Raw genomic sequence first — 113,743 nt, 5'->3', positions numbered from 1 at the left:
AGAGCGGGTCAAGCGCCTCGCGCTCCACGATCCAGGCATCCAGCGGCACAGCGGAAGCCTCCACCCAGGCTCGGACGCGATCCAGGCCGGTCGCGCCGTCCCGGCTCTCCCAATTGCCCAGCAGCTGAGCGACTCCGCCCGGCTCCAGGTGCGCGCCCACGCCGCCGACGAATGCGGCCACCAGGTCATCGCCCTGCATCCCGCCGTCGCGGTACTCGTACGCCGGAACGCCGGCGACACGGGGGGTGATCACGAACGGCGGATTCGACACGATCCGGTCGAAGCGTTCCCCCGCAACCGGTTCGAAGAGGGAACCGCGGCGCGTCCGGATGCCGGAGACGTCGTTGAGCAGCGCGTTCAGGCGGGTGAATCGCAGGGCGGCCTCGGACACGTCGGTCGCGACGACCTCGGCCACGTCGCGACGGGCGCGCAGCGCCTGGATGCCGCATCCGGTGCCGACGTCCAGGCCGCGGGCGACCGGGGTGGGCAGCTGAAGGCCGGCCAGGGAGAGGGATGCCCCGCCGACGCCGAGCACGTGATCCTCCGGCAGCGGGCCGCCGAGCGCGGCCTCGTCCAAGTCGCTGGCGATCCACCATTGCCCCGATCCGCGATCGTCGGCGTAGGCCTGCGGTCGGATGATCGCGCGCGGCCGCACCACGTCGCCCTCCCGCCGGACCAGTCCGAGCCGGGCCAGCCCGTCCGGCCCGGTGCGCGGCAGCGCCAGGCACACGGACGCGGCCGGCTGCGGCATCCCGAGCACGAGCAGTCGGCCCAGGACGGCGAGAGGATCGGCGCGCGCCCCGAGCTGCCGATCGGCCGGACCGCGCAGGCCGCGGGCGATCGCGGTGTCCGCCACCGCGCCCCAGGCCGCGCGCAGGGCGTCGGAGGTGAATCCGGCATCCTTCAGATCGGACGCCAGGGCGCGGCACAACAGCGGATCGGGTTCGGCAAGCACCGGTCCATTCAACCCCGTGCCGGCGGACCCGCCGGCCCCGGCGCCCGGCCGCGCGGGCGCGGTACCGGGCCCTCGGCGGCTCGGACCGTAGAATCGCACCTGATCGTGCGGTCATGAATCGCACAGGAGACAAATCCCACATGACCGTCACCTCCCCGCCCTCGGGACTCAGCGTCTTGCGACGCGGGTTCCGCGCACGCCTCCGCGCCGCCATCGCCATCGCCGCGCTGTCCGCGATCGGTCTGCCGCTGGGCACCGCGGCGGCGGTCGCCGCCCCGCCGAGCCCGGTATCGACCTCGCCGTCGCCCTCACCGACCCCCCAGCCGCCCACCGGGGTGGTCGAGTTCACACTCTCGCCCGTCGCCAACGGCATCGTGCGGCCGGGCGAGGGACTCGCGGTGTCGGTCACGGTGCAGAACGGGACGGATGCCGCCACCGAAGCGGCCGCCGTCACGCTGTCGCTGGGCTCCACGCCGTTGCCGGATCGGGCGGCGCTGAGCACCTGGCTGAACGCCCGCACCACCGACGTGGAACTGATCCCCGTGGGCGCGACGACGCTGGAGGCCGTGCTCCCGGGTGCAGAGCTGATCAACGGCATCCTCATCGCGCCGGGCGATCCGGTGCTCACCGCCCGCGCGCCGGGGGTATACCCGCTGTCTGCGACGTACGAGACGCCCACCGGTCGCGTGCAATCCACGAGCGCCATGATCGTACCGGCGGAGAACCCGGCAGCCGTCGGCCTGGGTATCGTCGTGCCCATCACAGCCGGCGCCAGCGCCGAAGGCATCCTGACCGCGGAGGATCTGACCGCGCTGACCTCCGCCGCCGGTTCGCTGACCAGTCAGCTGGACGCCGTCGACGGCACCACCGCCATCCTCGCCGTCGACCCGGCGATTCCCGCCGCCATCCGCGTCCTCGGCGCTGCCGCGCCGGCCAGCGCGCTCGCATGGCTGGCTCGGCTCGAAACGCTGCCGAACTCCCGCTTCGCACTGCAGTTCGGCGACGCCGACGTCGCCGCCCAGCTGCAGACCGGTCTCGCGCGACCGCTGCAACCCACCTCGCTGCAGGCCTACATCGACCCCGCGAACTTCGTCCCGGTCGCCAACGCAACCCCCACCCCGACCCCGACCCCGACGCCGACACCGGCACCGACCGGCGATCCGGATGCGCCGGCCTACCCGGACACCGCGGAGCTGCTGGGCATCGGCGGGGCACGACCCGGGGTCTACTGGCCGGCCACCGGCACCGCGACGCCTGAGGTCGTGGCGACTCTGGGCTCGCTCGTGGTCGATGACCGGGACGCCCTCACACTGGTGCCCTCCACCTCCACCCAGGCCGGCGCGACGGGAGCGACGGTGCCGGGTCGCGCCATCGCCGGCGACGCCGACCTGCTCGTCTACGACGCCGATGTGTCCCGGGCACTGCACGACGCGTCCGTGCTGGAAGAGACCGCGCTGCGGGGCGCGCCGCTGACCGCGGCGACGGCGTTCCTCTCCTTCGCGACCGCGGAGGCTGACGGGCAGCCGATCGTCGTGACCGTGGACCGCGACCTCGATCGCTCCCGCGTCGGCCTGCGCACCGCGATCACCTCCGCCACCCAGGCTCCCGGGGTGACACCGATGACTCTCGGCGGCATCGCCACGAGACTCCCCGCGGCGGTGGAGGTCGCGGCCGCGGCCGCTGATCAGGCGCGGGTGGACGCGGCATCCGCGCTGATCTCCGGCGAGAGCCAGCTGAACCGCTTCGCCACGATCCTCGAGGACCCGACGCAGATCACCGGACCCGAGCGGGCCGAGATCCTGCAGCTTCTCGGCTTGGCGTGGCTGCCCGAGACCGCGCTGTGGCAGGAGGCCGTCGCGGCGCACTACACGGCGACGGCGACCACCCTGGACAGCGTCGGCATCCTCCCGCCGAGTCCGATCAACCTCTTCAGTGCGGGGGCGCCGATCCCGATCTGGGTCCGCAACGACCTGCCGTACCCGGTCGAGGTGGTGCTCTACGCGACCCCGGATGATCTTCGCCTCGAAGTCGCCACGGCCACAGAGGCGACGGCGGGAGCGCAGAGCAACACGCGCGTGCAGGTGCCCGTACAGGCTCGCGTCGGCAACGGCGACGTCACGGTCCAACTGCAGCTGCGCAGCCGCACCCTGGAGCCCATCGGCGCTCCACAGGCGGTGGACGTGAACGTCCGAGCCGACTGGGAGGGCGTGGGCATCGTCATCCTGTCGGTGCTCGTCGGCGGGTTCATCCTGCTCGGCATCGTGCGCACCGTGCTGCGGCTGCGTTCGCGTCGCACGCGACGTGCGCAGGCGCACGAGGAGACCTCATGAGCGGCATCGGCCGGGCCAGCCTGCTCATCGGAGCCGGCACCATCGTGTCCCGGCTGACCGGGTTCCTGCGGGCGGTCGTGCTCGTCTCCGCGGTCGGTGCCACCACCGGCGCCGGAAACGCCTTCGCGATCGCGAACCAGTTGCCGAACAACATCTACGCGGTCATCTCGACCGGGTTGCTCACCGCCGTGATCGTGCCACAGATCGTCAAGGCCGCAAGCCACGAGGACGGCGGACGTGCCTTCGTCTCCAAGCTGTTCACGCTGGGGACGGTGGTGCTGCTGGTGGTCACGGCGCTGGCCACGCTCTGCGCGCCCTGGCTCGTCCAGCTGTATGCGCCCGGGTTCCCGCCCGCCCAGCAGGCGCTGGCCACCGCGTTCGCCTACTGGTGCCTGCCGCAGATCCTGTTCTACGGTCTCTACGCGCTCGTCGGCGAGGCCCTGAACGCGCGCCGCGTCTACGGTCCGTTCACCTGGGCGCCGATCGTCAACAACATCGTCTCGATCGCCGGGTTCCTGCTGTTCATCCTGCTGTTCGGCTCCGATGTCGCCGTGGCGGTATGGACCCCTGCGATGATCGCCCTGCTGGCCGGCACCGCGACGCTCGCCATCGTGGTGCAGGCCGTCATCCTGCTCATGTTCTGGCGCCGCACCGGTCTGCACGTGCGCCCCGACTTCCGCTGGCGGGGCGTCGGCCTGAACCAGCTGGGCAGGCTCGCCGGCTGGACCTTCCTGATGGTCGTCGCCGGCCAGCTGGCCGGCCTGGTGCAGTCCCGGGTGCTGTCGGAGGCCGCGCAGGACTACCCGGGTGTGCTGGTCTCCCAGAACGCGTGGCTGCTGTTCATGCTCCCTTACTCGATCATCGTGCTCTCGATCGGGACCCCGTACTTCACCCAGCTCAGCGAGCACGCCGCCGCGGGTCGCGACGATGACGTCCGCGGCGACGTGGGCCGCAGCATCCGCACCCTCGGGGTGTTCATCGTGATCGCCACGGCCGCGCTGGCGGCCGCGGCCGTGCCGGCATCGCGCATCTTCACCGACAGTCGCGACGAAGCCGCCGCGGCGGCTGGGGTGCTGCTGTGCTTCCTGGTCAGCCTGATCCCGCTGGCCGTGCTGTTCGTCATACAGCGGACCTTCTACGCCTACAACGACACCCGGACCCCGTTCTTCTTCACGCTCCTGCAGTGCGCGCTGGTGGTGGTCACGGCCCTGGTCGCCTCGACCCTGCCGGTCGAGTTCATCGCCGCCGGCATCGCCCTGGGCCAGTCCTTCGCGAGCATCGTGCAGGTCATCCTGGCGACCTGGCTGCTGCAGCGGCGCCTGGGCGGACTGCGGGTCGGGTCCTGGATGCTGGCGCTGGGCAGGTTCGCGCTCGCGGCCGTCCCCGCCGCCGCCGCCGGGTGGCTCACGTTCCTCCTCCTGGGGGGCACCGGTGGCTGGACGGTCTCCGACAAGCTGCTCGGTGCACTCGGCGCCGCCGTGATCGGCATCGTTTCGCTGGTGGTCTACGTCGGCTTCCTCGCACTGCTGCGGGCACCGGAATTGGGGCCCGCGATGCGGCTGGCTCGCCGAGTGCTGCCCGGCGGCCGGTGAGCCTCGACCGCAACGCAGTCCTCCACTGCGCGGAAACCCGCCCCAGGCGTGGAATGCGCCGCGGTTACCATGTGTTGAAGCATCCGGAGCTACGAAAGAGGGGGCGCACGTGCGTCAGGTAATCATCATCGGGTCAGGCCCGGCGGGCTTCACGGCTGCGATCTATGCGGCGCGTGCGAACCTGGAGCCGCTCGTCGTGGCCAGCTCGGTCGAGGTCGGCGGCGAACTCATGAACACCACGGACGTGGAGAACTTCCCCGGCTTCCCCGATGGCATTCAGGGTCCGGAGCTGATGACCAAGATGCAGGCCCAGGCCGAGCGCTTCGGCGCGGAGATCCTGTACGACGATGTCATCGAGCTGGATCTGACCGGTCCCGTCAAGACCGTCAAGCTGGGCAGCGGTGCCGTCCACCAGGCGTCCTCGGTGATCTTCGCGACCGGCTCGGCGTACCGCAAGCTCGGCCTGCCGGGTGAGGAGCGTCTGTCCGGACGCGGGGTGTCGTGGTGCGCGACCTGCGACGGCTTCTTCTTCCGCGACCGCACCATCGCCGTGGTCGGCGGCGGTGACTCCGCGATGGAGGAGGCCACGTTCCTGACGCGCTTCGCGAGCAAGGTGTATGTGATTCACCGCAAGGACTCGCTCCGGGCCTCGAAGATCATGCAGGAGCGCGCCTTCGCGAACGACAAGATCGAGTTCGTGTGGAACACCGAGGTGGCCGACATCCTGGGTGAGGACGCCGTCAACGGTGTCCTGCTGCGCTCGACGGTGGACGGCTCGACGCGGGAGCTGCCGCTGGACGGACTCTTCGTGGCCATCGGCAACGACCCGCGCACGCACCTCGTGCACGGCAAGCTGGAGCTCACGCCCGAGGGCACGATCTGGGTGCACGGCCGCTCGTCCCGCACGTCGGAGCCCGGCGTGTTCGCGGCCGGCGACGTGATCGACCCCACGTATCGTCAGGCCGTCACCGCCGCATCCAGCGGCACCGTCGCGGCGCTGGATGCCGAGCACTTCCTGGCGGCCCTCGAACAGACCGGCGACCCGCAGATCGCAGAGGACGTGGAAGTCGCCACCGAGACGCCCGACCCCGCGACCGACGAAGCCGAGACCGGCGTCCCCGCAGCCTGACGGCCGGCCCCTCCGGAACAATCCGGGACCCGGCGACGTTTGCACTAGCAGTGACTTTCCACAAAGGAGAAATGAATATGACCGCCAAGGCGACGACATCCGCGACCTTCGAGCAGGATGTCCTGCAGGCCGAAGGTCCCGTGCTCGTGGACTTCTGGGCAGAGTGGTGCGGGCCGTGTCGCATGGTCGCGCCCGTGCTCGACGAGATCCAGGCAGCCAACCCTGACAAGATCACGGTGCTGAAGCTGAACGTCGACGAGAACCCCGACCTCGCCCTGAAGTACCAGATCACCTCCATCCCGGCGATGAAGCTCTTCAAGAACGGTCAGGTCGAGACCACCATCATCGGTGCCAAGCCGAAGTACGCGATCGAGCAGGACCTCGCGGCGTACCTCGCCTGATCACTGAATCCTCGAAGAAAGCCCCGGTAGGCGGGGGGTTCGGGGCATCCACTCGGATGCGTCGACCCCTCGATCGCCGGGGCTTTCTCGATGTATGCTCCGATCGGCATCCATCGGGTGCACGGGGGGTTTTCCTCGATATGTCGATCTGGGCGGTAATCGTTCGACGCACAGGATGAGGTCGGCGAACCCGCCGTCCCGAGCTCCGGCTCGCACATCCCGAAGGAGAACGACGATGCGGTACATGATGATCATGCAGGTCCAGCCCGACGCCGCCGCCCGCGCCGCCCAGGACCTGGACATGGAGCAGGTGGTCGCCGTCATGGGTGCCTACAACGAAGAGCTCCAGAGGGCCGGGGTGTTCCTGACCGCCGAAGGACTCAGCGACGCCGCGGATGGGTTCCGCGTCGACTTCTCAACGACCCCGCCGGTCGTCACCGACGGCCCCTACGCCGAGGCGCGGGAGGTCTTCACCGGATTCTGGATCCTCGAGGTCGCCAGCCGCGAGGAGGCCGAGCACTGGGCCAAGAAGTGCCCGCTCGGACCGGGTGTCAGCCTCGAGGTGCGCAGGGTGAACGAGTTCGCCGACGTCGATCTGCCCGAAGACAACGAGTGGCTGCAGAAGGCGCAGGAGTGGCGCGCGGCCCAGCCGTGAACTCAGGACGCGTCGGCTCGCACTGCGGCATCCCACACGCGATGCGAGCCACCGTCGCCGATCAGCCGCCACACCGCCGTGGTCAGTGGCGGATAATCCAACGCGATCTGCCGCAGGACACGGTAGTGACGTGCGGCGTTGGGGCGGGCACCCCCGTTCGCGGCGATGTTCTCGGCGCGCAGGATGAGCACGACCAGCTCGTCGACGGTCGGCAGATCCTCCATGAACTCCCACGGATCCTCGCCGGCGCGCAGGCGCTCGTGCACCAGGACGGAGAGTTCGTCGGATGCCTCGGCCCGGAGAAGCTCGAGACTTGCCCGCCGACGCGGGCCCTCATCGTGCGTCGCCATCCATCCAGCCTACGATGCGAATCCCCCGAACCGGCGCTCGCACGCCTACGCTGACGGGATGAGCGAGGGCGGAGCGCGCCGGGCGGCGGAGGCCGTGTGGCGCAGCGAATCCGCCCGGATCGTCGGGGCGCTGACGCGTCACACCGGCGATTTCGAATGGGCGGAGGATCTGGCCCAGGACTCTCTGCTGGAGGCCCTCGCCAAGTGGCCGGTGACCGGCATCCCCGACAATCCGGGCGCGTGGCTGCTGGCCGTCGCCAAGCTCCGCGCGATCGACGGTTGGCGCCGCCGGGAGCGGTTGTCCGAGCGGGAGAAGCTGATGGCCGGCGAACTGCGCGCGCTCGAGGCATGGGATGGGGTACCCGAGCTCGGCGATCCGGACCGGATCGACGACGACGTACTGCGCCTGATCTTCATCTCCTGCCACCCCGTGCTGCCGGCCCAAGCGCGCCTGGCACTCACGCTGCGCACCGTGGCCGGACTGACCACCGAACAGATCGCCCGGATGCTGCTGATGACCGTCCCGGCGGTGCAGCAGCGGATCGTGCGCGCCAAGCGCACCCTCGGGGAGGCCGAGATCCCGTTCGAGGTGCCGGATCGAGCCGAGCGCCCGGCACGGCTGGCCAGCGTGCTGCAGGTGATCTATCTGCTGTTCACCGAGGGGTATTCCGCGGGCGCCGGCGCGCACCCGATCCGCCCGGACGTCGCAAGGGAAGCGGTCCGTCTCGCCCGTCAGCTGGCCGCTCTCGTGCCGACCGAACCTGAGGTCTTCGCGCTGATCGCCCTCATGGAGTTCCAATCCTCCCGTTTCGCGGCGCGCGTGGACGGCGCAGGGCTCCCGGTCACCCTGGCCGACCAGGACAGACGGCGCTGGGATCGCTCCGCCATCGCACGCGCCCGCGCCGCGCTGGCCATTGCCCAGGCGAACGCTCGAGGTCTCGGATACTACGGCCTGCAGGCATCCGTCGCGGAGTGCTATGCCATCGCCCCCACGTCCGCCGACACCGACTGGCCGCGCATCGTGGCGCTGTACGACGCCCTTGCCTCGCTGACCGCCTCGCCGGTCGTGCGATTGAACCGGGCGGTCGCGGTTTCGATGGTCAATGGGCCCGAGGCAGCGCTGGCCGAGGTCGCCGAGGTCGCCGAGGAGCTGAGCGAGTTCCGGCCCCTGCATGCGGTGCGCGCCGAGCTGCTCGAGCAGCTGGGCCGACCGGAGGCCGCGGCCGCGGCCTTCTCGGCGGCTGCCGCGCTCCCCGGAAACGAGGCCGAAGCGACCGTGCTACGGCGCCGAGCGCGGGACCTGCTGCACGATGCTCAGCGCGAGCTGTAGCCGGTCTCGCCGAGCTCTTCGAGGATCCGGTTCAGGTCCTGAATGCTGGCGAAATCGATGCTGATCTGGCCTTTTCGTGCGCCGAGATGGATCTTGACACGTGTGTTCAGTCGGTCGCCAAGGCGCTCGGCAAGCTCGTCGAGATGCGCGCGACGCGCACCCGGCTGAGGTTTCGAGGGGCGCTGGCGGGCAGCATCCGGTGCCTTCGAGGCGGCCTCGGCGGCCCGCACCGAGAGGTCTTCGTTCACGATCTTGTCGGCCAGCCACTGCATCGTGTCGGCATCCTCGAGCGAAAGGATCGCGCGGGCGTGGCCGGCCGTGAGCACGCCGGCCGCGACACGCTGCTGGACGGGCACGGGCAGCTTCAGCAGCCGGATGGTGTTGCTGATCTGCGGGCGCGACCGGCCGATGCGGCTTGCCAGCTCTTCCTGCGTGATACCGAAATCCGCCAGCAGCTGCTGGTATGCAGATGCCTCCTCGAGCGGGTTCAGCTCGGAGCGGTGGAGGTTCTCCAGCAGCGCGTCACGGAGCAGGTGCTCGTCGGCGGTGTCGCGGATGACCGCGGGGATCGAGGTGAGCCCGGCCTCGCGCGCAGCACGGGTGCGCCGTTCCCCCATGATGAGCTCGTACGTGCCGTCGCCGACGTCGCGGACCACGACCGGCTGCAGGACGCCGAACTCGCGGACGCTGTGCACGAGTTCCGCCAGATCGTCCGCGTCGAAGTGGATCCGGGGCTGACGCGGGTTCGGGACGATCGCGTGCGGGTCGATCTCGGCGAGCCGGGCGCCCGGGACCTCCAGGAGCTCCTCGTCGGCAGAGGCTTCGGGCGCCTCGGCGGTCGCGACCGGAGCGCCGGGGAAGAACACGTCGACGGGACGCGCCTCCGACGAGGCCTCACTGGTGGGGATCAGCGCGCCGATCCCCCTGCCCAAGCCGGTTCTCTTCGCCATCAGGAGTCCCCTTCATTTCCGGGCGCACTGGCGTTCCCGGGGTCTTTCGCGGTGGCATCCGGACTGTCGCGGCGGATGATCTCGACCGCAGCCTCGCGATACGCGACGGCGCCGGCAGAATGCCCATCGTAGGCGATGACCGTCTGCCCGAAACTCGGCGCTTCGGACACGCGCACCGACCGCGGGATCACGGTTGCCAGCACCTCATCGGGAAAGTGCTGACGGACCTCCTCAGCGACTTGCTGCGCGAGCCGCGTTCGCCCGTCATACATCGTGAGCAGGATCGTGGAGAGGCGCAATCCGGGGTTCAGGTGCTTCTGGATCATCCGCACCGTCCCCAGAAGCTGACTGAGGCCCTCGAGCGCGTAATACTCGCACTGAATCGGGATCAGCAGCTCGTGAGCGGCGGCGAATGCGTTGATCGTGAGCAGACCCAATGACGGGGGGCAGTCGATCAGCACGAAGTCGAGCCGGTCGGTCGTGTGCGCCAGGTATTCGTCGAGCGCGGTGCGCAGTCGGTGCTCGCGGGCGACCTGCGAGACCAGCTCGATCTCAGCGCCGGCCAGGTGGATCGTGCTCGGAGCGCACAGCAGATTCGGCGACTCAGGGCTGGTCTGGATGATGTCGGCGAGCGGAAAGTCATCGATCAGCACGTCGTAGATGCTCGGGATCTCCGCGGTGTGCGGAACTCCCAGGGCTGTGGAGGCGTTCCCCTGCGGGTCCAGGTCGATCACGAGCACTCTGGCACCCACCGAGGCCAGGGATGCCGCGATATTGACGGTCGTCGTCGTCTTGCCGACGCCGCCCTTCTGGTTCGAGACGGTGATCACACGGGTGCGACCACTCAGCTTCACGTCGACGGCTTCGAGTGAGCGGCGTCGGGCGGTCAGGTCGGCCAGTTCACGGGCGATGGGACTGTCGTCGAGCGAGAATGACGCCGCAGATTCGGCGTTCTCGGGTTGTTTCACGTGAAACACCCTCCCTTTGGCGCGCCGACGGACATCGCTCTCTACTCTAGTCGTGGCCGGCCTCCCCACTCGCCGCCGCGCCCGCCCGGGCGCTCCTCGACCCTCCTCGACGTCGTGTACGCGGCGGAAGGCGCCGTATCGAGACCAGCCGCCAGCCCGGTGGCCGTTTCACGTGAAACATCCCGCTCCCGGTGGTCGAGTAGGCGGCGGAAGCCGCCGTATCGAGACCTCGCGCAGTACGCAGCCCCGCGACATCTCGATGCGCCCGCTTCGCGGGCTACTCGATCGCCGGTTCCCCCGGTGGAATACATGGCACACGCGTTTCACGTGAAACATCCGGACTTCGGTGGTCGAGTAGGCGGCGGAAGCCGCCGTATCGAGACCCCGCGCAATGCACCGCCCCGTGAGATCGCGATGCATCGGCTTCGCGCGCTACTCGATCACCGGTCCCCGACGGCCGAGTAGGCGGCTATGCCCCCTCTAAGGTCCAAGCCCCAACGGATCCGTTTCACGTGAAACATCCGACCGCCAACTACACGCCGTGCTCACGCGGCGGTTTTCGGCTCAGCCGGTTCAGCCTCTCGACGTCGCCTTCGACGAGAGCCAGTCGTTTCGCCCGGCCCCACCCTTGTATCTGCTTCTCGCGGTGGAATGCATCCTCTATGCGGTCGAAGTCCTCGTAGTAGAGCACGCGCACCGGTCGGCGTGTTCGGGTGTTCTCGGCTCCCTCTCCTCCCTGGTGCTGAGCGAGACGATCAAGATCCCATGTGCTGCCGACGTAGAGAGTACGGTCTCGGCACTCGAGGATGTACACATGAAGGGCATGATCGATGATGCCCTGGCCGTGTGCGGGGGATGGAACACGGTGCAGGTACGACGCCAACATCGCGCAGCGTGACGCATGTGGAGGAGGGGGATCTCGATATGCCCGCTCCGCGGGCTACTCGATCACCGGAAACGCGGCCCCGCGCACCGAATACCGCCCCTTTGAGGGCTACGGATCACCACAGAGCGGCACCCCGCGGTCGAGTAGGCGGCAACGCCGCCGTATCGAGACCACAGCACCGCCGAAAAGCGGGGGATCTCGATATGCCCGCGCCGCGGGCTACTCGATCACCGGCAAACGCGCCCTGCGCCGGCTACTCGATCACCGCGAACGCAAGTCCCGCTGGCTGCCCGACAACTCCGAGCCCCATGTTTCACGTGAAACGTGGGTCAGCCGCGAACGGTGGCGCGAACGACTCGGGTCGGCTCGTCGAGCAGTCCCTGGCCGAGGACCTCGAGCCGGACATCGTTCACACGATACTTCCGCAGCTGCTTGTCCGCGGTCTCGATCTCGGTCGACGCGTTGGCGCCTTTCAGCAGGATCAACTCGCCGCCGTCACGGACGAGCGGCGCGGTCAGCGGCACCAGAGTGCGCAGTGCGCTCACGGCGCGTGCCGTCGCGGCATCCAGAACCGGCCCCCGGCTCCAGTCCTCGGCGCGTGCGCGCAGGACCTCGACGTTGTCCAGCCGCAGGGCTGCGACCTGCTCATTCAGCCAGGTGACGCGGCGCTCCATCGGTTCGATGAGGATCCACTCCACGTCCGGTCGCGCGATGGCCAGCACCAGTCCCGGCAGTCCCGCGCCCGAGCCGACGTCGCCCACCCGCCCGGAGAAGAGAGGTGCTGCAACTGCGCTGTTCAGGATGTGCCTGCTCCACAGCCGGGGTGGCTCCAGCGGGCCGATCAGCCCGCGCTCCTCGCCGTGCTCGGCCAGAGCCCGGGTGAATTCCCGGGCCAGATCGATTCGGTTGCCGAAGATCTCGGCCGCGACCGCTGGTTCCGCCTCGACGTCGCTCATCAGTGTTTCACGTGGAACATCAGCCGCGGCTGATCACCGTGTGGCGGTCGGCGCCCTCACCGTACGACTCCGAGACCAGTCCGCGGTCGGACACGATGTCGTGCACGAGCTTGCGCTCGTAACTGGACATCGGGGGGAGGGAGGCCTGGGTCGCGCCTTCGTCCAGGCGGGCGATCGCCACGTCGACCAGCGTCTCCAACTCACGCTGGCGCGTGTCCCGAGACCCGCCGATGTCGAGGATGAGCCGCGAGAACCGGCCGGTACGGTTCTGCACCGCGATGCGTGTGATCTCCTGCAGAGCCTGAACCGTGTCCGGCGCGGCCAGGAGCGAGAGTGAACCGGGCTCGTCCGACTCGAGCGAGACATATGCGCGCCCCGAGCGGACATCCAGCGCGAGGTCTCCGTCGATGTCGGCGATGTCCATCAGCTCTTCAAGGAAGTCCGCTGCGACATCGCCCTCCTGCTCGAGCTGCTCGACGGTGGCCGCGGTGCGCTCGACGGGCGGCGCATCCTCGGTTGGGGAGGTTTCGGGGTTGCTGGTCATCGGGTCCTCGCGCTATTAGAAGGGGAAGAGCAGGAAATCAGGATGCCGCGCCGGTCGTGCCCGCTGCGGGGTCGGCCTTGCCGCCGCGTGGCGATTCTCCCGGCTTCGTGCCCGCATCGCCAGGCTGCTTCTGGGCCTGCTTCTTGGCCCGTTGCTTGCCGACCGGCTGCTGGCGCTTCGGGGCTGCGGCCTTGGCGCGCTCCGCCTCTTCATACAGACGCTGCTGCTCGGCCTGGTACCGCTCGAGCGGGATGATCTTGCCCTGCGCATCGAGCGCCTTGCCCTTGCGGGCCAGCCTCTCTTCACGCAGCTTGGCGGCCTCGGAACCCGGTGTGGGCATGTTGCGGATGACGACGAACTGCTGGACCATCGTCCACACGTTGCTCGTGAACCAGTAGATGACGACACCGAGCGGGAAGAACACACCCGAGAACACGAAGGCGAACGGCAGGACCCAGAGCATGATCTTCTGCATCTGGTACGCCTGGCCGGTCTTGGCCTCGGGCGAGAGGTTCTTGGAGATGATCTGCAGCTGGGTGAAGAACTGCGAGACGATCATCAGCACGACCAGCACCAGCAGGATGCCGACGGTGACCTGCCAGCCGGTCTCCTGCGCTTCCCACGCGCCCACGAGGGTGTCGTGCAGGGACGCGACGTTGAACAGCTTGGCGTTGTAGAACTCGGTCATGAGCTCGTTGTTCAGCAAGCCCACGCCGGCGTGGTTCTCGTCGGTGCGGATGGTCTGCACACCATTGAGCACGCTGAACAGCGCGAAGAACACGGGCATCTGCACGAGCAGCGGGAGGCAGCCCGAGACGGGGCTGGTGCCGTGCTTCTTGTACAGGCCCATGGTCTCGCGGCTCATCGCCTCACGGGAGAGCTGATCCTTCTTGCCCTTGTACTTTTCCTGAACTTTCCGCAGTTCAGGGGCAATTTCCATCATCTTCCGCTGGCTCTTGATCTGCTTGACGAAGAGCGGGATCAGCGCCGAGCGGACAACCAGGACGAGACCCACGATGGCGAGCACCCACGTGACGCCGGACGCAGCCGGAAGTCCCATCAGCGTGAACAGGTAATGCCACGCGACAAGCACGAGCTCCACCAGCCACTTGAGCGGCCAGAGGATGATTCCGATCAGATCCGGCACGGATCAGTCCTTTCTCAGGGGGACCGGCACGACGAACCCACGCGGGGTCAGTTCGTACCGAAAGTTCTTGTGCAGAGGAACGTCATCGACGCCCCCCTTGGCCCACGGATGGCAGCGTGCGATCCGAGCCGCCGCCATCACGGAGCCTTTCAGAGCACCGTGCTGCTGAACCGCGCCGACCGCGTAGGCCGAGCACGAGGGGTAGTACTTGCAGACGTCGCCGTAGGCATGGGAGATCGTGGCACGGTAACCATGGAGCAAGCTCAACACGGTGTTCCGGGGGAGCAGCGGCAGCGCGTGCAACGCGGTCCCGGCTTCGAAGTGACCGTGACCGGTCGATGCGGCCGGCAGCGTCGTCGCACTCATGCGGCCCTCCGCGCGATGCACTGGGAGACCTCGGCGCGAAGCGCGGCGAAGTCCGCGGTCGCCGCCGAGGGCAGTGCCCGGATCACGATGTCTGCCCCGGGCCGGACGCGCTGCAGCTCGTCGCGGCACACCGCCTTCAACCGCCGGCGAACAGTGTTGCGGACAACGGCGGAGCCGACCTGTTTGCTGACGATGAAGCCGAACCGCGCTGCGCGGTCCTCGCCGGACGCATTCACATACGTCACCGTGTGCGTGCTCGCACAGCGAGCCCCCCGACGGACGACGGCCTTGTAATCCGCTCCGCGGGTGAGTCGGTTCGGCCTTGCAAGCACCTCTAAAGGGTCAAGCAGACAGCTCGGTGCGCCCCTTGGCGCGGCGAGCGGAGAGAATGCCGCGGCCGGCGCGGGTGCGCATGCGAGCACGGAAGCCGTGCTTCTTGGCGCGGCGGCGGGTGTTGGGCTGGTACGTGCGCTTGGTCATGGGAGGTCACTTCCGGATCAGGGTGTCCCGGCATTTCTACAACGACTGACGCTCAGACCGGGGACGTGGCTTACGGGACTGCCATCTAGGCAGAAGTCAACCGATTCAGGTTACGTTCCCCGGACCCAGAACTCAAACTGAGCCGGATCGCGGGGCATTATCCCCACCAGATTCCCATACTCCTGGAAATGACACGCCGCGCGGACCTACAGTGGAGTTTGCTCCCGCCACGCCCGCGAACTAGCCTGGCACGGGCAGTTATCCACAGGCTGGACGTGACGATCACCGTTTCACACCTGAGGCGCGTCAATACACCCGGGGGTCCCATGTCATCGCACGAACTTCCAGATGTTCCCGTCTGGTCAGCCGTGCTCGACCAGCTCGCCGGGGACGACCGGGTCACCCCGCAGCTGCAAGGTTTCCTCAGTCTCGCCGTTCCCCAGGGTGTGATGGGCGGAACCCTCTACCTGGACGTGCCGAACGATCTGACCGCCGCGCAGATCAACAAGCGCATGCGGACGCCGATCATGGAGGCGCTGACCAAAGTCGACCAGGATCAGAATCATGACCCGTCGGCGACGGCGTTCCGCGTCGTGGTCAATCCGGAATTGGCCGACGCCCGCGTCGCCGCTCCGAATCAGATGCAGGCCTCGGCGCCTGCTCCGGCCGCCCCAGTGCGGCAGCACATCGAAGAGACGATGGATGCCGCAGCCGCCGCGTCCCGCAGCGACACGCGTCTGAATCCGAAGTACACCTTCGACAACTTCGTGATCGGGCAGTCGAACCGCTTTGCGCACGCGGCCGCGGTTGCGGTGGCCGAGGCCCCCGCCAAGGCCTATAACCCGCTGTTCATCTACGGCGATTCTGGGCTGGGCAAGACCCACCTTCTGCACGCGATCGGTGACTACGCGCTGAGTCTCTACGCCGGCATCCGCGTCCGGTACGTCTCCAGCGAAGAGTTCACGAACGACTTCATCAACTCGATCGCGAACAACCGCGGATCGGCCTTCCAGGCCCGCTACCGTGACGTCGACATCCTGCTCATCGACGACATCCAGTTTCTGCAGGGCCGGGCCGAGACCCAGGAAGCGTTCTTCCACACCTTCAACACGCTGCACGATCACGACAAGCAGGTCGTGATCACCAGCGACGTGCCGCCCAAGCACCTCACCGGGTTCGAGGACCGGATGCGCAGCCGCTTCGAGTGGGGTCTGATCACCGACGTCCAGGCGCCGGACCTGGAAACGCGCATCGCGATCCTCCGGAAGAAGGCGCAGAGCGAGCGCCTGCAGATTCCGGACGAGGTTCTCGAGTACATCGCCACGGTGGTGTCCTCCAACATCCGCGAACTGGAGGGCGCTCTGATCCGCGTCTCCGCCTTCGCGAGCCTCAATCGCTCGACTCTGGACATGTCCCTCGCCCAGACGGTGCTGCGGGACATCATCGATCAGGATGACGCGAACGTCATTTCGCCGACCGACATCATCACGGCCACAGCGCAGTACTTCAAGCTCTCGGTCGATGACCTCTACGGTTCGAGCCGGTCGCAGTCCATTGCCACGGCACGCCAGATCGCCATGTATCTGTGCCGCGAGCGGACGAGTCTCTCCCTGCCCAAGATCGGGCATCTGTTCGGAAACCGTGATCACACGACCGTGATGTATGCCTATAAGAAGATCAGCGACCTGATGAAGGAGCGCCGCTCCATCTACAACCAGGTCTCCGAGATCACCGCTCAGCTCGGCCGCAACGCGCGCTGAAGCGCATTCGCCGCGCCCTGGCGCCCAGAGCCGACCAGTCGCTGTTTCGTCGACCCGTCGACTGTGACGTATGCCTCAAGAGGTGCTTGACAGACCCTCGCCGGAGCGCAATCATCCCGGTTCTTCACATGTGGAAAACCTGTGGATAACTCCGCGACGCTGCGGAAACGTTGTGTGCAATCGCGGCGAGGCTGTGGAGGAGCCAGCAGTGGAGCGCCGATTCTTGTAATTCCGACGGCGCGCAATCCGCAGCCCGTCCACAACTCACACGGTTGTAGTTTCCCTCTCCCGACCCGGATCGCTCGAGTTATCCACAGTTTCCACAGGCGTTAAGAAGATGACAGAGAAATAGTTAATGGGAAACCGTTCGATCACCTTGACGGTGGCCGAACCTCTCCGGCCGTGGTCTGCGGGCGGCGGCATGCTGGGCACTAGCATGGGAGAGCCCACGCCGATGTCAAGGGAGCGCCAGTGAGGTTCCACGTCAATCGCGATGTGTTCAGCGAAGCCGTGTCGTTCGTCGTCAAGCTCCTGCCGCAGCGCAACCCCCAGCCGATTCTGGCCGGGGTCCTGATCGAAGCGTCCGAGAGCGGACTGTCGCTCGCCGCATTCGACTACGAAGCGTCCGCGCGCACCACCATCGAAGCAACAGTCGATGATCCGGGCACGATTCTGGTGCACGGCCGGCTGCTCTCCGAGATCGCCAGCCGGCTCCCCAACGCGCCGATCCAGGTCGAGGTCGATGACGACGGCGGCATCGTGCTGACCTGCGGATCGGCACGCTTCACGCTGGCCTCGATGCCGGTGCAGGAGTACCCCGCGATCCCCGAAGTTTCCGGAGACACCGGTCTGGTGCCCGCCGAAGACTTCGCGACAGCGATCGCGCAGGTCGCATTCGCCGCGTCGCGTGATGACGTGACCCCGGTGCTCACCGGCGTGCAGCTCGAGGTCTCCGGCACGCAGCTGAGCCTGGTCGCCACCGACCGCTATCGCGTCGCGCTCCGCGAGATCCCCTGGGATGGCGGGTCCACGGCGACCGAAGAGCCGACCACCGCGCTCGTACCGGCACGGACGCTGACCGAGGTCGGCAAGACCTTCGCGCACGGCGGCGACATCTCGATTGCCTTCTCCGGGTCCGGAGACCGCGAGATCATCGCGTTCACGGCCGGCAACAAGACCGTGACCTCACTGCTGATCAAGGGCAACTTCCCCCCGGTCCGCCGCCTTTTTCCGGAGCAGACCGAACATCACGCAGTTTTGAACACCGCCGAGCTGGCCGAGGCCGTACGTCGTGTCTCGCTCGTCCTGGACCGGTCGGCGCCGCTGCGTTTCACGTTCACAACGGACAGCGTTTCGATGGATGCCTCCGGCACCGAGCAGGCGCGGGCATCCGAGTCCGTGGACGCCCACCTGGTGGGCGAGGATGTCACGCTGGGCCTGAACCCGCAGTATCTGCTCGAGTCGCTCGGCGCGGTCAAGAGCGAGTTCGTGCGGATCACGTTCACATCGAGCGACAACGCGAACAAGCTCAGCCCTGTGCTGATCACCCCGCAGACTTCCGTCGACAAGGACGGCACCGAGTCCTTCAAGTACCTGCTGCAGCCGAACCTGCTGCTGCGGTGACGCGAAGCGGGCGCATCCGCCGCGAGCGGGATGAGAACGTCCGACTGCGGTCTTAGGGTTGCACAGTGATCGTTGAGCATCTGAGCCTCGTCGACTTCCGCAACTATGCGGTCGCCGATGTCGCGCTGAGCCCGGGTCCGAACGTGTTCGTCGGCCGCAACGGCCAGGGCAAGACCAATCTGGCCGAGGCGATCGCGTTTCTCGCCACCCTCGGCTCGCACCGCGTCTCCACCGACGCGCCGATGGTCCGCGACGGTGCGGATGCCGCGATCATCCGCGCCAGGCTCGCCCACGATGAGCGGCGGATGCTGCTGGAAGTGCAGTTGAACCGGCAGGGTGCGAACAAGGCGCGTGTCAACGGAGCCCCGGTCAAGAGCTCGGATCTGCCGCGCTATGCACAGGTCGTGCTGTTCGCGCCCGAGGACCTTCACATCGTGCGCGGCGATCCGTCGTCCCGCCGGCGCTTCATGGATCAGCTCCTCGTGCAGCGATCGCCGCGGTTCGCGGGTGTCCTGTCCGATTACGACCGCGTGCTGCGGCAGCGGACGGCTCTGCTCAAATCCGCACGCGCCCGCGGCATCCGCGGTGACCAGCTGTCGACGCTCGATGTGTGGGACGACAAGCTGGTCGCACTCGGCACCGAGCTGATCCAGGCGCGGCTCGCCCTCGCCGCGGACCTGAGCGGACCGCTGACCGCCGCGTACGCCGCGATCGCCGGCGCCGACCATGGCCCCCGGATCGAGTGGGTGCTGTCGGTGCGAGGCGGCGACCCCGAAGAGGATGCGGCGCCGTCGGCCGCGCAGCCGCAGGGCGGTCTGATCGCGGAGCAGTTCCGACAGGCGCTCGCCGACAAGCGCGCCGCCGAGCTCGATCGGGGTTTGACGCTCGTGGGCCCGCACCGCGATGACCTGCTGCTGAGCGTGCGCGGTCTGCCGGTCAAGGGCTACGCATCGCACGGCGAATCCTGGTCCTTCGCGCTGGGCCTTCGCTTGGCGTCGGCAGATCTTCTGCGCGCCGATTCCCGGTTGGGAGATCCCGTCTTGATCCTGGACGATGTGTTCGCCGAGCTCGACACCGACCGCCGCGGGCGGCTGGCTCAGCTCACCGCGGACTACGAACAGGTCATCGTCACCGCCGCGGTGGAAGAGGACGTGCCCTCCGCGCTCCGCGCTCGCGTCGTCCGGGTCGAAGCGGGTCGGGTGCTGGCGGCGACGGATGCCTGACCAGGACGTTCCGGAGCAGTCCGGCGTCCCGCACGGTCGCGGTGCGCGCCGGGAATCGGTCGAGGCCGAGCCGGTTCCCGAGACGGTTGCGACATATCTTCGGCTGCGCGGACTCGAGCCGTCCGCCCGCACGTACCGCAAACGTCGTCGCCGCGGACCGGATGATGAGAACGCCCCGTTCACCCCCGGTCGCGATCCGAAGGGCGTCGCCGATGTCCTGGCCGACCTCACCCGTGACGCGGGCTGGGACTCGCAGCTGGCCCGCGAGGACGTCGTGCGGACGTGGGCCGAGGTCGCCGGTGAGGACACCGCCCGGCACACCCGGCCGATCGCGTTCACGGAGGGCACTCTGACCGTTCAGGCCGACTCGACGGCGTGGGCCAAGCAGCTTCAGCTGATGCGTTCGCAGATCCTCTCCGAGATCGTCCGGAGGTTCCCCGAAGCCGGGGTGGACGGCATCCGCTTTATCGGGCCGGACGTCCCCTCTTGGAAATGGGGTCCCAGAACGACTCCAGGGCGTGGTCCGCGCGATACCTACGGCTGAGATACCTCCTGTCCTATCCGGACGAAATCCAACGCGCCACAGAGCCGCACATGGCGCGGGACCGACGCGTTCCTTGGTAGACTGGGGGGGCCCGGAATTACGATGTGGAGCGCGCCGAAAATATGTCGTCTGATACCCCTGACAGCCTGCCCGAGCAATCCGATCAGCATTCCGAGGTACCAGAACCGGCCGAGCGGACACACGTGCGGTACGGGGCCGAGGACATCCAGGTTCTCGAGGGACTCGAAGCGGTTCGCAAGCGACCGGGCATGTACATCGGCTCGACCGGGCCGCGCGGACTGCACCACCTCGTCCAGGAGATCGTCGACAACTCCGTCGACGAGGCCCTCGCCGGGTACTGCGACACCATCGCCGTGACGATCCTGCCCGACGGCGGAGTGCGCGTCGTCGACAACGGCCGCGGCATCCCGGTGGACATGCACCAGGCCGAGGGCCGATCGACGGTGGAGGTCGTGCTGACCGTGCTGCACGCCGGGGGAAAATTCGGCGGCGGCGGTTATGCGGTCTCCGGCGGATTGCATGGCGTCGGTTCGTCCGTGGTCAACGCCCTGTCGAGCCGGCTGGAGGTGGAGGTGCGCCGTCAGGGCTACGTGTGGCGCCAGTCCTACCGTGACGGGGGTGTCCCGCAGGCACCTCTGGAACGTGCCGAGGAGAGCTCTGAGACCGGGACGACAATCACGTTCTGGCCTGACGAGTCGATCTTCGAGACGATCGACTTCGACTACGACACGCTGCGCACGCGCTTCCAGCAAATGGCGTTCCTGAACAAGGGACTGCGCATCGACCTGGTCGACGAGCGACCCGGAGCGGCATACCAAGAAGAGGTGGCGCCCGGCGAAGTCGTGCTGCAACAGCCGAACGACAGCTTCCTGTACGAGCGCGGGTTGGTGGACTACGTCGAATACCTCAATCGAGTGCGCAAGGCCGAGCATGTGCACGAGGACATCATCGACTTCGAGACCGAGGACACCGAACGCAAGATCGCGCTCGAGGTGGCGATGCAGTGGACGACCTCGTACACCGAGAACGTCTTCACCTACGCCAACACCATCAACACGCACGAGGGCGGCACGCATGAAGAAGGATTCCGCGCCGCGCTGACCACCCTGGTGAACAAGTACGCGCGCGCGAACAGCCTCCTCAAGGAGAAGGACGAGAACCTCTCCGGCGACGACGTGCGCGAGGGACTGACCGCGGTCATCTCGGTGAAGCTGTCCGAACCGCAGTTCGAGGGCCAGACCAAGACGAAACTCGGCAACACCGAGGCCAAGGCGTTCGTGCAGAAGGTCGTCGGCGATCGGCTCGGGGACTGGTTCGACCGCAACCCCGCGCAGGCCAAGAACGTCGTGCGCAAGGCGATCGATGCGGCCACTGCACGACTGGCCGCACGGAAAGCCCGCGAGACGGCGCGTCGCAAGAGCGTCTTCGAGAGCGCCGCCATGCCCGACAAGCTCAAGGACTGCACGAGCAAGGACCCCTCGATCAGCGAGATCTTCCTGGTGGAGGGCGACTCGGCCGGCGGCTCGGCGGTGCAGGGCCGCGACCCGCACACGCAGGCGATCCTCGCCCTGCGGGGCAAGATCCTCAACGTCGAGCGCGCCCGCTTGGACCGCGCCCTGGGCAATAAAGAAGTCCAGGCGATGATCCAGGCGTTCGGCACCGGCATCGGCGAAGAGTTCGACATCGACAAGGCGCGGTACCACAAGATCGTGCTGATGGCCGATGCCGACGTGGACGGCCAGCACATCACGACACTGCTGCTCACGCTGCTGTTCCGCTACATGCGCGGACTGATCGAAGCCGGCTTCGTCTACCTCGCCCAGCCGCCGCTGTTCCGCCTGAAGTGGTCGAACTCGCCGCATGAGTACGTCTACAGCGACCGGGAGCGGGACGCGCTGCTGGCCGAGGGCCTGGCCACCGGCAAGCGCATCCCCAAGGACAACGCGATCCAGCGGTACAAGGGTCTGGGTGAGATGAACGACAAGGAACTGTGGGAGACCACCATGGATCCGGAGACCCGCACGCTGCGGCAGGTGACGATCGACGACGCCGCGTCGGCCGACGAGATCTTCACCATCCTGATGGGCGAGGACGTCGAGTCCCGCCGCGGGTTCATCCAGCGCAACGCGAAAGACGTCCGCTTCCTCGACATCTGATCCCCCGATCGGATGCCTCTGTGATCCCGGCTGCGAAGAAACGAAACGAAACCGATGACTGACGAATCACGCCCCGCCGTCCCCGAGCACAACCACGGCCGCATCGACCAGATCGATCTGCAGGCCGAGATGCAGCGCAGCTACCTCGACTACGCGATGAGCGTGATCATCGGGCGCGCGCTGCCCCGCGTCGAGGACGGCCTGAAACCCGTGCACCGCCGCGTCATCTACGCGATGTACGACGGCGGCTTCCGCCCGGACAAGTCCTTCTCCAAGTGCGCACGCGTCGTGGGCGAGGTGATGGGTCACTACCACCCGCACGGCGACGCGCCGATCTACGACGCACTGGTGCGCCTCGTGCAGCCGTGGTCGTTGCGCTACCCGCTGGCGCAGGGTCAGGGCAACTTCGGCTCTCCCGGCAACCAGGGCGCCGCTGCGCCGCGGTACACCGAGACCAAGATGGCTCAGCTCGCGCTCGAGATGGTGCGCGACATCGAAGAAGAGACCGTCGACTTCCAGGACAATTACGACGGTCAGACCCGTGAGCCGGTCGTCCTGCCCGCGCGCTTCCCCAACCTCCTGGTCAACGGCTCGGTCGGCATCGCCGTCGGAATGGCCACGAACATCCCGCCGCACAACCTCCGCGAGGTCGCCAGCGGGGCACTGTGGGCGCTGGCCCATCCGGACGCCAACCGCGAGGAGCTGCTCGAAGCGCTCATGGAGCGCATCCCCGGGCCGGACTTCCCGACGCACGCGCAGATCCTCGGCACCCGGGGCATCAAGGACGCCTACCGCACCGGGCGCGGCTCGATCACGATGCGTGCCGTCGTGAACGTCGAAGAGGTGCAGGGCCGCACCTGCCTGGTGATCACCGAGCTGCCTTATCAGGTCAACCCCGACAACGTCGCCGTCAAGATCAGCGACCTCGCCCGCGAGGGCAAGATCACCGGCATCGCCGATATCCGCGACGAGTCCTCCGGGCGCACCGGGCAGCGACTGGTGATCGTCCTGAAACGGGATGCCGTCGCGAAGGTCGTGCTGAACAACCTGTACAAGCACACCCAGCTGCAGGAGAACTTCGGCGCGAACATGCTCGCGATCGTGGACGGCGTGCCGCGCACGCTGCCGCTGGACGGGTTCATCACGCACTGGATCGATCACCAGATCGAGGTCATCGTCCGCCGCACGCAGTTCCGGCTGCGCAAGGCGGAGGAGCGCATGCACATCCTGCGCGGCTATCTGAAGGCGCTTGACGCGCTCGACGAGGTGATCGCGCTCATCCGCCGTTCACCGACCGTGGACGACGCCCGCGAAGGCCTGAAGGCGCTGCTGGAGATCGACGACATCCAGGCGGACGCGATCCTGACGATGCAGCTGCGTCGCCTGGCAGCCCTGGAGCGTCAGAAGATCATCGACGAGGCGGCGGAGCTGGAGTCGCAGATCGCGGACTTCAAGGCGATCCTGGCCGACCCGGTGCGTCAGCGCACGATCATCCGCGACGAGCTCACCTCCATCGTCGAGCGGTTCGGTGACGATCGACGCACCCAGATCCTGCCTGGGTACGACGGCGACATGTCGATCGAGGACCTGATCCCCGAGGAGGAGATGGTCATCACCGTCACCCGCGACGGCTACATCAAGCGCACCCGCAGCGACAACTACCGCCAGCAGCACCGCGGCGGTCGAGGAGTCAAGGGCGCACAGCTGCGCGCCGACGACGTGGTGGAGCACTTCTTCGTCACCACGACCCACCACTGGCTCCTGTTCTTCACCACCAAGGGCCGGGTGTACCGCGCGAAGGCGTACGAGGTGCCGGAGGCCGGCCGCGATGCGAAGGGCCAGCACGTCGCGAACCTGCTGGCGCTGCAGCCGGATGAGGAGATCGCACAGATCCTCGACATCCGGGACTACAGCGTGGCCACCTATCTCGTGCTGGCCACGCGCAGCGGACTCGTCAAGAAGACGCGGCTCACCGAGTACGACACCAACCGCCAAGGCGGGGTCATCGCGATCCGGCTGCGCGAGGGTGACGAGGTGACCAGTGCACTGCTGGTCGAGGAGGGCGATGACATCCTGCTCATCAGCCGTCACGGGATGTCGCTCCGCTTCGTCGCCACCGACGATTCGCTGCGGCCGATGGGACGCTCCACCGAGGGAGTGAAGGGGATGTCCTTCCGCGAGGGGGACAGCCTCCTGTCCGCATCCGTCGCCGAGCCCGGCGCCTTCGTCTTCGTGGTCACCGATGGCGGGTACGCCAAGCGCACCGCCATCGAGCAGTACCGCCGCCAGAGCCGCGGCGGACTGGGCATCAAGGTGGCGCGTCTGAGTGACGATCGGGGCGTCCTGGCCGGCGGTTTGATGGTCTCCGAGGACGACGAGGTCTTGGTGGTTCTTGCCAGTGGCAAGGTGGTACGCTCTGCCGTGGCCGAGGTCCCTGCCAAGGGTCGCGACACCATGGGCGTCGTCTTCACCCGCGCCGACGACGATGATCGCATCATCGCGATCGCCCGCAACGGAGAGCGTGGCCTCACCGAGACATCAGAGGCCGCCGACACGGAAGCAGTTCTCGTGCCCGGCACACCCGAGGCCTCCGCCGAGACCCCCGAAGAGAGTACTGACGCATGAGCACCGTAGCCGACAAGCTCGCAAAGAAGTCCAGCCACAAGACCAGCGCCAAGCAGGTGCGCCTCCGCCTGGTGTACGTCGACTTCTGGTCGGCGGTGAAGCTGTCGTTCCTGGCCGCCGTCGCCCTCGCGATCGTCACCGTGGTGAGCTTCTTCCTGGTCTATCTGATCGTTCAGACCACGGGCCTGATCGGCAAGGTCGACGAGTTCTTCCAGAGCTTCTCGGACGGTGGGATCTCCATCACGGCGTTCGTCGGACTGCCGCAGGTGATGGCGTTCGCCGCGATCGTGGCCATCCTGAACCTCGTCGTCGTCACCGTGCTCGGCGCGGTGATCGCCGGGATCTACAACCTTGCGGTCAAGGTGACCGGCGGCCTGCTGGTCGGGTTCACCTCGAACTGATGCCGACTCCGGGTCGCCTCGGCGGCGCACAGACGGCGGGCGATGCGCGCCCGTGGCCCGGATTCGTCAAATGCCCGCGATTCGGGTAAAGTCTTGCAGGTTGACGGCGCTCGCGTCGCAGCGAAAACGGGGCTATAGCTCAGGCGGTTAGAGCGCTTCACTGATAATGAAGAGGTCCCAGGTTCAAGTCCTGGTAGCCCCACAAGTCCGGGGCCTTAGCTCAGTTGGTAGAGCGCCTGCTTTGCAAGCAGGATGTCAGGAGTTCGAATCTCCTAGGCTCCACAGTGCAAGAAGCACCGGCCCGTCAGGGTCGGTGCTTCTTGGGTTTCCGGGTGGAGGGATTCGATCGGCTCGCGCGATCGCTCGTCGGTAGAGTCGAGCCATGGACACGCGGGTCGCGGCGTACGCCGTCATCATCGACGCCGATGATCGGATGCTGCTGGCCCACTGGAACGAGGGGCGCCGTGCGGCGTGGACTCTTCCCGGGGGCGGGCTGGATCCCGGCGAGGATCCGGTGCATGCCGTGCGCCGTGAAGTGCGCGAGGAGACGGGCTACCGGGTGGCCGTGGGCGAGCTCCTCGGCATCCACTCGCGGGTGATTCCGGCCGCACGACGGCTCACACCCGGTGCCACGGGTCCCCTGCACGCCCTTCGCATCGTGTACCGCGCGAGGGTGATCGGCGGCCGACTGCGCAACGAGACCAACGGGTCCACCGATCGCGCGGGGTGGTTCCCGCTGCAGAGCCTGCACACGCTGCACCGGGTCAAGCTGGTGGACATCGCGCTGAAGATGGCGCGCCGCGACTGAGGCGCCGGAAGCTACGGGATCGACTGCGAGATGTCGGCCACGGTTGCGCCGTACGCACCGATGAGGTCATCGGCCTCCACGAACAGGCTGTAGCCATGGGCGCCGGCGCCCATGGCGACACGCTGGCCGACGATGCGCTCGTCGGCGAAGACGGGCCAGTCGTGGATGCTGCCGATGGGCACGATCGTGCCCCGCTCATAGCCGGTCGCCGCCAGCGCCCGGGCCGGATCGGGCAGTTGCAGCTTGTTCACGCCGACCACAGCGCGCAGCTTCGGCCAGGAGATCGCGCGGTCGCCGGGGATGAGCGCGAACAGATAGGTGTCATCGCTGCGCTTGACCACGAGTGTCTTGACGATTCCCGCGGGAGGGATGCCGAGCAGCTCGGCCGCCTCGGCGAGGCTGTTCGCTGCCGGGCGCGGCCGTATCTGGATGGGCAGTCCGCGGGCCGCAGCGGCAGCGCGGACCCGCGCCGTCGGGTCCATGGCGTCGTTCATCGTCCCAGGCTAGCGACGAAGAAGAGCCCCACCGAATGGCAGGGCTCTTCGTCGATTCCGCTCAGGCGTCGGGTGCGCGCAGCGGGTCGTCGGCGACCCACAGCTCATCGTCGGCCCGAAGCGTCTGCCAGGCCGCGTAGACCACGCCGACAGCAGCCGCGACACCCAGGATGATCGCGACGACGCCTCCGGCGCCGATGCCCTTCTTGGGCGGGTCGAGGACGCGCAGCTTCTGCGCCATGCGCTTGGATGCCTGCGCGCCGTACTTGTCGGCCTTCTTCGCATACGCTGCAGCATCCGGGAGCGCGAACCCCTTACCGGTGGTGAGACGCGAACGGGTGTCGTTCGCGGCGTCCCACACCGACAGCGCGGATCCGACCACGGCTCCGGCGGTGGGGACGACCTTGTCGCTCAGCACGTGCTTGGAGAACTGCATCCCCTTGTCGACATAAGGGGCGGCATACTTTCCGTAACCCGCCTGCACCGAGGGCACGACCTGTTCGCGACCGAAGTGGCCGAGCTGCCTGCTGGCCTCGCGCGCCACGTTCGCGGCTTCGCCGACGAGGACCTGCTGTGACTCCCAGAGATTGTTCGCCTGCACCTGGAGTCGGCGGAGTTCCTTCTTGCGCTTGCGGTTGACGCTCACGGTTGCCCTCCCAAAGGCCGGGGGTAGTAGTTTTCCCATCTTGCCAGACCGCACCCGGGACGGGAGGGTTCCCACGGAACTCTGAGAGAATGGATGACATGCCTCAGCACACAGCGGTAGCCACCCTGCACACCAACTACGGCGACATCGTCGTCAACCTCTTCGGAGACCACGCTCCCCAGACGGTCGCGAACTTCATCGGGCTGTCCGACGGATCAAAGGAGTGGACCGACCCGGCAAGCGGAAAGCCCGGCACGGGCCCGCTGTACAAGGACGTCGTGTTCCACCGCATCATCTCAGGGTTCATGATCCAGGGCGGCGACCCGCTCGGACAGGGCACCGGCGGCCCGGGCTACAACTTCAACGACGAGATCAACGGCGAGCTGACCTTCACCGCGCCGTACAAGTTGGCGATGGCCAATGCAGGTCTGCGACGCAACGCGATCACCGGTCAGCCCGAGGGCACCAACGGTTCGCAGTTCTTCATCACGGTCCCCGGTCAGGGCGGTCGCGGACCGGAGTGGCTGCAGGGCAAGCACACGATCTTCGGCGAGGTCGCCGATGACGCCTCCAAGGCCGTCGTCGACACGATCAGCGCGCTGCCCACGGCAGCCGGCGACCGTCCGCTCGAGCCCGTCGTGCTGCAGTCGGTCGACGTCGTCGCCGTCTAGGACCTCGCACCGCGCGTGACCTCGCCTGATTTCGCTGGCAACAGCGACAACTACTGCTACCGGCATCCCGACCGGCAGAGCTTCGTGCTGTGCCAGCGATGTCTGCGTACGGTCTGTCCGGAGTGCCAGACGCAGGGCGCGGTCGGCGTGATCTGCCCGGAGTGCATGGGCGAGCAGCAGAAGAGCCAGACCGCGGCGCAGCGCAAGGCCGAACGACGCTGGACCCGTCCGCGGGCCGCCACCGTCGCCGACTCCCGGCCGCTGGTGACCTACGGGATCATCGGGCTCACGCTGCTGGTCTACCTGACGCAGTTGATCCCGGGACTGGCCGTCCAGGAGCTGCTCGCCTTCAACAGTCTGTTCGTCATGCCGGCGTGGGGTGTCGCACCTTTTCAGCCGTGGCGTCTGTTCACCGTGCTGCTCGTGCACAGCGGCTTCTTCCACGTCGGGCTCAACATGCTCGCCGTGTGGATGATCGGCCGCAGCCTGGAACCGCTGCTGGGACGCTGGCGGTTCCTCGCGCTGTACCTGATGGGTGGACTCGGCGGCTCGGTGGGTGTGGCGCTCATCGCTCCGGGCATCTGGGTGGTCGGCGCATCCGGTGCGGTCTTCGGCCTGCTCGGGGCTCTGCTGGTGATCGGTCGGCACATCGGCGCCAACATCCGCGGCATCGTCCTGATCCTGGGCATCAACCTGGTGATCGGCTTCGTCCCGGGCTTCCAGGTCGCGTGGCAGGCGCACATCGGCGGTCTCGCCGTCGGTGCGCTGGTCGGCCTGGTGTACGCGCGGACGCGATCGGTTCGACGCCGGGCCCTGCAGCTGTGGCTGCTCGCCGCCATCACGGTGGGGCTGTTCGCGCTGCTGCTGGTGCCGCCGCTGATCTACGGGTGATCCGCTCACGCGGGGCCTCGATACGCGCGCTCTGCGCGCTACTCGACCTTGCCCCGTGACGCATCAACGCCGCTGCGCGGCATTGATCCGCTCACGCGGCAAGAGTTATCCACAGGTTCATCCACAGCTGGGGATGAATCACACCGGTGTAATTCCCGAGCCGGTGGTGTGCGGATGGGCGTCAGCGCCAGCGTGTCGTCATGAGGAATCCGACGAAGGCGATGCCGAATCCGATGACGAGGTTCCAGGCACCGACGCCGGGAATGGGGAACTGCTGGCCGCTCAGATAGAACACCAGCACCCAGACCAGCCCGACCAGCATCAGGCCGATCATGATCGGCTTGAACCACACCGGGTTGGGTGCGGCTTCGCCTTCGGTGCGCTCCACGAGGGAGTCGTCGTCTTTGCCGGGTCGCGCCATAGCGATATCCTACCCTGCCGCCCCAGGCGGCCCGGCGATCGCCCGGACCCGGCTCCCGGCGGGACCACAGCGGCACTGGCTTAGAATCCACCTGTGGACGAGGCGACGAACGACGACGGGCGCAACACCCCGACGCGACGCGATCGGCGCAGGAATCCACCGTCGCGACGAGGCCTCTCGATCATGGGCGTCCTGGGCGAGCTCTTCATCACGGTCGGCGTGATCGCGCTGCTGTACGTGTCGTGGCAGCTGTGGATCGGGGACCTCATCATCGGCGCCCAGTTCAAGGACGAGGCGAAGTCGCTGTCTGAGCAGTGGGCCTCACAGGAGCCGACCGAGCCGCCGACGAGCAGTGCGCAGCCCACCGCACCCAACGAGCCGCCCGTCGCCGACCCCATCGAGCCGACCCCCGTGGAGGCGCCGATCCTTGCCGAGCCGGCAGAGGGCGAGATCTTCGGGATCATGCGGATCCCGCGGTTGGGCCCGGATTACTTCTTCAACATGGCCGGCGGGGTGGACGCCTCGGTCACGCTCAACCCCATCGGCATCGGGCACTACCCGGGCACGTCCATGCCCGGGGCGACGGGCAACTTCGCCGTCGCCGGCCACCGCGGCAGCCATGGAGCTCCCTTCCAGGACCTGCCCGCGCTTCGGGTGAACGATGCGATCGTTGTGGAGACCGCCGACGGCTGGTACACCTACCGGTTCCGCAACCTCGAATACGTCCAGCCCGACCAGGTCGAGGTGCTGCTGCCGGTGCCACAGGTCGACGATGCGACGGCGACCGACAAGCTCATCACGATGACCACATGCAGTCCGCGCTACGGATTCTCCGAACGCGTGATCGCGTACGGCGTGTTCGAGTCGTTCACCCCACGCTCGGCCGGGCCACCGGCATCCCTCACCGAAGGAGTGACCGCCTGATGTACGCGGCGCTATGGCGAGTCCTGCCCGGCCCGTGGTGGGTTCGGCTCCTCATTCTGCTGGTCCTGATCGCTGCGGTGCTCTACGGCCTGTTCTTCTACGCATTCCCCTGGATCGGCGAGATCGTCAACCCCCAGGACGTCACCGTTGGCTGAGTGCGCTCCCGGGCGGCTGAGGTGAGCGCGCCGATCCTCGTCGTGGACAATCACGACAGCTTCGTCCACACGCTCGTCGGGTACCTCCACGAGCTCGGTGCGGACACGGACCTCGTCGAGGCGGATGCGATCGCGACGGATGCCGCGGCATCCGTCATCGCGGACTACCGGGGCGTGCTCGTCTCACCCGGTCCCGGCACTCCGGCGCGCGCGGGAGCGTCGATCGCAGTGGTGCGAGCCGCCGCGACCGCCCGGATCCCGCTGCTGGGCGTCTGCCTCGGCCATCAGGCCATCGCCGAGGCGTACGGTGCGACGGTGGCTCATGCCCCCGAACTCATGCACGGAATGGTCTCCCTGGTGGAGCACGACGACGATCCCCTCTACGCGGGGCTGCCCAGTCCGTTCACGGCGACCCGGTATCACTCGCTCGCGATCGTCCCTGGCACGCTGCCGGCGGAGCTGGTCGTCACGAGTCAGACCGACAGTGGCGTCATCATGGGCATCGCGCATCGGACGGCGCCGATCCAGGGCGTCCAGTTCCACCCGGAGGCCGTGCTCACCGAGGGCGGCCACCGCCTGCTGGGCAACTGGCTCGAATCCGTCGGCTTCGCCGACGCGTCCGCCCGCGGCGCCGCGCTGCATCCGCGGCGCTGACCCGACGACCCACCCTGCCCGCACACGGCATCGACCGCGCTGCCCGAGCGTTCCCGGATGCGCGGCCGATCAGGGTCCGGAGCAGTAGGTGAGGATCACGTCGGAGTGGATCGGCGCCTCACCCGGTGCGATCGACTGCGTCCTGACGACCGGCGGGTCCACGGCCGTGCACGAGGGATCCTCCTGGGCGGTGACGACGAGCTGGGATTCCGGCCCCTCGAGCTCGCGGGTGGCCGCCTCGAGCGTGTACCCGGTGACGTCGTTGATCACGACGCGTCCGGTGGCCGCCACGACGTTCACCGTCGCTCCGACCGGGAGCTTGGCCCCCGCCGGCTGATCGGCCGAGATGATCGTGCCGGCCCCCAGCGCCGGATCGTTGCGCGGGGTGACCGCGCCCAGCGCGAGGTCCGCGTCGGCGAGTGCGGCCGCCGCGGCATCCTGACCGAGCCCCTCCAGAGTCGGGACGGTCGTGGTCGCCTGCCCGGTGGACACGTAGACACGCACCTCCTGGCCGGGGCTGACCGAGGCGCCCGCGCCGGGGTCGGTGCGGATGACATTTCCCACCGCGACGCTGGAGTTCGGCTCGTCCACGCGGAAGGCGGTCAGATCCTCGTCGCCGATCTCCACGCTCGCGCGCTCGTAGGTCATACCGGCGACATCGGGAACCAGTCGCGCGTTGGACGGCACGTCGGTTCCGGGCCGGATGGACAGGACCCAGAAGAGCACGGAGATCAGCAGCACGGCCAGGATGGCCACGCTCGCCCAGATCCAGGCCACCGGCGGGCCCGCCTGGGTCCGCTTCATGGTGGTGTCGGTGCTGAGCTGACGGAGGGATCGCGCCGTCTCGGCGGCCTGCCGCGGGTTGGGGCCGTACAGCTCGCTGGTCAGGGCGCCGACCGCCTTCTTGGACGGCACCTTGCCGCCCACCGTCGCGTCGAGGGCCTCGCGGAACGCGGCGGCATCCTGGTAGCGCTGGAACGGATCCTTCGCGAGCGCACGGAGGATCACCGCATCCAGCGTGCGCGGGACCGACTCATTCACCTCGGACGGCGGCAGGGGTGCCTCGCTGACGTGCTGGTAGGCGACCGCGACCGGCGATTCGCCGCGGAACGGGGGACGGCCGGTCACCAGCTCGTACAGGACCACACCGGCCGAGTACACGTCCGCCCGCGCGTCGACCGGCTCGCCCTTGGCCTGCTCGGGCGAGAAGTACGCGGCGGTGCCCAGGATCGCCGTCGTCTCGGCGACCGTCGAGGACGAGTCCGACACCGCGCGGGCGATGCCGAAGTCCATCACCTTGACCTGGCCGGCGTCGGTGACCATGACGTTTCCGGGCTTGATGTCGCGGTGCACCACACCGGCGCGGTGCGAATACTCCAGCGCCTCCAGGATGCCGTCCACATAGCGCACGGCGTCCGGCACGGGTACCGGGCCGGCGCTGATGATGTCCTTCAGGAGCGCGCCGTGGACCAGCTCCATGACGATGTACGGCACCGGCCGCACCGTGCCGTCCGGGCCCATCTCGGTGTCTTCGCCGGCATCGAAGACGCGCACGATCGTGGGATGCGCCATTCGCGAGGCAGCCTGAGCTTCCAGGCGGAAGCGTGTGCGGAACGCATTGTCGTTGGCGAGGTCCCGGTTCAGCAGCTTGATGGCCACCTGCCGACCGAGGGTCAGGTCGTACCCGCGATAGACGGTGGCCATACCGCCACGACCGATGAGCTCGTCGACTCGGTAGCGCCCCGAAAGCACGCGCGGCTCAGCTGTCACGGTCACTCCCTGGGTGGAACAGAGCCAGCCTAACCGCTGCGGCTCGACTCACTGAATCGAACGCTTACGGGGTCGGTGTGGGATCCGGTGCGGACGGCTGGATCTGCGCGTTCGCTTCGCCGGAGGGCCCGCTCTCGCGCTGCCCGGCCGAACCGCCCGAGCACGTCACGGTATAGGTCACGATGATCGTCTGACCGGGGCTGTTGTCGGCCAGCAGCCGACCGTTGCGGTCGTTCGGACCGAACGCGGCCGTGGACTGACCGGTGCTCGAGAACGTCCCATGCACGGCCGTGAAGTTGTACGCGCTGACCTGGCCCGTTCCGGAGGGACAGGTGTATCCCGACCAGGAGATCTGCGTCTCCTCGCCGGCGACCACGGTTCCCTCCATGGTCGGCGCGGCCGGAGCGGGCAGAGCCACCTGATCCACGTAGTACGTCAGCGTCAGCAGCTGCGAGGGCGGAATGTTGCCCGATGGGCTCACGCGGTAGACCTTGTTGACATCGTTCGCGGTCGGAGCCGGGTCTCCCGCGACGCAGTCCACGGCATCCACGCCCGCATCGCGCGCCCGCGTGGCCGCCTCGGTGCAATCCAGCCCCTCCAGGCCGAGCGTGTCCACCGGGATGGTCGACGTGGTCGGCGTCGGTGTGGGCGTCGGCGGGGTTTCCGTCGGAGTCGCCGAAGTCGTCGTGGGGGCCGGTTCCGGCTGCTGATTGGCCAGGAACGCCCAGACCGTGCCGCCCAGGACCAGCAGCAGCAGCACGATGAGGGCGATCAGCGGCCAGGTCCACGGGCTGCGCTTCTTGGGCTCCGGAGTCTGCTCCGGGGCATCGGGTGCCGGCAGCAGACGCGTCGCGGCGCCGGTCTGTCCGGCCGAGGTCAGCAGCTGGGTCATGTCGTCGCCGGTCGATGCACCGGTCGCGACCGCCGGAACCGCAGCTGCGGCAGCGGCCACGTCGCCCCGCCGCAGTGCGGTGGCCGCACGGGCCACCGCCGCCGCAGACGCGGGGCGGTCTTCGGGCTTCTTGGCGATCATGGCCATGACCAGGTTCTGCACCGGCACGGCCACGGTCGGCGGCAGCGGCGCCGGCTGCTCGTTGATCTGGGCCATAGCGATGGCGACCTGGGATTCGCCGGTGAAGGGCCGCCGTCCGGCGAGGCACTCGTACGCGACGATGCCCAGTGAGTAGGTGTCGGTGGCCGGCGACGCGGGATGGCCGGACGCCTGCTCGGGTGAGAGGTACTGCACCGTGCCCATCACCTGGCCGGTCGCGGTCAGCGGAACCTGGTCAGCGATGCGCGCGATGCCGAAGTCGGTGATCTTGACGCGGCCGTCCGGGGTGATCAGCAGGTTGCCCGGCTTGATGTCTCGGTGCACGAGCCCGGCAGCATGCGCCGCCTGCAGCGCCGCGGAGGTCTGCGCGACGATGTCGAGCGTCTTGTCGGTCGAGAGCGATCCGTCACGTTCGAGGATCGTGGACAGCGCCTCGCCGGGCACGAGTTCCATCACCAGGAACGCGCTGCCGGCCTCCTCGCCGTAGTCGAAGACGCTGGCGATGCCTTCGTGGTTCACCAGGGCGGCGTGACGCGCCTCGGCGCGGAACCGCTCCAGGAATCCCGGGTCGCCCATGTACTCGTCTTTGAGGATCTTGATGGCGACCGTACGTCCGATAACGTGGTCCGTCGCTTCCCACACCTCACCCATGCCGCCGATCGCGATCCGCGAGTCCAACTCGTAGCGGCCGCCGAAGGTCACTCCCTGCGTCGGTCTCATCGTCCCAGCACCGCCTCCATGACCTTCTTCGCGACCGGTGCTGCGATCGTATTGCCGCTGCCCGACTGACCCTCGCCGCCGCCGTCTTCGATCACGACGGCAACGGCCACCTGCGGGTTGTCCGCGGGAGCGAACCCGGTGAACCACAGTGTGTACGGCTGACCTGATCCGTTCTCCGCGGTGCCTGTCTTGCCGCCCACATCGACCCCGTCCATTCTTGCACCCGACGCAGCACCGTCACTGACATTGGCGACCATCATCGCCGCGAGATCCGCGGCGAGCGCGGAATCCAGCGCTCGTCCGAATTCGGTGTCCTGGAAGCTCTGCTGCACCGAGAGATCGGCGCCGATGACCTGGTCGACCATGCGTGGGTTCATGACCAGTCCTTTGTTCGCGATGCCCGCCGAGACCATCGCCATCTGAAGCGGAGTCGCGGTGACCTGTCCCTGGCCGAATCCGGTGAGCGCCGTCTGCGGATCATCCAGCCCCCGCGGATAGCTGGAGGGTGTCGCCTTCAGCGGAATGGACAGCCCCGCGTTGAAGCCGTACTTGTCCGCCTCCTCGCGGATCGCGGTGTCGCCGAGCTGCACCGCCAGCTCCGCGAACGGGATGTTGCAGCTGAGGCGCAGCGCATCGGCGAGCGTCACCGTCTCGCCGGGTCCGCACGTGCCGCCGCTGGCGTTGAAGACCACGCTGCTGGACTGCGGCAGCTGGTAGGAGGCGGGATTGGGCAGCGCAGACTGCGCAGTCCACTCACCGGAGGCGAGAGCGGCGGAGGCGACGACCAGCTTGAAGGTCGACCCCGGCGGGTTCAGGTCTCCGCCGATCGCGCGGTTGAACAGCGGGTGCGCGGGGTCCGTCTCCAGCTGGTCGTAGACGGCGTTGACCTCGTTCGTGTTGTGCGAGGCCAGCAGATTGGTGTCGAAGCTGGGGCTGGTGACCATCGCCAGCACCTTGCCGGTGGACGGCTCGATCGCCACGACCGCGCCCTCCAGGGTGCCCAGGGCGTCATACGCAGCCCGCTGGATGTCGGCATCCAGGGTGACCAAGACGTTGGAGCCCCGCGGCGGCTGCCCGGTGAAGATGCGCTCGACGCGGTCGAGGAACTGGGATCCGGCGGTGCCGCTCAGCTCCTGGTTCATCGCCTGCTCCAGGCCGGTCGCCGCGCCCAGGGCGGGATTGATGTAGCCGGTCACCGGTGCCCACATGGGCGCGTCGGCGTAGACCCGCTGCCAGCTGAACACGTCGTCCGAGGGCACCGAGGACGCGATCGCGGCACCGCTGGCGATGATCGAGCCGCGCTGCACCTCGTACGAGTCGTAGAGCGATCGGGTATTGCGGTCGTTTTCGGCCAGCGTCTCGGCCTGGACGACCTGGATCACGCTGGTCGAGGCGAACAGGGCGAGGAACATCAGGAGCATCAGGATGCTCAGACGCCTGAGCTCTTTCGTCATCCCGCTCCCCCCGCCGCGCGGGTGTGGGTCGTGGTCATCACCCGATCACCACCCGGGGACGGCTGCGCACCGCATCGGAGATCCGCAGCAGGATCGCGACGATGATCCAGTTGGCCACGAGCGATGATCCGCCCGCGGCGAGGAACGGGGTGGTCAGCCCCGTCAGCGGGATCAGCCGTGTCACGCCGCCGACCATGATGAACACCTGCAGCGCGATCGTGAAGGACAGCCCGGTCGCCAGAAGCTTGCCGAAGTCGTCCTGACCGGCCAGCCCGATGCGGATGCCGCGGCTGGTGAAGACCATGTAGAGGCAGAGGATCGCGAACACCCCGATGAGGCCCAGCTCCTCGCCGAGGCTCGGCAGGATGTAGTCGCTCTGCGAGAGCGGCGTGATGTAGGGGCGACCCTGACCCAGGCCCGTGCCCAGCAGACCGCCGTGGGCGAGCCCGAAGATCCCCTGCACGAGCTGGTAGCTTCCGCCGCTGCGCTCGATCACCTCCGGGTTGAACGCGTCGAGCCAGTTGGTGAACCGGCCGCCGACGTAGGGCAGCACGCGTGAAGCGAGAAAGGCGCCGGCGGCCGCGAGCAGCACGCCGATGACGACCCAGCTGGTCTTGCCGGTCGCGACGTACAGCATCGCCACGAACATCCCGAAGATGAGCAGGCCGGTGCCGAGATCCCGCTGCAGCACGATGATCCCCAGGGAGACCAGCCAGATCACCAGGAGCGGGCCGAGCTCGCGGGCGCGCGGCCAGGTGAGCCCGAGGAACCGCGTGCCCACCGACGTGAGGCTCTCGCGCGTGCGCACCAGATAGCCGGCAAAGAAGATCGCCAGGGATATCTTGGCCAGCTCGCCGGGCTGGAACGAGAAGAACCCGAGCGAGACCCAGACATCCGCGTTCGCGTCCGTTCCGAGGCCGGGGACGATCGGCAGGATCAGGAGCACGACGCCGACCAGGCCGGCGATGTACGTGTAGCGGAAGAGCAGCCGGTAGTTGCGCAGCAGGAGCACCACCGCGATCGCACCGCTGACCGCGATGCCCGCCCAGGCCAGCTGCTTGGTCGAGTACGCGTCCCACCCGTGCAGGTCCAGCGCGATGTCGATGCGGTAGATCATCGCGATGCCCAGGCCCGTGAGCACGGTTGCGATGGGCAGGACGAACGGGTCGGCATCCTGCGCTCGCAGCCTGAGCACGATGTGCAGGGCGAGCACCAGCGCCATCAGACCGCCGCAGTAGATCAGGAAGGTGGCGTCGATCGCGCCCAGCGCGCCCAGCTGCACCAGTGCGACGGAGGAGGCGTTGATGGCGAAGGCGAAGATGAGCAGGAACAGCTCGCGGTTGCGCTGGGTCTGTGGCACCCGGATGCGGCGCAGCGCACGGATGACGGCGGTGTCGGCGGCGATCGACTCGGTGCTGCGGGATGGTGCGCTCATCGGGTGGCCTCCGCAGAACTGCGCAGCCGATCCACGATGGCCTCGGCGTCGGCCAGTGAGCGCGCCGAGATGGTGCGCTCGACGGTGGCGCGACTGAAGGAGGGAAGGTCGGCCAGCAGGATCTCGGTGTCCTCGTACGGTGTGGACAGCGCGATCGGACCGATGTTCTGCTGGATCCCCTGGAAGATCACCACGGTGTCCTCGTCGGCACCGACGTAGTAGCGCGTCTGCGTCCAGTTGTAGGCCGCGAGCAGAACCCCCGCGATGAGCACGAGCACCAGGACCAGCCCGACGATCCAGCCGATGCGCCGACGCTTGGCGCGGCGGCGATCCTCCTCGATGAGCTCCTCCAGGAACTCGGCCGCCGGTTCGAAGTGGCTCGGCTCGTTGGCCGCCTGCCGGTTCGGGTGCAGCCATCCGCTGCGTCCGGTCCGCGCGGCGGGCACCTCGACACCCAGCGGGTTGGAGGCGGAGCCGACGATGGTGGGCGTGCCGGAGAAGATCGGATGCTGCCCGCCCACGTCCACCAGGACGATCGTGACGTTGTCGGGCGCTCCGGCATCGAGCGCCTGCTTGAGCAGATTGTCCGCGGTGCGGCCCGGTGCCAGCCCGAGCGCCAGCGCCTTGGCGGTGTGCGCGTCGTCGATGACGCCGCACAGCCCGTCCGAGCACAGCAGCCAGCGATCCCCGGGCTGGGTCGGCATGATGAAGGTGTCCAGCTCGGGGTCGGGGTCCATGTCGCCCAGCACGCGCATCAGCACCGACCGGCGCGGGTGGAACCGTGCCTCTTCCGGTGTGATGCGACCCGAGTCGACCAGGCGCTGCACGAAGGTGTGGTCGGTCGTGATCTGCGTCAGCGCGTCGTCGCGGTACAGGTAGATGCGCGAGTCGCCGATGTGCGCGATCACCGCGTAGTCATCGACCATGACCAGCGCGCTCACCGTGGTGCCCATGCCCGCGAGCTCCGGCTTGATGTGGACGGTGTCGATCAGCTCGACCGCGGCATCCGCGATCGCATCGCGCAGTGCACGCTCGGCCTCGGACGTGGACTCGAACGGGTGGTCCACGCGCTCCAGGCGTGCGATGGCGAGGCTGGAGGCGACATCGCCGCCGGCGTGGCCGCCCATTCCGTCGGCGACGGCGAACAGGTTCGACCCGGCATAGCCGGAGTCCTGGTTGTTGGAGCGCACCTTGCCGGTGTGCGAGATGGCGGCGCTCGAACCCTGGAAGACCATGTGTGAGGGGTCCGCTACTTCCGCAGCTCGAAGGTCGTCGCGCCGACCTTGATCGGTGCACCCGAGATGATCGGCACCGGAGAGCTGACGCGGGCACCGTCGTGCCAGGTTCCGTTCGTGGAGTCCAGGTCCTGGATCATCCACTGCTCGCCCCACAGCACGAGACGCGCGTGGTGGCTGGACGTGTAGTCATCGCGGATCACCAAGCCGGATTCGCTGGAGCGTCCGATGGTGAGCGGCTCGGTGCCGAGCGGCAGTTCGAGTCCGGCCTTCGGCCCGCTGGTGATGACGATGCGCGAGACGGTCTCGGTGGTGGCCCGTCCGCCGCGCGCGCCGGACGGCGCTGCCCGCTGCGGGGCGACCGGCGCCGTGGCCCGTGCCGCCGCGGCCGGCGCTGCGACCGGCTCCGGCATCCGTCGCACCTTCACGCCGAACAGATCGGCGCGCAGGGAGTACACCACCGCGAACACGAAGAACCACAGCAGCAGCAGGAATCCGATGCGCAGCAGCAGGAGGGTCAGTTCGCTCACCGCAGCGGCCCCCCGTCGCGAAGGTCGTAGGCGCGGGTCGCGTCGGCGGCCGGCTGCACCGGGCGTGCCGGGGCGGCCTGCGCGACCACGCGGAAGACGATGTCGGTGCGCCCGATCGTGACGGTCGAGTCCGGCGGAAGCGCCGCCTCGGTCACCTTGCGCCCGTCCAGCAGGGTTCCGTTCGTGGACTGCAGGTCGCGCACCATCGCGCGCTCGCCGTCCCACAGGATCTCGACGTGCTTGCGGCTGGTCCCGGAGTCCGAGATCGTGATGTCGGCGTCGCTGCCCCGGCCGATCACCGTGCGGGATTTCACCAGCGGATGCCGCTTTCCTTCCACATCGAGCACACCGCGCCACGCCACGCGGCCCTCGGCGGTGGAGGAATCCACGCGCAGGGTCCCGGTGGACAGCTGCGGGTCGCGCTCCAGCGTGATCGACACCGGTCCGGCGAACGAATAGCCCTGGGACTTGGCGTGCTTGTGCACGAGGGTGTCCAGCTCTTCGCCGAGGGCGCCGCCGAGGGTGCGCATGCGCTCGTCGTCGGCGGTGGACAGATGCACGGTGAAGGAGTTGGGCGCCAGGATCCGGTCTCGGCTCACGATGGCGGCCTTCTTGTCCAGTTCGCTGCGCAGTGCGGAAGCGATCTCGACGGGCTGGATACCGCTGCGGAAGGTCTTCGCGAACGCGCTGTTCACGGCGCGCTCGAGACCCTTCTCGAAGCTGTCAAGTAGTCCCACACGACTCCTTAGGCAGGGATGCCAGTCGGTACATGCTAATTGCATACGCTGTGCGGAGCTGGGAACTGCGTCCTGCGGGCGGTGCGCACGGCCGGGGCGGCGCAGTTCCGCGGCCCGGGGGCGGATCCGACGGAGCCGAGACGCCGGATCGCTGCCGTCCTGACCGGTGCGCGGGCACGCGCCGAGGCGGGGGTCCGACCGCGATGCGGGGTCTGGCCGCGCGCGTGATATCCTCGGCAAGTTGAGTTGCGCAGTATCTCCGGATGCCGCATCTCGCGCGAGTGGCGGAATAGGCAGACGCGCTGGCTTCAGGTGCCAGTGCCCGAAAGGGCGTGGGGGTTCAACTCCCCCCTCGCGCACGACACGAAGAAGGCCCCCGGAAACGGGGGCCTTCTTCATTCGTCCGGGTGACCGGTGGCGGACAACCGCCCCCTGCCGCCCGTCTCGGCTACTCCAGCGTGGGCACCAGCACCAGCACGATCTCCTCGGCATCCCGCCCGAGGCCGGGCGCGAAGTCGATGTCGCGGGAGACCTCGGTGAACCCGACCTTGGTCAGGACGGCCACGGATGCCGCATTGTGCGCGGCGACGCGGGCGAACAGCGGCCGTTCCGGTTCGCGGGAGACCAGCCGCCGCAGCGCCTCTGTCGCGAGACCGCGACCCCAGGCGTGCCGCGCGATCCAGTACGTGACCTCCCGCTCGCCGTCGGCGGAGAAGAGCGCCGCCGTGCCCGCGAACCCGCCACCCTCGGTCACCACGTAGAGCGCGACATCCGCGGTGGCACGCTGCCGGGCGATCCACTCGTCGAAGACGTCCCGATCGTTCGGGTCCGCGGCGGTGAACGCGGCCATCTCCACGGCGGCCTCATCGCGCATCATCTCGAAGATCGCGTCAAGGTCATCCTCGTCGAGGTCGCGCAGTTCGATGTGACTCACACCCACAACGCTAGCGAGGGGCGGCGACAGGCGTCAGTGGTCAGGCCAGCCCGTGCAGGTCGCGCAGGATCGCCTCGGCGCGAATCCCGTCGCGCGACGCGACGGCATGGCGGAACTCCACGTACCTCTCGGTGCGCTGGATCGGACACTGAACGAACGGGTGCCATCCCGCCAGGTTGCGCCGGATGGCCAGCTCTGCTTCGCGCATCACTCTGAGAAAGACCACGTTCTCGCTGTCCGCGATGATGCGTTCGAGGAATCGCGACGTCGCCGCCATGATGCCGTCATGATCGTCGATGCGGGATGCCGCGATGATCGCGTCCGCGTGCTCCAGACTGTGCGCGAGGGCTTCGTCGGAGCAGCGCCGCAGGGCCAGCAGCAGCGCGTTGCCCATCATGTACACGAAGAACTCGTTCGTGTCCGCGTGCGTGCGCTCGCCCGGCACGGACACGCGCGTGTAGCGATTGGGGAAGACCTCGACCAGCCCGGTCCGCTCCAGCCGCTGGAGTGCTTCCCGGACCGGGGTGCGCGAGACTCCCAGCTGCCCGGCCAGCTCCTGGTCCCGCAGCCGCTCGCCGGCGCTGAGCCGACCGTCGAGGATCGCCTCGCCGAGGAGCGAGTACACCTCATCACCGAGGACGCTGCCCTGTGGTTCGAGGGGAGGAAGGGACGATCTCATTGCACTCGTATTTTACGTCCGATCGACGGACGATTCCGGCTGACGGATTTCCTCGCCGAAAGGCCGATATATCGATAGAGTGTGCGATGTCACGCCACGCGTGGCCTATCCGGGGGGATCCGTCGACGCCCGGGCTTCGAGTGTCTTCTCTCAGCCCGGGCGGACGATGGCGACATGCAACATTCGTGTCACCTTCTTTCCCGAGTTTTCCCGCTATCAGCCCAGTTTTCGGTACCCTGATCGGGACTCGACGCAGATGGCGCGGGCACAACAGAACGGCAATACATGAGTACCCAGGGCACGGTCAAGTGGTTCAACGCGGAGAAGGGCTTCGGCTTCATTGCTCCTGATGACGGCGGCGCTGACGTCTTCGCGCACTACACCGCGATCCAGTCGGGCGGTTACCGCTCGCTTGAAGAGAACCAGCGCGTCGAGTTCGAAGTAGCCCAGGGCCCGAAGGGCCTGCAGGCTGAGAACATTCGTCCGGTCTGATCGGTTGACACGCGGCGCTCGCGCCGCGACATGCGGGGCGGGTCGCGTCCGATTTCGGTGCCGGCTCGGCCTTCGAACCGGCTCGGCCACGCACCGGCTCAGTCGCGCTCGCCCCGCATGAGTTCCACCCCTGCCCCGGCGAACTGCCGCAGCGTCGCATCGGGCAGGAACGCGCGGGTCAGTCCCGCCCCGATGCGGGTCAGGTCGGTCTCGTCGCGGAAGAGCAGGTACATCGTCTCGTACCGCGGGTGGAACTTCTCCTTGAACCGGTGGAGCGAGCCGAAGCCGTATACCGGCTCGAGCATCTTCGCCAGCCAGTCCGAGAGACCGGCGATGGCCCCGGCATCCGGCGGGTAGTCATGAGAGAGCGGCGCACCGGAGAGGGACATGATCTGGGCGCCCTCCTCGGAGAAGTGCTTCGCCGACGAGCCGATCAGGAATTCCATCACGGGACCGAATCCGCCGTCCCGGCGCCGCATCAGATCCAGCGTCCAGCCGCGCGCCTTTCCGTCATCGCCGAAGATCGGCAGCCATGACAGGAAGCCGTCCACGTCGCCGTTCGCCGAGACGGCCAGCGCCAGCCGAACCTCGGGGTCCTTCGCCTCGTCCAGGGTGCCCAGGGTGAACCCCATCTCCGGCAGCCCCTTGTCGCCCACCCACATCTCGGAGATGGCCCGCAGCTGCTGCTGGACTCCCCACGGCTCGTCGGACAGCCGCGTCATGCGGAAGGTCACATCCTCGCGGGCCGCGCGATTGATCGACGTGCGCACAGCCGACCATGCCTTGCCGGTGAACTCCAGACCGGGCAGGTCGACGATCGTGTCGTCGGCGACAACGAGGTTGCGCCACGACTCGGGGACCGCCGCCTTGGTCGCATCGCCGGCGCTGAAGAAGCACGGGATCAGGCCGGCACGTTCGGCCATGGTGATGAACTCCTGGACCGACTGGGCGCGTGACCGCTCCGGTCCGAGGGGGTCGGCCAGAGCGATCGCCACTCCCGCCCGCTTCTGGTAGGCGACGATGCCGTCGGTCGTTCGGGCGTAGCTGTTGCCGCGCCACGTCGTCATCCAGGACAGCGTGCCGCCTCCGTGCGCATGCAGTGCGGTCTTCACGTCCTCGACCGACGGCTCGGGCCCGGTGCCGATCGTCGCCTTGCGGTGAGCGGCGAATGCGCCGCGCACCCACAGGAGGTAGACCAGCAGAACGCCCCACAGCGCGGACTGCGCGATGGCCACGCTCACGTCGCCAACGGAGCTTTCGATCTCGGCGCCCGGCACGAACACGAGCAGCGCCACGAACAGCACGCCGGTCAGGACGTTGAAGGCGCCCAGGATGATGCTGATCACCCACGCCCACCGCCGGCCGCGACGCAGCCCGTTGGCCACGATCAGCACCACCACGATGTCGATCCCGATGTCCAGGATCGATCCTCCCCGCGCCGTGGTGCTGCCGAACGGCCCGTCGGTGGGCACGAGGAAGGTCAGGATCTCGACGGCGAGCAGGGCCAGGATCGTCGCGAACGCCAGAAGGCGCTGTTCGCGCATCGTCGTGCGCTGAAGTCGCAGCGATCGGTCCACGAACAGCACCAGGACCACCGCAACTGCGTGCTCGAGGTCGGCAAGGGATCCCCAGAACAACAGGCTCACCACGGTGAATCCGAGCAGGACCACCCAGGCGCGCACCCGCCATGGGGCGCTCAGCAGGCCGGCGGCCGCCGCGAGGCACGCCATCGCCCCCCCGGAAGGACCGACGTCCAACGCCAGCGCCTCAGCCTGGGCCCACGGCCACGGCAGGAATGCGAACAGCCACACCAGCAGGGCGCTGGCGAAGATCGCAAACAGCTGACCGACCGTGTAATACGCGATGGCGACCCGGGAACCACGCCGGAACTCGAGATATGCCATTCCGACGAAGCTGCCGATGGTGAGGATGTAGACCAGCGGGTGGTTGACGAAGAACGTGCCGGTGATCGGGGTCCACCATCTCCCGTCCAGGAACGCAGGCAGACCGTAGGCGACGTTCTCCCACAGCGGCGAGTCCTGGAACGGGGTCCACAGTCCCGCGGAGAGGACGCCGACGACCAGGAGCGAGGCGACCAGGATCAGCGTCGCCGGTATCCGGCTCATCACGACGAGCAGGGGACGGCGCGGCGTGGTCTGGACGTCGGTCATGGCTTCACGATAGCGGCGTCGGCGCCGGCCCCCGGCGCGCGGCCGACCGGCTCACCGTCCGGCGAGACGGTCGTAGTCGGCGAGGGCTTTCGCGTCCTCGGCGTCGCGCATCGCCCGCCGGGCGGCATCCAGCGCGTCGACCGGATCCTGCATCTGGCGGGCCGCGGCCAGTTCCCGCTGCGCGGAGATCAGTCGCGAGCGGGCGTCGGCGCTCGCCCGGACATGACCGAGGGATGCTTCGGCGTGCGCGACCGCGTTGCGGGCCGCCGCGAGGGTCCCGGGCAGAGCGGTGCGGGCGCCGCGGAGGCGCTGCTGCGCGGTGCGCGCGTCGCCGAGTGCGAGGTCGAGGCGATCGCGCAGCCGTGCGACGCGATCGATCGTCCGGGTCGGCCGCTGCGCGGCATCCGCCTCGAGCGAGGTCAGCTCGGCTTCCAGAGCGCGCAGTTCCGAGCCGAGGCGAGCGGCATCCGCTGGCTCCAGCTGGTCGCGCGTTGCGAACGCCTGCCGCAGGGCGGTGCGCGCCGCGGCGATCTCACCGGTGACCGCCTGCGCGGCCTGCGTGGCCAGCCGGTGCGTCTCCTCCAGGGCGCGCGCCTCGACCTCGGCGCGGCGCAGGGCCCGCTCCGCCTCCGCGAGCTCGACCAGCGCGGTGCGGGTCGGATCCTCGGCCGTGCGGGCCGCGCTCGCGAGATGACGGGCCGCCTCGTCCGCGTGGTCGACGGCGGCGCGCGCGGCGCGGGATGCATCCGTCCACTCGTCCTCGGCGAACCGCGACGACAGTTCGGCGACCAGAGCAGCAGGGTCGCCCATGGTGGCGCGCAGAGCGGCCAGGCGCTGCTGCGCGGCCGCGATCTGTGCTGCCGCGGAGACATTGGCGTGCACCCAGCCGGAATGCTCGGCCCGGGCGGCGGAGATCGTCGCGAGTGCCTCGGCGCTGCGCCGCTCGATCCGCGTCGAGACGCGCCTGATCTCGTCGGGAGTGGCGTCGCGCTCGGCGATCTGCCGATACTCCTCGAACGAGGCATCCCGCACGTGCTGCGCGGTCAGGCGGGCACGGCGCAGGGATGCCGGCGCACCTCCCCCATACAGCGCCCCGGAAAGGCCGACCTCGAGGTCGAGCTCGTCAACGGCATCATCCAGCGTCACGAGGGCCGCACCGGCGCGGGCGCGCAGGTTGTCTGCGGCCGCCCGAGCCCGCGGGGAACGCCGCGCCCGGCGGATCGCCCACACCGCCACCACCACCGCGATGGCCGTGGCACCGAAGACGATCACCGCAGGCACCGCCCACGCGAGCACCCCGCTGAGGACCTCAGGCACCGGCATCCCCGATCAGCAGCAGATGCCGCAACTCGTCCACCGTGGCCACCGCCGCCTGCGCGCCGGCCGCCTCGTGCGGCCAGCTGAACCCCCAGCGGACGAAGATCACGGGCACGCCCCGCTCGGCGCCGCCCTCGACATCATGGTGCCGGTCGCCGACGAGCACCGGGCGGCTCGTGTCCACGCCCGCCGCCTCCAGTCTGCGCAGCGCTTCGGCGACGATGTCCGCCTTGGCCGCCAGCGTCCGCTCGTCGGGGGTGGCTCCGACGATCGCGGTGAAGCACGGTGAGAGGTCGAAATGATCCATGAGCGCCGCGACCTGCACCTCGGGTTTCGAGCTGGCGGTGGCCTGGGGCACGCCGTCCTCGGCGAGCTGCCTGATCAGCTCGCCGACCCCGGCGAAGAGCTTCGCGCCGGCGGTATAGCCGTCGGCTTTGCCCAGCACCCGGTAGAACGCGACGGCCTCCGCGGCCTGGTCCGGAGTCATGCCGCCGGTGACCTGGAACGATTGGAACATCGGCGGTCCGATCCAGTGGACCAGCTCCGCCCTGGTCGGCGCGGTCTTGCCGAAGTGCTCGAGCGTGACGGCCAGGCGTCGCAGGATGCCCTCGGAGGCATCCACGATGGTGCCGTCGACATCCCAGAGCACACACGTCCACGGCGATCTATTCCCCATGGCACCAGCCTATGCGGGCACTCCCGCCGGCGAGATGGCGCCGCCCACGGCCGTTCACTTGTCCTGGATGTACCGGAAACCGCTCGGTGCGCGTACATCCAGGACAAGTGAACCGCGGGGGTGCGCGTGCGTTCGCACCGGGAACCGGCGGTCAGAACAGCCGCGGTGCGCCGGAATCGACGCCCTTCATGCCGTCGTAGTCCAAGGTGACGCAGCGGATGCCCCGATCGGCGGCGAGTACACGCGCCTGCGGTTTGATCTCCTGCGCCGCGAACACGCCCGTGACGGGTGCCAGATGCGGGTCGCGGCCGAGCAGCTCGAGGTAGCGCGTGAGCTGCTCGACTCCGTCGATGTCGCCGCGGCGCTTGACCTCGACGGCGACCGTGCCGCCGGCGGCATCGCGCAGGAGCAGGTCCACCGGGCCGATCGCCGTCGGGAACTCTCGACGCACCAGGGTGAGCCCTTCGCCGATGACTGCGACCTGCTCGGCCAGGAGTCGCTGCAGATGAGCCTCGACGCCGTCCTTGACGAGCCCCGGATCGACGCCCAGTTCGTGCGATGTGTCGTGCACGACCTCATGGATGCGGACCAGGAGGGCATCGCCGGTTTTGGTGTGCGCGACCTTCCACAGCTCGACCACCCCGCCCGCGGCGTCAGCTTCGGTGGGCGCGGAGACCGTCAGCGTGCACGGCGGACTCATCCAGTTCAGAGGCTTGTAGCTGAGCGAGTCACTGTGAACCAGGACTGAGCCGTCGGCCTTCACCATCAGCAGTCGGGTGGCGAGCGGCAGATGCGCAGTGAGACGTCCCGTGTAGTCGACGGAGCACCGGGCTATGACGAGTCTCATTCCTGCTACGGTACCGGCCGCGCGTGCGGCAGTGGAACGTGCCGAGGGCGTCGCCCTAGCGGTTGCCTCCGGCTCGGACGCGGTCGATGATCGCGTCGATGCGGTCGCGGATCTCGGTCCGCGAGCGCACGGGTCCCACGGAGGGACCCTCGTCGGTGGTTCCCCAGGGGACAGCACATCGAACTCCAGGTCGCGGTCGGGTCTTCTCCGACGGGCGAGTGCCGTCGATGAGCAGCTGTGCGCAGCGACGCCACACCTCGGGGTTCGATTCCCGGGTGATGTCCGCGACCTTGCCGACCATGAAACCCAGGAAGCAGACTTCCTGGCCGCTGAAGTCGGGACGCAACTCGCCGCCCTCGACGGCGCCGGCAACGAGCCGGTCCCCCGTCGGAATGAATCGGCGGCCCAACTCATCGGCGAACCGCGCGTTTCGGCCCGGCGCGGTGAGGATCGCGTCGAGACCGCGATCGGAGGCGCGTTTCTCCATCACCCCGAGCAGCAGATGCCTGATCGCGTCTCCGGCGTCGGAGATCAGGGAATGGTCAACCCCGCTCGGACGGCGCGTGCGACGCAGCGGCGTCCACGGTCGTTCCGGGCAGCGGCTTGGCGGCGCCCGACGCGAGTCCGGAGGCGATCGCCAGCCCGACCAGGATGTAGAGCGTGTTCAGCAGGCCGATGTGCTCGCTGATGAACCCCAGGATGGGCGGCCCGCACAGGAAGGAGATGTAGCCGATCGTGGCGGCCGCGCTCACGCGCGCCGCCGCCTTGGCCGGATCATCGGCGGCCGCCGACATACCGAGCGGGAAGCCGAGCGAGACGCCCGCTCCCCAGAGCGCCGCCCCGACGAACACCAGCGGGATGCTGGGGGCCAGGATGAACAGCAGCAGACCCGCCGTGGCCAGAACGGAGAGCACGCGCAGGATCCAGACCCGACCGAACCGGTCCACCAGCGGACCCCCGAAGACGCGCACGACCGTCATGCTCACCGAGAAGACCGTCAGGCCGAGCGCACCGACAGCCTGAGTGGCGCCGTGGCCTTCGACCATCCCCAGCGCGAGCCAATCGTTGGCGCCGCCTTCGGCGAATGCCATCCCGAGCATGATGACTCCCAGCGCGTAGGTGCGCGGTTCTCGCCAGGCGGACAGCGCGGTGTGGAGCCGTGTCTGCCAGCGGGACTTCGGTCCGGCCTCGACCCGGTCGAGCGTGATCTCCCGGGCGGGAACGTTGGCATGGGAGGCGAAGGCGATGACCACGATGACGACGGCCATCACCGAGGTGTGGACCAGCACGTTCAGCCCGATCGTCGCGGCGAGGGCGCCCAGGCCGGCGCCGATCACCGTGCCGACGCTGAAGAATGCGTGGAACAGCGGCAGGATCGTCTTTCCCACCTGCTTCTCGATCGCGGCGCCCTCGACGTTCATCATGACGTCGACCGCCCCGTTGCCCAGGCCGAACAGCGCCAGACCGGCCACCACTGCGACGTACGAGTGGAGCACGTCGGTGCCGACGCCGATGACCGCCACCCCGAGCGCGAACACCAGGATCGCTCCGAGCATGCCGCTTCGCGCGCCGAACCGCGCCAGCACCAGCGTCGCCAGCGACAGACCCAGAATCGAGGCGATGCCCGCGCTGAGGAGCATGAGGCCGATCTGGATGTTGTCGACGTCCAGCGCGACTTTGATGGCCGGCACGCGTGATGCCCACGTCGCGATGCTCAGACCGCTGGCGAGGAAGATCGCGAAGATCGCGGTGCGCCACCGCACCAGTTGCGCGCGGGCGAGCTCGAGTTCCATGCGGGCAACCTTAGCGAATCGATTCGATTCCATCAGTGTCCGCGGCCGGTCGAATCGATTCGGTCCCGTGCCGCAGCCGCGGGGTAGCATCGAGGCGCCATGACCGCTCGCAGACCCACGATCAACGACGTCGCCCGCCGTGCCGGTGTCTCGCCCTCCACCGCGTCCGTGGTCTTCAGCGGCAAGACAGCCGTCTCCGATGCCACCCGCCAGCGGGTGCTCGACGCCGCGGGCTCACTGGGTTACACCGGCCCCGACCCCCGCGCGGCGTCGTTGCGCCGCGGCCGCTCCGGCATCGTGGGGGTCGTCTTCGAAGAGCACCTCGGCGCCGCGTTCCTCGACCCGGTCAAGACGCTCATGATGGACGGTCTGACCGACGGGGTCGCCTCCCTCGGTGCCGGCCTGCTGCTGCTGCGCGACCGGGCGCCGCTGGGCACCGAACCGTCGCTGACCACCGCACCGCTGGACGCGGCGGTGCTCGTGGGGTGCAGCGGCATGCTGCGCGAGTCGCTGGACGCGGTCCAGGCACGGGGCATCCCGGTCGTGGTGATCGAAGGGGACGCCGGCGACGGCATCCCTCAGATCCAGCTCGACAACCGCGAGGCGCAGCGCCAGGCAGCCAGCCACGTGCGCACCCTGGGTCACACCCGGGTCGCCCTGGTCACGTTGCCGGCGCACGGCGGATGGGTGCGCGGCCGGCTCGGACCCGAGGCGGCGATCACCGTCGACGTCACGCGCGAACGATTGGCCGGTGCGCGCGAGGTCTTCCCCGATGCCCCCGCGTACGCGGCGCAGGGCAGCTCGATCGACGAGGGACTGGCGGCCGGGCGCGCACTGCTGGCCGATCCGCTCACCCGTCCGACCGCCGTTCTGGCGCAGAGCGATCTGCTCGCCGCCGGGGTCATCCGTGCCGCGGAGGAGCTCGGCCTCCGGGTTCCAGAGCATCTCAGCGTCACCGGATTCGACGGGATCGTGGTGGACGGGTTGGCACCGTATCGACTGACCACGCTGGTCCAACCCGCCGCCGAGAAGGGCCGCGCCGCGGGACAGGCCGTCGCTGCCATGCTGGCCGGTCAGCCCGCCGCATCCATCCGTTTCACGTGCGTCTTCCGGGTGGGAAACACGACCGGTCCGCGCGCCTGAATCCGCCCCCCGCACGGATCCCGTCGCGCGGGGAGCGTGGATTCGCGCGGTTACACTTATTCGGACACGCCGATCGCCCGCGCCGCCGCCCCCGAGCCGTTCGGCCGACGAAGACCGAGGAGGCCGCATGCTGGTCCTCCTCGGCGCGTTCGCGCTCGTCCCACTGCTGCTGCCGTGGCTGGTCCGACGCATCGGAGCGAGAGCCTTCTACGGCGCGGCGCTGCTGCCCATCGCCGCGTTCGGCTACACCGCGGTGCAGACGCCGGCCGTGCTGGCCGGAGACATTCCGTTCGAGGCATTCGACTGGATCCCCTCCCTCGGCATCGAGCTGTCCGCCCGCCTGACCACGCTGTCGTGGATGATGGCGCTCATCGTGACCGGCGTGGGTGCCCTGGTGATGCTCTACTGCCGGTGGTATTTCCGCGGCAAGACCGAGGGCGTCGGTCAGTTCTCCGCGGTGCTTCTCGGCTTCGCCGGCGCGATGTACGGACTCGTCATCACTGATGACCTCATCGTCCTGGTGATGTTCTGGGAACTGACCAGCGTCCTGTCGTATCTGCTCATCGGCTTCTACAACCGCCGCGCGACCAGCCGTCGGGCCGCGCTCCAGGCGCTCCTGGTGACCACCCTCGGCGGGTTGGTCATGCTCATCGGGGTGGTGCTTCTCGTGGTCGACACCGGCACATCGAGCATCTCCGCGATTCTGACCGCCGCGCCCACCGGGGCCGTCGTCGACGCGGCGCTCGTCCTGATCCTCGTCGGCGCGCTCAGCAAGTCGGCGATCTTCCCCTTCCACTTCTGGCTCCCGGGCGCGATGGCCGCTCCCACTCCGGTCAGCGCGTATCTGCACGCCGCCGCGATGGTCAAGGCCGGCATCTATCTCATCGCGCTGTTCGCCCCGGTTTTCGCCGCCTCCGCCCCGTGGCGACCGATCGTCGTCGGGCTCGGCGCGCTGACCATGGTGCTCGGCGGCGTGCAGGCTCTGCGCGAGACCGACCTCAAGAGGATCCTCGCCTTCGGCACCGTCAGCCAGCTGGGCTTTCTGACGGTCGTGCTCGGCTACGGCATCCAGGATGCCGCTCTCGCAGGTCTGGCCCTGCTGATCAGCCACGCGCTGTTCAAGTCGGCGCTGTTCCTGGTCGTGGGCGTCATCGACCGGCAGCTCTCCACACGCGACATCGGGGAGCTGAGCGGAGTCGGCCGTCAGGCTCCGGTCATGGCGACGTTCTCGTTCATCGCCATCGCCTCGATGGTGGGGGTCATCCCGACGATCGGCTTCGTCGCCAAAGAGACGATCCTGACCGCCTTCCTGCACGAGGCTCAGGGCGGCGCGGTCTGGGGCATCGTCGGCCTGATCGGCATCGTCCTGGGATCCATTCTTACGGCGGCATACGGCATCCGCTTCCTGTGGGGAGCGTTCTGGACCAAGAAGGTGGCCGCACCGGCCCCCGAGGACCCCGAAGCGCTGCGCGTGGCCGCCGCTCGGCTCGGGCCGGCACGCGGCACTGCGCTGCCGCCGACCGAATGGCCGGACCCCCCGATCGGATTCCTCGGAGCCCCCGTCCTGCTCGCCGCGCTGACCGTCGTGGCCGGGCTCGCCGCCTCTGTGCTGGACCCCGTGCTGGCAACCTACGCGGCGCTGGCGCCGGCGTCCTCCGCGGGGGTGGCGGCGCCCGCGCATCCTGCGCATCTGGCCCTCTGGCACGGTCTCGAGCCGGCGCTGTGGATCTCGCTCGGCACCATTGCGGCCGGTGCCGCACTGTTCTGGCTGGTCGGGACGACGGGCTGGAGTCGGCGGATGCTGCCCTTCACGGCGGCGGACATCTACAACGCTGCGCTGCGGGGCATCGCTCGGCTCTCGGTCGTGATCACCACCTTCACCCAGCGCGGCTCGCTCCCGGTGTACGTCGGCACCATCTTCGTGGTCTTCGTCGCCGCCGAGGGCACGGCACTGCTGCTCGGGACGGAGTGGACGGCCAAGCTGGACGCCTTCCAGACCCCGATGCAACTGGTCGTCGCTCCGCTGATGATCGCCGCCGGTCTGCTGGCCGTGCGCGCCCAGAAGCGCTACAGCGGCGTCGTCCTGGTCTCGGTGACCGGGCTGGGCATGGTGCTGCTGTTCGCCACGAGCGGGGCCCCCGACCTGGCTCTCACGCAGATCCTCGTCGAGACGGTCACCCTGGTCGCCTTCGCCCTGGTGCTGCGCCGGATCCCCTCCCGCATGGGCGAGCACAACGCCTCGGTCTGGCCGGTCGCCCGCGCCGTCCTGGCCGCCGCCGTCGGGGTCACCATGGGCGTCATCGCCATCGTCGCGACCGCCGCACGGTCGGCCAAGCCGATCTCCGACTCCTTCCCGGAGCTCGCGTACGAACTCGGCCACGGCAAGAACGTCGTCAACGTGGCGCTGGTGGACCTGCGCGGGTGGGACACGATGGGTGAACTGTCCGTGCTCATCCTGGCTGCGACGGGAGTGGCATCGCTGGTCTTCGTCACCCACCGAGCCGACACCCTCTCGCTCTCCACCGCGCTGCCGCCCGCAGCGGCGCGCACACGGCGGCCGCTCGTCGAGACCGACGAAGGGGTTCGCCCCCGCGGCGACAGCGCCGGCACCGAGCGGATGGCCTGGCTCGTCGGCGGCCAGCGTGTGCGACCCGAGAACCGGTCGATCATGCTCGAAGTGGTCGTGCGCGTCCTGTTCCACTCGATCATCATCGTGTCGCTGTACATCCTCTTCGCCGGGCACAACCTGCCCGGGGGCGGATTCGCCGGCGGGCTGATCGCCGGGATGGCGCTGGTCATGCGCTATGTGGCCGGCGGTCGCTACGAACTCGGGGCCGCCGCCCCCACGGACGCCGGTCGACTGCTCGGCACGGGAATGTCGATCGCCGTCGCCTGCGCGATCATTCCGCTCTTCTTCGGCGCACCACCGCTGACCAGTGCGTTCTTCGAGATCCAGGTGCCGATCCTCGGACACCTCGAGTTCGTGACCTCGACGTTCTTCGACATCGGGGTGTACCTGGTGGTCATCGGCCTCGTGCTCGACGTGCTGCGCAGCCTGGGAGCCGAGGTCGACCGCCAGACGTACGAGCTGAGCCTGCCCTCCGCATCCGGCACGTCGAACGCGCGCAGCGGGGTGAGCACCTGATGGATGTCTCGCTCGTGCTGATCATCGTGATGGCTGTGCTGTTCGCCTGCGGCGTCTACGCGATGCTGGAGCGGAGCCTGACCCGCGTGCTGATCGGCTTCCTGCTGCTGGGCAACGCGACGAACCTGCTGCTGCTGATCGTGATGGGCCGCCCCGGCGTCGCTCCGTTCTTCGGCGCCGCCGCATCGCCCGAAGAGATGTCGGACCCGCTGCCGCAGGCCCTCACGCTCACCGCCATCGTCATCACCTTCGGGATCTCGGCGTTCCTGCTCGCGCTGATCTATCGCTCCTGGCAGCTCGGCCAGGCCGACACGGTTGAGGACGACGCCGAGGACATCGCGCTGCGCGCACGCGGCGCGGTGGCCGAGGACGCGATGGACGACGAGACCGAGCTGGTCAGCGACGACACCACCACGGACTTCCTGGGGACCGAAACCGCGCCGATCACGCTGCTCGGCAGCCGGGATTTCGCGGGCATCCGCGACGACGCCCCCACCGACCGACCGGCCGCACGGCGCGACGAGCCGCCGCGGCGCATCAGGCCCCCCGAAGACGGGAACGACTCGTGAACGCCCTCGTTCCTCTCCTGGTCACCCTCCCGCTGCTCGGCGCCGCGGCGGCGCTGATCGCGGGGCGGCACCGCAAGGCACAGGTGGCGGTCTCGGTCCTGACGCTCACTGCGGTGCTGGTGATCGCCGCTGTGCTGCTGGTGGTCGTCGACGTCGGCGACGCCCCCCTCGCCGTCTCGGTGGGCAACTGGCCGATCCCGTTCGGGATCGTGCTGTACGTGGACCGCCTGGCGGCCCTGCTGGTGGTCGTCTCCAGCGTCGTCCTCCTGGCGGTGCTGCTCTTCTCGGTCGGCCAGGGCGCCGCCGACGGCGATGACGACACGCCCGTCTCGATCTTCCACCCGTCGTATCTGATCCTGGCGGCGGGCATCTTCACGGCGTTCATCGCCGGCGACCTGTTCAACCTCTACGTCGGGTTCGAGATTCTGCTCGTCGCGTCGTACGTTCTGATCACCCTCGGCAGCACCGAATCCCGCATCCGCACCGGTGTCGTCTACATCGTGGTCTCGCTGGTCTCGTCGATCCTGTTCCTGGCCGCGATCGCGGTGATCTACGGCGCGCTGGGCACGGTCAACATGGTGCAGATCTCCGAGCGGATGATCCAGCTCCCGCAGCAGACGCAGACCGTGCTGCACATCCTGCTGCTGCTCGCATTCAGCATCAAGGCGGCCGTCTTCCCGCTGTCCTTCTGGCTGCCCGACTCGTATCCGACCGCTCCGGCTCCGGTCACGGCGGTCTTCGCCGGCCTGCTGACCAAGGTCGGCGTCTACGCGATGATCCGCACCGAGACCGAGCTGTTCCGCGACAACGACGTCAACCTGCTGCTGCTGATCGTCGCGCTCGCCACCATGATCGTCGGGGTGCTCGGCGCGGTCGCGCAGGCGGAGCTGAAACGCATCCTGTCCTTCACGCTGGTCAGCCACGTCGGGTACATGGTGTTCGGCCTGGCGATCGCGACCCCGGCGGCGATCGGCGCGACGATCTACTACATGGTCCATCACATCGTCGTGCAGACGACGTTGTTCCTGGCGGTCGGGCTCATCGAGCGCAACGCGGGCAGCACGTCGATTCTGCGGGTGAAAGGACTGATGCGCGCGGCGCCGGTGATCGCCGTGCTCTACTTCATCCCGGCGATCAACCTCGGCGGACTCCCGCCGTTCTCCGGCTTCATCGGCAAGTACGCGCTGTTCGACGCGGCCGCAGAGGTGGGCACGCCGATCATGCTCGTGCTGATCGTCGGCGGAATCGTGACCTCGCTGCTGACCCTGTACGCGCTGATGCGGGCATGGAACCTGGCGTTCTGGCGCGAGGAGGACGACTCCGCCGAGACCGAGGCGCGCATCTCCTATCTCGGCGGTGCCCCCGCCGCCGCCGTGGAGACCGAGCGTCGCGTCATCCCCCGCATCATGACCGCCGCCACCGCCGGCATGGTCGCGGTCACGGTGGCGCTGACGATCTTCGCCGGACCGCTGTACGCGGTGTGCACGCGCATCGGCGCGGCGCTGCTGGAGCCGGTGAGCATCTCGCAGCTCGAGGACGAGGCAGGCCGATGACCGCGCCGATCCATCACACCTCGCGCCCCCGTCATACCGCGGGGCACGAGGCGGGCGACCCGATCCGCGGCGCCGCCCGCGGTGGGTCCGGAGTGCTGGGCGGCAAGCGCGGCGTCCTGCAGCAGGTGTGGCGCCAGCTGCCGTTCTTCGTCTGGCTCATCGCGCTGTGGATGCTGCTGTGGGGACAGTTCACCGTGCTCGCGTTCGTCACCGGCCTGATCGCCGCGGTGGCCGTCACCCGTGTGTTCCGGCTGCCGCCGGTCGAGCTCTCCGGGCGTGTCAACATCTGGTACGGCGCGATCTTCGTGGTCTCCTTCCTGTCGGCCGTCGTCCGCGGCTCGCTGACCGTGGCCGCGCAGGTGCTCGACTTCCGCCACCAGCCCGGCACCGCCATCATCGCCGTTCCGGTGCGCATCGACGACGACCTGATCATGACGCACACGGCGATCACGGCCTCGCTGATCCCCGGCTCCCTCATCGTGGACGCCGACCGCGACCGGCGCATCCTCTACCTGCACGTCATCGGGGTGCGCAACGCCGAAGACGTCGAAGCGCAGCGGCAGGCCGTGCTGGGGTGGGAGCGCCGCATCGTGATGGCGGTCGGTTCCCGCGCACAGGTCGCTGCTGTCACGTCCCGCGCAGGCACGTCCGGTGCGGCCGCCGCTACGGACACCGGCTCGGGAGGGGCGCCATGAACCCGCTGCTTGTGGCCATCTACATCGTCTTCGGCGTCGCCGCGCTCCTCACGCTGTGGCGGATCGTGCTGGGTCCGTCGATCCTGGACCGGGCGGTCGCCTCCGACGTCCTCCTCACCGAGGTCATGTGCGTGCTGGGTGCCGACATGGCCATCAACCAGCACACCCGCGCGCTGCCGGTGCTGCTGATCATCGCCGCGGTCGGCGTGTTCGGTTCGATCTCGATCGCGCGCTTCGTGGCGAGGAAGGACAACGTCGACCGATGACCGCACTCATCTCGCGATCCGTCGCCTGGGCGGCGACCGTTGCGGACGGCGTGGACACGCGCGCGCCCGCACCTGTGGAGATGTGGCTGGACGCCACGTCGCTGGTGCTCATCCTCTTCGGCGCGCTGCTGTGCCTGACCGCCGCGATCGGCCTGCTGCGGTGGCGTGATGTGCCGACCCGGCTGCATGCCGCGACGAAGCCGCAGGTGCTCGGACTCATGGTGATCTGCCTGGCGATCGCCCTGTCCCTGCGTTCCTGGCCGGTGGTGGCATTCCTCGTGCCGGTGGTGCTGATCCAGTTCGCCACCGCTCCCCTCTCCGCGCACATGGTCAGCCGGCAGGCCTACCGCAACGGCACCGTCGACGAAAGCTCGCTTCTGGTCGACGAGCTCGCCGAGTCCCGGCGGACACCGCCGGCGGCCGGCGGCTGAGCAGTTCCTCGCGTCAGGATGCCGGGACCAGGGTCAGCGTGTGCGTCGTTGCGGCGTCGACCGCGCTGTCGCTGAAGGCCCATGGCGTCAGCTCCACCCGCTGCCACGTCGGGGTCTGGTCCACGTAGTTCGGGTGGAAGGCGTGGCCGCTGGCGCCGGTGAGATGGTTCCAGCCGGATTCGTCGAAGTCGGACAGATCGATCACCATGCGCATCGACGGGACCGTGATCGTCTCGAACCCGCCGCCGATGTTCCAGCCGGTCGCGTTGGCCACCGACGTTCCCCCGCCGACCCGGTACGGTCCACGATTGAACAGCATCTCGATCGGCGCGATGCCCGAGGACCCGAAGGTGCCGTTCCTCAGCGAGAGGGCATGCAGGGAGCCCCAGTTCCATTTCGCCGGGTTGTCCCCCTGCAGCTGGACCAGTCGGTCGTAGGCACGGTCCGCGGCGTACGCGAGCATCTCGTCCCGGCCGCGGACGCCCAGCTCGGCGTTGGTCCACCACTGCGCGTCCGGGTCCTCCAGAAGCCGGTCCACGACGAGGAAGAGACGACTCTGCCCGGTGACCGGCGCCGGCGAATCGCGTCCCGCGACGAACAGGTCGGTCACCAGCTCATCCCACAGCACGTTCGCGTAGGCCGCGGCATCCGAATCCGCGCTGTTCTGGGCGTCCCAGGAGCGCAACAGGTCCAACGCCGCGTCCGGTCCGCGGCGCCCGGTCTGGATGTCCTTGTATGCCGAGGCGAGCTGCCTGCCCATCGCGAACTCGTTGTCGGCCTGGATCTCGCGCATATCCTCGGCGTTGAGCTCGCCCATCGCGGACTTGCGCTGAAGGAGGTCGACGATCCGCGCGGCGCGCCAGCCGTAATCCCAGTCGTCGGTCAGGAAGTACGGGAACGCGTCCGTCACGATGGCGTTGTTGGCTGTGACGATGTAGCCGGCGGCGGGATTGAGCGAGCTGGGCAGCTCCTCGAACGGGATGAAGCCCTGCCACGCGTACGCGGAGTCCCAGCCCGGCTGGGGCAGTGAGCCGTCGCCGGCGCCGCGGATGGGCAGCATGCCGGGTGTCTGGTAGCCGATGTTGCCGTCCACGTCGGCATAGACCAGGTTCTGCGCCGGCACGTTGAACCGGGCGGCCGCGGCGCGGAAATCGTCGAAGTCCTGCGCCACGTTGAGGTCGAAGATGGATGCCGCGGTGGTGCCGGGAGTGAGCGCGGTCCACTTCAGGCTGACCGCATAGTCCCCCTCCGGCGGCGCCGCCGGCTCGGCGGCGACCCCCTGCGTGCCCATCATCGGGTCCGCGGCCATGGCGTCGAGGGCGGGGGTCAGGCCGGACACGATCGGTCCGTTGACCGTCGAGCGGATCCGCAGTTGGACGTCGTCTCCGCCCGCGACGCGGATCGTCTCGGCCCGCTCCTGCAGCGGGACCAGCTGTCCGTCGCGCCAATAGGAGTCGCCGTCCACCTTCTCGAGGTACAGGTCCGTGACATCGGTGGTCAGATTGGTGAAGCCCCACGCGATGCGGCTGTTGTGCCCGATGACCACACCCGGCACGCCCGAGAACGCGAAGCCGGACACGTCGAACGGACAGCTCTGCGTCATGGCGCGACACTTCAGGGTGACCTGGTGCCACACGCTGGGCAGCGTGGCGCCCAGGTGGGGGTCGTTCGCCAGCAGCGGCATCCCGGTCTCGGTGAGCTCGCCCGACACCACCCACGAATTCGAGCCGATACCCTCACCGGCGCCGCCGACCAAGGCGCTGACAGCAGCCAGCACGCCCTCGGCTTCGGTCCACTCGACCGACGCGGTGACCGTCCCGGGGCCGGCCGGAGTCGTCGCGCCTGCGGACCCGGTCGTGGCGATGGTGGGAACGATCACGGGGTGACGATCGTATGGATACCCGGGGTACAGCTGCGCGACCTCCTCGGGCGCGAGCCGGGTCGCCAGCAGCGCCCGTTCGCTCTCGGTCTCGAGGTTGGAGCGCAGATCCCAGGCCATGGCCTTCAGCCATGCGACGGAGTCCTCGGGCGTCCACGGCTCGATCTCGTAGTCGGCGTTCTGCAGTCCGAGGACCGCGTACTCCAGCGATGCGTCGGCACCGTCGTGATCTGCGAGATAGGCGTTCACCCCGTCGGCATACGCCTCGTAGTAGGACGCGACCGCCGGCTCCAGCGCAGCGACCTCGGCTGCCGCGACCTCCCGCCACCCGAGGGTGCGCAGGAACGAATCGGTCTGCAGCTGGGATGCGCCGAACAGCTCGGACAGGCGGCCGCTGGTGACGTGACGTCGGAAGTCCATCTCCCAGAACCGGTCCTGCGCGTGCACGTAGCCCTGGGCGAAGAACAGATCGTCGCTGCCGGACGCGGTGATGGTGGGGATGCCGAGCTCATCCCGCTGGACGACCACGTCGCGGTCCAGACCGGACACCGCCACCGTGCCGTCCAGCTGCGGGAAGGATCGCTGAATGGTCCAGACCACGAAGCCCGCCGCGACCAGCGCGATCACGGTGAGACCCGCGATCAGGCCGAAGACCGTCATGCCGAGCGTGCGTCCGATCGAGCGCTTTCCCGGGCGCTCCGGCTGCGAGGTCGGCAGCGGGGCGGTGGCGGGCTTCAGCATCGAAGGGCTTTCATCGGTTCCGGGGGAGACGCGGTGTCATCCGCCGCGGCCCTCAGTCCCACGGGTCCGGTCGCGCGGGCACTGTCTGGAATGCTAGCCCCACACCGCCCGATGTCGAAGTCACGGCCCGCCTCGTGCGCACCCGGGTCGTGCCCGTCGAGTCAGTCGGTGCCGGCGTCGTACATCACGGACTCGGATGCGGCTTCGATCGCCTCTTCGAGGGCCTCCGCCTCGGCATCCGCCGGTGCGGCCGATTCGGTGATCTCGTCCGCTTCACCGGAGGTGATGCGGCCGACCAGGGCGCCGGTGGCGCCGCCGATCATTCCCAGCCCCGCGTACTGCTCGAGGCGGGCCCGCGAGTCGGCGATGTCCAGGTTGCGCATGGTCAGCTGGCCGATGCGGTCGGTCGGGCCGAACGCCGCGTCGCCGACGCGCTCCATGGACAGCTTCGCGGGAGCGTAGGAGAGGTTCGAGCCCGTCGTGTCCAGGATCGTGTAGTCCTCACCGCGGCGCAGTCGCAGTGCGACCGTGCCGTTGATGGTCGAACCCACCCACTTCTGGATGGACTCGCGCAGCATGAGGGACTGCGGCTCGAGCCAGCGGCCCTCGTACATCAGGCGCCCCAGCCGGCGCCCCTGCTCGTGGTAGGTAGCGAGCGTGTCCTCGTTCAGGATGCCGTTGACCAGACGCTCGTAGGCGATGAACAGCAGCGCCATGGCGGGTGCCTCGTAGATGCCGCGGCTCTTGGCCTCGATGATGCGGTTCTCGATCTGGTCGCTCATGCCCAGGCCGTGTCGCCCGCCGATCCGGTTCGCCTCGTGGACGAGTTCGACCGGGTCGGCGTACTCGACGCCGTTGATGGCGACCGGCCGACCCAGCTCGAACGTGATCGTCACGTCCTCGGTCTCGATGTGCACGGCCGGGTCCCAGAAGCGCACACCCATGATCGGCTCGACGGTCTCGAGCGAGACGTCCAGGTGCTCGAGCGTTTTGGCCTCGTGTGTGGCCCCCCAGATGTTCGCGTCGGTCGAGTATGCCTTCTCGGCGCTGTCGCGGTAGGGGAAGCCGTGCTCGGTGAGCCACGCCGACATCTCGGCGCGACCGCCGAGCTCGGTGACGAAGTCGGCGTCCAGCCAGGGCTTGTAGATGCGCAGGCGGGGGTTGGCGAGCAGGCCGTAGCGGTAGAACCGCTCGATGTCGTTGCCCTTGTAGGTGGAACCGTCGCCCCAGATGTCCACGCCGTCGTCCTTCATGGCGCGCACGAGCAGCGTGCCGGTGACCGCACGGCCCAGCGGGGTGGTGTTGAAGTACGTCTTGCCGCCCGAGCGGATGTGGAAGGCTCCGCAGGCCAGGGCACCCAGACCCTCCTCCACCAGCGCGGTCTTGCAGTCGACGAGGCGTGAGATCTCGGCGCCGTACTCCAGCGCGCGGCCGGGGATCGCGTCGATGTCATCCTCGTCGGGCTGACCGAGATCGCCGGTGTACGTGCACGGCACAGCGCCCTTGTCGCGCATCCAGGCCACGGCGACGGATGTGTCCAGGCCCCCGGAGAAGGCGATGCCGACGCGTTCGCCGACGGGCAGGGACTGGAGCACTTTCGACATGGACTCCAGCTTATCGTCGGCGCTGGGCCTCATCCGGCCCGCCGGTGAGCAGGTCGCGCAGTACGCCCGAGAATTCGCGGTCACCCACTGATGCGGCCGGCCGGCGGGCCGACCGGTGCAGGGCTGCGGCCCGTGGTGACCCGTCGCCGGCTCAACCAGATCACCACAGCACCGATCGCCGTCAGCACGAGGGCGATCGTGACGAAACGGACGCCGACGCCGACGTACCCGCCGACCAGACCGCCGGGCACGACGTTCGGGTTGAAGAAGGTGTACGGGTACCAGAAGGGCGCACCGGTGCGCGGATCCACCGTGACCGGACCGCGGAACAGAGTGTAGAAGCCCCACCAGATCGGGAAGACCGGCAGGGCCACGAGCGCGGTCCATGGCACTGTGCGGAGGCGGGGCGCGAGCAGCAGGTCGGCGATCAGGAACAGCGGCACCACCACGTGGACCACCTCGTTGGACCACAACACGCGCGTCCCCTCCGGCACCGGGGGTGAGCGGAGCACGACGTTGTAGACGATGCCCGTCCAGATCATGTAGGTCGTGACCGCGGCCAGCGCTGCCGCGATGAGGGGCGGCTCGTCCGCCCCGCGACGCCGAGCCCACCAGGTCCAGCCCGCGGCTGCGCCCAGCGAGAGCATCGCGAGGATGTTGGCCTGCACCGAGAACAGGCTGAAGAAATTCGCCACGGTCGTGGCCAGGTCCCAGCCCCGGTCCACTGCCGCACCGGCGCTGGCCACGAGCTGCACCGTCAACGCCACGGCGATCACGACGGCAACCGCGGCACGCACGCACGCCCAGGCCCCCGCGCTCATCGCGGCGCCTCCCCAGGCAGCGGTCGTGCGCGGCCCCCCGGCCGCCGTGCCGTCATGACCGTCACCTTATCCTCACGTTCGGATGGCCCCGGGCACGCACGGACACGGTCCGGCGAAGCGGCCGACCACCGCCGGATAGGATGGGGTGTAACCGTCCGATAACGGGGGAGTAGCCCATGCCAGGCATCGTGATCGTCGGAGTCCAGTGGGGAGACGAGGGCAAGGGTAAGGCGACGGACCTTCTCGGCGGTCGCACCGACTGGGTCGTCAAATTCAACGGCGGCAACAACGCCGGTCACACGGTCGTGATCGGTGATGAGAAGTACGCGCTGCACCTGCTGCCCTCCGGCATCCTTTCCCCCGGTGTCACGCCCGTGATCGGCAACGGCGTCGTGGTCGACCTCGAGGTGCTCTTCGCCGAGCTCGAGGCGCTCAACGCCCGCGGAGTCGACACCTCCCGCCTGCAGATCAGCGCCAACGCGCACATCATCACGCAGTACCACCGCGTGCTGGACAAGGTGACCGAGAGGTTCCTGGGCAAGCGGATGATCGGCACGACCGGCCGCGGCATCGGACCGGCGTACGCCGACAAGATCAATCGCGTCGGCATCCGCGTGCAGGATCTGTTCGACGAGAACATCCTGCGCCAGAAGGTCGATGGCGCCCTCGATCAGAAGAACCACCTGCTGGTGAAGGTCTTCAACCGCCGCGCCATCACGTGCGACGAGATCGTCGAAGACCTGCTCTCGTACGCGGAGCGACTGCGGCCGATGGTCAGCGACACCTCGCTGCTGCTCAGCGAGGCATTGGATGCCGGTGAGGTGGTCGTCTTCGAAGGCGGCCAGGCCACGATGCTGGACGTGGACCACGGCACCTACCCGTTCGTGACGTCCTCATCGGCGACCGCCGGCGGCGCGGCCACGGGCGCGGGCGTCGGCCCGAACCGGCTGGACCGCATCGTGGGGATCGTCAAGGCCTACACCACGAGGGTGGGCTCGGGACCGTTCCCGACGGAGCTTTTCGACGAGCAGGGTGAATGGCTGCGTTCGCGCGGCTTCGAATTCGGCACCACGACCGGCCGTCCGCGACGGGTGGGCTGGTACGACGCTCCGATCACGCGTTACGCCACCCGAATCAACGGCATCACGGACCTCGTGCTGACCAAGCTCGACATCCTGACCGGTCTGGAGCAGATCCCGGTCTGCGTCGCCTACGACGTGGACGGTGTCCGCTTCGACGAGGTGCCGGTCAACCAGTCCGACTTCCACCACGCCAAGCCCATCCTGGAGTTCCTCCCCGGCTGGTCCGAGGACATCTCGGGTGCCCGCACGTTCGAGGACCTGCCGCCGGCCGCGCAGGAGTACGTTCTCGCGCTCGAGGCGATGAGCGGAACCCGCATCTCCGTGATCGGCGTGGGTGCAGCGCGCGACGCGGTCATCGTCCGCCATGATCTGATCGACTGATGCGGTTCTGGCTCGGTGGCTACACGGCACGTTCCCAAGGCACCGCCACCGGCATAGGGACTCTGGTGGCAGGCGACGCCGACGACCCCCTGGCCGGCGGGCAGCTCAGATTCGCCGGGGATGCGGTGAGCACCGATGGTTCACCATCCTGGCTCGGAGCTCACCCCACACTCGATGTGATCTACGCGGCCATGGAGGACGCCGGCACCGTACGAGCCTTCCGCCGCACCGGCGAGACCTCGTTCGTGCCGCTCGGCGGTCCGGTCGTCGCGGGCGAGGCCGTGTGCCACGTCGCGGTGGCACCCGACGGCGGATCGCTCGTGGCGTCCTGCTGGGGGGACGGGCGTGTCGTCCGGATGACGCTGGATGCCGCGGGGCGCCCTTCCACTCCGGTTCTCGCCGAGCCCGCCGCCGACGACGCGGACTCCAGCGGGTCGTCGGGCGGCGGCATCGACCTCGCGCAGGCGGCCCGTGCTCTGCGCGCAGCCGCGGGCGAGCAGTACGCGCACCTCGTACCCGATTACGACACGGCCGAACCCGAGCCGCCGGCGCCTCCGGTGGCGCAGGACGCGGCATCCGCCGTCTCCCGGGCGCACCAGGCGGTCTTCCTGCCGACCGGCCTGGTGGCGACCACGGATGTCGGACTCGACCGGGTGCGGGTCTGGCGGACGAGCCCGGACGGGCTGCGGCCTGTCCAGGACGTCACGCTGCCACCGGGCACCGGACCCCGGCACATGGTGTGGCACCCGAGTGGCCACCTGTACGTCGTCACCGAGCACAGCTGCGAGGTCTACGCGCTTGCCCCGGACGTGACCGGTTCCTGGCGTGTGGTGGCCGGAACGCCGCTGGGCGCGGGCACCCTTCCCGGCGACACGGCCGCCGAGCTGGCAGCGTCCCGCGATGGAGAGTTCCTCTACGCCGGAGTTCGCGGCAGCAATACCATCGCGATCCTGCGCGTGCGGGGGGCGGGGGACTCGCTCGCGACCGTGGCCCTCGCCGACTCAGGGGTGGACTGGCCGCGTCACCATCTGGTGGTGCGCGACACCCTGCTGGTGGCCGGCCAGCGCTCGGACGAAGTCGCGTCGCTGACGCTGGATCTGCGCACCGGCGTCCCCGGGCGGGTCCGGCACCGTGTCGAGGCACCGTCGCCGACGTGTGTGCTGACCGCGCGGTAGGTGCGCACGCGCGGGAATCCGGCGTCCGTCGCCTGCGGTACCGCGCTGTCGTGATCCTGGCTCCCGCTACGCGGTTTCGCCCCGCTCCTTCTCGGCCAGGCGCTGCCGCTGCCATCGGTGCACGTCGGCCAGCCAATCCAGCGGGGCCGACGGACCGATCCGCGGATCATCGGGCTCGCCGCCGGCGCGCAGCGCGTGCACGTACGCACGATCCAGTTCGACTCTCGCCCGCAACTGCCCGGCGCCACCGACCGAACCGTGACCGGGAATGAGGACCGCGACGTCGTCGGCCACGCCCTGGAACAGCCGCAGCGCAGCCAGATAGTCCTCGATCGGATTCTCGGCTGCCAGGTCCAGGAACGGCACCAGGATGTCCGAGAGCATGTCGCCGGCGACGAGTACGCGCGCGTCCTCGACGAGCAGCGCTGCATGGCCGACGGCGTGGGCCCGATGCTCGAGGATCCGAACTCTCGGGCCGTCCCAGGGCAGGAGCTCGGCCCCCACCGGCAGGCCGGTGATCAGACCGAACAGACCCAGGGGGATCACCTCCGCGTACTCCGGGGGCAGGGCCCCGGCGAGGCCGGCCTGCCACTGCGGGTCGGCGAGCACCTCCCGCAGCGCGGCTGCGCAACGGGCCGTGCCGTAGCGGGGCGCATCGCCGAAACTCGCGTGCCACAGCGCGTGGTCCCAATCGGGGTGGGTCGAGAATCCCGCCACGACCGGCTGCCCCAGCTCGCGGAGGTCGTGCGACAGCTGCGTCATCTCGTCGACCGTCAGGCCCGGGTCGACCAGCAGCACACCGTCCCGGCCCTGCACGACCGTGGAGTTGCTCGAGATGAACTCGCTCTCGTGGACGAGTACGCCTTCAGCGACCTGCGTGAGCATCGGCTGCCTCCTGCTCGGTCTCGGTGAGGGTGGCGTTCATCGGTCTCTCCTGTCTGCGTTGAATGCTGCGATGAAGCGGATGCCGCGGCCGCGACTCAGCCCAATGCCATGGCCGCAACGGCGAGTGTGCAGATGCCGATGCCGGCGCCCTGGGCGACGGCGACCCGCTCGCGCAGGACGCCTGCGGCGAGCAGCACCGTCACGGCCGGGTAGAGCGAGGCCAGGACTGCGGCGATTCCGAGCGTGGTCGCTTCGGTGGCGATCATGAAGGCGAGGGTGCCCGCGGCGCCGAGGACCCCGGCGGCGGTTCCCCAGCCCAGCACACCGGACGTGGGACGCCAGACCTGTCCGAGCCCTGCCGCGGTCAGAACGGTCAGGAGGGCACCGATCAGCTGATTGGCGGCGAGGGGGAGAAGACCCGCGTGCTCGGAGATCTGGGCCAGTGCGATGAAGAGGACGCCGAAACCGACACCCGCGACGATGCCGTCGATGAGCCCGCCCCGCACGTTCGTCGGTCGGTCCGTGTCGGTCCTGCGCGAGACCAGCCAGATCCCCGGCAGGGCGGCGAGCATCCCGATCCAGGCCAACCAGCCGGGGCGCTCGCCGAAGGCGACGCCGGCCAGCACGGGCAGGGTGGCCGCCCCGACCGCCGAGACGGGTGCGACCAGGCCCATTCGGCCGCGGGCGAGCCCGCGATACAGGAAGATGCTGCCGGTCGCCGAGCCGACTCCGGCCACCACCGCCCAGACGAAGTCCAGAGCGACCGGATTGCCCGGCAGGGTCAGTCCACCGGCCAGCATGACCAGCGCCCCCGCGCTCTGCCCCACCAACACGACCTGCCACGAGGAGTACCGACGGGAACCGACGCCGCCGATGAAGTCCGACGCGCCATAGGCGACAGCCGATCCCAGGGCCAGAAGGATGCCGATGCTCATGTCATCGACCCTGTGGCCGATGCGGTCCGAAGTGAAGATCCGCTTGCGTCCCCGAGGAGTGGACCATTTGGTGTAATGGTCGCATGGCGGTGCAGTGGTCGCGCGGCGGTCCCGACCTGCTCGTGGCGGTGGACCGCGGGGCGGGCGCACTGGGCGCGCAGATCCAGGATCAGCTGCGCACCGCCATCCGCGACGCACGGCTGGGCGCCGGCGAGCGTCTGCCCTCGAGCCGGCGACTTGCCGAGCTGCTCGGAGTCGGACGTGGGACGGTGGTCGATGTCTACCAGCAGTTGCTCGCCGAAGGCTATCTCGAGGCGGCCGTCGGCTCGGGGACGCGGGTCGCGTCCATCCCGTCGTCGGCCGCGGCGACCGGTCACGACGAGGGCGTCCATCCGGTTCGGCCCGGCTCCGCCCGGCCGGTCGATTTCGAGTACGGCGTCCCGGACCTGCGCACCGTGCCGCTGACCGACTGGAGCTGGGCGGTCTCGAAGGCGACGCAGACCCTTCCGACTGCGGCGTTGGGCGACGAGGATCTGCCCGGGTCGCGGCACCTGCGCGAGGTGGTCACCGCCTACCATCGGCGAGTTCGCGCAGGATGCGCCACGGCGCGGGACGCGGTCGTGGTCTCGGGGTTCCGCCAGGGGCTGACGTTCACGCTCGCGGCACTGGCCCGCCATGGCCTGCGGCGCATCGCGCTGGAGGACCCGGGTCCGCGCGATCACGACCTGATCGCGCGGCGTGCGGGGCTCGAGGCCGTACCGGTTCCGGTCGACGGGTCCGGCGTGGACGTGGGCCGGTTGCGCGAGTCCGGGGCGCGGGTGGTCCTGCTGACACCGGCGCACCAATGCCCGACCGGTGTCGCACTGTCGCCGTCCCGACGCCGGGACCTGATCGCTTGGGCGGACGAGGTGGACGGCGTGATCCTCGAGGACGATTACGACGCCGAGTTCCGCTACGACCGCCAGCCGGTGGGTTCTCTGCAGGGCCTCAGTCCAGCCCGTGTGATCGCCCTGGGTTCGGTCAGCAAGACCCTTGCCCCCGCGATCCGGCTGGGCTGGGTGCTCGCACCAGCGCGGTTCGTTGCCGGGATCATCGAGGAGAAGCGGCTCGGCAGCCGGGGCGCGCCCGGCCTGGATCAGGAAGCACTGGCTCTGCTCATGGAGACCGGTCGGTTTGATCGACATCTGCGGCGCATGCGGGAGATCTACCGAGGGCGGCGGGACGTTCTGGCGGCCGAAGTGGACAGGGCGTTCGGCCCCGGTCGGCTGCGTGGGCTGGCAGCCGGCTGTCATGCACTGCTGCAGCTCCCGGACCGCTCATCCGAGCGTGCCGTCGCGGCCACCGCGGCGACGATGGGCGTGCGGGTCAACCCTCTCGGCCATTACCGGTTCGCGGGTGGCGGGGACCCCGAAGGCCCCCGCCACGCACCCGCTCTCGTGCTCGGCTTCGGAAACGTTGACGAGCAGCAGATCCGCAGCGGGATCGGCACCCTGGCCAGGGCCGTCGAACGACAGGCGGACGAGGCGGAAGACCCGGATGCCACCGCTGCGCGGCCCGCTCGATCGTGAGTCGCCGCCGCATCGACGCGGGTTGGGGTGTTCCTTGAGGAGAAGGGGAGATCTCGATGCCGCCGCCGGGCGGCCCGCCCCATCTCAGACCTTGGCGTCCTGCCTCGGAATGAACACCTGTTTGATGATGAGGAGGATCGAGGCGGTCACCGGCACGGCGATGAGTGCCCCGAGCAGTCCCAGCAGGGTGCCGCCGATCAGCGCCCCGATCACCACCAGCGATCCGGGGATCGAGATGGCCTTGCTCATCACCCTGGGCGTGATCACGTACGCCTCGATCTGGATGTAGACGAGGTACGCCAGTCCGAAGATCAGCGCTGCGATGGGGCTGGTGAACAGGGCCAGCACGGTGCCGAAGATCCAATAGAGGACGGGGCCGACGAGCGGGATGATCGTGATCGAGAACGCCAGGACGCCCATCAGCAGGGGATAGGGCAGACCGAGGAACAGGTGCAGCAGGAATGCCACCACCGAGTTGAAGAAGGCCAGGATGACCATGCCCATCAGGTATCCACCGATCGAGTCGGTGATCTGCTCGGTCATGTCGCGCACCTTCGGCCGGTTGCGCGCCGGCGCGAGCTGCATCAGCGACACCTTGATGCCGGGCAGCGATGCCACGAAGTACAGGGTCAGCACGATGACGATCAGCAGACCGGAAACCGCGGACGCGATCCCCACCCCGATCTTGAGCAGACCGCCGGAGATCGCGGCGATGTTCGAGGGGTTGGTGATGAACGACTCGAGGTCGTTGACGAGCGTCGTCAGCCCGGGTCCGAAAATCCCCTCCAGCCACGTGTATGTGTCGGAGCTCTCGAAGCCCTTGATGGTGTCCGGGATGCCGTCGATGAACTGGCGGACCTGTTCGATCAGTGTCGGCACGACCAGCCAGAGCAGGCCGACGGCCAGCACGCCGAAGATCAGGAAGACGATGGCGATCGCCCAGGGGCGCGGAACGTTGTGGCTGCCGAACCACCTGACCACCGGATCCAGTCCGAGGGCGGCGAACATAGCCAGGGCGATGTAGATGATCACCGTGGCGATATTGGTCACCGCGATGCCCAGCAGTGCGGCGGCGAGCCCGCCCAGCGTCAGCAGGAATCCCGCTGTGAACGGGCTGTCCAAGCGCGCCCAGAACGACCGGTGCTTCTCGACGGGGGCCGCCGGGTCCGCTGGGATGGCCGATCCGCCGGCGTCCGTGCCGGCGGCGGGGCTGGCCGCGAGAGGTTCGGGCGAGGGTGTGCCATCGGTCATGGACACACTCTAGGCCTGGAGTCGGGGCGTGGTCAGGGCGACTGCTGCCGCGCGCTCGCCGCGGTATCGTCGGGGAGCGAGAGAGGAACGACATGACCGATCACACGTCCGAGCGGATCGCCGCCGACGCCGCGGCGATCCAGACCCTGCAGCGACTGCGCGGCAGCATCGACAACATCGACGCCGCACTCGTCTACCTCCTCGCGGAGCGCTTCCGTGCGACCAAGCAGGTGGGCAGGCTCAAGGCGGAGCACGGGATGCCGGCATCCGACCCGTCGAGGGAGGAGCAGCAGCTTGCGCGGCTGCGCGCGCTGGCCATCGACGCCGAGCTGGACCCCGAGTTCGCCCAGAAGTGGTTCACGTTCGTCGTGGCCGAGGTCATCCGCCATCACGTCGAGGCGGCAGAGGACCGCTGAGCCCCGCGCGAGAGGACGGCACAGAATGGTCACAGAGCTTGTCATCGGAACGCTCTTGGAGTCCGAGAACGCCGCCCCCGCCCGCCTGCTCGCCTCGAAGCTGAACCGGCACACGTTCTGGTGCGGGCAGAGCGGCTCGGGCAAGACCTACGCCCTGGGTGTCGCGCTCGAGCAGATCATGCTGCACACCCGACTGCCTCTGGTCATCCTTGACCCCAACTCCGACTTCGTGCGGATGGGCGACCTGCGTGCGGACGCGCCCGCGGCCGAGGCGGAGGAGCTTGCGTCCCGCGACATCCGGGTCCGACGCTCTTCGGCGGACGCGGTGGAGCCGCTGCGTACGCGATTCCTCTCGATGCCCCTGCGCTCCCGAGCGGCCATCCTGCAGATCGACCCCCTTCTGGACGCCGAGGATTACAACACGATGCTGAGGATGGAGGGAGACCTCTCGCAGGTCGAGGACCATGACCTGGTCCGCTTCATGCGCAGCCACCCCGGCCGGGTGCGCCACCAGCTGGCGATGCGACTGGAGAATCTCGGCGTCACGGAATGGCAGCTGTGGGCGTGGGGCCAGCGCAGTGTGACCGACGACATCGACGAGCAGCCGGACGCGACGGTCGTCGACCTCGGCGGCTTCGCCACCCAGGCCGAGTCGCGCGCCGCCGCGCTCGCGGTACTCGACCACCTGTGGGAGAACCGCGAGCAGCGCATCGGACGGCTGATCGTCATCGACGAGGCGCACAATCTCTGCACCCCCGACCCCGCCACGCCGGTCGAACGCCTGCTCACCGAGAGGATCGTGCAGATCGCGGCCGAGGGCCGCAAGTACGGGCTGTGGCTGCTGCTGTCCACCCAGCGCCCCTCCAAAGTGCACCCGAACGCCCTCTCGCAGTGCGACAACCTGGCTCTGCTGCGAATGAGTTCGCCCCGCGACCTGGCGGAGCTGGCATCGGTGTTCGGGTACGCACCGGAGTCGCTGCTGGAGCGCTCGCCGGGCTTCGCACAGGGCCAGGTGCTGTTCGCGGGCGGCTTCGTCGACCAGCCCAGCCTGGTGCAGATGGGGGCCAGACTCACTCACGAGGGGGGCACCGACGTGAAGGTGCCGCTCCGCTGAGCCGTCCGTTCAGGCCTCGACCACGCTGCCGACGCCGATGCCTCGGCCCGCGGTCAGCGGCCGAGGCATCCCTCCCGCCGCTCAGGGAATGGCGCGTCGGAGCGTGAGGAAGGCGATCCCCGCGAGCACCGCGGTCAGCACCGCTCCCCAGAGCGAGAGCCCGACCACCCCGACGGTGGCGAACCACGAGAACACCTCGACCCAGGCGTTCAGGCGACCCACCAGCCACATCCCGGCGACCAGCAGCATGCCGATCCCGACGAGCACGATCGTGAGCCACAGCGCGCCGAAGCGCTTGTAGATCGTCGCGGCCCAGAACCCGATCACGAAGAAGAGCATCGCCGCGACGAAGTTCACAAGCACGGCGCCGAGCGGGCCGGCCTCCCAGATCCACGGCAAGCCGAAGAACCAGCCGTTCACGCCCCAGCCGTCGGTGGCGCGCTCGATGAGCCCGCCGACCACGGCGATCCCGGCGAGGATCGCAGAGGTCAGTGCGGCGGTGAGGAGGGTGCCCAGGTAGAACTCGCGGCGCGTCACGCTCATCGCCTGGGAGAACGGGAAGGTGAGTGTGAGCGCCTGAACCCCGACGGCCAGGAAGTACCACAGCGGCGCCTGGGCGCCACCGCCGTATTTGGGGCCGTCGACGCCGGCGTTGGCGAGGATCGCGTAGACGGCCAGGGCGAGGGCGAAGGCACCGGCCAGGACGATCAGCGGGATCCAGATGTAGGTCTGCTTGTTGATCAGCTGCATGCGCACGACGCTGAGTGTGCGGTTGGGTGCGCGCGTGGCCGACCCCGCCTCGTTGAATGTGGACGCAGTCATCGCAGGACTCCTTCTTCGGTGGGGACGGTGACCGGATCTCCGGCGGCGTGCTGGGTGAGCCTGACGATCAACTGCTGGAGCGACACGGGCGCGATCTCCAGGCCGGCGCCGGTGAGCCTTTCGCGGTCCGCCGAAGACAGGGCACCGAGGACGGTGGCGGCGCGGACGTGGCCGAGGCTCTCGCGATGGATGACCTCGCGCCCCGCGACGAAGGCATCCACCGCTGCGGCATCGCCCACGACGGTGGCGGCACGATCGCGCAGGGCGTCGGTGTCCTCGTCCAGGACGATGCGCCCGCGGTCGATCACGAGCACCTTCTCGATGAGGTTGGCGACCTCGTCGATGAGGTGACTGGAGAGGATGACGGTGCGCGGGTGTTCGGTGTAGTCCTCCAGCAGGCGGTCGTAGAAGATCTGGCGTGCGACTGCGTCCAGGCCGAGGTACGGCTCGTCGAAGAAGGTGATCTCCGCACGGGAAGCCAGCCCGATGATCACTCCGACGGCGGACAGCTGTCCGCGCGAGAGCTTCTTGATGCGCTTCTTGGTCGGCAGCTGGAACTCGTCGATGAGCTGGTCCGCCAGCTCCTGGCTCCAGTTCGGGAAGAACACCCGCGCCGTCCGGAAGGCGTGCGTGGGCAGGGCGTCGTCGGGGTATTTCTGACTCTCCCGGACGAAGCACATGCGCTGCAGCACCTTCGCGTTCTCGTAGGGGTGCTCCCCGAAGATGCGGATGTCCCCGCTGGTGGCGAAGTTCTGCGCGGTGAGGATCGACATCACCGTGGTCTTGCCGGCTCCGTTTCGGCCCAGCAGGCCGTAGATCGTGTCCTTCTGGATGCCGAAGGACACGTCGTCGACCGCGACCGTGTCGCGGTACCGCTTGGTGAGATTGCTGACCTGGATCACGTCGGTCATCGTGCACTTCCTTCGGTCGGTTCGATCGCCGGCACCCGAGCCGCGCTCGCGCGGTCGAGGATCAGTCGGCTGAGGTCGTCGGCGTCCAGGCCGAGCTTGCGTCCTTCGACGAGCAGCGGCTCGACGAAGCGATCGCCGAACGCGGTGCGGCGTTCGGCGAGGAGACGCTCGCGCGCTCCGGGCGCGACGAACATGCCGATGCCGCGCCTCTTGTAGATCACGCCCTTGTCGACGAGCATGTTCACTCCCTTGGCGGCCGTCGCGGGGTTGATGCGGTAGAACGCCGCGAGCTCATTCGTCGACGGTGCCTGCGCCTCTTCGGACAGGCTCCCGTCGATGATCGAGTCCTCGACGTTTTCCGCGATCTGCAGGAAGAGGGCTCGGCCTTCTTCGATCACGAGTACCTCCGCTAATTTGGTTAATTACTCAACTAACTAACCATGCGACCGTTCAGGTGTCAAGGAGGAACCCCTGTTACCTTTGCTGCAGGGCCCCTGCGGCCCGACGACCCAGTCCGCGGTCGTGGCGCGAAGCGAATCCCCGGCTTCCGCCCGAGCGTACGGTGGGCGGTCTCGGCGGCTTACCCGATGTTCCCCGCCTGGTGCACAGCGCTGCTGCGCGTGCTCACCTGTGACTGCCGCCCGGGCGCTACCGATGCGGTTGCACGCGCAGCGGACCGCCGAGGTGCATATGACATTCGCGCACGCACTCGAGGCCAGAGGCCTCTTCAAGATCTTCGGACGCAGCCCGTCCCAGGCACTCCGGCGACTGCGGGCAGGCGAGTCTCGCCCGCAGGTCCTGGACGCGGGAACAGCCGCCGTCATCGACGCGAGCTTCACGGTGAACCCCGGCGAGATCTTCGTGATCATGGGGCTCTCCGGCTCGGGCAAGTCCACCATCATCCGGATGCTGAACGGCCTGGTGGCTCCGACCGCCGGTGACGTCCTCATCCAGGGCACGAGCATCACGGACGCGGCACCGGCGGAGGTGCGCCGCATCCGCCGGTCCTCGGTGTCCATGGTCTTCCAGCACTTCGCCCTCCTGCCGCATCGTTCGGTCCTGGACAACGCCGCCTACGCGCTGGAGATCCAGGGCGTGCCGCGAGACGAGCGCCGGTCACGCGCGATGGAGATCCTGGAGAAGGTCGGCCTCGGCGACCGCCCGGACGCGATGCCCGATGAGCTCTCCGGCGGTATGCGCCAGCGCGTCGGACTCGCACGCGCCCTCACCGCCGGCACGGACATCCTGCTCATGGACGAGGCGTTCTCGGCACTGGATCCGCTGATCCGCCGGGAGATGCAGCAGCAGCTCGTGGAACTGCAGCGCGAACTCGGACGCACGATCGTGTTCATCACGCACGACCTGAACGAGGCCATGTTCCTCGGCGATCGGATCGCGGTGATGCGGGACGGACGGATCGTGCAGACCGGCACCCCGGAGGACATCCTCACCGACCCCGCGAATGACTACGTCGCGCAGTTCGTGCAGGACGTCGACCGCGCGCGCGTGCTCACCGCGTCATCCGTGATGGAGCCGCCTCGGGCGACCACGCCGCTGAGCGCAGGGGTCCGCGGGGCGCTTCGCGTCATGCGGGACCTGCAGACCGGATCCGTCGCCGTTCTGGAGAATCGGCGCTACCTCGGTGTGGTCTCGGACCGCTCCGTCATCCGCGCGGTCAAGGCCGGCAACACCGACCTGCGGCTGCTGCTGGATCATTCGCAGCCTGTCGTCGGTCCGGACGATCCCCTCAGCGATGTGGTCGAGCGCTCCGTCGAGAGCACTCTTCCGGTCGCCGTCCTGGACCAGCAGCGGCGGCTGGTCGGCGTGATTCCGCGGGTCACGCTGCTCGCGGCTCTGGGCAACGTGCCGGACGTCACCCGTGAGAACGCGATCATCGAACCCCCGGTCACGGTCGGCGCCGCTGAGATGACGACGACGCTCGACGCGGTACCGGCGCGGCCTTCGGCTGAGGGGAGCTTCGCATGAGCGGTCTCTTCCGTCTTCCGCTCGGCGATGTCGCGGAGGCCGTCGTGGGCTTCGTGATCGACACCCTCGGCTGGTTCTTCGACGCACTCAGCGCCGTCTTCAGATCGGTATACGACGGCCTCGACTGGGCTCTGTCCGCGCCGCCGTTCTGGTTGATCATCCTCGCCCTGACAGCGCTCGCGTATGTCGCCAAGGGGACGTGGCTGGCCCTCGGCACCGCAGTGGGGCTGCTCGCGATCGTGGGTGTGGACCAGTGGACCAACGCGATGGACTCCCTCGCCCTCGTCATCGTGGCCGCCTCGGCGGCCGTTCTGATCGCGATTCCGGTCGGCATCTGGGCTGCGCGCAACGATCGCGTCTCACGCGCTGTCCGCCCGATTCTGGACTTGCTGCAGACGATGCCGGCCTTCGTCTACCTGATCCCCGCGCTGATGCTGTTCGGCGTCGGACCGGTGCCCGGAATCGTCGCGACCGTGGTCTTCGCGCTGGCACCCGGTGTCCGGCTCACCGAACTCGGCATCCGCGGCGTCGACGCCGAGGTCGTCGAGGCCGGGCACGCGTTCGGCGCCTCGCCCGCTCGCATCCTGCGCCAGATCCAGCTGCCCCTGGCGATGCCCAGCATCATGGCCGGAGTCAACCAGGTGATCATGCTGAGCCTGTCGATGGTGGTCATCGCCGGAATGGTCGGGGCGGGCGGTCTGGGTGGCGCCGTCGTGCAGAGCCTGAGCCGCATCGACATCGCCCTCGGCGTCGAAGCGGGTGTGTCCGTGGTGATCCTCGCAATCATCCTGGACCGCATCACCTCCGCCGCTGCCGCCCCGCGGCGACGGAAGCGGCGCACGCGCCCTTCGGCCCGGAGCGCCCCCGTCGCGGCGGGCGCGGCGAACTGAGACCAACGGTGCCCGGGGGAGCGATGACGCCTCCCCCGCACCCGGCCACACCTCGCGGGCTCATCACCCGCAGGAGGCGCGCGGAACCGCTGCGCCACGACCAAGACCGATCCGCGTCCCGCACGCGGATGGAGAGGACGTCACGATGACCAAGAGAAGCAGGATCACCACGGCACTGGCCCTCGCGGGCGCGGGAGCGCTCGCGTTGGCCGGCTGCGCCGGCCCGAGCGGCGACGCAGCAACCGACTCGGACACCGCGGGTGCGGACCGGCCGATCACGATCGCCGTCTTCAACGGCTGGGATGAGGGCATCGCCGCATCCGAGCTGTGGAAGGCCGTGCTCGAAGAGCAGGGCTACGACGTCGAACTCGCATACGCGGAACCGGCGGCCGTCTACACGGGCCTGGCGAGCGGCGACTACGATCTGACGCTGGACACCTGGCTGCCGCTGACGCATCAGCAGTACGTCGAGCGTTTCGGCGCCGACATCGTGGATCTGGGCGCGTGGAACGAAGAGGCCAAGCTCACGATCGCCGTGAACGAAGACGCGCCGATCGACTCCCTCACGGAGCTCGCCGCGAACGCCGACATGTTCGACAACAAGCTCGTCGGCATCGACGCGGGCTCCGGTCTGGTGACCGTCACCCAGGACGCCGTCATCCCCGGGTACGGTCTGGACGGCTTCGATTTCATCGTCTCCTCCACTCCGGCGATGCTCACCGAGCTGAAGTCGGCGACGGATGCCGGTGAGAACATCGCCGTGACACTGTGGCGTCCGCATTGGGCGTACAACGCGTTCCCGATCAAGGACCTGGAAGACCCGGATGGTCTGCTGGGCGAGGCTGAAGGCATTCACACGACCTCGTCGCTCGCGTTCCAGGAGGACTTCCCCGAGGCGTTCGAATGGCTGTCGAACTTCGCGATGGACAACCAGACGCTGTATTCGCTCGAGGACGCCATGTTCGGCGGCTTCGACGGCGACGACTTCGGTCCGGTCGTCGCGCAGTGGATCGCTGCAAACCAGGCGTGGGTGGACTCCCTCACCTCCTGAGCGTGGCATACGAGCGGGGCGGGGTCTGCCGGCCGCGCCCCGCTCGCCGGCGTCAGGGGTGCGGCTTGGGCCGGATCACCCGCCCGGGCGCGGTGTCCGAGGTGCGCGCCGGTACCGGCCACGGCGCCGGAGCGGACGGCAGCCGATCACGCGACGGAGCGGCATCCGCTCGCTCCGGTGTCGAGGCGGCAGCCGGGCGTGCGGCCGGCGGAGTGGTCGACGGCCGACGCACGCCGGGGAGGGCTGTCTCGGGCGCCTGCCCGGTCGTCAGTTCGAGCGACACCTTGCCCTCGAGCACCTCGATGGCCTCATCGGACAGCGAGATGAGGCCATCCAGCTCTTCGCGCACCCGCCGGTAGGCCACCTGCCGTTCGGCCGGCGTGGCTGCCTGGTCGATCGCGATCGTGAGCAGCTGCTTGGCGGTGTCCAGTCGCTTGCGCTCCACCACGGTGAAGGACGAGTCCTTGATGCGGCGGGCGTCGCGCTCGGCGACGTCGAAGGCCACCTCGAAGTCGGCGACGGCGTTGCGGTACTCCGCGAGCTGATCCTTGGTCAGGCGTGCCTTGGCGGATGCCGGACGCAGGCCGTCCGCGACGCGCTTGGCCCGAAGGAACGCCGCCGTCAACGGCTGGCGTCCGTCGCTCATCGCCGGGAAGGCGATGAGCTTCGCCACATCCAGCTCGTACTCCAGCCAGCGGGCGGTCACCGCATCGTGCGCAGCGAAGAGCCGCTCGAGCTGCGTCGCACCCGGTGCGGCACCGCCGGGGATCGTCGCATCCGCGGGCGACTGTGCCCCGGTCGCAGGCAGGATGAGGGAATTGCCACGGGCGGCGGCCTGCGCGGCCTTCAGCTCTGCCTTGGCGTGGAGGACCTCGAGGCGGCGCTTGTGCCGACGGCGGGCACTGCGCTCCCAAGCGCTGCCGACGCCGCCCATCACACCCATGAGCGGGAAGACGAGCCACCAGTAGCTGCCGAGGAACTGGAAGAGGGGCTCCACCCTGTCATGCTAACCGTCGGGCGGGCCGGGCGCCCCCGCAGTCAGCGCACTTGCAGGTGCGCCGGTGGCGACTCGATCGCGCCGGTCCGTCAGGAGCGCGGCGGGCGGGGATCACGGCGCGTGGACCGGGGCGCGAGGGCAGCCACGCGAGCCATCGCATCGATCGACCAGGCGACCGTGCGGGACGCCCCGTCGGAGAGCTCCTGGGCCAGACCGACCCACCATTCGCTGGGCGGCTCCTGGCCGCGGGGGTCCCCCGCTCTGCGCCACGCGTCGCGCTCTGCGGCGTCGAACGCCTGCGACATCCGCCGCACCGCGTCGCGGTAGGCCGCGTAGTCGGCGGGGGAGATGCGCGCCTCCGCCGATGAGGGACGCAGCCACTGTGCGGCCTGCTGCTCGCGCAAGAAGGTCGCGGTCAACGGAGCGCGCGCGTCCGACATCGACGGGTACGCGATCGTCAGGGCGGGATCGGTCTCGTAGGCCATCCATGCCGTGGTCACTGCACTGTGCGCCGCCATCAACCGCGCCAGTGGCAGCGCATCGGCTCCGTCCCGTCGTGTCGGCATCGACACCCGTGCGGCGCGGACATCCGCACGGCGGGCGATCAGGGCGGCGGACGCGGCGGTCGCCTCGCTCTGCGCCTGGCGCATGCCCTGGCGGGCCGCCGCGACGTCGGCCGTGCCGGCGCGTCCGGCCCGGCGGTCGGCCTCCACTCGCGCCACGTGTGCGCGTGCGGCGTGGACGGCGGCCCGTGAGCGGGTCAGCGCCGTGCGGGCGGAGCGGACATCGCCCTGGGCGGCGTGCAGTTCCAGGCGGCGCACCTTCGCCCTGCGCTGTGCGCGTACGCCGAGGGTGCCGATGGCTCCGGCGCCCACCGCGGTCACGGCCGCAGGAAGCGCCCACCACCCCTCGGAGAGCAACACCCAGAGCGGATCCACCCTCTCAGGCTACCGGCGCACGCTGAGGGTGGCCCGAGCAATTCCGGCGAGCAGGCCCGGGCGTCCGCACCGGTCTCAACGACCCCGCGCGTCAGCCGAAGATGAGGGCGAGCACCGTGGCGCCCCCGCCGACGATGATCAGCGCCACGATGACGACCCATGCCGTGATCTTGATCCGCCGTTGCCGGGCATCGTTGTACCCGCCGTACTCGTCGTCGCTGGCCATGCTTTCAGCTTACGCGGCGTGCTGCGGCGGGTCGGAGACGGTCGGGCCGAACGCGTCCGGAAGCGTGGAGGTCGACAGGGTGCGGAGCTGACCCAGCGGGATCGTGAACAGGTCCTGGATCTCCAGCTCCGGCTGATCCCCGTCTCCGGGGACGTCGCTCACGCCGATGCGCAGCACGGGGTAATGCCGGCCTTCGCACAGCCCGCGGAACTTCACGTCGTCTTCGCGCGGCACGGTCACGATGACACGACCGGTGGACTCCGAGAACAGAGCCGTTGCGGCGTCCACCCCGTCGCGCTCCATGATCTCGCGGAGCCAGACGCGGGCGCCGACGCCGAAGCGCAGCACGCCCTCGGCCAGGGCCTGGGCGAGACCGCCGGCGGAGAGGTCGTGAGCGCTGGAGACGAGCGACTGCTGGGATGCCGCGTGCAGCAGCCCGGCGAGCCGCTTCTCGTTGCCGAGGTCGACCGCCGGGGGGCGGCCGCCCAGGTGCCCGTGCACCGTGCCGGCCCACGCCGACCCGCTGAGCTCGTCGGCGGTCACGCCGAGCAGGTAGATGTTCTCGCCGGGATCCTGCCACCCGCTGGGGATGCGCCGTGCCACGTCGTCGATGATGCCCAGCACGCCGACGACCGGGGTCGGGAAGATCGGCTGGTCGCCGGTCTGGTTGTAGAAGGACACGTTGCCACCGGTGACCGGGATGCCCAGTTCCAGGCATCCGTCGGCCAGGCCGGCGACCGCCTGTGAGAACTGCCACATCACTTCGGGGTTCTCCGGGCTGCCGAAGTTCAGGCAGTCCGTGACGGCCGTGGGCTCGGCGCCGGTGACAGCGACGTTGCGATACGCCTCGGCGAGGGCGAGCTTGGCGCCCTCGTACGGGTCGAGCTGGCAGAAGCGGCCGTTGCAGTCCGTGGCGATCGCGAAGCCGAGTCCGGAGTGCTCGTCGACCCGGACCATGCCTGCGTCGTCCGGGAAGGATAGCGCCGTGTTGCCGCCTACGTAGTAGTCGTACTGATTCGTCACCCAGGAGGTGTCGGCCAGGTTGGGACTCGCCACCAGCTGGACGAACTGGCGTCGCAGCGTGTCCGGGTCGTCGGAGCGGGTCAGCGCCGCGGCCGAATCGTCCCGGAGCGCGTCGATCCAGGTCGGGTACGCGACGGGCCGCTCGTACACCGGACCGTCGACGGCCACGGTCGCGGGGTCCACGTCCACGATCACGTCGCCGTGCCACTGGATGACCAGCCGGCCATCGCCGGTCACCTCGCCCAGCACGCTGGTTTCGACGTCCCACTTGCCGACGACCTCGAGGAACGCGTCCAGCTTCTCCGGCGCGACGATCGCCATCATGCGCTCCTGCGACTCCGACATGAGGATCTCTTCGGGTGTCAGGGTCGGGTCGCGCAGCAGCACCTTCTCCAGGTCCACGCGCATGCCGCTGCCGCCGTTCGCGGCAAGCTCGGAGGTCGCGCACGAGATCCCGGCGGCGCCGAGGTCCTGGATCGCCTCGACGAGGTCGTCGCGGTACAGCTCCAGGCAGCACTCGATCAGCACCTTCTCGGCGAACGGGTCGCCGACCTGCACGGCCGGCCGTTTGGTCGGGCCGGTGGAGTCGAACGAGTCCGATGCGAGGATCGATGCCCCGCCGATGCCGTCGCCGCCGGTGCGCGCGCCGAAGAGCACGACCTTGTTGCCGGCGCCGGTCGCGTTGGCCAGCTTGATGTCCTCGTGGCGCATGATGCCCACCGCGAGGGCGTTGACCAGCGGGTTGCCCTGGTAGACCGAGTCGAACACCGTCTCGCCGCCGATGTTCGGCAGGCCCAGGCAGTTGCCGTAGAAGGAGATGCCGGAGACGACGCCGTGCACGACCCGTGCGGTGTCGGGGTGATCGATCGCACCGAAGCGCAGCTGGTCCATGATCGCGACCGGGCGGGCACCCATCGAGATGATGTCGCGCACGATGCCGCCGACGCCGGTCGCAGCGCCCTGGAAGGGCTCGATGTAGCTGGGGTGGTTGTGCGACTCGACCTTGAAGGTGACCGCCCAGCCTTCGCCGATGTCGACCACGCCGGCGTTCTGGCCCATGCCGACCATGAGACGCTCGCGCATCTCGTCGCTGACCTTCTGACCGAACTGGCGCAGGTAGATCTTGCTGGACTTGTACGAGCAGTGCTCGGACCACATCACCGAGTACATCGCCAGCTCGCCGCTGGTGGGGCGGCGGCCGAGGATCTCGCGGATGCGCGCGTACTCGTCCGGCTTGAGCCCGAGGGCCGCGTACGGCTGCTCGCGTTCGGGCGTGACGGCGGCGTTCTGAACGGTGTCGGCGACGGGGCGGCCGTCGACGATCGGGGAGGGGGTGGTCACGCGGCTCAGCTCCAGGAATCGGGGACGCCGGACACAACCGAGTCTAGCCGCGGCTCCGCCCCCCAGCCCGCGGCTGTCAGGAACGCCGTGGGATGACACGAGTTGTCACGTGTTGCGGGCGCCCAGCGCACGATCCGGGGGTCCTTGCCGTGACACTTTCCTGGACTGCCGAACGGTGAGGGTCCTGCCGACGGTGAAACGCTCGAAGACACCGTCGGACTCGGGACGCTACGGCAGTGCCCAATCGATCTTCCGGACGTCGAGGCACCGGCTGATCGTGGAGAACGGATGTTGATCATCGGCGGGAGCGGGCCAGATACCCCGTCGGCTGGAGATGCTTCCGGCGAGGCCTGAGGCGTCGTTGTGGTTCCGTCTCACCCCTGTGCGCAGTATGCTCCGAGCCTGAGGGCCGCGCCAGGTGGTCAGATGAGCCCACTGTCGGCCGGTGACAATGGGAAAACGCGAACGATGTGGTGTGCAGAGACGGTGAGAATGCGGAAGCCCGCGCCGTCACGGGGGTCCGCGTGAGCAGGACCAGGGTGCACGACGGACCGGGCGGTCCGAGGAGGAGCGCACCGTGGGTGCCCGTGTCCGCCGCCCTCGGCTGGGTCGGACTGCTCGTGCACAATGTGGCTGATTTGCCGGGTCAGACGATCGTCAGCCCGGAATCGGTCATCCCTCTGGCACTGACGGTCGTGCTCGTCGCTGCGTGGTTCACGCGGCTGCGATCCGTCGCGGCGTGGGCCCTCTTGGGGTGGGGTGTGTTGAACCTCCTGGGCGCAATCCTCACCGTTCTGCCCCTGCCGATCCTTCCTTTCGATCCGGCTCAGACTCCCGCCCACTACGCGTTCCACTTGCTCTACGGGATCACCCAAGTGCCGCTCGTCGTCACCACCGCGATCTGGCTCCGGCGTCGGATATAGCGGCCGTTTCCTCACGCTTGTCTGGGGCCCCGGGACCGGGTAACATACAACCAAATGGTTGCGTATACCCCGGCGAGCGAGCTGACCGATGACCAGATCGACCGCGTCTTCCAGGCGCTGGCGGCCACCACCCGCCGCGACATCCTCCGCCGCACGATCGAGGACGAGCGCTCCATATCCGCCCTCGCGGCGGAATACGACATGTCGTTCACGGCGGTCCAGAAGCACATCGCGGTGCTCGAGGCTGCGGGCCTGGTCATCAAGCGCGCCGAAGGGCGCGAGCGCCTCGTGCGGGCGGATCCGACCATGATCGCCCGCGCTCGGGCGCTGCTGGCCCGGTACGAAGACCTGTGGCGGGCGCGCATCGGCCGCCTCGACGCCCTGCTGGACGCGCAGCCCCGCGCCCACGACCCGGAAGAACCGCCGACAGAAGGAGAGTGACATGCCCGTCACCGCCGTGACCCCCGATCCCGAAGCGCTCACGATGACGCTCGTGGCCGACTTCGCCGCGCCGATCGAGCGCGTCTGGCATGCGTTCACGGACGCGCGCCAGCTCGAGCTGTTCTGGGGCCCGCCCGGCTGGCCCGCGACGTTCACCGACTTCGACCTGGCCGTGGGCGGACACGCGCGGTACCACATGACCAGTCCGCGGGGCGAGAAATCCGGCGGCACCTGGGAGTTCCTGGCGATCGATGCGCCCCGGCGCTTCGAGGTGCTCGACGCGTTCGCCGGCGAGGACGGCGCACCGCTGGAAGGGATGCCGGTGATGCGCGTCACCTTCGACTTCGACGCCACCGACACCGGCACGCGGCTGACGAACGTCACGCACTTCACGTCTGCCGACGCGCTGCAGCAGATCGTGTCCTTCGGCGCCGTGGAGGGGTCGACGATGGCCCTGAACCAACTCGACCGCGTGCTGCAGGGACTTCGCGCCTACGCGCAGGGCAAGGGCACGCAGACCGAGCTGATCGACGACACGCACGTGCGGATCACCCGCCTGATCGACGGGCCGCGCGAACTCGTGTGGCGCGCGCACCACGACCCGGACCTGATGCGGCGCTGGCTGCTCGGACCGGACGGCTGGCGGATGACGGTGTGCGAGATCGACCCCACCGTGGGCGGCCGGTACCGCTACGCGTGGGCGCCCGACGAGGGCGTCGAGGGCGAGGCGTTCGGATTCGACGGCGAGACGCTCCTGATCGAGGAGCCGCGGCGGTCGGTCACGACCGAGCACATGACCGGCACCGAGTTCCCGCCGACGCTCAACGACCTGAATCTCCAGGAAGAGGCCGGCGCGACGCTGATCACCCTGCTCATCGAGTACCCCGACAAGGAGACCCGCGACATCGTGCTCGCCACCGGGATGACCGACGGCATGGAAACCAGCTACGCCCGGCTGGAGGGGATGCTCGCGAACGCCTGAACCGCCGTCAGGAGGTTCGCCGCAGCGCGTCCTCGAAAGCGACCCACGCGAGCATCGCGCACTTGACGCGCGCGGTGTACTTCGAGACGCCGCTCAGCGCCTCGGCATCCCCGTAGATCTCCTCATCGATGGGGATGGTGCCGCGCGAGCGCAGCGCTTCGCGGAAGCCGTCGACCAGAGCGGATGCCTCCGCCCGAGGCATCCCGCCATCCTTTTCCTGGACGAGCACGGCGAGCATCGACGCGGACGCCTGTGAGATGGAGCAGCCCGCGCCGTCCCATGTGACGTCTGTGATCACGCCGGCATCGTCCAGACGCACGCGCAGCGTGATCTCGTCGCCGCAGATCGGATTGCGCTGGTGCGACGTGCCGGTCAGGCCGTCCTCAGCCGCGAGCCCCTTGCCGTACGGCCGCTTGGAGTGCTCCAGGATCAGCTCCTGGTAGAGCGATTCGAGGCCGCTCATGCGCCGACTCCGAAGAACGGGCGCACATCGGCGAGCGCGTCCAGGAAGACGTCGACGTCCTCGGCGGTGTTGTACAGCGCCGTGGAGGCTCGGACGGATGCCGTCAGGCCGAATCGGGTGTGCAGCGGGGCGGCGCAGTGGTGTCCGACGCGCACGGCGACGCCGCGGGAGTCCAGGTACTGGCCGACGTCGTGGGCGTGCACCCCCGCCACGTCGAAGGCCGCCAGTCCGACCCGCTCGATGCCCTCGGGGGCGTCGCCGAGCAGGCGGACACCGTCGATCGCGCGCAGGCCCGTGCGCAGTCGCCGCTCGAGTGTGCGCTCGTGCGCGTGCACGGCGACCATCCCCACCGCGTCGAGGTAGCGCACCGCCGCGGCCAGGGCGATCGCCTGCGAGACCGGCTGCGTCCCCGCCTCGAAGCGCTGCGGGGGCGGCAGGTACTCGGCGCGGTCCAGCGTCACCTGGGTGATCATCGAACCGCCGGTGAGGAAGGGAGGCAGAGCGTCCAGCACATCCGCCCGGCCGTACAGCCCCCCGATTCCGTAGGGTCCGAGCATCTTGTGCCCGGAGAACACGGCCAGATCGACGCCCAGCGCCGGCAGGTTCAGCGGCAGATGCGGCGCGGACTGGCACGCATCCAGCACCGTCAGCGCCCCGACCGCGTGCGCGAGCACCACCAGCTCGGTGACCGGGTTGACGATCCCGAGCACGTTCGAGACGTGCGGGAAGGCGACGATGCGGGTGCGCGCTCCGATCACGGATGCCGCGGCATCCAGGTCGATGGTGCCGTTGTCGCGGACCGGAATGTGCCGCAGCACGGCCCCGGTGCGCGCGGCCAGCTCCTGCCACGGAATGAGGTTGGCGTGGTGCTCGGCCTCGGTCACGACGATCTCGTCGCCGGCCGCCAGCGCCAGACGCGCGCCGGCCGGCCCGCCGCGCCCCAGCGTCGCGTTGCCGATCGCATACGCGACGAGGTTCACACCGGCGGTGGCGCCGCTGGTCCAGACCAGCTGCTCCGGCGCCGCACCGACGAACGCCGCGACGGTGGCGCGCGCGTCCTCGAACAGCTCGGTGGCTTCGGCAGCGAGCGTGTGCGCCCCGCGGTGCACGGCGGCGTTCGCGCCGGTGAGGAAGGCCACCTCGGCGTCGATCACCGCCTGCGGCTTCTGGCTCGTCGCGGCCGAATCGAGGTAGACCAGCGGGCGGCCGTCGACCAGTCGGCTCAGGATCGGGAAGTCTGCTCGGAGCGCGCGGGCGTCCAGGGCGGTCTCGGTCGAAAAACTCACGCTTCCAGGCTACGCCGCAGGCCCGACCGCAAGGTCGACGGCAGAGCTGCGCATACGCTTGAGCCCGTGGACCTCTCCTTCGCATTCACACCTGACCTCATCGCGGTGTTCCTGACGCTGTTCGTGCTCGAAATCGTGCTCGGTGTCGACAACGTGATCTTCATCTCGATCCTGGCGAGCAAGCTCCCCCAGGAGCAGCAGGCGAAGGCCCGCAACCTCGGCCTGACGCTGGCCATGGTCATCCGTGTGATCCTGGTGCTGTTCGCGGGCTGGATCATCACGCTGAAGGACGACGTGGTGGAGTTGTTCGGGCTGGGGTTCTCGGTCAAGGACTTCATCCTGATCGCGGGTGGCCTCTTCCTCGTCTACAAGGCCGTCACCGAGATCCACCACAAGCTGGAGGGGGCCGAGGAGGAGCACGGGGCCAGCCGCACCGCAAAGATCACCTTCACCTCGGTGCTGATCCAGATCCTGCTGCTGGACATCGTCTTCTCGCTCGACTCGGTGATCACCGCGGTCGGGATGACCGAGAACCTCGTCGTGATCATCACCGTCGTCGTGCTGTCGTTCGGCATCATGCTGTTCGCGGCGCGCTTCATCTTCACGTTCGTGAACAAGCACCCCACCGTGAAGATGCTGGCGTTGTCCTTCCTGCTGCTGATCGGCGTGTTCCTCATCGCCGAGGGCTTCGGCGTGCACATCGACAAGGCGCTGATCTACGCGCCGATGGCGTTCGCGATCCTCGTCGAGACGCTCAACCTCACCTACGCCGCGCGGCGGGCCAAGCGCGAGCACCGGCGGACGCAGGCCGTGCAACTGCGGCCGCAGTATCCGGATGTCGACGAGTCGCCCGCGGTGGCGGCGGCGCTGTCGAAGGGACCGGATTCCGGTGCCGTGGGGCTCTCCCGCAAACCGGTCACCGGAGCCGCCGACACCGTGGACCGCGCCGGGCTGGGCTGAGCAGACTCCGCCGCGCTTCGCGAGCCCGCATCCCCCCGCCCCGCTGACGCGGCCGCTACCGTGAGGGCATGCTCGAACTGGAGTTCGCACGCGACGTCGTGGTGACCGGTGCGATCTTCGGTGCCGCGGCGTTCGTCTGGGCGGGATGGGCGCAGGAGCGCCCCCCGCGAGGCGTGATCTGGCGGATCGTGCTGGTGGTGCTGCAGATCGCCGGCCTGGTCCTCCTGGGCTTCGCGGTCCCGGTCGCAGTCAGGCACTGGAACTGGCCGACCGCGATGGATCCCGGAAGCGCCGCCTTCGTCTGGTACGTCGTGGTGTTCTGGCTGGAGGTGCTGGCCATCATCGTGCTGGCGATCCTGCTCACCCGCACCCGGCGCGCGTACCTGATCGCCCCGGCCGTGCTGGTCATCGTCGGTGTGCATTTCGTTCCGCTCGCCTTCGTCTTCGGCCAGCCGCTCATCCTGATCGCCGCGCTGCTGATCACCGCCGCCGGTGCCGCTGCGCTGTTCCTGCCGCGCACGAGCGTCGCGCCGAGCTTCTGGTGCGGCATCCTCGCGGCGCCGATCTTCCTGATCCTCGGCACTGTCGCCCTGGTCGCGGGGATCCCTGCGCTCGGGCCCTAGCTCGTGCGACGACGGAGTCGGATGCCGCCGCCGCGCAGTCAGTCGGTGGACAGCATCCGGACACCGTCCAGCACTGCGGCGTGCGTGAGCGGCGACGCGAGGATGCGGAAATGTCCGGTCGCGGGCACCATCACGTTCGTCGCGCCGTCCAGCGCGCTGCCGCCGGGGATGTGCGGGTCGAACCGGCCGAACACCGACACGATGCGTCCGTTGACCGATTCGTCGCGTCCCAGCATCACGATCGTCTCGCCGTCGGGCAGGAACTCGCGGATGCTGGGCACGACGAACAGGCCGGCCAGACGCGACCCGTGGAAGGGCGTGCACACCGCGACCAGTCCGAGCAGCCCCAGGGGCGCATCGGAGCCCGTGGATGCCGAGGCGCCGGCCGCGGCATCCGCAGGATCACCGCCGGTCGCGGCCTCGACCGCGGCCGCCGCGGCTGCGCCCGAGGACACCAGCAGGTGCTTGCCGATCAAGCCGCCCTTGCTGTGCGCCACCAGGACCCGGCCGGCCGCCGACGGCGGTCTGCCGGCCAGGGCGCGGCCCAGCCGTTCCGATGTCTCCACGATGCTGCGGCGGTTCGTTCCGAGGCCGTGGACGACCCGGACCCGATGCCCCGCCGCATTGAGGGCATCGCCCAGCGGCCGCAGAAAGGTCCAGTGCTCGTATACCCCCGGCAGCAGGATGATCTCGGCGAGCCGGTCCGAACCGGAACGCCAGGCGCGCGGACCGGGACGCCGGCGGCCTGGCGTGCCGAGCGCGCCGACGATCGCGAGCTGCCGACGGGCGGCGTAGGCGTAGTCCAGCGCCCACCACCACCCGCGCACGAGCCATGAGGGCTTCTCAGGAGCCTTCGCGCCGCCGGTCATGGTGGGGATTCTCCCATCGCGGACCCGACCCGGTACCGCGCCTCAGCTGAGGAACTCGCGCGCCGCGACCACCAGCGCGCCGACGCCCAGGTCCAGCGTGGGGCGGAGCACCGGTGCGAAGAACGGCGAGTGATTCGTGGGGATGTCCCGGTCGATGGTCCCGGCCGCCTTGGCGTCGGCGAAAGCCTGCGGGTCGATGCCACCCCAGAACCAGAACACCAGGGGTGCGCCGGCCTCGCGCGCGAACCACGAGACGTCCTCGCTCCCGGTGAACATGCCGGGGTCCACGACCGTGCCTTCGCCGAACGCGCGGTCGAAGGCGAGCGTGAGCTGCGCGGTCGCATGCACGTCGTTGATGGTCGGAGGCAGCGAGTGGTCGATCACGATCACCGGCTCCTCGTCGGCGCCGGAGGCCTGCGCCTCGGCGCGGACGACCCGCTCGACCTTCGCCAGGACGCGCTCGCGTGCCTCGTCGTCCGGGTAGCGCAGGCTCAGCTCGAGACGCGCCTCGGCCGGGATGATGTTGTTCTTCAGCCCCGCGTGGATCGAGCCCACCGTGACGACCGCGACATCGCGGGGGTCGACCTCGCGCGAGACGATCGTCTGCAGGCGCATCACGGTCGCCGCGGCCATCACGACGGGGTCGATGGTGGAGTGCGGGCGCGAGCCGTGTCCGCCGCGTCCGAGCAGGGTCACGGTCAGGCCATCGGATGCCGCCATCTGCGTCCCGGAGCGCACGCCGATCGTTCCCGCGGGCAGCGGGGTGACGTGCTGCCCGAGCACGATGTCGGGCTTGGGGAAGCGCTCCAGCACGCCGTCGGCGATCATCGCCTGCGAACCGGCGCCGTACTCCTCGGCGGGCTGGAAGACCGCGACGATCGTGCCGGACCACTCCTCCCGGGTCGCCAGCAGCTGCTCCAGCGCGCCGAGGAGGCAGGTGACGTGCATGTCGTGGCCGCAGGCGTGCATCACAGGGACATCGGTGCCGGCCGGATCGACCCCGCGGGCGGTGCTGGCGTAGGCGAGGCCGGTCTGCTCCTGGACGGGCAGCGCATCCATGTCGGCGCGTAGCCACACCACGGGTCCGTCGCCGTTGCGGATGACGCCCACCACGCCGGTCCTGCCGATGCCCTCCTCGAACTCGATCCCCAGCTCACCGAGTTCGCGGGTGACGACACCCGCTGTGCGCGTCTCCTGGAACGACAGCTCGGCATGCCGGTGCAGATCGATGTAGAGCGCTTCGAGGTCGACAGTCATGCGTCAGAGCCTAGTTCGCGCGACCGGCCTGTCCGGCTGTCCCTCGCTGGTCCGCGTCCCCGCCCTCGTCCCCGAGGCTGCGAGGCGGCGAGGCTCGCCTGTCACGACACGCCGGCGCACGCAGCGGTTTGCGACAGGCGAGCGGTGGGTCTGGTATCGGGCCGTCGGGTCCACGGAGGTTCCAGGGCTCGCCTGTCACGACACGCCGGCGGGGGTCGCAGGTTGTGACGGGGGAGCAGGGGGACGGGGGACAGAGGACCGCGCGACGGCGGCGCGGCCGAACTCGGGCGGCGGCCTCAGCCGCGCGGGGGTGCGGTGGTGCCTCGGACGATCAGTGCGAACGGCAGAGCCCGAGGAGTCTCCGGACGGGCGGGCGCGGCATCCATGGCCTCGAGTTCGTCCAAGAGCGCGTCCGCGGCCCGCTCGCCTTGACCCATCGGAAACTGGTCCACGGTCGTCAGCCGGAAGAACTCGCCCAGCTCATGCCCGTCGATGCCCACGACGGAGAGGTCCTCCGGCACGCGGTGACCGAGCTCGCGCGCCGCGAGGAGGGCGCCGATCGCCATCTCGTCGGACGCGGCGAAGATCGCGGTGGGACGCTCGCCGGGGCGGCCGAGCAGTCGCTTGGCCGCGTGGAAGCCGCCCTCGATGGTGAAGTCCGCCGGCTCGTACAGGGACGGGCGAGGGGGGATGCCGGCATCCGCCAGAGCCTGCTCGAATCCCTGCCGGCGGTGCGTGGGGACGTGGAAGTCGATGTCGAACTCGGGGCTCGCGCCGATGTGCGCGATGTCGCGGTGACCGAGCGTGAGCAGGTGTCCCGTGGCCACGCGCGCCACGGCCGCATCGTCGACCGTGAGGGTGGACAGCCCCGGGTTGGGGCCGCCGATGGCGATCATCGGGAGGTTCAGCTCGCGCATGCCCGCGATCTCCTCGTCACCGAGTTCGATCGAGATCGCGATGACGCCGTCGACCCGCTGGCGACGCAGGAACGTCTGGAAGACGCTCCTGCGCTGCTCGCGATCGGCCGTCAGGCTGTACAGGGTGATGTCGTAGCCGCGCCGCATGAGTGCCGAGGCGGTTCCGCTGAGCACGGTGCTGAAGAACCAGCGGTCCAGGAAGGGCACCAGCACGCCGATGTTGCGCGTGCGCCCCGAGGCCAGGCTCGAGGCCGACGACGAGACGACGTAGCCCAGGCTTCGCGCCGCCGACTCGACCCGGTCGCGGGTGGCCGCCGAGACGTGGCCGCGGCCGCTGAGGGCGCGCGAGACCGTGGCGGTGGAGACGCCCGCGTAACGGGCGACCTCACCGATGCCGACCACGTCGTCCGCCCGGTCCCGGGGTCAGGCTTGGACGCCGACGAGCCAGACGGCCGTGTCCACCGGCAGCGTCCCGTCCACTGTCGGGCCGGTCGCGGCGATCACGTCACCCTGCGGCAGCGGGATCGACGCCGAGCCGATGTTCGCGATCACGGTCACGTTCCCGTTGCGGAATGCGAGCACGTCGTCGGGGTAGCCGCCCAGCCATTCCAGCGTCCCGTCGCCGAGGCCGAACGCGCGCCGCGCGGCCAGCAGCGATCGGTACAGCCAGAGCGTCGAAGCGCGGTCCTGGACCTGGACCTCGTGGGCGAGCGTCGCCCAGCTGGACGGCTGCGGCAGCCAGGCGGCGCCGGTCGGGCTGAAGCCGTAGGCGGGCTCGGTCGCGGACCACGGCAGCGGCACCCGGCATCCGTCGCGACCATAGCGCTCGCCGCCGGTGCGGAACCACGTCGGATCCTGGCGGGCGGAGTCGGGAAGGTCGATCGCCTCGGGAAGACCGAGCTCCTCGCCCTGGTAGATGTACGCAGAGCCGGGGAGCGCGAGCATGACCGCGGTGGCGGCGCGCGCGCGGCGGAGCCCGAGTTCGGCGATCGGCTTGCCGGGCGACAGGGGACCGATCCCGTGGCCCTGCGGGTTCTCGGCGGTCAGGGCCAGGCGCGAGGCGTGCCGCACGACGTCGTGGTTGGACAGCACCCACGTGCTGGGGGCGCCGACGGCGGCGAAGGCGCGGATCGACTCCGAGATGACGGAGCGCAGGTGAGCGGCATCCCATTCGGTCTGCAGGTAGGGGAAGTTGAACGCCTGATGCATCTCATCCGGCCGCACCCAGAGCGCGGTCTCATCGGGAGTGGGCCGCCATGCCTCGGCGCACAGCGCACGGTCGCCGTCGTACTCGGCGAGGATCCGGTGCCAGTCGCGGTAGACGTCGTGCACGCCGGGCTGACCCCAGTACGGCACATCCGGCTCGCCGCCGCCCATCGAGTCCGCTTCGACGGGCGGCGTGTAATCGGGCAGACCGTCCGCCTTGATCAGGCCGTGCGCCACATCGACGCGGAAGCCGTCGACGCCCCGGTCCAGCCAGAACCGCAGCACGCCGCGGAACTTCTCGCGGACCTCCTCGTTGGACCAGTCGAAGTCCGGCTGCGACGTGTCGAACAGGTGCAGGTACCACTGGCCGGGTGCGCCGTCGGCCTCGACCACGCGGGTCCAGGCCGGCCCGCCGAAGACGGATTCCCAGTTGTTGGGGGGAAGCTCGCCGTGCTCGCCCTTGCCCTCGCGGAACAGGTAGCGCGCGCGCTCCGCGCTTCCCGGACCGGCGGCCAAGGCGGCCTGGAACCACTCGTGCTGGTCCGACGAGTGGTTCGGGACCAGGTCGACGATGATCCGGATGCCGCGATCGTGCGCCGCCTGCACCATCTCGTCGAAGTCGGCCAACGTGCCGAAGAGCGGGTCGACGTCGCAGTAGTCGGCGACGTCGTATCCGGCATCCTTCTGCGGTGAGCGCTGGAACGGGCTCAGCCACAGCGCGTCCACGCCCAGCTCGAGCAGATCGTCCAGGTGTGCGGTGACACCGGGAAGGTCGCCGATGCCGTCGCCGGAGCTGTCGGCGAAGGATCGCGGGTAGATCTGGTAGATGACGGCGGTGCGCCACCATTCCGCTCCGGGGCGGGAGGAAAGGGCGTCGGCGCGCTCGGCGATGTCGGGCGAAGTCATCACTCCAGGATAGTGCAAGCGCTTGCAGGTGGGGTCCGACCCGGCCCGTCGGGGAGGCCGGCGATGCGCGGCTACAGTTGGCGGGTGTCCTCCGCCGACCTTCTCGCTGCCGCAGAATCGCTCATCGTCTCGATCCCCGATTACCCCGAGCCGGGCATCGTGTTCCGCGATATCACGCCGCTCCTGGCGGATGCGGCGGGGCTGCGCACCGCGATCGACGCGCTCATCGCGCCCTTCGCCGGGACCTTCGACGTGGTCGCCGGGGTGGAGGCGCGCGGGTTCCTGCTGGCCGGTGCGGTGGCGATCGTGGCCGGCGTTGGACTGGTGCCGGTGCGCAAGGCGGGCAAACTGCCGCGCCCCGCGGCATCCGTGTCGTACGCGCTGGAGTACGGCGAGGCGACGATCGAGGTGCACGATGACATCCCGCACGACACGCGCGTCCTGCTCGTGGACGACGTGCTCGCGACGGGTGGGACGCTGGCGGCGGCGCATGAGCTGTTCGCGCAACTGGGACCCACGGTCGTCGGCACGGCGGTGCTGATGGAGATCGAAGGTCTTGGCGGCCGCGACCTCGTCGGCGACGTGCACTCGGTGTTCCGGGGCTGATTCCGCGCTCCGTCGCGCCGACCGCACGGCTTCGCGTCGAGCGCACGACGTGCCCGGGCGCACACCCCGTGCGCTGGACGCAAGCTCGTGCACTCGACGGGAACCGCGAGGTTCTGCGACCGACGCGTCAGCTCTCGTAGACGACGTTCAGGGGCGGCTCGCCGGCGCGCATCCGCTCGATCTGCGCGCGGATCAGCCGGACGGTGCGGGGCCGCATAGCGCTGGACGCCCCGCCCACATGGGGGGTGATCAGCACGCCGGGCAGCTCCCACAGCGGGTGCTCGGCCGGCAGCGGCTCCGGGTCGGTCACGTCCAGCGCCGCGCGGATCCGGCCACGGCGGAGGTGGTCGACGAGGGCGTCCGTGTCGATGAGCTCCCCGCGTCCCACGTTGACCACCAGCGCCCCGTCCGGCAGCGCGGACAGCGCGGAGTCGTCGATGATGCGACGGGTCGCGTCGCCGCCGGGCAGCGTCACGATCACGATCTCGGCGTGCGGCAGCAGGTCCAGCAGCTCGTCCACGCCGTGCACAGGCATCCCGTCTTCCACGCGGGAACGCGACGCGACGACCGTGAGGTCCACCTCGAACGGTGCGAGGCGGGCGGCGACCGCCTTGCCGACGCCGCCGAAGCCGAGCAGCAGGACGCGGCGATCGGCCAGGCTGTCGGAGAACTCCGACGCCCAGCGGCGCTCCCCCTGCGCGCGGACGAAGGCGGGAAGGTGCCGCTGTGAGGCCAGCGTGAGGGCGATCGCGAGCTCCGCCGTCGACGCCTCGTGCACGGACGCCGCATTGGCGAAGACCAGCCCCGGGGGCAGGTGGTCCGCGACGCCCTCGTATCCGATCGACTGGCCCTGCACCAGGCGGGTGCGCACCTCGGCCAGTCGCGGCAGGACCTTGCCGATCGACATGTACGGGGGCACCACGATGTCGAGTGCCTCCCGCGGAGGCGCGGACTGCATGGTCCAGACCAGGACCTCGACGCCATCGGGCGCCGGCTGCAGCGCGGCGGCGAGTTCTTCGGTGGGAACGGACACGACAAGCGGCGGGGTGCTCACCGTTCCACGGTAGCGGCGTGCCGCGCCGGATGGCGGCACGCTTCCGTCCTGTGGAGCGGATCGGGTGCGAGGCTCTTCGTCCGGTCCGGACCCGGCCCGATCAGGCGGCCGCGGCCACCACGGCGCCGATCGCGGATGTGAAGAACGGCAGGCCGTCCAGGCCCGAGCGCATCGCGACTGCCGTGTCCGGGCCGAAGCCCTCCTCGACGGCGTGCTCGGGGTGCGGCATGAGACCGACGACGTTCCCGCGCTCGTTCGCGAGGCCGGCGATGTCGCGCAGCGATCCGTTCGGGTTCACGCCGAGGTAGCGGAAGGCCACGAGCCCCTCGCCCTCGAGCCGGTCCAGTTCGGACTCGGAGGCGATGTAGCCACCGTCCGCGTTCTTGAGCGGGATGATGATTTCCTGGCCCTCGCTGAAGTCGGAGGTCCACGCGGTCGAGGAGTTCTCGACCCGCAGTCGCTGATCGCGGCGGACGAACTGCTGGTGCGCGTTGCGGATGAGACCGCCCGGCAGCAGCTGCGCTTCCACGAGCATCTGGAACCCGTTGCAGATGCCGAGAATGGGCATGCCCCGGGCGGCGGCGTCCTTCACGTCGGCCATGATCGGCGCCAACGCGGCGATGGCACCCGCGCGCAGGTAGTCGCCGTAGCTGAAGCCACCGGGCAGCACCAGGGCGTCCACGCCGTCCAGGTCGTGCGATCCGTGCCAGAGAGCGACCGGTTCGCCACCGGCGACGCGGATGGCGCGCTGCGCATCCCGGTCATCCAGCGATCCGGGAAAGGTGATGACGCCGATCCGCGCCGTCATTCCACGACCTCGATGCCCACGACGTCCTCGATGACCGAGTTCGACAGGATCTCGTCGGCGATCTCGCGGGCCTTGGCCAGCACGTCCTCGCCGACCTCGCCTTCGACGGTGAGTTCGAAGCGCTTGCCGATGCGGACGGAGCTGAAATCGGACACGCCCAGGCGCGACAGGGCGCCGGAGACGGCCTTGCCCTGGGGGTCGAGCAGTTCGGCTTTGGGCATGACGTCGACGACGATGGTGGGCATGAGGGCTCCGGATGTCGCGGGCGGGCGTATGGGTCCAGTCTACGGCCGCGGCATCCCGCCTCTCCGCGACGGCAGGGACGGGCGGCCGAGAACCGTGATGCGACCGTAACCTCTCCGTGGGAGCGCTCCCTTGACAGCTGTGGGAGCGATCCCATAGCGTGACGGGAGTTCGATGGGACCGCTCCCACGCACCTCCGGGTCAGACGACGCCACGAACGCTCACCCGCAACATCACCTGCAACACAACCCTGACAACACAAAGGAGTGACAGTGAACTCTCGTGCCTTCCGCAGGGGAGCCGTGGCTGTGGCCGCTTTCTCGGCTTCCGCCATCGTGCTCGCCGGCTGCGCCGGCAGCAGCGGCAACTCGCCGTCCACCGACCCCAATGAGGAGATCACCCTCACGGTCGCGACGTTCAACAACTTCGGCTACACCGATGAGCTCCTCCAGGAGTACATGGATGAGAACCCGAACGTGACCATCGTCCACAACAAGGCAGCCGAGTCCGGCGATGCCCGCAAGAACTACTTCCAGAAGCTCGGCAAGGAGGGCCTCGCCGACATCGAGGCCGTGGAGATCGACTGGTTCGCCGAGGCGATGCAGTACTCCGACCTGCTCGCCGAGGTCCCCGACAGCGCCAAGGGGCGCTGGCTGGACTGGAAGGAAGCCGGTGCCACCGACGCCGACGGTCGTCTGGTCGGCTTCGGCACCGACATCGGTCCCCAGGCGATCTGCTACCGTGCCGACCTGTTCGCAGCGGCAGGCCTCCCGTCGACCGCGGACGAGGTCGCGACGCTGTTCGACGGCGACTGGGACAACTTCTTCGACGTCGCCGACCAGTACAAGGCCGCGACCGGCAAGCCCATGATCGACGCGGCCAACTCGGTGCTCCAGGGCATCGTGAACCAGCTCGAGTACACCTACACCGAGCCGGACGGAACCGTCATCGCGACGGAGAACCCCGAGATCGCCGACGCGTACAATCTCGTCGTCGAGCGCGCCGTGCCGAACGCGGCCTACTCGGGCCAGTGGAGTGACGACTGGAACGCCTCGATGGCCAACGGCGAGTTCGCCGCGATGCTCTGCCCGGGCTGGATGCTGGGCATCATCTCCGGCAACGCCCCCGACGTGACCGGCTGGGATGTCGCCAACGTCTTCCCCAACGGCGGCGCCAACTGGGGCGGGTCGTACCTGACCGTTCCGGCCAACGGGAAGCACGTCGACGCCGCGCTGGCGCTGGCGGACTGGCTGACCGCTCCCGAGCAGCAGGCCAAGACCTTCGTCAACGCCGGTCAGTTCCCGAGCGCGATCGAGGCCCAGGAGAACCCCGCGGTCACCGACTCGACCAACGAGTACTTCAACGGCGCCCCGACCGGTCAGATCTTCGCCGACCGTTCTGAGGCCATCACGGTCACGCCGTACAAGGATGCCTCGTACTTCAAGTACCACGACGCGCTTCAGAACGCGGTCAACCGCGTCTTCGACGGACTCGAAGACCAGCAGACCTCGTGGAACACGTGGGTCGCAGAGGTCGAAGCCTTCTGACGCCCAGACGAGTGTGGGTCGCCTCGTGCGGCCCACACTCGTCCATCGCTACGCCGCCGCCCCCGCTGATACGGAGCCCCACGTGACCGCGACCGAGACCCGCCCCCCGAGGGCATCGGCATCCGCCGAACCCCGAGAGAAGCCGACCCGCCGCATCTCCTTCGGCAGTCGGATGAGCCGCTGGGACCTCAAGCTGTCCCCGTATCTGTACATCTCCCCGTTCTTCCTGCTGTTCGCGATCGTCGGGCTCTTCCCGATCGCGTTCACCGCCGTCATCTCGTTCCAGGAATGGGACCTGGTGCGAAACTCCGGCGAGTTCGTCGGGTTCGATCAGTACATCTGGATCCTCGGCCAGCCCCAGTTCTGGACGGCCCTGCGCAACACCTTCAGCATCTTCCTGCTGTCCTCGGTGCCGCAGCTGATCCTCGCGCTCTTCATCGCCGCGATGCTCGACCGCAACATCCGCGCCAAGACGTTCTGGCGCATGAGCGTGCTGCTTCCGTTCGTCATGGCGCCCGTCGCCGTGGCCCTGATCTTCAGCAACATGTTCGGTGACAACCACGGCCTGGTCAACGGCATCCTCACCGACCTCGGCCTGAATCCGATCCCGTGGCACAAGGATCCGTTCTGGAGCCACATCGCCATCGCCACCATGGTCAACTTCCGCTGGACCGGATACAACGCGCTCATCCTGCTCGCCGCGATGCAGGCGGTCCCGCGCGAGTACTACGAGGCCGCCACCGTCGACGGCGCCAACGCGTTCCGCCAGTTCTGGAGCATCACGCTGCCGTCGCTGCGTCCTACGCTGATCTTCGTCATCATCACCGCCACGATCGGCGGCCTGCAGATCTTCGACGAGCCGCGGATGTTCGACAACACGGGTGAAGGCGGGCCGGCTCAGCAGTGGCTGACGATCACGCTGTACCTGTACAACATCGGCTGGGGCGAGTTCAATTTCGGCAGGGCAGCGGCCCTGGCGTGGATCCTGTTCCTGATCATCCTGGCCATCGGGTTGATCAACCTGCTCATCACCCGCCGCGTCGTGCGCGACGAAGGCGGCCGCGGCGAGATCGCACCGCGCCGACGGAAGGGAATCCGGCGATGACGTCTCTGGACACACCACCCCTCGCGATCGTCGAGGAGAACATCCCGAACGCCAGGCGCCGGTGGCGCGGCGAACGGACGACCAGGATCCGGGGCGTACGCGCCGGCACGTGGGTGTACATCGGCCTCGGCGTCGTGGCCGCCTCGGCGATCTTCCCCTACTACTGGTCGTTCCTGATCGGCTCGGGCACCGCCTCGACGATCAACGACCCGAACATGTCGTGGATCCCCGGCGGCAACTTCATCGCCAACGCGCTGTCGGTGGTGAACGACTCGGCCGTGAACTTCTGGGTCGCGCTGTGGAACTCGATCTTCAGCTCCACGGTGATCGCGGCATCCGTCGTCGTGTTCTCCACCCTGGCCGGGTGGGCCTTCGCCAAGCTCCGGTTCCGCGGCAGAGGGTGGCTGCTCGCCTTCATCGTCGCCACCCTGGCCGTGCCCACGCAGCTCGGCGTCGTGCCGCTGTACATCCTGTTCGCGGACCTGGGCTGGACCGGCAACATCGGTGCGATCATCATCCCCGCGCTCACGAGCGCGTTCGGGGTGTTCTGGATGACCCAGTACCTCAGCCAGTCCGTCCCGGACGAGCTGATCGAGGCCGCTCGCGTGGACGGCGCATCCATGATCCGCACGTTCTGGACCATCGGCGTCGTCGCCGCGCGGCCCGCCGCGGCCATGCTGTTCCTGTTCACCTTCGTGGGCGCCTGGAACAACTTCTTCTGGCCGTTCATCGTGCTCGACCGGCAGAGTCCGACACTCCCGGTGGCCCTGTCGCTTCTGCAGTCGAACTACTTCGTGGACTACTCCATCGTCCTGGCCGGCGTGCTGCTTGCCACCATCCCCCTGCTCATCCTGTTCGCCTTCGCCGGCAAACAGCTCGTCAACGGCATCATGGCCGGTGCGGTGAAAGGCTGACATGACCACCGAACTCCGAGAGGCCTCTGCTCGCATGCTCGAAACCGCACGTCCGTTCCCGACGAAGTTCCTGTTCGGCGCGGCCACCGCCGCCTACCAGATCGAGGGTGCCGCGCACCAGGACGGACGGCGCGACTCGATCTGGGACGCGTTCAGTCGTGTACCCGGTGCCGTGATCAACGCCGACAACGGCGACGTCGCATGCGATCACTACCACCTCTACCGCGACGACGTCGCGCTGATGAAGTCGATGGGACTGCAGACGTACCGCTTCTCCACGTCCTGGTCGCGGGTGCGTCCCGACGGTGGCGCGCTGAACCCCCAGGGCGTCGACTTCTACCGTCGGCTGGTCGACGAACTGCTCGAGGCCGGCATCCTGCCGTGGCTGACGCTGTACCACTGGGACCTGCCGCAGGCCCTGCAGGAGCGGGGCGGCTGGACGGTCCGCGACACGGCCGACCGGTTCACCGAGTATGCGCTGGACATGCACGACGCCCTCGGGGACCGGGTCGACGTGTGGACCACCCTGAACGAGCCGTGGTGCTCGTCGTTCCTCAGCTACACCGCAGGGGTGCACGCCCCAGGCCACTACAGCAAGAGCGAGGGGATGCTGGCTGCCCACCACCTGCTGCTGGGCCACGGGCAGACGGTGCGCGAGCTGCGCGCGCGAGACGCGTCGCTGAACCTCGGGGTCACACTCAACCTCACGGTCGCCGACCCGGTGGACCCCGCCGACCCTGCCGACCTCGACGCGGCGCGGCGGATCGACGGTCAGTTCAACCGGTGGTTCCTGGACCCGATCTTCCGCGCGCAGTACCCGCAGGACATCTTCGACGAGATCGCCGACGACGCGTTGCGCGCCGCCATCCGGCCGGGCGACCTGGAGACGATCGCCACCCCGATCGACACGCTCGGGGTCAACTACTACCACGGCGAGCTCGTCGGCGGCCATGCCCCCGCGGTGCCCCCGCAGGCGGGCGAGGCGCCCACCGAGCGTCGCACCGAGTCGCCGTTCCCCTCCTCGGAGGGCATCTTCTGGCACGACCGCGGCCTGCCCCGGACTCCGATGAACTGGGAAGTGCAGCCCGAGGGCCTGACCCGGCTGCTGGTGCGCGTCTGGGAGGAGTACGCGGTGCCGGCCCGCACGTCCCTGTTCGTCACCGAGAACGGCGCGGCATATGATGACGAGCCAGTGCTCGAAGACGGAACGATACGCGTGCACGACGTCGAGCGCACCGATTTCGTCCGTCTGCACCTCGGCGCCATCCTGGACGCGATGGATGCCGGCGTCGAGGTGGGCGGCTACTTCTACTGGTCGCTGCTGGACAACTTCGAATGGGCGTGGGGATACGAGAAGCGGTTCGGAATCGTGCGGGTCGACTACGACTCGCAGGAACGCTCCATCAAGGACAGCGGCCGGGAGTACGCGCGCATCATCGCGCAGCGCGCACTCGGGGACACGATGCCGGCGGAGGCGAACGGCTCGTAGCACGCCTTGCGGGACACACACGGGAGGCGCGGCATGACCGACACGGGCACGCACACGATGGGGACCGCTGTCACGATCGAAGAGGTCGCGGCTGCCGCCGGTGTCTCGCGCTCGACCGTCTCGCGGGTCGTGAACGGATCGACCGCGGTCAGCCCGAAAGCCCTGACGGCGGTGCAGCGGGCGATCGCCGATCTGAACTACGTGCCCAACCGCGCCGCCAGATCGCTGGCCAGCCGCCAGACGCATGCGATCGCGCTGGTGGTCCCCGAAGACACGACGCGATTCTTCGGCGACCCCTTCTTCGCCGCGATCGTGTCGGGCATCAACGCGCGGCTCAGCCGCTCCGACTACGTGCTCAACCTGTTCATCGCCAGCGACGACCCTGGAGACAAGACCACCAGCTACGTGCGCAGCGGCAGCGTCGACGGGGCGTTCGTGGTCTCGCACCACACCAGTGACCTCTTCATCGACCGCATCGCCGCCGCCGTGCCGGTGGTCTACGGCGGCCGGCCGGTCCGTGAGCGCGAGCGTTCCTATTACGTCGACGTCGACAACGTCAACGGCGGTCGCACGGCCACGGCGCACCTGATCGGACGCGGTCATCGTCGGATCGGGACGATCACCGGACCGCTGACGATGCCGGCGGGCATCGACCGACTGGAGGGCTATCGTCAGGCGATGGCCGAGGCGGGTCTGCCCGAGGGGATCGTCGAGGAGGGCAACTTCACCGCAGACGGGGGCTCGGCGGCGATGGCGCGCATCCTCGCGCAGGGCGATCTGCCGGACGCCCTGTTCGTCGCGAGCGACCTGATGGCTCGCGGCGTGCTGGCCAGGCTGGGTCTGGCCGGGATCCGCGTGCCCGATGACATCGCGATCGTCGGGTTCGACGACTCGCCGGTCGCGACATCCGTCTCACCGCAGCTGACCACTGTGCGCCAGCCGTCCTTCGCGCAGGGTCAGCGGATGGCCGATATGCTGCTCGACCTGCTGGCCGGGCGCAGCCCGCGCCACGTGAGCATGCTGGAGACCGAACTGGTCGTCCGCGAGAGCGCCTGAGCCCCGGCCCGTCCCTCTGCCGGGCACTCCGGCGGTTGCGGATCAGTGACCGACCGAGGCGAGGATCCGGTTGTTCCACGGATCGCTGAACCCCAGGGTGCGTCCGTCGTCGCGCACGGCGAACCCGTGCGCGCGCAGACGCTCGCCGAGCGAGCCGATCGCGTCGTCGTCCGGCAGCGCGAGATCCACCCGGCCGAGGCCGAGAGCCGGCATCCGCGGCCCCGCACCGCGGGAGCTCCACACGTTCATCGCCATGTGGTGGTGGTATCCGCCGGCGCTGACGAACACCGCCTGATCGCCCACGCTCAGGGTCTCGTCGAATCCGAGCGCATCGACGTAGAAGGCGCGGGCGGTCGCGACGTCCCCGACGGACAGGTGCACATGACCGACGGATGCCGCATCCTGCGTCACCCGCGCTTCGGCCGCCTCTTCGGTCAGGTGCCGGCCGAGGAACGCGTTCGGATCGAGGTGCAGAGTCGACATCTCGACCTGGCCATGCACCCAGGACCAGTCCGTGCGATCGCGGTCCCAGTACAACTCGATGCCGTTGCCCTCCGGGTCGGTGAAGTAGAACGCCTGGCTGACCAGGTGATCGGCCGAGCCGGTGAACGTCTCCGGCGCGTGCCGTGCGACCGAGTACAGCGCCGCGGCGAGGGCCGCCTGCGTCTCGAACAGGATCGCCGTGTGGTACAGACCGGCCGAGCCCGGGGAGGCGTGCGTGAGCGCCGGATCGTGCTGCAGCACGACGATCGGGCGGCCGACGCGACCGAGGGTCACCGAGTTGGTCACCGCCCGATCGCCGAGCGCGCTGCGATCGTCGGCGGCCAGCACGTCCAGGGTGACCACGTCGCGGTAGTAGCGGGTCATGCCGTCGAGGTCACCGACGAGCAGGGTGACTGCACCCATGGCGGTGTCGGCGGCCAGCTTGTCCGCCCGGACCTCGATCACTTCATTCATGTGCATATACAACGCGGTCCGGCGTCCGGGCATTCCCCGGATGAGGCAGGATCCCGGCGTGCACCGGCGCCCCGGTTCAGCCGGTGAGTCGCTCCAACAGCTCGCGATAGCGATCCGCGGTCCGTTCGACGATCTCCGCCGGCAGCCGGGGCGGGGTGCCGGCGCGGTCCTGCGGCGCCCAGTTCGCCGCGAGCCAGTCCCGCACGATCTGCTTGTCGAAGCTCGCCATGCGCTCGGACGGGGTGGCGCCGGACTCCCACGCCGCGGCATCCCAGTACCGAGAGGAGTCGCTGGTGAGCACCTCGTCGGCCAGGGTCAGCACGCCAGCGTCGTCGGTGCCGAACTCGAACTTCGTGTCGGCCAGGATCAGGCCCCGTCGCTCGGCCGTCCGTGCGGCGCGCCGGTAGATCTCCAAGGACAGGTCGCGCAGCTCCGCTGCGCGCTGAGCGCCGACGATCTCGGCGGTGCGCTCGAACGAGATGTTCTCGTCGTGCTCGCCCATCGGCGCCTTGAATGCGGGCGTGAAGATGGGCTCGGGCAGTCGGTCCCCGTTCTGCAGCCCGGACGGCAGGGGGATGCCGCACACGGTGCCGCTCTGGGTGTACTCCGCCCATCCGGAGCCGGTGAGGTAGCCGCGCACGACGCACTCGATCGGCTCCATCGCCAGGGTCTGCACGACCATCGCGCGCCCTGCGACCTCGGCCGGGATGAGCGAGACGAGATCGTCGGCGGTGTTCGGCACACCGTCTTGGCCGCGGGTGAGCAGGCGGGACGGAAGCAGATGGTTGGGGATCGCGCGGCCGCCGTCACCGCCGGCCAGCATGTCGAACCACCACAGGCTCAGCGTGGTCAGCAGCACACCCTTACCGGGGATGCCGGGGGAGAGCACGTGGTCGAACGCGCTGACCCGATCACTGGCCACCACGAGCAGGCGCTGCGGACCCGTCGACGGTTCCGCCGGGGCGTACAGGTCGCGGACCTTGCCGGAGTATCGGTGGCGCCAGCCGGCGAGCTCGAGAGGGGTTGTCACCTGCCCATTATCCCGGGCGCCGGGTCTCTGCCGTCGCCCCCTGCTCACGGCGGTCCGCGCACGCCCCTGCGGGCTGTGGGCGACCTGCGCGAGTTCCCACCCCGCACCGGCCTCCGGGCCGGGGTGCGACCCGTGGCGGCGGGTGTCAGTCCGGGTCGGTGGGATCGATCGGCGCGTGGTGATCCAACGCCACCAGACCGTGGCGCCAGTACCCGCTCACCTGGGCCTGCGCGGCCGGCAGCCCCAGTGTGCGACGCAGGTGGCGCCGGACCGGCACCAGAGCGGAAGCCTCACCCGCCGCCCACACGAACACACCGGGGCCGATCGGCGGGAGATCCGCCAGGGCGCCGAGGACGCCCGCACCGGACGCGTCCGGCCGCGCGAGGTGCACGCGGATCGGCACACCCGGAACCTGGCCGAGGTAGCCGGCGACCCAGTCTCCGGTTCCCTGGACGGCCGCGATGACATCCACCCCCGTGCCTGGGGGGATATCCCGCACCCAGCGGCTGGCCGAAGGCAGCGAGGTCTCATCGCAGATCAGGACCAACCCGTCCAGATCCTGCGGCGCCCGCCGCGAACCGCGTGGCCCGAGCACGACGAGCTGGTCGCCGGTCCGCGCGGACTCCGCCCACGACGAGGCGGGCCCGGGGTCGGGGTGCACGAAGAAGTCAAGGTCGATCTCGAAGCCGCCGTCCACGGCGCGCGGCAGCGGGGTGAAGTCCCGTGAGATCGATGCGCGGTCCGGGCGCACGATGCCGTCCGCACCCGGGCCCACCGGGATGGGTGCCACCAGCTCACCGGTCACCGGGTCCGGGAAGAACACGCGCACGTGATCGGCGGGACCACCGCTGGTGAAGTCGGCGAAGTCGGGACCGGACACGGTCACCCGCACGAGGGGCGGGGCGATGCGCTGGACTCCGGTCACGGTGGCCCGCCGCGCGGTGAACCGGTTCCGGCCGCCTTCGCGCGCGAACCGATCCGCAACAGCGGGCCGGGCCTCGGGAATCGTCGTGTCGGTCATGCTCCCAGCCAACCACAGGCCCGACGCGGCCCGGCCGCGCGGTGCGGCGTCCGCTCCGACTAGGCGGCAGACCCGGTCAGGTAGTGGGACAGGACGTAGTCGGCGATCGCAATCGACGAGGTCGCGGCCGGGGAGGGGGCGTTGCGCAGGACCGTGACCGGTCCGACCTGGTCGACCGCGAAGTCATCCAGCAGCTCACCGCCGCGCCCCCAGGCCTGCGCGCGGACCCCCGCGGAGCTCTTCTCCTGCAGGTCCGACATCTTCAGCTCGGGCACGAACCGTCGCGCCTTCCGGAAGTACAGCGGTTTGATCAGCGATCCGCTGATCTCGTCGATGCCCATCCGCCAATGGCGTCTGGCCAGCGGCCATGCGCCCGGCCACCGCAGCGACTCCCACGTGTCGCGCAGCGAGACCTGCAGCCAGCCATAGCCCTCCCGCGCCAGGGCCGGTACCGCATTGGGCCCGACGTGCACGTTGCCGTAGACCCCGCGCGTGAAATGCACCCCGAGGAAGGGGAACCGCGGGTCGGGCACCGGATAGATCATCCCGTTGACCAGGTCGGTCCGCTCCGGCGCCAGCTCCCAGTACTCGCCCCGGAACGGGAGGATCTTCGGCGACGGATCCGCCCCCACAAGCCTGGCGACGACATCGGACTGCAGCCCCGCACAGGCGACCAGGCGATCGAAGACGTGTTCGCCGAGGGGGGTGATCACGCGGACTCCACCGTTTTCCAGATGGATGCCGGTCACCTCGCTGTGCAGCAGGATTCGTCCGCCCGCAGCCCGCACGTCCTGCGCCATCGCATCGGTGATCGCGGCGTAGTCCACCGCGGCGGTGTGCGGAGAGTGCACCGCGGCGACCCCGGCCACGTGCGGCTCGATCTCGCGCAGGCGCGACGCATCGTCGATCCGCACCAGATCCGGCACGCGGTTCGCGACCGAGCGCCGCTCGATCTCGGCGAGCGGCCCCAGCTCGGCCTCGTCGACGGCCACGACGAGCTTGCCCACCTCGCGATAGGGCAGGCCCTTCTCCTCGCAGAACTCCCTGATCGATACCCGCCCGGCCGCGCACAGGGTCGCCTTGAGCGAACCGGGCGCGTAATACAGGCCGGCGTGCACCACACCCGAGTTGTGACCGGTCTGATGCTGAGCGAGTCGCGCCTCCTTCTCCAGGACCGTCACCTCGCCCGCGCCGCGCTGCGCGAGCGCGCGCGCCAGCGCGATGCCGACGATCCCGCCTCCGATGACGCCGATGGACCCCACTGCGCTGCGATCGGTCATGCCACCTCCCCGTGTCGGACCGTCGGCGGTTGCCGCGGTCCATCTGCGCCTCAGCCGACCGCCGTCTTCGCGCCGTGCCGTACCCGTTCGAGCACCTGCAGGATCGCGTCCGCCACCAGCGCCGGCTGTTCGATGTGCACGTTGTGCCCGCTGTCGGTCTTCGTGATGAAGACCGAGCCCGCCACCATCTCGGCCTGCACCGCCTGACTCCGCTGGTGTCCGGTGTCGGTGATGTACCCGAAGTCGTCGGGGACCTCCTGGCCGATGACGCCTGCGGCCTTCAGCCCCGGGATGGTGGGTCCGATCAGCCGGTCGGAGCTGAGCACGATGAGCGGCATCTGCCGCACCGGCGGGGCGGTCCGCAGCGGCTCGAAGCTCAGCTCCGCGTCGATCCATTCGAGTGCCGGATACTCCGCGACGGACTCGTCGATCTCTCCTCGCAGCAGCGGGTTCGCCGCGCATCCGGCGAGCAGGAGCAGTGTCGCCACGGCGCATCCCGGCGTCCAGGCTCTTGTGCGGCACCCCATCGCAACCCCCATCGCCAGGCTACGCCCCGGCGCCGCTCACCCGCGCGATGGCGGCGCAGCCACCGCCGGTCAGGCCTCGACGACCCGCAGCGCGATGTCCGTGCGGTACTGACCGCCGTCCAGCTCGACACGGCTCAGGGCGCGGTACGCGCGATCCCGTGCTTCGGCGAAGGTCGTGCCGACTGCGACGACGTTGAGCACGCGGCCGCCGGTCGCGATGAGCTCCCCGTCCTGCTCGGCGGTGGCGGCGTGGACTACGTGCACGCCTGCGACGGATGCCGCGGCATCCAGCCCGCGGATCCGCCTGTCGGTGACCGGCGCCTGCGGGTATCCCTCGCTGGCCAGGACCACCGTCACGGCGACGGCGTCTGCGAACGCGGGACGCGGCTGATCCTCGAGGGTGCCGGATGCCGCGGCCAGAAGCAGCCCGGACAACGGATCGACCAGGCGCGGCAGCACCACCTGCGTCTCGGGGTCGCCGAAGCGGGCATTGAACTCGATGACCTTGATTCCGTGCTCGGTGAGGATCAGGCCCGCGTAGAGCAGTCCGATGAACGGGGTGCCCTCCGAATCCAGCTGCCGGATGACGGGCTCGGCGATCTCGGTGGTGACGTGGTGCACGAACGTGTTCTCGTCGCCGAAGAGATCCGACAGCCAGGGCAGCGGCGAGTAGGCGCCCATGCCTCCGGTGTTCGGACCGGCATCGCCGTCGCCCAGCCGCTTGTAGTCCTGGGCCGGGGTGAGCGGCAGCACATGGTCGCCGTCGCTGAGGAAGAACAGCGAAACCTCCGGTCCGACCAGGAACTCTTCGACCAGCACGGCACCGGACGGCAGGAAGCTCGCGGCGTGTGCCAGGGCGGCGGTCCGATCCGGTGTGACGAGCACGCCCTTGCCCCCGGCCAGGCCGTCGGCCTTCACGACGTGCGGTGCACCGAACTCATCCAGCGCGGCGGCGACCTCGTCCAGCGTGCTCGCCCGGATCGCGCGACCGCTCGGGACGCCGGCGGCGTCCATGATCCGCTTGGCGAACGTCTTCGAGCCCTCCAACTGCGCGGCGGCGCGGCCGGGCCCGAAGACCGGGATGCCCCGCTCACGCAGGGCGTCGGCGACGCCGGCGACCAGGGGCGCCTCCGGGCCTACGACGACCAGGTCGATCGCGTTCTCGTTGGCGAATTCCGTGACCGAGACCGGATCGTTCGCGTCGACGTCCACGATCACGGCATTCTCGCCTATCCCGGCGTTGCCGGGGGCTGCGTACAGCTCATGCGGGGAATCCTCCGACCGCAGCGCCAGGATGATGGCGTGCTCGCGCGCGCCCGAACCGAGGACCAGGATTCTCACCGGCCCAGCCTATCGACCGGGCTTGCCGCAACCCCGTGCCGAGCGGCCCCCGCGGTGGGAGAATCGACGCATGGCAGCCGAACGCGGCGCATCCGCCGACGGGGGTGTCGATGACGGACGCGTCGTCGACGAGGAGTTCCTGACGGTCGTGGTGCGCCCGTCTCCTCGGTACGGGCGGTTCCTCGGGGCCGGCATCGTCCTCGGGCTGGTCGCCGCGGCGATCATCACCTTCACCTCGAGCGGGGCAGCCGGCGACCCGTTCGACGCGGGAGCGTCCGGCCTGCTGCGCGTGTTCGGCGTCGCGGCGGGGGTCTGCGTCGCGGCGGGCCTGCTGATCACCGGCACCCTCGCGCTCATCCTGGATCGCATCGTCTCCGCCCACGCGCGCCCGGCGCGGGCGGAGCACGTGACGACGATCGTCGTGGATCTGGATGCTCCGGCCGACGATGAGGCGCCCCAGTGGGCGCGTGACGCGGACGACCTCACGTGACGGCACGCCCGCTTCCGCGAGCTCGGTGCGGGCGTAGCGTGGATGGATGCCGAAGAAGATCCTGGTCGACGAGGGCCGCGCCGCGCTGGCCGCCGTCGGGGCAGCGACCGCGGCATCCGAGAAGCCGGCGCGTGCCGAGTTGGCAACGGCCGTGCGGTATCTGCTGCAGCTGCTTGTCGAGAAGGCCCCGGGCGGCTCGGTAGAGGTGCGGGTCCCGCCGTTCGGAGCCGTGCAGGTCATCGAGGGGCCCCGACATACCCGGGGAACGCCGCCGAACGTGGTCGAGACCGACCCCGCGACGTGGATCGCGTTGGCGACCGGTCAGGAGCAGTGGGCCGATGCCGCGGCAGCCGGTCGCATCCTGGCGTCGGGTGTCCGCGCCGACCTCACCGCGCTTCTCCCCCTGCGCCCCTGAGCTGCCGGGCGCCGCCCCCCGCCGTCAGGCGGCCTCGCTCGGGGTGAGGTCGGGACATCCCATACACTGAGGTTAGGTAAGGATCCCCTAACCTTGTCGCGCCGACGCGCGTACCGCCGACTTCAGGATGTCTCCCGTGCGCACTTCGCCGCGTCCTCGCGTTTTCGGTCGCCTCGCCCTGACCGGGTTGAGCGCTCTCCTTCTCGCGGCGGCGGCGGTCGCCGTCGGTCCTGCTGCGGTGTCCGAGGCCGCCACGCCCACCGATGACGCGTGCGAGGTCAGCGCGGCTGAGGTGAGCTGGGGCTTCAAGGAGTCCTTCCGCTCCTACATCTCGGGAACCATCGCCGGCGGCACGTGGGAGGTCACCGGCGGAGCGGGCTACCAGACGCCGAACTTCACGTGGACCGGCGGCACGGGATGGTACGACCCCGACACGCAGACCGGATCGGTCGCCTTCCCGGGCGGCATCCGCTTCACCGGCCACGGCGGGCTGCTGGACACCACCTTCCGGGATCCCACCTTGGAATTCACCGGCCCTGGCGCCGCCCGGGTGCACCTCGACGTGTCCGGCGTTTCGATGGAGGAAGCGCTCGCGGGCGGCACTGCGGCCGATTCGGTGTCTCAGGTGCCGTTCATCGACGTGGACCTGACGACCGCGACGATCGATGCGTCCCGCGACGGCGTCACGATCGCCGCCGCGGCGGCGCCTACGGCGATCACGCCCGAGGGCTTCGCCGCGTTCGCGAACTACGAGGCGGGTTCCGCCTTCGATCCGATCACGATCACGGTGACCGCCGTCTGCGCATCCGCACAGACCCAGACCCCGTCGCCGGGTCCGCCGACCGCGCCGGTCGACGCCGCTCCCGCCGCCGACAGTCGTCCGGCCGATGCGAGCCCGGGATGGATCTCGTGGGCGGTCGCCGCATTCGTGGCGGCCGGCGCGGCGGTCGGCGGCGTCCTGCTCGCGCGCCGCCGCGGGACGGGCAGGAATGCACGCACCGGCTCGGGCGGCGCAGCGTGAGGCGCTCGCGGGCGCTCCTGGCTCTCGTGGTGGCAGCCGCCCTCGGGTTGAGCGGATGCAGCACTGCGTCGTCGCGCGCGCCGGCGGGTGATGCGGTGACGGCGAGTGAGCAGGTGCCCCTCAGCAGGATCGTTCCGCTCGCCGACCCCCGCGACTACGAGGGACCGACCACGGCCGTTCTCGGGGATGACGCGATCGTCCCGGTCGCCGCGGACCCGCCTCAGTCGCTGCCGGTGACGGTCCCCTCCCGGGATGCCGCAGGCGACGTGGCAACCCTGGTGGCAGACACCTCGCGCGTGATCGCGATGGATCTGTCCGGCTCGATCGCTGCGACAGTCCGCGGTCTGGGGTTCGGAGACACTCTCGTCGGGCGGGATGCGTCCACGATCTTCCCGGGGAGCTCCGAGCTGCCCCTGATCACCGGCGGCGGCCACACCGTCAACGCCGAGGCGGTCATCGCGCTGGCGCCGACCCTCGTGCTCACGGACGGCAGCGTCGGCCCACGGGACGTCGTGGAGCAGCTGCGTGACGTCGGCATCACCGTCGTCTTTCTTCAGAACGAAGCCTCGCTCGACGGCGCGGCGCAGCTGGCCCGCGACGTCGCGGCGGTGTTCGGCGCACCGCAGACCGGCGACCTGCTGGCCACGCAGATCCTCGCGGAGGTCGAGGCCGTGCGCACCGAGATCGCACGGCTCGCCCCGGCAGGACCGGACCGGCTGCGCATCGTCTTCCTGTATCTGCGCGGCACAGCCGGCGTCTACTACCTCTTCGGCGAGGATTCCGGCGCTGATGACCTGATCGCGGCGCTGGGGGGCGCCGATGTCGCCGGAGAGCTGGGCTGGCGAGGCATGCAGCCACTCACCGATGAGGCCATGATCGCCGCCGACCCGGACCTCATCCTCGTCATGACCGGAGGACTGGACTCCGTCGGCGGCGTCGATGCGCTCCTGGCGTCCAAGCCGGCCATCGGGCTGACCCGCGCCGGGCAGCAGCGGCGATTCGTGGACATGGCCGACGGGCAGGTGCTCTCCTTCGGACCCCGCTCCGCGCGGGTGCTCGAGGCTCTCGCACGCGCGATCTACGCGCCCACGGCCGGATCGTGACCCGGGTAGGGCCGGCGCGGACCGCCGCGACCGACATTCCGGCGTCGCGTGCCGTCGGCGGCGGACGTCGCGCACTGGTGTGCACGGCGACCGGCGCACTGCTGGTGGTCGGGATCCTCCTCTCCGCCGGCCTCGGACAGCTGCCGATCGGTCCGCTGGAGGTGGTCGGCTCCGCGCTGCGCGCCGTGGGCATCGACAACGCGTGGGCGCCGGACGCGCGGCTGATCGAACAGACGCTGTGGCAGATCCGGTTCCCCCGCGTGGTCATGTCGCTCCTCGTGGGCGGACTTCTGGCCGTGGCCGGAGCGGTCATGCAGGCGATCTTCGGCAATCCCCTGGCCGAACCCGGTGTCGTCGGCGTCTCGTCCGGAGCTGCCGTCGGCGCGGCCGCGGCCATCACGCTCGGGCTGACCGCCTTCGGGCCGTGGTCCATCGCGGCGTTCGCCTTCGTCGGGGGATTGGCCGCCACCCTGATCGTCTACGCCACCTCGCGCTCGCACGGCAGAACCGAGGCGATCACGCTGATCCTCACCGGCATCGCCGTCAACGCCTTCGCGGGAGCCGTTCTGGCGCTGCTGATGTTCGCCGGGGACACCGCATCGCGCGAGCAGATCGTGTTCTGGCAGCTCGGATCGATGAACGGCTCGCGCTGGGGCGAGGTGCTGCTGGTGGCCGTCGTCGGTCTGCTGGCCACAGCACTCGCGCTGGCGCTCGCGGAGCAGTACGACCTGCTCGCGCTCGGCGATCGCACCGCCGCACACCTCGGGGTGCGGGTCGAGCGACTGCGCCTCCTGTCGATCGTGCTGGTCGCTCTGCTGACGGGTGTCGCAGTCGCGTTCGTCGGGATCATCGCGTTCGTCGGGCTCGTGGTCCCGCACATCATCCGGATGCTGCTCGGCCCGGCCAACCGTCCGCTGATCGCACTGTCCTTCCTCGGCGGTGCGACCGTGCTCGTCTACGCGGATCTGCTCGCGCGGACGCTCGTGCCGTCAGCCGACCTCCCGATCGGCATCCTGACCGCCCTGATCGGCGGGCCCTTCTTCTACTGGCTCATCCGTCGCAACCGGCGCGGGTCAGGAGGCTGGGCATGACGCGCACGGCGTTCGCGCTGCGGGGCGTCGGGTATCGCATCGGCGACGCGGTGATCCTCGAGGACGTCACGCTCGAGATCGGCTACGGGCGACTCCTTGCCCTGGTCGGCCCCAACGGGGCGGGCAAGTCAAGCCTGCTCGGCGTTTTGACCGGCGATCTGCGTCCGACGGCCGGTCGGGTGAGCTTGGACGATCGTGCGCTTGCGGAGTGGAATCCGCGCCGACTGTCGCGTTCGCGTGCTGTCCTCACGCAGTCGAATCACGTCGCGTTCGCCTTCACGGCGCTTCAGGTCGTCGAGATGGGTCGCGCGCCGTGGAGCGGAACGGAGCGCCAGGGCGACGACGCGGCGATCATCGCGCGGTCGCTCGCGCAGGCCGACGTCGCACACCTCGCCCCGCGGTCGTATCCCTCGCTGTCCGGCGGAGAGAAGGCCCGCGTGTCGCTCGCCCGGGTGCTGGCGCAGGATACCGGGATAGTGCTCCTGGATGAACCGACAGCCGCGCTGGACCTGCGCCATCAGGAGGACGTACTGCGGATCGCGCGCGCCCTCGCGCGCGCCGGGCGCGCGGTGGTCGTGGTGCTGCACGATCTGTCGCTCGCCGGCGCGTACGCCGATGACGTCGCCGTGATCGACCGCGGCCGCATCGTGGCCCACGGCTCACCCGACGCCGTGCTGACCGAGGCGCGGATCACCGACGTGTATGACACTCCGGTCCGCGTGCTGCGCGATCCGGATACCGGACGCCCGATCGTGCTGCCGCGGCGCTGACCGATCGTTCTCGGCGCGGTCACAGGTTGGACTAAGGTAAGCCTAAGCTAACCGACTCGACCCGGGTCGGAGACCGATCTGTGGAGGACAACGTGAGAAGTGATCGAAAGGCGTCCCGCTGGCGGGCGCTGGCGAGCGTGCTGACCGGCACGCTCGTCGCGACGGCGGCATTCGCGGGAGTCGCCGCTCCGGCGCAGGCCGCACAGACCGTCTCCGCGTCTGAGCTGACCTGGGGTTTCAAGGCGAGCTGGAACAGCTACGTCGCCACGTTCGGGGGCACGGCGACGGCATCGGGTGGAGCCGGCCTCGCGGGTGACGAGTACGTCTGGTCCCCCGCTGCAGGCGAATTCGATCCCGCCACCGCCGAGGGATCGGCGCAGTTCACCGGCAGCGTGCAGTTCGACGTCCCCTCGCACGGCATCGCCCTGGCCGTCAGCGACCCCCGCGTCGTCTTCGCGGGCGGCGTCGGCAGCGTGTACTGGGCGGCCGGCGACGCGGCCACGGCAGTCCTCGGCGCCACGATCTCGTCGGTGTCCTTCGGCGCGCCCGCTGAGACCGACGGCGCCGCGACCGTGAGCGTCGCGGCGACCGGTGTGGCCTTTACGGCCGAGGGCGCAGAGGCATTCGGCGGCTCCTACGCCGCCGGCGATCCGATGGATGATCTCGCCTTCGCGCTGACGTACACGAGCCTGCCGGCCGCACCCACGGCCACCTCCACGACGCTCGCAGTATCCCCGGCAGCGACGTCCGCGCCGGGTGCGGACATCCTGCTCACCGCGACCGTCGCGCCCGCGGCGAGCGGCACGGTCACGTTCTTCGATTCAGGCAGCCCGCTGGGTGCGCCGGTCCCGCTGGTCGGCGATGCGGCGACCTTCACCGTCGAGGCAGCCGCGGCGGCCGCGCACGGCTTCAGCGCGGCGTTCACTCCGACGGATGCCGCGGCCTTCACCGCTTCGACCTCCGCGACAGTCGCGCACACGGTGGCCGCCCAGCCGGTTGAACCCACTCCGCCGGTGTTCACGCCGGCGCTCTCGGTGTTCCTCTCCGATGGCGTCACCCCGTACACCGGCCAGCCCGTGTACACGGACGACGAGCTCATCGTTCGCGGCAGCGGCTTCGACCCCGGGGCGAACGTCGGCGGTCGTGGGGTGCCCATCCCGAGCACACTGCCGCAGGGAACCTACGTCGTGCTGGGCTCCTTCCTTGATGAGTGGAAGCCGTCGGCATCGGCCCCCAGTTCGACGCGTAAGGTCGTCTCGCAGACGTGGGCGCTCGCCGCGACGGTGCTCGACCTGGTGCCGGCCCAGTACCAGAGCACCATCCGCGCGCAGTGGGTGGAACTGTCCCAGGACGGAACCTTCGCGGCGACGCTGACCGCACAGGACTTCTCGTCGGGCCTGCCCGCCGGCAACTGGGGTGTCTACACGTATGGCGCGGGTGGCATCTCGAATGCCGCGCAGGAGCTGTCCGTCGCGGTCGAGTACGCCGGCGACCGCCCCGGCGCCGACCCGGTCATCGTCCCGACCGTGCCGCCCGCCCTGCAGCCGGCCGAGCCGGCGACCGTGCCGCAGCCGGCCGAGCCGGCGTGCGTTGCACGCGCCGTGTCCGGAGCCGACATCCAGTGGGGCGTGAAGCAGAGCTTCCGCGACTACATCGCGGGCGGCATCGCCAAGGGGTCAATCTCCGGTGGGTGGGGGGCCGGTTCCGGCTCCTACAACACGCAGGAGGATCGCGGCCGCGTCGGCTACGGCGGATCCACCTCGTTCGCCGGGCACAGCGGTGCGCTCGAGATCACCCTCTCCAACCCGCGCATCCAGGTCCACAGTGCGACCTCCGCGTCACTGATCATGGGCGTCCAGTCGACGTCGTACAACGGCTCGCCGAGCGTGGACGCGGGCAGCGTCGTGTTCGCCACCCTGACCTTGCCCGGCGCCGTCGAATCCCCGTCGCGGATCGGCTGGACCGGCGCGGCGGCGACGCTGACCGCGGCGGGTGCGGAGGCCTTCGCGGGCTTCTACGCCGCCGGCACTGCGCTGGACCCGGTGACGTTCTCGTTCCCCCTCGGAGCCGAGGTCCCCTGTGACGCGGCCACGTCGGCCTCCCTCGCCGTCACGGGCGGCGAGGCGTCGATCGACGCGCTGTGGCTCGGAATCGGAATGCTCATCGTCGGCGCGGGCGCGTTCGCCGTGCGCCGCCGGAGCGTGCGCGGCTGATGAGGGCGGGCGTGCTCTGCCCTTCGCGCAGAGCACGCCCGCACCGCTCCGCCGACCGCGCCTGGCCGGCCGGGTGAGACAATGGAGCCATGG

General features: G+C 69.3%; 110 protein-coding genes and 3 tRNA genes (1 of these 113 cut by a window edge). 56 read left to right on the top strand and 57 right to left on the bottom strand.

Going from position 1 to position 113,743, the window contains the following annotated elements; translation table 11 throughout:
- Positions 1–955: the 5' portion of a methyltransferase gene (locus tag NQ152_RS04505; protein ID WP_257523152.1), read on the bottom strand. Its footprint begins 572 nt before the window's first position; only the first 955 of its 1,527 coding nucleotides appear in the window; the start codon lies at positions 953–955; its stop codon lies beyond the left edge, outside the window.
- A gap of 140 nt (positions 956–1,095) precedes the next feature.
- On the opposite strand from NQ152_RS04505, the gene NQ152_RS04500 reads away from it, so the two are divergent.
- From NQ152_RS04500 to NQ152_RS04480, 5 genes are all read left to right on the top strand, one after another.
- Positions 1,096–3,285: a DUF6049 family protein gene (locus NQ152_RS04500; RefSeq protein WP_257523151.1), complete on the top strand. Its 2,190-nt coding sequence runs from the start codon at positions 1,096–1,098 to the stop codon at positions 3,283–3,285.
- The gene (gene murJ / locus NQ152_RS04495; RefSeq protein ID WP_257500977.1) at positions 3,282–4,877 is read left to right on the top strand and encodes a murein biosynthesis integral membrane protein MurJ; all 1,596 of its coding nucleotides are present in this window, start codon (positions 3,282–3,284) and stop codon (positions 4,875–4,877) included. The genes NQ152_RS04500 and murJ overlap by 4 nt, the downstream gene beginning before the upstream one ends.
- Before the next feature lie 109 nt (positions 4,878–4,986).
- Positions 4,987–6,006: a thioredoxin-disulfide reductase gene (gene trxB / locus NQ152_RS04490; RefSeq protein ID WP_257523150.1), complete on the top strand. Its 1,020-nt coding sequence runs from the start codon at positions 4,987–4,989 to the stop codon at positions 6,004–6,006.
- Positions 6,007–6,083: 77 nt separating this feature from the next.
- The gene (gene trxA, locus NQ152_RS04485) at positions 6,084–6,407 is read left to right on the top strand and encodes a thioredoxin (protein WP_257500975.1); all 324 of its coding nucleotides are present in this window, start codon (positions 6,084–6,086) and stop codon (positions 6,405–6,407) included.
- A gap of 235 nt (positions 6,408–6,642) precedes the next feature.
- Positions 6,643–7,062: a YciI family protein gene (locus NQ152_RS04480; protein WP_257500974.1), complete on the top strand. Its 420-nt coding sequence runs from the start codon at positions 6,643–6,645 to the stop codon at positions 7,060–7,062.
- A gap of 2 nt (positions 7,063–7,064) precedes the next feature.
- Here NQ152_RS04480 and NQ152_RS04475 read toward each other — a convergent pair whose 3' ends face one another.
- Positions 7,065–7,412, bottom strand: a complete 348-nt coding sequence (locus NQ152_RS04475) for a tryptophan synthase subunit alpha (protein WP_257500973.1) — start codon at positions 7,410–7,412, stop codon at positions 7,065–7,067.
- 58 nt (positions 7,413–7,470) lie between these two features.
- Between NQ152_RS04475 and NQ152_RS04470 the strand changes: the two genes are divergently transcribed.
- Positions 7,471–8,742: an RNA polymerase sigma factor gene (locus NQ152_RS04470; RefSeq protein WP_257523148.1), complete on the top strand. Its 1,272-nt coding sequence runs from the start codon at positions 7,471–7,473 to the stop codon at positions 8,740–8,742.
- Here the strand turns inward: NQ152_RS04470 and NQ152_RS04465 are convergent.
- The 9 genes from NQ152_RS04465 to rpmH form a co-directional block, all read right to left on the bottom strand.
- Positions 8,727–9,692 (bottom strand): ParB/RepB/Spo0J family partition protein, encoded by a 966-nt coding sequence (locus NQ152_RS04465; RefSeq protein ID WP_257523147.1) that lies wholly within the window; start codon positions 9,690–9,692, stop codon positions 8,727–8,729. The genes NQ152_RS04470 and NQ152_RS04465 overlap by 16 nt on opposite strands.
- Positions 9,692–10,660 (bottom strand): ParA family protein, encoded by a 969-nt coding sequence (locus NQ152_RS04460; RefSeq protein ID WP_308209104.1) that lies wholly within the window; start codon positions 10,658–10,660, stop codon positions 9,692–9,694. Before NQ152_RS04460 ends, NQ152_RS04465 begins: the two co-directional genes overlap by 1 nt.
- A gap of 532 nt (positions 10,661–11,192) precedes the next feature.
- Entirely contained in the window at positions 11,193–11,546 is a 354-nt protein-coding gene (locus tag NQ152_RS04455) for a GIY-YIG nuclease family protein (protein ID WP_257523146.1), read from the bottom strand.
- 329 nt (positions 11,547–11,875) lie between these two features.
- Positions 11,876–12,502, bottom strand: a complete 627-nt coding sequence (gene rsmG, locus NQ152_RS04450; protein WP_257523145.1) for a 16S rRNA (guanine(527)-N(7))-methyltransferase RsmG — start codon at positions 12,500–12,502, stop codon at positions 11,876–11,878.
- Between the two features lie 19 nt (positions 12,503–12,521).
- The gene (locus tag NQ152_RS04445; RefSeq protein WP_257523144.1) at positions 12,522–13,046 is read right to left on the bottom strand and encodes a R3H domain-containing nucleic acid-binding protein; all 525 of its coding nucleotides are present in this window, start codon (positions 13,044–13,046) and stop codon (positions 12,522–12,524) included.
- Positions 13,047–13,083: 37 nt separating this feature from the next.
- The gene (gene yidC, locus NQ152_RS04440; protein ID WP_257500967.1) at positions 13,084–14,193 is read right to left on the bottom strand and encodes a membrane protein insertase YidC; all 1,110 of its coding nucleotides are present in this window, start codon (positions 14,191–14,193) and stop codon (positions 13,084–13,086) included.
- A 3-nt stretch (positions 14,194–14,196) separates the two neighbouring features.
- Positions 14,197–14,559, bottom strand: coding sequence for a membrane protein insertion efficiency factor YidD (gene yidD, locus NQ152_RS04435; protein ID WP_257500966.1), 363 nt, complete (start codon positions 14,557–14,559; stop codon positions 14,197–14,199).
- Positions 14,556–14,891, bottom strand: a complete 336-nt coding sequence (gene rnpA / locus NQ152_RS04430) for a ribonuclease P protein component (protein WP_257523143.1) — start codon at positions 14,889–14,891, stop codon at positions 14,556–14,558. Before rnpA ends, yidD begins: the two co-directional genes overlap by 4 nt.
- 10 nt (positions 14,892–14,901) lie before the next feature.
- Positions 14,902–15,039, bottom strand: a complete 138-nt coding sequence (gene rpmH / locus NQ152_RS04425) for a 50S ribosomal protein L34 (protein WP_257500964.1) — start codon at positions 15,037–15,039, stop codon at positions 14,902–14,904.
- 188 nt (positions 15,040–15,227) lie between these two features.
- On the opposite strand from rpmH, the gene dnaA reads away from it, so the two are divergent.
- The 10 genes from dnaA to NQ152_RS04375 all read left to right on the top strand — a co-directional run bounded on the left by dnaA (position 15,228) and on the right by NQ152_RS04375 (position 26,200).
- Positions 15,228–16,799 (top strand): chromosomal replication initiator protein DnaA, encoded by a 1,572-nt coding sequence (gene dnaA / locus NQ152_RS04420; protein WP_374113559.1) that lies wholly within the window; start codon positions 15,228–15,230, stop codon positions 16,797–16,799.
- 471 nt (positions 16,800–17,270) lie between these two features.
- Entirely contained in the window at positions 17,271–18,422 is a 1,152-nt protein-coding gene (dnaN, locus tag NQ152_RS04415; protein ID WP_257500962.1) for a DNA polymerase III subunit beta, read from the top strand.
- A gap of 65 nt (positions 18,423–18,487) precedes the next feature.
- A complete protein-coding gene (gene recF, locus NQ152_RS04410; protein ID WP_257500961.1) occupies positions 18,488–19,645 on the top strand; it encodes a DNA replication/repair protein RecF in 1,158 nt (385 codons plus the stop codon).
- Complete coding sequence (locus tag NQ152_RS04405; RefSeq protein ID WP_257500960.1) at positions 19,638–20,189, top strand: DUF721 domain-containing protein; 552 nt, start codon at positions 19,638–19,640, stop codon at positions 20,187–20,189. The genes recF and NQ152_RS04405 overlap by 8 nt, the downstream gene beginning before the upstream one ends.
- Positions 20,190–20,311: 122 nt before the next feature.
- Positions 20,312–22,366: a DNA topoisomerase (ATP-hydrolyzing) subunit B gene (gene gyrB, locus NQ152_RS04400; RefSeq protein WP_257523142.1), complete on the top strand. Its 2,055-nt coding sequence runs from the start codon at positions 20,312–20,314 to the stop codon at positions 22,364–22,366.
- Positions 22,367–22,420: 54 nt separating this feature from the next.
- The gene (gyrA, locus tag NQ152_RS04395; protein ID WP_257500958.1) at positions 22,421–24,991 is read left to right on the top strand and encodes a DNA gyrase subunit A; all 2,571 of its coding nucleotides are present in this window, start codon (positions 22,421–22,423) and stop codon (positions 24,989–24,991) included.
- A complete protein-coding gene (locus NQ152_RS04390) occupies positions 24,988–25,392 on the top strand; it encodes a DUF3566 domain-containing protein (protein ID WP_257523141.1) in 405 nt (134 codons plus the stop codon). The genes gyrA and NQ152_RS04390 overlap by 4 nt, the downstream gene beginning before the upstream one ends.
- Positions 25,393–25,520: 128 nt before the next feature.
- Positions 25,521–25,594, top strand: a tRNA-Ile gene (locus NQ152_RS04385).
- Between the two features lie 7 nt (positions 25,595–25,601).
- Positions 25,602–25,674 (top strand) — tRNA-Ala (locus NQ152_RS04380).
- Positions 25,675–25,774: 100 nt separating this feature from the next.
- Positions 25,775–26,200, top strand: coding sequence for an NUDIX hydrolase (locus NQ152_RS04375; RefSeq protein ID WP_257523140.1), 426 nt, complete (start codon positions 25,775–25,777; stop codon positions 26,198–26,200).
- An 11-nt stretch (positions 26,201–26,211) separates the two neighbouring features.
- Here the strand turns inward: NQ152_RS04375 and NQ152_RS04370 are convergent, their stop codons facing one another.
- The gene (locus NQ152_RS04370; protein WP_374113558.1) at positions 26,212–26,694 is read right to left on the bottom strand and encodes an aminoacyl-tRNA deacylase; all 483 of its coding nucleotides are present in this window, start codon (positions 26,692–26,694) and stop codon (positions 26,212–26,214) included.
- Positions 26,695–26,755: 61 nt separating this feature from the next.
- The gene (locus NQ152_RS04365) at positions 26,756–27,340 is read right to left on the bottom strand and encodes a DNA helicase (RefSeq protein WP_257523139.1); all 585 of its coding nucleotides are present in this window, start codon (positions 27,338–27,340) and stop codon (positions 26,756–26,758) included.
- 98 nt (positions 27,341–27,438) lie between these two features.
- Here NQ152_RS04365 and NQ152_RS04360 point away from each other — a divergent pair, with 98 nt between their 5' ends.
- The gene (locus NQ152_RS04360) at positions 27,439–28,011 is read left to right on the top strand and encodes a peptidylprolyl isomerase (RefSeq protein WP_257500954.1); all 573 of its coding nucleotides are present in this window, start codon (positions 27,439–27,441) and stop codon (positions 28,009–28,011) included.
- Between the two features lie 15 nt (positions 28,012–28,026).
- The gene (locus tag NQ152_RS04355) at positions 28,027–28,902 is read left to right on the top strand and encodes a rhomboid family intramembrane serine protease (protein WP_257523138.1); all 876 of its coding nucleotides are present in this window, start codon (positions 28,027–28,029) and stop codon (positions 28,900–28,902) included.
- Positions 28,903–29,083: 181 nt separating this feature from the next.
- Here the strand turns inward: NQ152_RS04355 and NQ152_RS04350 are convergent, their stop codons facing one another.
- Positions 29,084–29,323, bottom strand: a complete 240-nt coding sequence (locus NQ152_RS04350) for a cell division protein CrgA (RefSeq protein WP_257523137.1) — start codon at positions 29,321–29,323, stop codon at positions 29,084–29,086.
- A gap of 93 nt (positions 29,324–29,416) precedes the next feature.
- On the opposite strand from NQ152_RS04350, the gene NQ152_RS04345 reads away from it, so the two are divergent.
- The 3 genes from NQ152_RS04345 to NQ152_RS04335 are packed head-to-tail and all read left to right on the top strand — an operon-like array spanning position 29,417 to position 31,056.
- Complete coding sequence (locus tag NQ152_RS04345; RefSeq protein ID WP_257500951.1) at positions 29,417–30,247, top strand: class E sortase; 831 nt, start codon at positions 29,417–29,419, stop codon at positions 30,245–30,247.
- The gene (locus tag NQ152_RS04340) at positions 30,247–30,402 is read left to right on the top strand and encodes a hypothetical protein (RefSeq protein WP_257500950.1); all 156 of its coding nucleotides are present in this window, start codon (positions 30,247–30,249) and stop codon (positions 30,400–30,402) included. Before NQ152_RS04345 ends, NQ152_RS04340 begins: the two co-directional genes overlap by 1 nt.
- Positions 30,403–30,423: 21 nt before the next feature.
- Positions 30,424–31,056, top strand: a complete 633-nt coding sequence (locus NQ152_RS04335) for a gamma-glutamyl-gamma-aminobutyrate hydrolase family protein (RefSeq protein WP_257500949.1) — start codon at positions 30,424–30,426, stop codon at positions 31,054–31,056.
- Positions 31,057–31,125: 69 nt separating this feature from the next.
- Here NQ152_RS04335 and pknB read toward each other — a convergent pair whose 3' ends face one another.
- The 7 genes from pknB to NQ152_RS04300 form a co-directional block, all read right to left on the bottom strand.
- Positions 31,126–32,826, bottom strand: coding sequence for a Stk1 family PASTA domain-containing Ser/Thr kinase (pknB, locus tag NQ152_RS04330; protein WP_257500948.1), 1,701 nt, complete (start codon positions 32,824–32,826; stop codon positions 31,126–31,128).
- Between the two features lie 64 nt (positions 32,827–32,890).
- Entirely contained in the window at positions 32,891–34,597 is a 1,707-nt protein-coding gene (locus NQ152_RS04325) for a serine/threonine-protein kinase (RefSeq protein ID WP_257500947.1), read from the bottom strand.
- Positions 34,594–36,051, bottom strand: coding sequence for a penicillin-binding protein 2 (locus NQ152_RS04320; RefSeq protein ID WP_257500946.1), 1,458 nt, complete (start codon positions 36,049–36,051; stop codon positions 34,594–34,596). Before NQ152_RS04320 ends, NQ152_RS04325 begins: the two co-directional genes overlap by 4 nt.
- Before the next feature lie 37 nt (positions 36,052–36,088).
- Complete coding sequence (locus tag NQ152_RS04315) at positions 36,089–37,486, bottom strand: FtsW/RodA/SpoVE family cell cycle protein (protein ID WP_257500945.1); 1,398 nt, start codon at positions 37,484–37,486, stop codon at positions 36,089–36,091.
- Positions 37,483–38,721, bottom strand: coding sequence for a PP2C family serine/threonine-protein phosphatase (locus tag NQ152_RS04310; RefSeq protein ID WP_257500944.1), 1,239 nt, complete (start codon positions 38,719–38,721; stop codon positions 37,483–37,485). The genes NQ152_RS04315 and NQ152_RS04310 overlap by 4 nt, the downstream gene beginning before the upstream one ends.
- A 14-nt stretch (positions 38,722–38,735) precedes the next feature.
- Complete coding sequence (locus NQ152_RS04305) at positions 38,736–39,251, bottom strand: FHA domain-containing protein (RefSeq protein WP_257500943.1); 516 nt, start codon at positions 39,249–39,251, stop codon at positions 38,736–38,738.
- Positions 39,248–39,988, bottom strand: a complete 741-nt coding sequence (locus tag NQ152_RS04300; RefSeq protein ID WP_257500942.1) for a DUF3662 and FHA domain-containing protein — start codon at positions 39,986–39,988, stop codon at positions 39,248–39,250. The genes NQ152_RS04305 and NQ152_RS04300 overlap by 4 nt, the downstream gene beginning before the upstream one ends.
- 275 nt (positions 39,989–40,263) lie before the next feature.
- Between NQ152_RS04300 and NQ152_RS04295 the strand changes: the two genes are divergently transcribed.
- A tRNA-Leu gene (locus NQ152_RS04295) sits at positions 40,264–40,347 on the top strand.
- An 89-nt stretch (positions 40,348–40,436) separates the two neighbouring features.
- Here the strand turns inward: NQ152_RS04295 and NQ152_RS04290 are convergent.
- Positions 40,437–40,922: a GNAT family N-acetyltransferase gene (locus NQ152_RS04290; protein ID WP_257523136.1), complete on the bottom strand. Its 486-nt coding sequence runs from the start codon at positions 40,920–40,922 to the stop codon at positions 40,437–40,439.
- Between the two features lie 40 nt (positions 40,923–40,962).
- Positions 40,963–41,601, bottom strand: coding sequence for a GntR family transcriptional regulator (locus NQ152_RS04285; RefSeq protein WP_257523135.1), 639 nt, complete (start codon positions 41,599–41,601; stop codon positions 40,963–40,965).
- Between the two features lie 285 nt (positions 41,602–41,886).
- On the opposite strand from NQ152_RS04285, the gene NQ152_RS04280 reads away from it, so the two are divergent.
- Positions 41,887–42,093, top strand: a complete 207-nt coding sequence (locus NQ152_RS04280) for a cold-shock protein (protein ID WP_091485579.1) — start codon at positions 41,887–41,889, stop codon at positions 42,091–42,093.
- Positions 42,094–42,191: 98 nt separating this feature from the next.
- Here the strand turns inward: NQ152_RS04280 and NQ152_RS04275 are convergent, their stop codons facing one another.
- From NQ152_RS04275 to NQ152_RS04250, 6 genes are all read right to left on the bottom strand, one after another.
- Positions 42,192–44,264: a bifunctional lysylphosphatidylglycerol flippase/synthetase MprF gene (locus NQ152_RS04275; RefSeq protein ID WP_257523134.1), complete on the bottom strand. Its 2,073-nt coding sequence runs from the start codon at positions 44,262–44,264 to the stop codon at positions 42,192–42,194.
- Between the two features lie 51 nt (positions 44,265–44,315).
- Positions 44,316–45,587, bottom strand: a complete 1,272-nt coding sequence (locus tag NQ152_RS04270) for a hypothetical protein (protein WP_257523133.1) — start codon at positions 45,585–45,587, stop codon at positions 44,316–44,318.
- Positions 45,574–46,257: an HAD hydrolase-like protein gene (locus NQ152_RS04265; protein ID WP_257523132.1), complete on the bottom strand. Its 684-nt coding sequence runs from the start codon at positions 46,255–46,257 to the stop codon at positions 45,574–45,576. Before NQ152_RS04265 ends, NQ152_RS04270 begins: the two co-directional genes overlap by 14 nt.
- Before the next feature lie 151 nt (positions 46,258–46,408).
- Positions 46,409–47,104 (bottom strand): endonuclease NucS, encoded by a 696-nt coding sequence (gene nucS, locus NQ152_RS04260; RefSeq protein WP_257500936.1) that lies wholly within the window; start codon positions 47,102–47,104, stop codon positions 46,409–46,411.
- A gap of 55 nt (positions 47,105–47,159) precedes the next feature.
- Positions 47,160–47,594, bottom strand: a complete 435-nt coding sequence (locus NQ152_RS04255) for a hypothetical protein (protein ID WP_257523131.1) — start codon at positions 47,592–47,594, stop codon at positions 47,160–47,162.
- Between the two features lie 52 nt (positions 47,595–47,646).
- The gene (locus NQ152_RS04250) at positions 47,647–48,897 is read right to left on the bottom strand and encodes an MFS transporter (RefSeq protein WP_257500934.1); all 1,251 of its coding nucleotides are present in this window, start codon (positions 48,895–48,897) and stop codon (positions 47,647–47,649) included.
- A gap of 99 nt (positions 48,898–48,996) precedes the next feature.
- On the opposite strand from NQ152_RS04250, the gene NQ152_RS04245 reads away from it, so the two are divergent.
- The 7 genes from NQ152_RS04245 (at position 48,997) to mnhG (ending at position 56,699) form a co-directional block, all read left to right on the top strand.
- Positions 48,997–50,040, top strand: coding sequence for a LacI family DNA-binding transcriptional regulator (locus NQ152_RS04245; RefSeq protein ID WP_257523130.1), 1,044 nt, complete (start codon positions 48,997–48,999; stop codon positions 50,038–50,040).
- Between the two features lie 127 nt (positions 50,041–50,167).
- On the top strand, positions 50,168–53,185 hold the full coding sequence (locus NQ152_RS04240) for a Na+/H+ antiporter subunit A (RefSeq protein ID WP_257523129.1): 3,018 nt from the start codon (positions 50,168–50,170) through the stop codon (positions 53,183–53,185).
- A complete protein-coding gene (locus NQ152_RS04235; RefSeq protein WP_257523128.1) occupies positions 53,185–53,754 on the top strand; it encodes a Na(+)/H(+) antiporter subunit C in 570 nt (189 codons plus the stop codon). The genes NQ152_RS04240 and NQ152_RS04235 overlap by 1 nt, the downstream gene beginning before the upstream one ends.
- Positions 53,751–55,307, top strand: a complete 1,557-nt coding sequence (locus NQ152_RS04230; protein WP_257500930.1) for a Na+/H+ antiporter subunit D — start codon at positions 53,751–53,753, stop codon at positions 55,305–55,307. The genes NQ152_RS04235 and NQ152_RS04230 overlap by 4 nt, the downstream gene beginning before the upstream one ends.
- A complete protein-coding gene (locus tag NQ152_RS04225; protein ID WP_257523127.1) occupies positions 55,304–56,002 on the top strand; it encodes a Na+/H+ antiporter subunit E in 699 nt (232 codons plus the stop codon). Before NQ152_RS04230 ends, NQ152_RS04225 begins: the two co-directional genes overlap by 4 nt.
- A complete protein-coding gene (locus NQ152_RS04220) occupies positions 55,999–56,268 on the top strand; it encodes a monovalent cation/H+ antiporter complex subunit F (RefSeq protein ID WP_257500928.1) in 270 nt (89 codons plus the stop codon). Before NQ152_RS04225 ends, NQ152_RS04220 begins: the two co-directional genes overlap by 4 nt.
- 80 nt (positions 56,269–56,348) lie before the next feature.
- Entirely contained in the window at positions 56,349–56,699 is a 351-nt protein-coding gene (mnhG, locus tag NQ152_RS04215; protein WP_257523238.1) for a monovalent cation/H(+) antiporter subunit G, read from the top strand.
- A gap of 13 nt (positions 56,700–56,712) precedes the next feature.
- Here the strand turns inward: mnhG and NQ152_RS04210 are convergent, their stop codons facing one another.
- From NQ152_RS04210 to NQ152_RS04200, 3 genes are all read right to left on the bottom strand, one after another.
- The gene (locus NQ152_RS04210; RefSeq protein ID WP_257523126.1) at positions 56,713–59,319 is read right to left on the bottom strand and encodes a penicillin acylase family protein; all 2,607 of its coding nucleotides are present in this window, start codon (positions 59,317–59,319) and stop codon (positions 56,713–56,715) included.
- 161 nt (positions 59,320–59,480) lie between these two features.
- On the bottom strand, positions 59,481–60,923 hold the full coding sequence (gene argG, locus NQ152_RS04205) for an argininosuccinate synthase (protein WP_257523125.1): 1,443 nt from the start codon (positions 60,921–60,923) through the stop codon (positions 59,481–59,483).
- Between the two features lie 80 nt (positions 60,924–61,003).
- Complete coding sequence (locus NQ152_RS04200; protein ID WP_257523124.1) at positions 61,004–61,744, bottom strand: Pr6Pr family membrane protein; 741 nt, start codon at positions 61,742–61,744, stop codon at positions 61,004–61,006.
- A gap of 176 nt (positions 61,745–61,920) precedes the next feature.
- Here NQ152_RS04200 and NQ152_RS04195 point away from each other — a divergent pair, with 176 nt between their 5' ends.
- Together NQ152_RS04195 and NQ152_RS04190 are read left to right on the top strand one after the other, a co-directional pair.
- Entirely contained in the window at positions 61,921–63,207 is a 1,287-nt protein-coding gene (locus NQ152_RS04195) for an adenylosuccinate synthase (protein WP_257523123.1), read from the top strand.
- Complete coding sequence (locus NQ152_RS04190; RefSeq protein WP_257523122.1) at positions 63,207–64,382, top strand: lactonase family protein; 1,176 nt, start codon at positions 63,207–63,209, stop codon at positions 64,380–64,382. The genes NQ152_RS04195 and NQ152_RS04190 overlap by 1 nt, the downstream gene beginning before the upstream one ends.
- A 66-nt stretch (positions 64,383–64,448) precedes the next feature.
- Here NQ152_RS04190 and NQ152_RS04185 read toward each other — a convergent pair whose 3' ends face one another.
- Both NQ152_RS04185 and NQ152_RS04180 read right to left on the bottom strand, forming a co-directional pair.
- On the bottom strand, positions 64,449–65,267 hold the full coding sequence (locus tag NQ152_RS04185; protein WP_257523121.1) for an MBL fold metallo-hydrolase: 819 nt from the start codon (positions 65,265–65,267) through the stop codon (positions 64,449–64,451).
- Positions 65,268–65,362: 95 nt separating this feature from the next.
- The gene (locus NQ152_RS04180) at positions 65,363–66,202 is read right to left on the bottom strand and encodes a DMT family transporter (protein ID WP_257523120.1); all 840 of its coding nucleotides are present in this window, start codon (positions 66,200–66,202) and stop codon (positions 65,363–65,365) included.
- Between the two features lie 83 nt (positions 66,203–66,285).
- On the opposite strand from NQ152_RS04180, the gene NQ152_RS04175 reads away from it, so the two are divergent.
- A complete protein-coding gene (locus NQ152_RS04175; RefSeq protein ID WP_257523119.1) occupies positions 66,286–67,770 on the top strand; it encodes a PLP-dependent aminotransferase family protein in 1,485 nt (494 codons plus the stop codon).
- An 84-nt stretch (positions 67,771–67,854) separates the two neighbouring features.
- Here the strand turns inward: NQ152_RS04175 and NQ152_RS04170 are convergent, their stop codons facing one another.
- Positions 67,855–69,021, bottom strand: a complete 1,167-nt coding sequence (locus tag NQ152_RS04170; protein ID WP_257523118.1) for an AI-2E family transporter — start codon at positions 69,019–69,021, stop codon at positions 67,855–67,857.
- 92 nt (positions 69,022–69,113) lie between these two features.
- Here NQ152_RS04170 and NQ152_RS04165 point away from each other — a divergent pair, with 92 nt between their 5' ends.
- On the top strand, positions 69,114–69,437 hold the full coding sequence (locus NQ152_RS04165; RefSeq protein ID WP_257500918.1) for a chorismate mutase: 324 nt from the start codon (positions 69,114–69,116) through the stop codon (positions 69,435–69,437).
- A gap of 25 nt (positions 69,438–69,462) precedes the next feature.
- Positions 69,463–70,551 carry an ATP-binding protein gene (locus NQ152_RS04160; RefSeq protein WP_257500917.1) on the top strand — a complete coding sequence of 363 codons (1,089 nt, stop codon included), beginning with the start codon at positions 69,463–69,465 and terminating at the stop codon, positions 70,549–70,551.
- A gap of 81 nt (positions 70,552–70,632) precedes the next feature.
- Here the strand turns inward: NQ152_RS04160 and NQ152_RS04155 are convergent, their stop codons facing one another.
- Genes NQ152_RS04155 through NQ152_RS04145 form a run of 3 tightly spaced genes read right to left on the bottom strand, consistent with a single transcriptional unit; the run spans position 70,633 to position 72,682 of the window.
- Positions 70,633–71,373, bottom strand: coding sequence for a hypothetical protein (locus NQ152_RS04155; RefSeq protein ID WP_257500916.1), 741 nt, complete (start codon positions 71,371–71,373; stop codon positions 70,633–70,635).
- Complete coding sequence (locus NQ152_RS04150; protein WP_257500915.1) at positions 71,370–72,284, bottom strand: ABC transporter ATP-binding protein; 915 nt, start codon at positions 72,282–72,284, stop codon at positions 71,370–71,372. Before NQ152_RS04150 ends, NQ152_RS04155 begins: the two co-directional genes overlap by 4 nt.
- The gene (locus NQ152_RS04145; RefSeq protein WP_257523117.1) at positions 72,281–72,682 is read right to left on the bottom strand and encodes a GntR family transcriptional regulator; all 402 of its coding nucleotides are present in this window, start codon (positions 72,680–72,682) and stop codon (positions 72,281–72,283) included. The genes NQ152_RS04150 and NQ152_RS04145 overlap by 4 nt, the downstream gene beginning before the upstream one ends.
- A 292-nt stretch (positions 72,683–72,974) precedes the next feature.
- On the opposite strand from NQ152_RS04145, the gene NQ152_RS04140 reads away from it, so the two are divergent.
- The 3 genes from NQ152_RS04140 (at position 72,975) to NQ152_RS04130 (ending at position 76,211) form a co-directional block, all read left to right on the top strand.
- Positions 72,975–74,270 carry a glycine betaine/L-proline ABC transporter ATP-binding protein gene (locus NQ152_RS04140; protein ID WP_257500913.1) on the top strand — a complete coding sequence of 432 codons (1,296 nt, stop codon included), beginning with the start codon at positions 72,975–72,977 and terminating at the stop codon, positions 74,268–74,270.
- Positions 74,267–75,160: a proline/glycine betaine ABC transporter permease gene (locus NQ152_RS04135; RefSeq protein WP_257500912.1), complete on the top strand. Its 894-nt coding sequence runs from the start codon at positions 74,267–74,269 to the stop codon at positions 75,158–75,160. Before NQ152_RS04140 ends, NQ152_RS04135 begins: the two co-directional genes overlap by 4 nt.
- A gap of 145 nt (positions 75,161–75,305) precedes the next feature.
- A complete protein-coding gene (locus tag NQ152_RS04130; protein WP_257523116.1) occupies positions 75,306–76,211 on the top strand; it encodes a glycine betaine ABC transporter substrate-binding protein in 906 nt (301 codons plus the stop codon).
- A 52-nt stretch (positions 76,212–76,263) separates the two neighbouring features.
- Here NQ152_RS04130 and NQ152_RS04125 read toward each other — a convergent pair whose 3' ends face one another.
- From NQ152_RS04125 to purL, 4 genes are all read right to left on the bottom strand, one after another.
- Positions 76,264–77,208 (bottom strand): hypothetical protein, encoded by a 945-nt coding sequence (locus NQ152_RS04125; protein ID WP_257523115.1) that lies wholly within the window; start codon positions 77,206–77,208, stop codon positions 76,264–76,266.
- A gap of 89 nt (positions 77,209–77,297) precedes the next feature.
- Entirely contained in the window at positions 77,298–78,146 is an 849-nt protein-coding gene (locus NQ152_RS04120; RefSeq protein WP_257523114.1) for a hypothetical protein, read from the bottom strand.
- A gap of 91 nt (positions 78,147–78,237) precedes the next feature.
- Positions 78,238–78,372, bottom strand: coding sequence for a hypothetical protein (locus tag NQ152_RS04115; RefSeq protein ID WP_257500908.1), 135 nt, complete (start codon positions 78,370–78,372; stop codon positions 78,238–78,240).
- Positions 78,373–78,381: 9 nt separating this feature from the next.
- Positions 78,382–80,736: a phosphoribosylformylglycinamidine synthase subunit PurL gene (purL, locus tag NQ152_RS04110; RefSeq protein WP_257523113.1), complete on the bottom strand. Its 2,355-nt coding sequence runs from the start codon at positions 80,734–80,736 to the stop codon at positions 78,382–78,384.
- 524 nt (positions 80,737–81,260) lie between these two features.
- Here purL and NQ152_RS04105 point away from each other — a divergent pair.
- Genes NQ152_RS04105 through NQ152_RS04095 form a run of 3 tightly spaced genes read left to right on the top strand, consistent with a single transcriptional unit; the run spans position 81,261 to position 83,082 of the window.
- On the top strand, positions 81,261–81,659 hold the full coding sequence (locus NQ152_RS04105; RefSeq protein ID WP_257523112.1) for a hypothetical protein: 399 nt from the start codon (positions 81,261–81,263) through the stop codon (positions 81,657–81,659).
- A gap of 54 nt (positions 81,660–81,713) precedes the next feature.
- Positions 81,714–82,100: a helix-turn-helix transcriptional regulator gene (locus NQ152_RS04100; protein WP_257500905.1), complete on the top strand. Its 387-nt coding sequence runs from the start codon at positions 81,714–81,716 to the stop codon at positions 82,098–82,100.
- A 1-nt stretch (position 82,101) separates the two neighbouring features.
- Positions 82,102–83,082 (top strand): SRPBCC family protein, encoded by a 981-nt coding sequence (locus tag NQ152_RS04095; RefSeq protein ID WP_257523111.1) that lies wholly within the window; start codon positions 82,102–82,104, stop codon positions 83,080–83,082.
- A gap of 7 nt (positions 83,083–83,089) precedes the next feature.
- On the opposite strand, the gene sufU is transcribed toward NQ152_RS04095, so the two are convergent.
- Together sufU and NQ152_RS04085 are read right to left on the bottom strand one after the other, a co-directional pair.
- Positions 83,090–83,545: a Fe-S cluster assembly sulfur transfer protein SufU gene (sufU, locus tag NQ152_RS04090; RefSeq protein WP_257500903.1), complete on the bottom strand. Its 456-nt coding sequence runs from the start codon at positions 83,543–83,545 to the stop codon at positions 83,090–83,092.
- Positions 83,542–84,831, bottom strand: a complete 1,290-nt coding sequence (locus tag NQ152_RS04085; protein ID WP_257523110.1) for a SufS family cysteine desulfurase — start codon at positions 84,829–84,831, stop codon at positions 83,542–83,544. The genes sufU and NQ152_RS04085 overlap by 4 nt, the downstream gene beginning before the upstream one ends.
- Before the next feature lie 66 nt (positions 84,832–84,897).
- Here NQ152_RS04085 and NQ152_RS04080 point away from each other — a divergent pair, with 66 nt between their 5' ends.
- The gene (locus NQ152_RS04080; RefSeq protein WP_257523109.1) at positions 84,898–85,791 is read left to right on the top strand and encodes a TerC family protein; all 894 of its coding nucleotides are present in this window, start codon (positions 84,898–84,900) and stop codon (positions 85,789–85,791) included.
- Positions 85,792–85,859: 68 nt separating this feature from the next.
- Positions 85,860–86,414: a hypothetical protein gene (locus NQ152_RS04075; protein ID WP_257523108.1), complete on the top strand. Its 555-nt coding sequence runs from the start codon at positions 85,860–85,862 to the stop codon at positions 86,412–86,414.
- A gap of 38 nt (positions 86,415–86,452) precedes the next feature.
- On the opposite strand, the gene NQ152_RS04070 is transcribed toward NQ152_RS04075, so the two are convergent.
- The 4 genes from NQ152_RS04070 to NQ152_RS04055 all read right to left on the bottom strand — a co-directional run bounded on the left by NQ152_RS04070 (position 86,453) and on the right by NQ152_RS04055 (position 91,569).
- Entirely contained in the window at positions 86,453–87,283 is an 831-nt protein-coding gene (locus NQ152_RS04070; RefSeq protein ID WP_257500899.1) for a triacylglycerol lipase, read from the bottom strand.
- Positions 87,284–87,325: 42 nt separating this feature from the next.
- Positions 87,326–88,540, bottom strand: a complete 1,215-nt coding sequence (locus NQ152_RS04065) for an amidohydrolase (protein ID WP_257523107.1) — start codon at positions 88,538–88,540, stop codon at positions 87,326–87,328.
- Between the two features lie 296 nt (positions 88,541–88,836).
- The gene (locus NQ152_RS04060) at positions 88,837–89,859 is read right to left on the bottom strand and encodes a LacI family DNA-binding transcriptional regulator (RefSeq protein WP_257523106.1); all 1,023 of its coding nucleotides are present in this window, start codon (positions 89,857–89,859) and stop codon (positions 88,837–88,839) included.
- Between the two features lie 21 nt (positions 89,860–89,880).
- The gene (locus NQ152_RS04055) at positions 89,881–91,569 is read right to left on the bottom strand and encodes a glycoside hydrolase family 13 protein (RefSeq protein ID WP_257523105.1); all 1,689 of its coding nucleotides are present in this window, start codon (positions 91,567–91,569) and stop codon (positions 89,881–89,883) included.
- A 63-nt stretch (positions 91,570–91,632) separates the two neighbouring features.
- On the opposite strand from NQ152_RS04055, the gene NQ152_RS04050 reads away from it, so the two are divergent.
- Entirely contained in the window at positions 91,633–92,175 is a 543-nt protein-coding gene (locus tag NQ152_RS04050; RefSeq protein WP_374113557.1) for an adenine phosphoribosyltransferase, read from the top strand.
- Between the two features lie 127 nt (positions 92,176–92,302).
- Here the strand turns inward: NQ152_RS04050 and NQ152_RS04045 are convergent, their stop codons facing one another.
- From NQ152_RS04045 to purS, 3 genes are all read right to left on the bottom strand, one after another.
- Positions 92,303–93,229, bottom strand: a complete 927-nt coding sequence (locus NQ152_RS04045; RefSeq protein ID WP_257523103.1) for a 2-hydroxyacid dehydrogenase — start codon at positions 93,227–93,229, stop codon at positions 92,303–92,305.
- A 100-nt stretch (positions 93,230–93,329) separates the two neighbouring features.
- Entirely contained in the window at positions 93,330–94,037 is a 708-nt protein-coding gene (purQ, locus tag NQ152_RS04040; protein ID WP_257523102.1) for a phosphoribosylformylglycinamidine synthase subunit PurQ, read from the bottom strand.
- Entirely contained in the window at positions 94,034–94,282 is a 249-nt protein-coding gene (gene purS, locus NQ152_RS04035) for a phosphoribosylformylglycinamidine synthase subunit PurS (RefSeq protein WP_257500893.1), read from the bottom strand. Before purS ends, purQ begins: the two co-directional genes overlap by 4 nt.
- 270 nt (positions 94,283–94,552) lie before the next feature.
- On the opposite strand from purS, the gene NQ152_RS04030 reads away from it, so the two are divergent.
- From NQ152_RS04030 to NQ152_RS04010, 5 genes are all read left to right on the top strand, one after another.
- Positions 94,553–95,827, top strand: a complete 1,275-nt coding sequence (locus NQ152_RS04030; RefSeq protein WP_257500892.1) for an ABC transporter substrate-binding protein — start codon at positions 94,553–94,555, stop codon at positions 95,825–95,827.
- Between the two features lie 82 nt (positions 95,828–95,909).
- Positions 95,910–96,932: a carbohydrate ABC transporter permease gene (locus NQ152_RS04025; RefSeq protein ID WP_374113556.1), complete on the top strand. Its 1,023-nt coding sequence runs from the start codon at positions 95,910–95,912 to the stop codon at positions 96,930–96,932.
- On the top strand, positions 96,929–97,846 hold the full coding sequence (locus NQ152_RS04020) for a carbohydrate ABC transporter permease (protein ID WP_257500891.1): 918 nt from the start codon (positions 96,929–96,931) through the stop codon (positions 97,844–97,846). The genes NQ152_RS04025 and NQ152_RS04020 overlap by 4 nt, the downstream gene beginning before the upstream one ends.
- A gap of 1 nt (position 97,847) precedes the next feature.
- A complete protein-coding gene (locus NQ152_RS04015) occupies positions 97,848–99,335 on the top strand; it encodes a GH1 family beta-glucosidase (protein WP_257523101.1) in 1,488 nt (495 codons plus the stop codon).
- 33 nt (positions 99,336–99,368) lie between these two features.
- Complete coding sequence (locus NQ152_RS04010) at positions 99,369–100,391, top strand: LacI family DNA-binding transcriptional regulator (RefSeq protein WP_257523100.1); 1,023 nt, start codon at positions 99,369–99,371, stop codon at positions 100,389–100,391.
- Positions 100,392–100,433: 42 nt separating this feature from the next.
- Here the strand turns inward: NQ152_RS04010 and NQ152_RS04005 are convergent, their stop codons facing one another.
- From NQ152_RS04005 to purD, 6 genes are all read right to left on the bottom strand, one after another.
- Entirely contained in the window at positions 100,434–101,348 is a 915-nt protein-coding gene (locus NQ152_RS04005; protein WP_257523099.1) for a VOC family protein, read from the bottom strand.
- A gap of 76 nt (positions 101,349–101,424) precedes the next feature.
- Positions 101,425–102,378: a phosphoribosylaminoimidazolesuccinocarboxamide synthase gene (locus NQ152_RS04000; protein WP_257500888.1), complete on the bottom strand. Its 954-nt coding sequence runs from the start codon at positions 102,376–102,378 to the stop codon at positions 101,425–101,427.
- A gap of 145 nt (positions 102,379–102,523) precedes the next feature.
- A complete protein-coding gene (locus NQ152_RS03995) occupies positions 102,524–103,399 on the bottom strand; it encodes a siderophore-interacting protein (RefSeq protein WP_257523098.1) in 876 nt (291 codons plus the stop codon).
- A 59-nt stretch (positions 103,400–103,458) separates the two neighbouring features.
- A complete protein-coding gene (gene lhgO, locus NQ152_RS03990; RefSeq protein ID WP_257523097.1) occupies positions 103,459–104,679 on the bottom strand; it encodes an L-2-hydroxyglutarate oxidase in 1,221 nt (406 codons plus the stop codon).
- Positions 104,680–104,729: 50 nt separating this feature from the next.
- On the bottom strand, positions 104,730–105,167 hold the full coding sequence (locus NQ152_RS03985) for a hypothetical protein (protein ID WP_257523096.1): 438 nt from the start codon (positions 105,165–105,167) through the stop codon (positions 104,730–104,732).
- A gap of 108 nt (positions 105,168–105,275) precedes the next feature.
- A complete protein-coding gene (gene purD, locus NQ152_RS03980) occupies positions 105,276–106,547 on the bottom strand; it encodes a phosphoribosylamine--glycine ligase (protein ID WP_257523095.1) in 1,272 nt (423 codons plus the stop codon).
- Between the two features lie 70 nt (positions 106,548–106,617).
- Between purD and NQ152_RS03975 the strand changes: the two genes are divergently transcribed.
- The 7 genes from NQ152_RS03975 (at position 106,618) to NQ152_RS03945 (ending at position 113,650) form a co-directional block, all read left to right on the top strand.
- Positions 106,618–107,037, top strand: coding sequence for a hypothetical protein (locus tag NQ152_RS03975; protein WP_257500883.1), 420 nt, complete (start codon positions 106,618–106,620; stop codon positions 107,035–107,037).
- Positions 107,038–107,083: 46 nt separating this feature from the next.
- The gene (locus tag NQ152_RS03970; RefSeq protein WP_257500882.1) at positions 107,084–107,452 is read left to right on the top strand and encodes a sterol carrier family protein; all 369 of its coding nucleotides are present in this window, start codon (positions 107,084–107,086) and stop codon (positions 107,450–107,452) included.
- A gap of 136 nt (positions 107,453–107,588) precedes the next feature.
- A complete protein-coding gene (locus NQ152_RS03965; RefSeq protein WP_257523094.1) occupies positions 107,589–108,473 on the top strand; it encodes an HtaA domain-containing protein in 885 nt (294 codons plus the stop codon).
- 95 nt (positions 108,474–108,568) lie between these two features.
- Positions 108,569–109,576, top strand: a complete 1,008-nt coding sequence (locus tag NQ152_RS03960; RefSeq protein ID WP_257523093.1) for an ABC transporter substrate-binding protein — start codon at positions 108,569–108,571, stop codon at positions 109,574–109,576.
- 35 nt (positions 109,577–109,611) lie between these two features.
- Positions 109,612–110,667: a FecCD family ABC transporter permease gene (locus tag NQ152_RS03955; protein ID WP_374113564.1), complete on the top strand. Its 1,056-nt coding sequence runs from the start codon at positions 109,612–109,614 to the stop codon at positions 110,665–110,667.
- Positions 110,664–111,437: a heme ABC transporter ATP-binding protein gene (locus tag NQ152_RS03950; RefSeq protein WP_257523092.1), complete on the top strand. Its 774-nt coding sequence runs from the start codon at positions 110,664–110,666 to the stop codon at positions 111,435–111,437. Before NQ152_RS03955 ends, NQ152_RS03950 begins: the two co-directional genes overlap by 4 nt.
- A gap of 92 nt (positions 111,438–111,529) precedes the next feature.
- On the top strand, positions 111,530–113,650 hold the full coding sequence (locus tag NQ152_RS03945; RefSeq protein ID WP_257523091.1) for an HtaA domain-containing protein: 2,121 nt from the start codon (positions 111,530–111,532) through the stop codon (positions 113,648–113,650).
- Positions 113,651–113,743: the final 93 nt, after the last annotated feature.

Origin of the sequence: Microbacterium sp. zg.B48 (assembly GCF_024623505.1) — a bacterium.
Lineage (GTDB): Bacteria > Actinomycetota > Actinomycetes > Actinomycetales > Microbacteriaceae > Microbacterium.
Note: the sequence above shows the minus strand (reverse complement) of the source record. Positions and strands in the feature narration are given on the sequence as shown.

Excerpts from the sequence above, each read along its gene's own strand:
- NQ152_RS04140 (WP_257500913.1), top strand. The coding sequence starts at position 72,975 with ATGACATTCGCGCACGCACTCGAGGCCAGAGGCCTCTTCAAGATCTTC.
- lhgO (WP_257523097.1), bottom strand. The coding sequence starts at position 104,679 with ATGACCGATCGCAGCGCAGTGGGGTCCATCGGCGTCATCGGAGGCGGG.
- NQ152_RS03995 (WP_257523098.1), bottom strand. The coding sequence starts at position 103,399 with ATGACCGACACGACGATTCCCGAGGCCCGGCCCGCTGTTGCGGATCGG.
- NQ152_RS04455 (WP_257523146.1), bottom strand. The coding sequence starts at position 11,546 with ATGTTGGCGTCGTACCTGCACCGTGTTCCATCCCCCGCACACGGCCAG.
- NQ152_RS04130 (WP_257523116.1), top strand. The coding sequence starts at position 75,306 with ATGACCAAGAGAAGCAGGATCACCACGGCACTGGCCCTCGCGGGCGCG.
- NQ152_RS04160 (WP_257500917.1), top strand. The coding sequence starts at position 69,463 with ATGGTCACAGAGCTTGTCATCGGAACGCTCTTGGAGTCCGAGAACGCC.
- NQ152_RS04155 (WP_257500916.1), bottom strand. The coding sequence starts at position 71,373 with ATGACTGCGTCCACATTCAACGAGGCGGGGTCGGCCACGCGCGCACCC.
- NQ152_RS04470 (WP_257523148.1), top strand. The coding sequence starts at position 7,471 with ATGAGCGAGGGCGGAGCGCGCCGGGCGGCGGAGGCCGTGTGGCGCAGC.
- NQ152_RS04390 (WP_257523141.1), top strand. The coding sequence starts at position 24,988 with ATGAGCACCGTAGCCGACAAGCTCGCAAAGAAGTCCAGCCACAAGACC.
- NQ152_RS04360 (WP_257500954.1), top strand. The coding sequence starts at position 27,439 with ATGCCTCAGCACACAGCGGTAGCCACCCTGCACACCAACTACGGCGAC.
- NQ152_RS04185 (WP_257523121.1), bottom strand. The coding sequence starts at position 65,267 with ATGCTCACGCAGGTCGCTGAAGGCGTACTCGTCCACGAGAGCGAGTTC.
- NQ152_RS04265 (WP_257523132.1), bottom strand. The coding sequence starts at position 46,257 with ATGGGGAATAGATCGCCGTGGACGTGTGTGCTCTGGGATGTCGACGGC.
- NQ152_RS04165 (WP_257500918.1), top strand. The coding sequence starts at position 69,114 with ATGACCGATCACACGTCCGAGCGGATCGCCGCCGACGCCGCGGCGATC.
- NQ152_RS04240 (WP_257523129.1), top strand. The coding sequence starts at position 50,168 with ATGCTGGTCCTCCTCGGCGCGTTCGCGCTCGTCCCACTGCTGCTGCCG.
- NQ152_RS04020 (WP_257500891.1), top strand. The coding sequence starts at position 96,929 with ATGACGTCTCTGGACACACCACCCCTCGCGATCGTCGAGGAGAACATC.
- argG (WP_257523125.1), bottom strand. The coding sequence starts at position 60,923 with ATGTCGAAAGTGCTCCAGTCCCTGCCCGTCGGCGAACGCGTCGGCATC.
- NQ152_RS04055 (WP_257523105.1), bottom strand. The coding sequence starts at position 91,569 with ATGACTTCGCCCGACATCGCCGAGCGCGCCGACGCCCTTTCCTCCCGC.
- NQ152_RS04275 (WP_257523134.1), bottom strand. The coding sequence starts at position 44,264 with ATGACCGACGTCCAGACCACGCCGCGCCGTCCCCTGCTCGTCGTGATG.
- NQ152_RS04180 (WP_257523120.1), bottom strand. The coding sequence starts at position 66,202 with ATGAGCATCGGCATCCTTCTGGCCCTGGGATCGGCTGTCGCCTATGGC.
- rsmG (WP_257523145.1), bottom strand. The coding sequence starts at position 12,502 with ATGAGCGACGTCGAGGCGGAACCAGCGGTCGCGGCCGAGATCTTCGGC.
- NQ152_RS04010 (WP_257523100.1), top strand. The coding sequence starts at position 99,369 with ATGACCGACACGGGCACGCACACGATGGGGACCGCTGTCACGATCGAA.
- NQ152_RS04100 (WP_257500905.1), top strand. The coding sequence starts at position 81,714 with ATGGTTGCGTATACCCCGGCGAGCGAGCTGACCGATGACCAGATCGAC.
- NQ152_RS04375 (WP_257523140.1), top strand. The coding sequence starts at position 25,775 with ATGGACACGCGGGTCGCGGCGTACGCCGTCATCATCGACGCCGATGAT.
- gyrB (WP_257523142.1), top strand. The coding sequence starts at position 20,312 with ATGTCGTCTGATACCCCTGACAGCCTGCCCGAGCAATCCGATCAGCAT.
- NQ152_RS04135 (WP_257500912.1), top strand. The coding sequence starts at position 74,267 with ATGAGCGGTCTCTTCCGTCTTCCGCTCGGCGATGTCGCGGAGGCCGTC.
- rpmH (WP_257500964.1), bottom strand. The coding sequence starts at position 15,039 with ATGACCAAGCGCACGTACCAGCCCAACACCCGCCGCCGCGCCAAGAAG.
- NQ152_RS04500 (WP_257523151.1), top strand. The coding sequence starts at position 1,096 with ATGACCGTCACCTCCCCGCCCTCGGGACTCAGCGTCTTGCGACGCGGG.
- NQ152_RS04285 (WP_257523135.1), bottom strand. The coding sequence starts at position 41,601 with ATGAGATCGTCCCTTCCTCCCCTCGAACCACAGGGCAGCGTCCTCGGT.
- NQ152_RS04475 (WP_257500973.1), bottom strand. The coding sequence starts at position 7,412 with ATGGCGACGCACGATGAGGGCCCGCGTCGGCGGGCAAGTCTCGAGCTT.
- NQ152_RS04095 (WP_257523111.1), top strand. The coding sequence starts at position 82,102 with ATGCCCGTCACCGCCGTGACCCCCGATCCCGAAGCGCTCACGATGACG.
- NQ152_RS04225 (WP_257523127.1), top strand. The coding sequence starts at position 55,304 with ATGACCGCGCCGATCCATCACACCTCGCGCCCCCGTCATACCGCGGGG.
- NQ152_RS04015 (WP_257523101.1), top strand. The coding sequence starts at position 97,848 with ATGACCACCGAACTCCGAGAGGCCTCTGCTCGCATGCTCGAAACCGCA.
- NQ152_RS04115 (WP_257500908.1), bottom strand. The coding sequence starts at position 78,372 with ATGGCCAGCGACGACGAGTACGGCGGGTACAACGATGCCCGGCAACGG.
- NQ152_RS04370 (WP_374113558.1), bottom strand. The coding sequence starts at position 26,694 with ATGAACGACGCCATGGACCCGACGGCGCGGGTCCGCGCTGCCGCTGCG.
- NQ152_RS04150 (WP_257500915.1), bottom strand. The coding sequence starts at position 72,284 with ATGACCGACGTGATCCAGGTCAGCAATCTCACCAAGCGGTACCGCGAC.
- NQ152_RS04465 (WP_257523147.1), bottom strand. The coding sequence starts at position 9,692 with ATGGCGAAGAGAACCGGCTTGGGCAGGGGGATCGGCGCGCTGATCCCC.
- NQ152_RS04050 (WP_374113557.1), top strand. The coding sequence starts at position 91,633 with ATGCGCGGCTACAGTTGGCGGGTGTCCTCCGCCGACCTTCTCGCTGCC.
- NQ152_RS04070 (WP_257500899.1), bottom strand. The coding sequence starts at position 87,283 with ATGACCGGCGGCGCGAAGGCTCCTGAGAAGCCCTCATGGCTCGTGCGC.
- NQ152_RS04250 (WP_257500934.1), bottom strand. The coding sequence starts at position 48,897 with ATGGAACTCGAGCTCGCCCGCGCGCAACTGGTGCGGTGGCGCACCGCG.
- purS (WP_257500893.1), bottom strand. The coding sequence starts at position 94,282 with ATGCCCACCATCGTCGTCGACGTCATGCCCAAAGCCGAACTGCTCGAC.
- sufU (WP_257500903.1), bottom strand. The coding sequence starts at position 83,545 with ATGAGCGGCCTCGAATCGCTCTACCAGGAGCTGATCCTGGAGCACTCC.
- NQ152_RS04210 (WP_257523126.1), bottom strand. The coding sequence starts at position 59,319 with ATGCTGAAGCCCGCCACCGCCCCGCTGCCGACCTCGCAGCCGGAGCGC.
- NQ152_RS04190 (WP_257523122.1), top strand. The coding sequence starts at position 63,207 with ATGCGGTTCTGGCTCGGTGGCTACACGGCACGTTCCCAAGGCACCGCC.
- NQ152_RS04065 (WP_257523107.1), bottom strand. The coding sequence starts at position 88,540 with ATGACTGTCGACCTCGAAGCGCTCTACATCGATCTGCACCGGCATGCC.
- NQ152_RS04005 (WP_257523099.1), bottom strand. The coding sequence starts at position 101,348 with ATGAATGAAGTGATCGAGGTCCGGGCGGACAAGCTGGCCGCCGACACC.
- NQ152_RS04310 (WP_257500944.1), bottom strand. The coding sequence starts at position 38,721 with ATGGTCTTCCAGGGTTCGAGCGCCGCCATCTCGCACACCGGCAAGGTG.
- NQ152_RS04245 (WP_257523130.1), top strand. The coding sequence starts at position 48,997 with ATGACCGCTCGCAGACCCACGATCAACGACGTCGCCCGCCGTGCCGGT.
- NQ152_RS04340 (WP_257500950.1), top strand. The coding sequence starts at position 30,247 with ATGTACGCGGCGCTATGGCGAGTCCTGCCCGGCCCGTGGTGGGTTCGG.
- purQ (WP_257523102.1), bottom strand. The coding sequence starts at position 94,037 with ATGACGGCGCGGATCGGCGTCATCACCTTTCCCGGATCGCTGGATGAC.
- dnaA (WP_374113559.1), top strand. The coding sequence starts at position 15,228 with ATGACACGCCGCGCGGACCTACAGTGGAGTTTGCTCCCGCCACGCCCG.
- murJ (WP_257500977.1), top strand. The coding sequence starts at position 3,282 with ATGAGCGGCATCGGCCGGGCCAGCCTGCTCATCGGAGCCGGCACCATC.
- NQ152_RS04315 (WP_257500945.1), bottom strand. The coding sequence starts at position 37,486 with ATGAGCGCACCATCCCGCAGCACCGAGTCGATCGCCGCCGACACCGCC.
- NQ152_RS03950 (WP_257523092.1), top strand. The coding sequence starts at position 110,664 with ATGACGCGCACGGCGTTCGCGCTGCGGGGCGTCGGGTATCGCATCGGC.
- NQ152_RS04405 (WP_257500960.1), top strand. The coding sequence starts at position 19,638 with ATGCCTGACCAGGACGTTCCGGAGCAGTCCGGCGTCCCGCACGGTCGC.
- NQ152_RS04075 (WP_257523108.1), top strand. The coding sequence starts at position 85,860 with ATGCTCGAACTGGAGTTCGCACGCGACGTCGTGGTGACCGGTGCGATC.
- NQ152_RS04320 (WP_257500946.1), bottom strand. The coding sequence starts at position 36,051 with ATGACGAAAGAGCTCAGGCGTCTGAGCATCCTGATGCTCCTGATGTTC.
- NQ152_RS04270 (WP_257523133.1), bottom strand. The coding sequence starts at position 45,587 with ATGCCGGTGCCTGAGGTCCTCAGCGGGGTGCTCGCGTGGGCGGTGCCT.
- NQ152_RS04325 (WP_257500947.1), bottom strand. The coding sequence starts at position 34,597 with ATGAGACCGACGCAGGGAGTGACCTTCGGCGGCCGCTACGAGTTGGAC.
- mnhG (WP_257523238.1), top strand. The coding sequence starts at position 56,349 with ATGTGGCTGGACGCCACGTCGCTGGTGCTCATCCTCTTCGGCGCGCTG.
- NQ152_RS03970 (WP_257500882.1), top strand. The coding sequence starts at position 107,084 with ATGCCGAAGAAGATCCTGGTCGACGAGGGCCGCGCCGCGCTGGCCGCC.
- yidD (WP_257500966.1), bottom strand. The coding sequence starts at position 14,559 with ATGAGTGCGACGACGCTGCCGGCCGCATCGACCGGTCACGGTCACTTC.
- NQ152_RS04280 (WP_091485579.1), top strand. The coding sequence starts at position 41,887 with ATGAGTACCCAGGGCACGGTCAAGTGGTTCAACGCGGAGAAGGGCTTC.
- NQ152_RS04445 (WP_257523144.1), bottom strand. The coding sequence starts at position 13,046 with ATGACCAGCAACCCCGAAACCTCCCCAACCGAGGATGCGCCGCCCGTC.
- trxA (WP_257500975.1), top strand. The coding sequence starts at position 6,084 with ATGACCGCCAAGGCGACGACATCCGCGACCTTCGAGCAGGATGTCCTG.
- nucS (WP_257500936.1), bottom strand. The coding sequence starts at position 47,104 with ATGAGACTCGTCATAGCCCGGTGCTCCGTCGACTACACGGGACGTCTC.
- NQ152_RS04170 (WP_257523118.1), bottom strand. The coding sequence starts at position 69,021 with ATGACCGATGGCACACCCTCGCCCGAACCTCTCGCGGCCAGCCCCGCC.
- NQ152_RS04480 (WP_257500974.1), top strand. The coding sequence starts at position 6,643 with ATGCGGTACATGATGATCATGCAGGTCCAGCCCGACGCCGCCGCCCGC.
- NQ152_RS04195 (WP_257523123.1), top strand. The coding sequence starts at position 61,921 with ATGCCAGGCATCGTGATCGTCGGAGTCCAGTGGGGAGACGAGGGCAAG.
- NQ152_RS04235 (WP_257523128.1), top strand. The coding sequence starts at position 53,185 with ATGGATGTCTCGCTCGTGCTGATCATCGTGATGGCTGTGCTGTTCGCC.
- NQ152_RS03975 (WP_257500883.1), top strand. The coding sequence starts at position 106,618 with ATGGCAGCCGAACGCGGCGCATCCGCCGACGGGGGTGTCGATGACGGA.
- NQ152_RS04220 (WP_257500928.1), top strand. The coding sequence starts at position 55,999 with ATGAACCCGCTGCTTGTGGCCATCTACATCGTCTTCGGCGTCGCCGCG.
- NQ152_RS04175 (WP_257523119.1), top strand. The coding sequence starts at position 66,286 with ATGGCGGTGCAGTGGTCGCGCGGCGGTCCCGACCTGCTCGTGGCGGTG.
- NQ152_RS04350 (WP_257523137.1), bottom strand. The coding sequence starts at position 29,323 with ATGGCGCGACCCGGCAAAGACGACGACTCCCTCGTGGAGCGCACCGAA.
- gyrA (WP_257500958.1), top strand. The coding sequence starts at position 22,421 with ATGACTGACGAATCACGCCCCGCCGTCCCCGAGCACAACCACGGCCGC.
- NQ152_RS04200 (WP_257523124.1), bottom strand. The coding sequence starts at position 61,744 with ATGAGCGCGGGGGCCTGGGCGTGCGTGCGTGCCGCGGTTGCCGTCGTG.